Consider the following 115,343-nt stretch of genomic DNA (forward strand, 5'->3'; position numbering starts at 1 on the left):
CGCCGCTCGAGTACCCCGAAGGGCCTTTCCGCTCGACTTGCATGTGTTAAGCACGCCGCCAGCGTTCGTCCTGAGCCAGGATCAAACTCTCCAACAAAAACTTGGAAAATCATCCCAGCAACAAAAAGTGTTGCCAAAGGAATCCCAGCCGGAAAGCTCCGAAGAACCAACCAGCCCGGGGTAATAAATCAATTTGGCACTGGCTTATCAAGCACCCTGTTGAGTTCTCAAAGAACAACCACACACCATCCGGAAACCCCCCACCAGGAGGACCCCCGTCCGGGGCATTTCGTCCAACCACACCCGCCGCTCTCGCGCCGGGCACTTTTACTACGTTACCCGCCGGTTTCTGCCGTGTCAAACCGCTCTCGTGCGGTTTGGCGCGCTTCCACCCTTTTCTGCGGGCACCATGACTCGCCCGGCTTCCGCCGTTCTCGTCACGGGGTTCGGCAGGCCGGCCGTCGCGGTTTCCCGCGATCTCGCCCGGTTCCCTGCCGGTCGTCCACCTTACCCGGTCGGTTCCGCCTCACCAAATCCGCCTCGCGGCGAATCCGGGGCACCACCCGGAACCGGGTCCGAGGGGTACAACCCCGCCGACCCGATGGTCATTCCCGCGCCCGGCCTCCCCAGGACTTTCGCCCTGTTTCGTCCGTTCCGCGCTGGCAGAGAGAAAGTTACGCGTCCCGCGGATCGATCGTCAAATCGGCGGGACGCGTCCCGCGTCACATCGTCGACGGACGGCTATCGCCGCAGCTCAACACCCGCGAACGAGCGCTTGCCGCGGCGCAGCACCAGGTACCGCCCGTGCAGCAGGTCGTCCGTCGACACCGTGGCGTCCGCCTCGGTGACCCGGTCGTTGTTGACGTACGCGCCGCCCTCCGCGATGACCCGCCGGGCCTCCTTGAGGCTCGGCACCAGCCCGGAGTCGCGGAGCAGCCCGGCCACGTCGGGCAGCTCCTCCAGCTGGACCAGCCCGGCCTCGGTGAGCGCGGCGCGCAACGTGGCCAGGTCCAGCTCGTCGAGCGAGCCCCGACCGAACAGCGCCTGGCTCGCGGCGACCACCTGGGCCATCTCCCGCTCCCCGTGCACGAGGGTGGTCAGCTCCTCGGCGAGCGCCCGCTGCGCCAGCCGGGCCGCCGGCCGCTCGGCGGTCGCCTTCGCCAGCTCCTCCAGCTCCTCACGGCTGCGGAAGCTGAAGAAGCGCAGGTAGCGGTCGACGTCCCGGTCGTCGACGTTGACCCAGAACTGGTAGAACGCGTACGGGCTGGTCATCGCCGGGTCGAGCCAGATGGAGCCGCCCTCGGTCTTGCCGAACTTCGTACCGTCCGACTTCGTCACCAGCGGCGTGGTGAACGCCTGCACGGGGCCGGCGCCCCGACGGCGGATGTAGTCCACGCCGGCGGTGATGTTGCCCCACTGGTCGGAGCCACCGAACTGGAGCTGGCAGCCGTGCCGCCGGTGCAGTTCGAAGAAGTCGTTGGCCTGGAGCAGCTGGTAGCTGAACTCGGTGAAGCTGATGCCGGTCTCCAGGCGGGCCTTCACCACCTCGCGGGCGAGCATCCGGTTGACCGGGAAGTGCTTGCCCACGTCGCGGAGGAACTCGACCACGGACATCTCGCCGGTCCAGTCGAGGTTGTTGACCAGCTGGGCCGCGTTCTCCCCCGTGTACGAGACGAACGGGGCGAGCTGGTCGCGGATCCGCCCCACCCAGCCGGCCACGACCTCGGGCGGGTTGAGCGTCCGCTCGGCGCTCTCCTTCGGGTCGCCGATCTGGCCGGTGGCGCCTCCCACGAGCAGCAGGGGCCGGTGCCCGGCCTGCTGGAGGCGGCGGGCGGTCAGGACCTGCATGAGGTGGCCGACGTGCAGGCTCGGCGCGGTCGGGTCGAAGCCCACATAGAAAGCGGCGCCCCCGCCGTCGAGCAGCTCGCGCAGCTCGTCGAGGCCGGTCGAGTCCTGGATCAGGCCCCGCCAGAGCAGGTCATCGGTGAGGGAGTCCCGCCGTGGCGGGAGGCTGCTGTCGGTCACGGTCACCGATTCTCCCCCATTGGTGACCGCTCACCGTAGCGGGTTTGCCGGAACGCCCCCGCTAGTCTGGTCCCTGCCAAGATCGAGGAGGCGTACGTGGAGATGCCCGAGCTGACCGGGGGTTTCGTCAAGCTGCTCGGCCTGAGGATCGACGAGGCGACCGCCGACCAGGTGGTGGTCCGCTGGCAGGTCCGGCCCGACCTGCACCAGCCGTTCGGCATCCAGCACGGCGGGGTGTACTGCTCGGTGGTGGAGACCGCGGCGAGCATCGGCGCCTCGCTGTGGCTGGCCGGGCGGGGCACGGTCGTGGGCGTGTCCAACCAGACCGACTTCCTGCGTGCCGTGCGCGAGGGCGAGCTGACGGCCGTGGGGACGCCGGTGCACCGTGGCCGCAGCCAGCAGCTCTGGCAGGTGGAGATCACCGACGGCGACGACCGTCTGGTGGCCCGCGGCCAGGTCCGGTTGCAGAACCTCTCCGCCGCCTGAGCGCCCCGCCGACGGGCCCGGTCAGCCCCGTGCCTCGTCGAGGACCGGCTCGGCGTCGGGGTCGTGGCCGGCGTCGTCCGGGTCCGGGTCGGGACGCCGGCAGAGGCGTACCTCGGTGATCGCGCGGTGGTCGATCCGGGCGACCTCCAGGCGCCAGCCGTCGACGGCGACGTCCTCGCCGGTGACCGTCGGGATGTGCCCGAGGCAGGCGAGGACCAGGCCAGCGACGGTGGTGTAGTCGCCGGGCGGCCGGCCGGGCAGGTCGACGCCGACGTCGGGCAGGTCGTGCACCGGGAACGTGCCCGGCAGCCGCAGCGCGCCGTCGGGGTCGGTCCGCACGGCGCGTACGTCCCGGTCGGTCTCGTCGTAGATCTCCCCGACGATCTCCTCCAGGATGTCCTCGAGGGTGACGATGCCGTCGACCGCGCCCCGCTCGTCCACCACCAGCGCGATGTGCTGGCGTTCGGCCTTGAACTGGCGCAGCGCGTCGACCACGGGCAGGGAGTCGGGCAGCAGCATCGGCGGGCGGGCGCACTCGTCGACCGGCCGGTCGTCCGGCACGCCGACCAGGTCGCGCAGGTGGATCACGCCGACGGCGTCGTCCAGGCCGCCGTGGCGGACCACCGGCGCCCGGGAGTGGCCGGTGGCGGCGAGCACCAGCCGGGCGGCCTCCGCCGTGGTGCCGCTGTCCAGGCAAAAGACCTGCAACCGGGGTACGAGCACGGCCCGCAGCCGCCGGTCGGCGATCTCGACGGCCCCCGCGATGATCGTCTGCTGCTCCTTGGTGAACCCGTGGTTGCCGGAGACGATGTCGCGCAGCTCGTCGGGGCTGATCTCGTCGCGCTGCGGGCTCGGGTCGAGCCCCACGAGGCGGACGACGAGGTCGCTGGTGGCGCCGAGGGCCCAGACGGCCGGGCGGGTGAGGCTCGCGAGCACGTCCAGCGGCCGGGCCACCAGCAGCGCCCACCGCTCGGCGGACTGCATGGCGATCCGTTTCGGGGCCAGCTCGCCGAAGACCAGGGTGACGAAGGTCAGGGCCAGGGTGACCACCACGATGGCGACGGGTTCGGCCGCGTCGCCGAGCGCGCCGAGCAGCGGGACCAGCGGGCGGGCCAGGGAGACCGCGGCGGCGGCCGAGGCGAGGAAGCCGGCCAGGGTGATGCCGATCTGGATCGTGGCGAGGAACCGGTTCGGGTCCGTGGCGAGCCGGGCCAGCACCCGCCCGGCCCGACTGCTCCGTTCCAGCCGCTGGATCTGGCTGTCCCGCAGCGACACCAGCGCCATCTCGCTGCCGGCGAACGCCGCGTTGAGGATGACCAGGACTCCGACCAGTGCCAGTTGGCCCCAGTAACTCTGCACTCCCGGCTCTCCCTCGCGCGACCGCGCCGGACGGGCGCCGGCGCCGCCGTCCGGAGGCCCCGGCCGGCGTACGCGCATCTGTGCCCAGCCGTGCCGGGGGTGAATCCTCCCGGTCCCCGGTGATCGGTCAGGCGGGCGCGGTGACCGGCGGGTGCGGCAGGTCGAGCACGTACGCGTCGCCCTCCCGGTGGAAGCCGAGCCGGTGGTAGTACGGGGCCACCATGCCGGGCGGGCTGACCACGCGGCGGAAGCCCCGGTCGGTGAAGAGGCGGCTGCGGCGGTAGACGAACTCGCCCGGCGTGAAGTCACGGAAACGCTGGGTGACGTAGTCGAGGTCGATCTGGGCGACCCCGCGCGCCTCGGCGTGCGCGAGCACCACGCCGACCACCTCGTCGGCGCGGAGCACGAGGAACGCGGAGCGGTCGCCCCCGCCGGCGGTCGGCTCGGCCGGCGGCCACCGGAAGCCGGGGTTGAACCGGGCGATGTCGGCCGCGTGCACCCGCAGCGTGTGGGCCAGGAACTCGTCGCCCACGCCGACCTCCACCACCTGGTAGGTCGCCTCGTCGTGCCGGGTGGCGAGCATCCCGCGCAGGTGCCAGAGGTTGATCACGGCGAGCACCACGTTGAGCCCCACCATGGGCCAGACCGGGATGGCGGCGTTGTAGCCGATCAGGATCAGGCAGCCGATCAGGTTCAGGGCACGAAGGCGCAGGACGCGGGTCTGCAGCAGCGACCAGACCAGCACCGCGGAGCCGACCCAGCCGAGGAGTTCCAGCCAGTTCACCCCCCGAGGGTAGTGCCCCCGGCGGGGGTCAGCTCGGTCAGGAGTCCGCCGTCCTCCTGGTACTCGGCGCCGGTGCGCGGGCAGACGTACCGGCCCTCGCCCTTGGCGACCAACGGCTCGCCGGCGCGCCCGACCCAGCCGACCCGGCGGGCGGGGACGCCCACCACGAGCGCGAAGTCCGGCACGTCGCGGGTCACCACGGCGCCCGCCGCGACCAGGGCCCAGCGGCCGATCCGGACCGGGGCCACGCACACGGCCCGCGCGCCGATCGAGGCGCCAGTGCCGACCGTCACACCCACGGCGGTCCAGTCCGCGGCCGTCTTCAGCCGCCCCTGCGGGGTCACCGCGCGCGGGTACTCGTCGTTGGTGAGCACCGCGGCCGGCCCCACGAAGACGCCGTCGGCCAGATCGGCCGGCTCGTACACGAGGGCGTGGTTCTGGAGCTTCACGTTGTCGCCGAGGCGGACCCCGGGGCCCACGTACGCGCCCCGGCCGATGACGCAGTCCCGGCCGACCGTGGCGTCCTCGCGGACCTGCGCGAGGTGCCAGACGCGCGTGCCGGCGCCGATCGTGGCCCGCCCGTCCACGTCGGCGGTGGCGGCGATCCGGGCGGCGTCGGGCGCGGCGCCGTGTGCGTCGGTCATCTGCGGTTCCTCTCCGAGAGGGGCGGTCTGCCGGGGGTGGGACGGTAGACGGTCGGCGGGGCGACCGATGTCGTCTAGGCGACGCAGGGCGGGGAACCGACCGTCCGAGGAGTGCGGACGGACCGAAGGGACGCATTGACCCCGGCGGCACCGCCGGATTTCCGTCTGAGCTATGGCGAACGCGAGGACGATCTCGTTAACTTGCCGGGCGGACGCGGTCCACGCTCCCCCTTCGGATACACCTCCTGTCCTTCCTAGCGAAACGGGTGTCCGTGAATTCACCGCACGTTGCCCCCGACGAACCGATCGGCGTGGCCGTCGTCGGCGCCGGCTACTGGGGGCCGAACCTCGTCCGCAACTTCCAGGCGTCCACCGAGTTCCGGCTGCGCGCGGTCTGCGACCTCGACGTGAGCCGCGCCCGACGGGTGCTCGGCGGCTACTCGACCGTCCGGGCCACCGACGACCTCGCCACCGTGCTGGCCGACGACACCGTGCAGGCGGTGGCCGTGGCCACCCCGGCGGGCACGCATCTCGACGTGGCGACCGCGGCGCTGCGCGCCGGCAAGCACGTGCTCGTGGAGAAGCCGCTCGCGGCCAGCTCCGCCCAGGGACGGGCGCTGGTCGAGGAGGCGAAGGGGCGGGGGCTGTCGCTCATGTGCGACCACACCTACTGCTACACGCCTGCGGTGCTGCGCATCCGCGAGCTGCTGCACGGCGGGCAGTTGGGCGAACTCCAGTACCTGGACTCCGTACGGATCAATCTGGGGCTGGTCCAGCGCGACATCGACGTGATGTGGGACCTGGCGCCGCACGACCTGTCGATCCTCGACTTCATCCTGCCGTCCGGCGTGGCGCCGGTGGCCGTGGCCGCGCACGGCGCGGACCGGATCGGCGCGGGACGCGCCTGCGTCGCCTACCTGACGCTGCACCTCAACACCGGGGCGATCGCGCACATCCACGTCAACTGGCTCTCCCCCGTCAAGATCCGTACGACGATCATCGGCGGGTCCAAGCGCACCCTGGTCTGGGACGACCTCAACCCGAGCCAGCGACTGTCCATCTTCGACCGGGGCGTGGACGTGGCCTCGGCCGAGGAGCTGGGCGACGAGCAGCGCCGGGACATGCTGGTGTCGTACCGCTCCGGGGACATGGTGGCGCCCGCCCTGACCGAGCGGGAGGCGCTGCGCACGATGGTCGAGGAGTACGCCCGGTCGATCCGCAGCGGCACCCCGGCGCTGACCGACGGCCGGGCCGGACTGCGGGTGATCGCCGCTCTGGAGGCCGCCTCCCGCAGCCTCGCGGCCGGCGGCAGGTTGGTCGACCTCGACGGGTGGGTCGGCGCGTGAGGCACAGGGTCGGACGGGTACGCCGCCGCGGGGCGGCACGATGCGGAGCGGAGTTGTCGGCATGAGTGCCGTGGAGATCGCCGGGGCGCGTGCCCTGGTCACCGGTGGGGCGGGCACGATCGGCTCGCACGTGGTGGACGAACTGGTCGCCGGTGGCGCCGCTGAGGTGGTGGTGCTGGACAACTTCGTCCGCGGCCGGCGGGAGAACCTGGCCCGTGCCCTGCGGCACGGCAGCGTACGCCTCGTCGAGGGCGACATCCGCGACGCCGAGCTCGTGCACGAACTGAGCCGCGGCCGGGACCTGGTCTTCCACCTCGCCGCCATCCGGATCACACAGTGCGCGGAGGAGCCGCGGCTGGCCAACGAGGTGCTGGTCGACGGCACGTTCAACGTCCTGGAGGCCGCGGCCGCCGCCGGGGTCGGCAAGGTGGTCCTCTCGTCGTCGGCGTCGGTGTACGGGCTCGCCGACGAGTTCCCCACCACCGAGCGGCACCACCCGTACCACAACGACACGTTCTACGGCGCGGCCAAGGCGTTCAACGAGGGCATGGCCCGCAGCTTCCACAGCATGTACGGCCTGGACTACGTGGCCCTGCGCTACTTCAACGTGTACGGGCCCCGGATGGACATCCACGGGCTCTACACCGAGGTGCTGATCCGGTGGATGGAGCGGATCGAGTCGGGGCAGCCCCCGCTGATCCTCGGCGACGGCCTGCAGACCATGGACTTCGTGCACGTCGCCGACATCGCCCGCGCGAACGTGCTGGCCGCCCGGGCCGACGTGACCGACGAGGTGTTCAACATCGCCAGCGGCACCGAGACGAGCCTCGGCGACCTGGCCCGCGCGCTCAGCGAGGTGATGAAGTCGGACCTGCCGCCGGAGTACGGGCCGGCGCGCGCGGTCAACGGCGTCACGCGCCGGTTGGCCGACACCACCGCGGCGCAGCGGCGGCTGGGCTTCCGGGCCGAGATCGGCCTGCACGACGGGCTCCAGGGGCTCGTCGACTGGTGGCGGGCGGAGAAGTGAGCGCCGGAGCACGGCGACCGGCCCGCACGGTCGCGAACGAGAGGCGGGCCCGGTGAGCGCCCGGCGTATCCCCGTGATGGTGCCACGCCTCGGCGAGGAGGAGGCGCAGGCGGCCGCCGAGGCCGTGCGCTCGGGCTGGGTGGCCCAGGGCCCGCGGGTGGCCCGCTTCGAGGAGGAGTTCGCCGCGTCGGTGGGCGCCCGGCACGGCGTGGCCGTCAGCTCCTGCACCACGGCGCTGCACCTGGCTCTGGTGCTGCTCGAGATCGGTCCCGGCGACGAGGTGGTCGTCCCGTCGTTCTCGTTCATCGCCACCGCGAACGCGGTGCGCTACGTGGGCGCCACACCGGTCTTCGCCGACGTCGACCTCGCCACCGGCAACGTCACGGTGGCCACGGTCGACGCGGTGCGCACGCCCCGCACCCGGGCGGTCGTCGCGGTGCACCAGGGCGGTGTGCCGTTCGACGTGGCCGCGCTGCGCGACGCCGCCGGCCGGTGGAGTGTGTCGCTGGTCGAGGACGCGGCCTGCGCCGCCGGGTCGACGGCGTACGGGCGGCCCGTCGGCGCCGGCTCGACCATCTCGGCGTGGTCGTTCCACCCCCGCAAGCTGCTGACCACCGGCGAGGGCGGGATGGTCACGGTGGACGATCCGCAGTGGGCCGCCCGCCTCCGCCGACTGCGCGAGCACGGCATGAACGTCTCGGCCGCCGACCGCCACGCGAGCACCCAGCCGGTCCTGGAGTCGTACCTCGAGACAGCCTTCAACTACCGGATGACCGACATCCAGGCGGCGGTCGGGCTCGTCCAGCTCGGTCGCCTGGCGGATCTGGTGGCGCAGCGCCGCGCGCTCGCGGCGCGGTACCACGACCTGCTCGCGGACGTCGACGGCCTCACGCCGGTCCGCGACCCGGAGTACGGCGAGACCAACTACCAGTCGTTCTGGGTGCGGCTCGACAGGGAGTACGCCACGGGGCGGGACGAGGTGCTCGCCGAGCTGGCCGCGGCCGGGGTGTCGGCCCGGCGGGGCATCATGGCCGCCCACCTGGAGCCGGCGTACGCCGACGTGACGCCCGCGCCGCTGCCGGTGACCGAACGGCTCACGCGCGACTCGCTGATCCTGCCGTTGCACCACGCGCTCACCGAGGCCGACCAGGACCTCGTCGTGGACGTGCTGCGCAAGCTGGCCCGCTGATGCGCGACCTGGTGATCGTGGGGGCGGGCGGTTTCGCGCGGGAGACCGCGGCGGCCGTACGCGCCGTCAACGACGCCCGGCCGACCTGGCGGCTACGCGGATTCCTGGACGACGACGCCGCGCTGCACGGCACCACCCGCGCCGGCCTGCCGATCCTCGGCGGCACCGACCGGTTGGCCGACCTGCCCGACGCCGCCGTGGTGGTCTGCGTGGGCAGCCCCCGCGACTACCGGGCGCGGCGGCGGATCGTCCGGCGGCTCGGCCTGCCCGAGCACCGATACGCCACGATCACGCACCCGAGCGCCACCGTGGGCGCCGGCAGCGTCCTCGGCCCCGGCACGGTGCTGCTCGCCGGGGTGGTGCTGACGGCCGACGTGACCGTGGGGACGCACGTCGCCGTGATGCCGCAGGCCGTCCTGACGCACGACGACCGGGTGCACGACCACGCGACGATCGCCTCCGGGGTCCGCCTCGGCGGCGGGGTGGAGCTGGGGCTCGGCGCGTACGTCGGCGCGGGCGCCCTGCTGCGCGAGGGCGTGACGGTCGGCGCGTGGTCGCTGGTCGGCATGGGTGCGGTGGTGCTGCGCGACGTGCCGCCGGGCGAGGTGTGGGTCGGCAGCCCGGCCCGGAGACTGCGGGCGGCCGACGCGCCCGCCGAGCCGGGCGGCGCGCCCACCGCTGCGGAGCGGGCGGCCGACGCGCCCGCCGTGCCGGTCCGGCCGGGCGACGCGGCCGTCCCGGACACACCGGGGCCGGCGTCGTCGGAACTGGCCGTACCGAGAACTGTGGGGAGCTGACCATGCCGGGTATTCCGCTCGTCGATCTCGCCGCCGCGCACGCGGAGGTCGCGGAGGAGGTCGAGGCCGGCTTCAAGCGGGTCGTCGCCGACACCGCGTTCATCGGCGGCGCCGAGGTCGCCGCGTTCGAACGGGAGTACGCCGCGTTCGGCGGAGTGGCGCACTGCGTGGGGGTGGCCAACGGCACCGACGCGCTGGAGCTGGCGCTGCGCGCCGTCGGCGTCGGCCCGGGCGACGAGGTGGTCCTTCCCACGAACACGTTCGTCGCCACGGCCGAGGCGGTCGCCCGGGCGGGCGCGCGTCCGGTGCTCGTCGACTGCGATCCGGACACCTACCTGATCGACGTCGAGGCGGCGCTGGCCGCCGTCACGCCGGCCACCCGGGCGGTCGTGCCGGTCCACCTCTACGGGCAGCTCGCGCCCGTGGAACGGTTGCGGGAGGGGCTCGCCGGCAGCGGTGTGGCCGTGGTCGAGGACGCCGCGCAGTGCCAGGGCGCACTCCGGCACGGGCGTGGCGCGGGCGTGGACGGCATCGCCGCGACCAGCTTCTACCCGGGCAAGAACCTGGGCGCGTACGGCGACGCGGGCGCCGTGGTGACCGCCGACGCCGACCTCGCCCGGACCGTCCGCGCGCTCGGCAGCCACGGCGGTCTCACGAAGTACGCGCACGACATGGTCGGTTTCAACAGCCGGCTGGACGGGCTCCAGGCGGTGGTGCTCCGCGCCAAGCTGGCCCGGCTCGCGGCCTGGAACGCGGCGCGGCGCGCGGCAGCTGAGCGGTACCACGCGCTGCTGGAGTCGGTGGACGTGGTCCGCCCGGTGACCCTGCCCGGCAACGAGCACGTCTGGCACCTGTACTGCGTCCGGGTGCCCGGCGACGGCACACCGGCGCGCCGGGACGCGGTGCTGGCGCGGCTCAACGCGGCCGGCGTCGGCGCGGGCATCCACTACCCGGTGCCGGTTCACCGCACGCCGGCGTTCGCCGGCCTCGGACACCGCGAGGGCGCGTTCCCGCGGGCCGAGCGGATCGCGTCCGAGTTGCTCTCGTTGCCGATCTACCCGCAGATCACCCCGGACCAGCAGGAGGCCGTGGCGGCGGCCCTGGTGGCCGCGCTGGCCGGCTGAGCCGGGTCGGACGAGCCGCCAGCGGGCGGTGGCAGGCGGCCCGCCACGGCGGGCCGGAAGGTGGGACGTCGTGTACGTGACGCTGCGGGACCGGCCGGGGGGCACGTCCGGCCGGAAGCGGCCGGGCGGACCGCTGCGCCGGGTCTCCGGGACCGTGGTGCTGCTCGGCACCGTCAGCCTGCTCACCGACGTGTCGTCGGAGATGGTGGCGTCGGTCCTGCCGCTGTACCTCACCGCCGTGGTCGGTCTCAGCCCGGTGGCGTACGGCTTCCTGGACGGCGTGTACCAGGGCGCCAGCGCCCTCGTGCGGATCGCGGGCGGCTACGCCGGTGACCGCGGCCAGCGACCGAAGTGGGTGGCGGCCATCGGGTACGGGGTGTCCGCGCTGAGCCGGCTCGCGATGCTGCCCGCGGCCGGGTTCGCGGCGATCACCGCCGTGGTCACGGCGGACCGGTTGGGCAAGGGCCTGCGGACGGCGCCCCGGGACGCGCTCATCGCGGCGGCGTCGCGCCCCGAGCTGCTGGGACGGGCGTTCGGGGTGCACCGGGCGCTGGACACCCTGGGCGCCGCCGCCGGCCCGCTGGTCGCCTTCGCGCTGCTCGCGAGCCTGCCGGGCAGCTACGACTCGGTGTTCGTCGTCTCGTTCGCGTTCGCGGTCGCCGGCGTGGCGGTGCTGGTCCTGCTCGTGCCGGATCTGCCGTCCGTGCCCGGCGCGGTCCGCGCCGGCGTGCGACGCGCGGTCGCGCAGGTCGCCGGGACGCGCCTGCGACGGCCGCTGCTGGCGGCCACGCTCCTGGGGCTGGTGACCGTCGGCGACGGGTTCCTGTACCTCGCCCTCCAGGACCGCGACGACTTCGCCGCCCGCTGGTTCCCGCTGCTGTACGTGGGCACGAACGTCGCCTACCTGGTGCTCGCCGTGCCCCTGGGACGGCTGGCCGACCGGGTCGGGCGCGGCCGGGTGCTGGTCGCCGGGCACCTGGCGCTGCTCGGCGGGTACCTGCTCGCGGCGCTGCCCGGCGGCGGCGTCGGCCTCACCGTCGCCGTCCTGCTGCTGCTCGGCGCCTTCTATGCCGCGACCGACGGGGTGCTCGCGGCGCTCGTGAGCCGGCTCGTGCCGGCCGACTCGCGCGGCAGCGGGATCGCGGCCGCCCAGACGGCCGTGGTGCTGGCGCGCTTCGCCTCGTCCGTCCTGTTCGGACTGGCCTGGCACGTGCAGGGGCCGCGACCGGCGCTGCTGCTCTTCGCCGTGCTGCTGGCCGGCGCGGTGCCCGTCGCCGCCTGGCTGCTGCGAGGTGTGGACCGACCGGCCGTGGCGGCCGGGGACGAGGGTGTGGCGGCATGACCGGACGGGTGGGTGGACTCGGCCCGCGGGCGCGGCTGGGCGTGCTGGCGGTGGTGCTGCTGGTGGCCACGGTGGGCGCGGGGGGCTTCGTCTGGCGGGTCCACCGGGAGCAGGCCGCCGTGCGGACGTCGGCGACCGGCGCGCCGACGCGCAGGAACCTCGCGGGCGTACGCGACGTGCCGCACCTGGTCTTCCGCAACACCGCCCTCGGCACCGACTACGGGCGGGTGGCCCTCGTGCCGCTGTCCGCGCCGGACGGGCCGCGGGCGGTCACACCGGCCTCCTGCGAACGCGTCCACGCGACCCGCGACGAGGCGCTCTGCCTGGCCTCCGACCGTGGCCTGGTCACCACCTACCGGGCGCAGGTGCTCGACGCCGAGTGGGCGCCCCGGCGGGACCTGCCGCTGGTCGGCACGCCCAGCCGGGCGCGGCTGTCCCGCGACGGTTCGCTGGCGGCCACCACCACCTTCGTGTTCGGCGACTCGTACGCCAACCCGGGGCAGTTCTCCACCCGTACGACCGTCAGCCGTGTCGACGGCGAGGTGGTCGGCGACCTGGAACAGTTCACGCTCGTGGTCGGCGGGAAGGTGGTCACCGCCGTCGACCGGAACCTGTGGGGGGTCACCTTCGCCGACGACGACCGGTTCTACGCGACCGCCGCGTCGGGCGGGCGGACGTGGCTCGTCGAGGGCAGCCTCACCACCCGCCGGCTCACGGCCCTGCGCGAGGACGCCGAGTGCCCGTCGCTGTCGCCGGACGGGACCCGGATCGCGTTCAAGAAACACGGCGACCTGCCGCCGGGGCGGTGGCGCCTCGCGGTCTACGACCTGGCCACCGGCGCGGAGACCCTGCTCGCCGAGACCCGCAGCGTCGACGACCAGGCCGAGTGGCTGGACGACGGACACGTCGTCTACGGTCTGCCCCGCTCCGAGGAGGGGACCGCCACGAGCGACATCTGGATGACGAACGCGGACGGTTCCGGCGCCCCGACCCTCCTGGTCCCGGACGCCTGGTCGCCCTCCGTGGTGTTCCCGGGAGGGAGGTAGCGGTGGGTGGACTTCGCGTCGCGGTCTATCCGCACGCCATGCACATCGGTGGCAGCCAGCTCAACGCCGTCGAGCTGGCCGGCGCGCTGGCCGACCGTGGCCACGAGGTCGTGGTGGTCGGGGAGCCGGGGCCGCTGGTGCAGCGGGTGCTGGGGATGGGGCTCGAGCACGTCCCCGTCGCCGCCGACCGGCACCGCCCCTCGCCGGTGGTCGCCGGCCGGCTCCGGCAGCTGTCCCGCCGGCGGGGGCTCGACGTGCTGCACGGCTACGAGTGGCCGCCAGCCCTGGAGGCGGCCGCGGCGAGCGCCGCGCCGGGAACGCCGGCGGTCGCGGTGTGCACCGTCATGTCGATGGCGGTGGCGCCCTTCCTGCCGGCCTCGATGCCCCTCGTGGTGGGCACCGAGGCGATCCGGGCCCACACCGCGTCCCGCCGTCCCGGGCCGGTCTGGCTGATCGAACCCCCGGTCGACGTGACCGCGAACGCGCCCGGGCACCCGGTCGGCGACTTCCCGGCGCGGTACGGGCTCGACGACGCCGCCCCGGACGCGGTGACCGTCGTCGTGGTGACCCGGCTCGCGGCCGAGCTGAAGCTCGAGGGCGTACTCAGCGCCATCGACGCGGTCGGGCTGCTGGCCGACCTGCCGGTCCGGCTCGTCGTCACAGGTGACGGCCCCGCCCGGCCGAGCGTGCAGGAGCGGGCGGACGCGGTCAACGCCCGTGTCGGCCGCCGCGCCGTGGTGCTCACCGGAGAGCTGTTCGACCCGCGACCGGCGTACGCGTCGGCCGACATCATGCTCGGCATGGGCGGTTCCGCGTTGCGGGCCCTCGCGTTCGGCCGGCCCCTGGTCGTGCAGGGCGAGCGCGGCTTCTGGCGGCTGCTCACGCCGGAGAGCTGCCCGCTGTTCCTGGAACAGGGCTGGTACGGCCTCGGCGACGGCGGTGACGGCGCGGGCCTGCTGGCGGGCATCCTCCGGCCGCTCGTGACCGACCGGGCCCGGCGCGCCGAGCTGGGCGCCTACGGGCGCCGCCTGGCCGTGGAACGGTTCAGCCTGCAACGCGCCGCCGCGCTGCAGGAGCAGATCTACCTGACGGCCATCGAGCAGCGCCGGACGGCCGGCGCACGACGCGTCCGGGCCGTGCGGGAGGGGCTGCGCAGCGCCGGCGGCCTGGCACGGCACGAGGTCCGGGAGCGCGTGCAACGGCTGCGTGGGCGGGCCGCCCGGGACGACTTCAACGCGGCGACGCTGGCCGAGAAGTCGCTGGCCGCTACGCCGCGGGACCGCGCCTAGTCGACGGCGACCGTGCGCAGCTCGGCCAGCGTGCGCCGTTTGGTCCAGGTCACCGCCGCCATGCCGGCCAGCCCGACGAGACCGGCCACGGCGAGCGCCAGCAGGTCGACCGCGACGGCCCGGGTCGCGAGGAGGACCAGCGCCGCCACGGCCACCGCCGCGGCGACCGGGGACCACAACCTCGCGACGAGCGCCCGGGGTGTGATGCCGCTGCGGTGCAGCTCGAACACGTACAGCGGGGCCACCACCAGGAGCGCCACGGCGAGCTGCGACGCGCCCGCGCCGACCAGGCCGAACCGCTGGCAGGCGAGCGCCAGCACGGGCACCAGCACCACGAACCAGACGACCTGGACGGTCAGCACCGCGCGGCTGTTGGCCAGCACGACGAAGTAGTCGTAGACGAGTTCGAACAGGATCCGTAGCGCGGCCAGGAGGCCGAGCCACGGCAGGATCGTCGAGGTCGCCGTCCACTGGGCGCCGTAGACGAAGCGGATCAGCGGCTCGGCCGCGGCGGCGAGCAGCACGCAGGCCGGCAGCGACACGGCCGCCAGGAGGCCGGCGGCGGCGGTGAAGGTCTCGCGGAGCAGCCCAGGCCGGTCCTGGAGCCGGGAGAAGGCGGCGGGGGCCACGGACCGCACCGGCTGCGAGAAGGAACTGATCGGCCATGCCGACAGGTTGGACGCCAGGACGTAGTAGCCCAGCGCGACCGGACCGAGCACCGCCCCGACGATGATCTTGTCGACGTTCTGCACGGCGAACGTGACGATGCTCGACCCGGCGAGCGGCAGCCCGAACCGCAGCAGCGCCCGCGCCTTGGCCGGGTCGAAGCCGAGCCGCACCGCGCGCGGTTCGAAGCAGATGAACAGGACCGCGCCGGCGACCGCGCCGGCGAGGCGACCGACCGCGAGGCTCATGGCGCCCATGCCCCACACCGCCAACCCGATCGAGGTCAGCGATCCGAGCCAGTGGGTGGTCTGGTCGGCGATGGTCTTGCGGCCCTGCTTGAACTGGCGCTGGAGCATCGCCACCGGCGTCGCGACGAGCGCGTCGACGAGGACGCTCACCGTCAGCAGCCGGACGACACCCGTCGCGCCCGGCTCCCCCATCGCGGCGGCGAACGCGGGCGCGCCGAAAAAGCAGCCGGCGTAGATGACGGCGCTCGAGACCAGCGAGATGGTCATGACGGTCGGGGCGATCTCGCGCGGGTCGCCCGGCCAGCGGACGATGGCGAGGCTCACGCCGAGCTCGTTGAAGCTCAGCACCGCGGTCAACGCCACGGCGGCGACCGCGAAGACACCGAAGTCGTCGGGGCCGAGCAGCCGCGCGATGGCGATACCGATGGCGAGGGTGCTCAGGCGACCGAGGATGTTGCTGCCGAAGCTCCAGCCGAGGGCACGACCGGCCTTGCGGGACAGCGAGTTCGACCCGGCGCCGTCGGCGGCCGTCTCGCCGGCCGGCCCGGTGGTGTCCCGTGTGCCGGCCGGCTGCGACGTGGCGACCGTGCCCTCCTGGCTGGCTGTCAGCGCTCTCCCCTGTCCCTCGGTGGTCGGCACGGGCCGCCGCCGGCCTCCGGCCGAAGGCCGGCGGCGGCCCGGTGTCAGCTCGGCGGTACGAAGACGACGTCGACCCAGTAGTTGTGGTCGGCCGCCTGGGCGGGGAAGGCGCTGCCGGCACCGTACCGGTACCGTCCCCCGCCCACCGGCACGCGCAGCGGCGCCCGGTACAGCGGCGCCACGAAGGCGTTCACGGTCGCCGCGTAGTGCCCGGTGCCGGTGTGGTACGAGGCGACGTACGACGCGCCCGCGGTGATCGACACGGGCTGGGCGAAGTAGACAGTCTGCCAGCCGGAGGCCGTCTCGCCGGTGAACGTCGCGGCGGCGAGCAGAGTGCCGTCGATCGACCACAGCGAGCCCGTGTGCACGCCTGTGTTGCCGTTGCCCTTGTAGAAGCGGACGCCGGCGATCTGCCCGTCGACGTCGCTGCTGAACCGGACGCCGACCTCGACCGCGTCGTTGTCGTTCCAGCTGGAGCTGGCCGGTGTGTCGGTCGTGGTGAAGATGTTCAGGCCAGCCGGACCGGTCGGCGGGCCGTCGGGGGGCGTGGGGGTCGGGGTGGGAGTCGGGCTCTGCGTCGGCGTCGGCGTCGGAGTCGGCGTGGGCGTGGGCGTCGGGGTGGGACCGCCGCCGTCGCCCGCCAGCACCATCGGCTCCACCCAGTAGTTCGTCGAGCCGTAGTCGTCGGCCGGGAACCCGCCCGTGGCTCCGTACCGGTAGACCCCGTTGGCGCCGCCCGGAGCGCTGAGCGTGCCGTTGGCGTACGCCGAGGCGAAGTAGCCACCGTCGGCCGCGTAGTGGCCGTTGGGCGCGAAGTAGGACACCACGTACCGCGTGCCCGCGGTGATCGTCACGGGAGCGCTGAACCGGGCGGTCTTCCACCCCGTCGTCGTGTCGTTCGGGAACGTGACCCGCGCCAGCAGGTCACCGGTGGCCGACCAGAGGCTGCCGGTGTGCGTGCCGGTGTTCCCGGGCCCCTGGTAGAACCGGACACCGACCACCTGCCCGCCGGTCGACGAGGAGAACTTGACGCCCAGCTCGACGGCGCTCGGGTCGCTCTCGCTCGCGTCCGTGGGCACCGCGCCGTACGGGAACAGCCCGAGCACCGACGGATCCAGCTGCGTCACGAACGTCCAGGTGCGTGCGGCGGGCATCGCGTGGCCCGACGTGTCGCTGGCCCGGACGCCGACGGTGTACGTCGTCTCCGGCAGCAGCGGCGCCGACGGCGTGAACGTCGCGGTGCGGGTGGCGTTCTGGTAGGTGACCGTGCCGGGCGTGGGCGTGCCGCCGGCGGGCGTCACCGTGAACACCAGGGTGGCCGGGTCGATCTCCTTCGAGAAGACCGCCGCGGGCTTGGTGGTGACGGCCACGTCGGTGGCATCGGCCAGGGGCGTGGTCGCCACCACCATGGGCGCCGCGTCCGCGCTGGCCGTGAACATGACGTCCACGAAGTAGTTGGTGTCGCGGAAGCCGTCCCCGGGGAAGCCGGGGCCGTCGCGGTACGTGCCGTTGCCGCCGTTCCCGGGGCCGCGCAGCGCCGTGAGCGGCGACTCGACGACATCCGACTGGGACAGGGCCCACTGGTCACCCGCGTAGTGCCCGTTCGGGGCGTAGTACGAGGCGACGTACACGGTGTTCGTGGTGATCGCGACCGGCTGCGCGAACGTCACGCTCTGCCAGCCGCTGGCCGTCTCGTCGGTGAACGTCGCGGTCGCGAGGCGCGATCCGCCGGCGGTCCACAGGGAGCCGGTGTGGGTGCCCGTGTTCCCGGTTCCCTTGTAGAAGCGGACGCCCGTCACGAACCCGTCCACCGACGCCTTGAACCGCACCCCGAGTTCGATGCCGGAGGAGTCGTCGGTCGACGTGGTCACCGGGACGCGCTGCCCGAAGATCGTGCTGGTGCCCGTCAACGCGAACGACCGGGTGGCCGGGGCGCCGATGTTCGCCGAGTCGTCGACCGCCCGCACCTGCACGGCGTGGGTGCTCGTGCCGTGCGCGTAGAACGCGTACGACCAGGAGGTGGTGCCGGTGGCGGGATGCCAGCTGCCCCCGCCGTCGGTGGAGACCTCGACTCCCGCGACCACACCGCCGGCGTCCGACGCGGTGCCGGTGATCGTCACCCGCGAGCCCTTGGCGAGCGACGCCCCGGCGGCCGGCGACGAGATGGTCACCGTCGGCGCGGTGTGGTCCGTCGTCGCGCTCGCGGCCGCGAGCGACGGCATGCGGGTCGCCGGCTGGGCGCCCATGTCCGCGAACAGGTTCAGCGTGGCCTGCTGCATCCGCGCGTCGGCGGTCGTCTCGGTGCCGTCGTGGTAGTCGTCCAGGCCCCACGCCCACTGGATGGTGCCGGCGGAGAACACGAGCGCGCCGCTGGGCGCCCGGTACAGCGTCAGGTGGTGGGTCGTCGTGCCCGGCGTGACCGTCGACCCGAAGTCCCGCAGGTACTCCGAGGTCGGGCCGACCGTGGTCGACAGGCGGATCAGGCCCTGCGGGCGGAAGCCGTTGTCGAGGTCCTCGTCCGACTCGTAGCCGACGATGTGCGGTGCCAGGGTCACCGTCTGGCCGGCGGGGGTCGAGGCGAGGCCGGTGCCGCGCCAGAAGCGCAGCCGGCCCTGCTCGGCGGGCACCTTGAGCGCCAGGTCGACCGAGTTCGCCATGTAGGCCGTACCGGTCAGCGCGTTCTCCGGCCGGTTGCCGTCCGACGGCGGCGAGAAGCGCGGGTCGCGCCACGTGCCGGTCCATGCGGCGTTCGGGTCGATCTTGGCGTCGTCCCAGGTCTCCTTGTACGACACCAGTGTGCGGTACGGGGTGCCGGTGCCGTCGACGCTCGCCTCCCACCGGGTCTTCCAGTAGACCTCGTTGCCGCTGAAGAAGGCCAGGTTCACACCGGCGTCACGCGCGGCCTCGACGTTGGCCCGCTGCGTGCCGGACCAGTACTCGTCGTGGCCGACCGACAGGAAGACCCGGTGGTTCCTGATGAGGTTGCCGCGGCGGTCGGAGTCGACGCCCGTGGTGTAGCTGACGTCGTAGCCGTTGCGTTCGAGGAAGCGGAGCATCGGCACCTCGTTGCTGAACAGCCAGTCGCGGCCGCTGTTGCCCCGGGTGCTGAACGGTCGGTTGTAGCTGATCTTGTACGCCCGCCCGTTGGCGTTGCCGTGGTAGAAGTTGGCGCCGCCGTACAGGTTGTACGCCTGCCAGGTGGTGTCCGACGTCTGGAAGAACAGGTCGGACGTGCTCGCGTCGTTGCGGACCACGAAGGCGATGTGGCTCGCGCCGCCGGTGTCGGCCCGGGTGGGCCGTGCGATGTAGACGCCGGACACCGCGTCGGTAGGCACCGTCCACGACGCCGAGACCTTCCAGTTCCCGCAGTCGTAGATCTCCGTCGCCTGGCTCGTGATGCAGGCCGGCTGGGTCTGCGGCAGCGCCACGGACGGGTTCACGGTCGCCACCTTGCGCGCCCCGTTGCCGGCGTAGTAGCCGAGGCGGTAGATGTCGATCCGGTAGTTCGACGCCGTGGTCTTGATCTTGAAACTGATCGCCCCGCCGGCGTTGACGCTGATGTCGGTGCCGAAGCCCTGGATCGAGGGGTCACCCTCGTCCTCGATGTCCCACTCCGACGGTGGCGACCCGGGCTTGGTGTTCTCGCAGGCCACCGGGTTCGTCATCGGGGTGCACGCGTCGGCCCGGGCGGGAGTCTCGGCCACGACCGCCACGACGGCGACGCCGAGCGCGAGGACCACCGCCGCGCCGATCGCGACGGCCGGTCTGCCGCGCCGCACCGCCCGCCCGACGACCGGCAGCACGCGTGCCAGGTTCCACCGACGTGGTCCCGTGGATGTGGTTCCTTCCCTGCTCATCGGCGGTCTCTCTCTCCTGGCGAAGAACCACGGCGGCTGACCAGATCTCGGCGACGCGAAAGACGACGCTTCAGAATCCAATGCTGTGCCAGTCGTGCGCCGCCCACAAAATCCGGTGCGGTGCATTGCCGCGGACAATCGACGGGACTTTTCTCATCCCTTCGGCCGCGGTCGGGGCGAACGATTGAGGGCGACCGGCCGAAGGGGGAAGGCCCCGCACCCGACATGTCAGGCCCGCACCCTCCCGGGTCAGGTCGGTCGGCAATTCAGCCAGGCGCCGCACCACATTCCGCCCCCGAGGTACGGCGTGGACGGACGGCGGCGCCATGTCACTCGGCCCGGCCGACGGCCACGGTGCGGATGTCCCGCTCCCGGTGCAGCAGTCGCCACGCCGCGCCGGCACAGCCGGTCAGCAGCGAGAACACCGCGACGAACGTGGTGAAGGCCAGGGCGTCGAAGGTGTACTCGACGGCGATGGCGACCAGCTGCACCGTGATGAGGCAGGCGCACAGACTCCGGTCCGCGACCGCGGAGGACCGGCGCATGGCGACGGCGGCGAGCACGATGGCCGTCACGTGCAGGGCGACGAGCGCGGCGACGCCGACGATGCCACCGCTGATCGCGTGCCCGAGCCACTGGTTGTCGAGGAAGATGTACTGCGTCGGGATGAAGGTCCCCTGGCCGCGTCCCAGCCACGGCCGCTGGCTGAACAGGTACCCCACGATGCTGTAGTCGTCCGTGCGGCCCTTGATGCTGTCGTCGTGCCCCCAGCTCGTGAACAGGCTCCGGACGGAACCGAGCAGGCCCGGGCGGACGACGAACAACAGCATGACGAGCGCGAGCATCGGCACGCCGAGGTTGAACCGCATGCGCCAGGTGAGCGAGGGAATCATCACGAGCAGCACGATGGCGAGCGCGAGAATGGCGGTGCGCGACACCGCCATCGGGATCGACATGAAGATGAGCGCGGCCGAGACCGCGCCGAGCTGCCTCTGCGTCCGCGTTCCGGAGAAACGCGCCACGTGCACGGCGAACGGCAGCGTCATCGCCATGATCGTGCCGAATTCGATGTAGTGGGTGGCCGTGCTCGCCACCCCGTCGCGCGCCGACTCGTCACCGGGGACGCCCGTGCCGTAGTCGCGGCTGCTCAGGCCGGGAATCTTGATGTAGTGGAGGAGGTCGAAGCGCAGGCTCGACTGGACGATCGCGATCAACGCCATGATCGCGGCGGAGTAGACGAGGGCCCGTAGCACCGCGTCGAGACGGCTGCGGTTCGGCACGCCGTCGGCGAACGCCAGCATCGGACCGACCAGGGCCGCGGTGGCCAGCAGCGCGCGGTCGGCGCCGTTGGCCTCGATCGTGGGCATTCCCCGGGCGAGCCCGGCGACGTACGACAGCAGCACCGCCACCACGTAGAACATGACCACCCAGCGCATCGGCTGCGGCCCCCGGGTGGTCATCCGGGGGTGCAGCCGGGACACCGCCCACATGACCGCGAGCAGCAACGCCACCAGGGTGGTCGGCCGGCCGAGATCCGTCAGCTGGGGGACGATCTGCCCGGCCGGGATGACACAGGCGAAGACGGCCACCAGGCTGAGCAGGTAGGGCGTGTCGACCAGGTGGCGCCGTCGCCTGGTCGCGTAGGTGCGGGGGTCGACGAGGGCGGGATCCAGGTCGACCGACGGCGAGAGGGTCAAGACTCGTCCGCTCGCGGCCGGTATCCGTCCCTCATGGTCCCCGGGTTCGGGTTCCGGTACGGCGACGAGACCGCGGGCTTCGCCACGTCCTGTGGGCGGCCGGTCGACGCGTCCGGCCGGCGCTCGGGCCCGCCGGACGCGGGTGGCCGCCGCTCGGGCCCGCCGGACGCGGGTGGCCGGCGCATGATGATCGTCGGTTCGAGCGACTCGCGGCGCGGGTAGGGCTGGCCGGGCGCCCACAGGCCCGCGGTCGGCACCGCCGGTACCGGACGGTCGGCCGACACCGCGTCCCCGGGAGCGGACCGACCGACGGGCGCGGGCGGCGGCGGGGCGGGCGTCGGCTCGTCGGGTTCCTCCTGTTCGGCGCGACGGGCCCGCCGCCGGCGGACGATCGCGTCGACCCAGATGCTCGCCGCGGCCGTGACGACGAAGCCGACCGCCAGGACGACGATGACGGCCCGCTTCACGCTCGACGTGACCAGCTCCCCGTTCTGGCCCACGTCGAGGACCTTCGCGGTGATGGATTCCTGGACCCGCGTGCCGTACGGCGCCTGCAGCTCGGCGAGCTGGTTCGTGAGGACGTCGACCAGGCGGCTCAGCGTGGCGTTGGCGACGGTCGGGCCGGACGCCACGACCTCGATCTCGATGATGGGCAGATTGCTGCCCGTCACCGAGGTCGTCCACTCCTCCGACAGGCCGGCCTCGGCGAACTCCTTCTTGATGTCCGCGCGGCCGGTGTAGATGACGAGCGCGTCCGACAGGGACCACACGTTCCAGGGGCTCACCGTCGAGGGGCCGGTGGGCCGCTCCGGCTTGGTCTCGGTGGGCGGCAGGAGGGTGACGTGGCCGGTCGACTTGTAGTCCGGGTCCATGGCGATCGCCACGTAGGAGGCCATGGCGACGGTCAACAGCACCAGGGGCAGGGAGACCCAGCGGCGTCTCCACAACAGCTTGGCTACGTCCCACAGGTCCATGCGCCCTCCACAAGGTGCCTCGCTCGGTGTGCCGCGCCTCCGGCGAACTCACTACGCAACCATTCGTCCAGAATCCAGGCGAGAGACAGAAATCCGTCTTGATCTGCTGAGAATTCGAGGCGGCGGTCCGGTGCACGACCAGACCATTCGTGAGAGGGGCGAGAAGGGCTTGCGGCGCGCGTTCTGCCGCATGATAGGCCGCCCGCGCACGGCTTGCCAAGAAGCCCATTCCAGCGCGCCTCGCGGCCGGTTTCCGCGTGGCGCGGCGTCGAATGTCCGGCCCGATCCCGGTGGCGCGCCCGGCCCGACGCGCCCCCGGACCAGCACTTTTTCCGGCCCGCGCCGACGGATCGGCCACATCGAACGGACGCGGCGGGCCGCTGCGATCCCTACGGCGGCCAATCGCGGATCAGCCGTTCGGACCGGTCGATCCGCCAATGGGATACCCCTTTGCCCGGCACGGTCGCGAAAATGACACAGGGATTGCGCGCCGACCGGGCCCGAGGCAGCGTTGCGCCGAAGCTGGCGCGCCATGACGAGAGACGGTGCACATGCAAATCGGATTTGCGTGCCTCTGGGATCCCGTGCCCGCGCAGACCTGGTCCCGCACCCCGTGGCAGCTCCGCGCCGCGCTGCGCACCCGGACGTCGGTGGTCGACGTGGGAGTGGAGATCCCGCCCATGACCAGAATGGTGCTGCGTGGCCTGCACCCGCGCTGGCACGACGGCCGCCTGCGCTCGTCCTGGGACGAGTCGAGGATCACCGACGAGTACTGCCGGAGGGTGATCACCCGCGCCTCGCGACGCCTCGCGTGCGACGCCGTACTCGAAATCCAGGATCTCGCGGCGATCGACCGGCCGTACTTCCTCTACCAGGACATGAGCTGGGACGCGCTGCTCAAGATGCGGGCCGGCGGCCGGCCGATCTTCCGCAAGACGTCGACGAGCACCCTGCGCCGGCGTCAGGAGCGCCAGCGGGAGATCTACGACCGGGCCGCGGGGATCCTGACCATGAGCCACTGGCTCGCGCGCAGCCTGGTGCAGCTCTCCGGCCTGCCCGCCGAGAAGGTCCACGTGGTGCACCCGGGCCTGCATGTGGAGGACGACGTCCGGTGGGCCCGTCCCGCGCCGGTGCGGCCCGCGCCGCGGCGCCGGCTCCTCTTCGTGGGCCGGAACTTCCGGGCCAAGGGCGGCGACCTGGTGCTGGCGGCGCTGTCGATCCTCCGCCGGGAGGTGGACCCGGGCATCACCGCCACCATCGTGGGCCCGCCGGACTGGCCCGGGGACGGCGACGTCCCCGACGGCGTCACGTTCCTCGGCCCGTTGCCGCTGGCCGAGGTCGCGTCCCTGTACGACGAGCACGACCTGTTCGTCCTGCCCACTCGCGTGGAGGGCTTCGGCTTCGTCTTCCTCGAGGCGCTGTCGCGGGGCCTGCCGTGCGTCGGCCGGGACGACTTCGCCATGCCCGAGATGATCCGACCGGGCCGCAACGGCGCCCTGCTCAGCAAGGACGACCCGGAGGAACTGGCCCGGCTCATCGCGGGGGTGCTGGTGGACGACGACCTGTACGCGGCCTGCCGCGCGGACATACCCGACCTGGTCGCCCGGTTCTCCTGGGACCGCGCCGCGCGGGACACCGTGGACGCGATCGCGGGCACGCTCGGTGCGTAGGCGCGGAGGGACGTGACATGCAGGCGACCACAGCCGCGAGCAGAGCGGTGCGGGCCGCGGGCCGCTGGTCCACCAGCCCGGTGGGCACGGTCCGGAGGGTCGACACGGCCCAGCCCGAGATCGTGCTCACCTACGACGACGGACCGGACCCGGTGGGCACCCCGGCGGTGCTGCGGGCGCTCGCCGACTTCGGCGCGACGGCGACGTTCTTCGTGCTGGTGAAGCGGGTACGCCGCCACCCGTCGCTGCTCGACGAGATCCTGGCCGCCGGGCACGAGGTCGCCCTGCACGGGTTCGACCACACCCGGCTGACCCGGCTCGGTCCCGAGGAGGCCGGGCGACGCACCCGCGACGCCCGCGCGGAACTCGAACAGCGGACCGGCCGGCCGGTCACCTGGTTCCGGGCGCCGTACGGCGCCCTGCTGCCCCGGCACTGGGTCGAGATCCGGCGCGCCGGGCTGACCCCCGTCGCCTGGGGCCCGACGGTCGGCGACTGGCGCGAACTCCCGGAGCCGGTGCTCGCGGAGGACGGCCTCCGGCAGGCCGGGCCGGGCGAGATCGTCCTGTGCCACGACGGCTTCGCCGGCGAGGCCGACGGCGGGGAGCCCGGCCGCGCACCGACGTTCGACCGGGGCCGTCTCGCCGCGCTGCTGTTGAGCGGGCTGCGCGACCGTGGCCTCGCGGGCCGCGCGCTCGGCGTCGTGGCGCGCCACGGCCGGGTCCGCCGCTGGGCGTGGTTCAAGCGATGACCGGCGCCGACGACCGCGATCTGCCGTGGCTGCTGGTCCTCGCCGTCAACAGGTGGACGGGCACGGCGCGTACCGACCGGCACATCGCCACCCACCTCACGCCGTTCGCGCGGGTCCTCTGGGTCGACCCGCCCACCTCGGTGGCCACACCGGCGGCGAACCGGTTCGGTGAGCCGCGTCGGGTGGTGCCGCGGCTGATCGACGTGGCGCCCCGCGTGACGAGGCTCGTGACGGTCGCTCCCCCGTTCCACACCCGGCGCGGCATCCGCCGTCTCACGCCGCTCCTCGTGCGCGCCCAGATCCGCTGGGCGCTGCGGGCGCGGCGGATCCGTCCGGTCGCGGCGCTGTCGTTCTCCGCGGGTGACCTGCTCGGTCGGTGGGGCGACGAGGTGCGCGACGTGCTCTACGTGACCGACGACTACCTCGCCGGCGCGGAGCTCATGGACGTGGCTGCCGCCGAGATCGCCCGGGAGGAGGCGAACGCACTGGCCCGCGCCGACCTCGTCGTCACCGTCTCCCCCGTCCTCGCCGACAAGTGGCGGGGCCTCGGCGCCGACCCCGTGCTGGTGCCCGGTGGTGTGCTGAGCGCGGCCTACGCCGACGTCGACGCGGCGCCCCGGCCACCCGACGTCGACCTGCCCGCGCCCGTCGCGGGCGTGGTCGGGCACCTCTCCGGCCGGATCGACGTCGGCCTCCTCGAGGAGGTCGTCGCCGCTGGCTGCTCGCTGCTGCTCGTGGGCACGGTCGACCCGCAGTGGGAGCCCGTACGGTTCGCCCGGCTGCTGGCCCATCCGCGGGTCCGGCACGTGGGGCACCGCCCGTTCGCCGACCTGCCCTCGTACCTGCGCGTCATCGACGTCGGCCTCACCCCGTACGTCGACAGCGCGTTCAACCGGGCGTCGTTCCCGCTCAAGACGCTCGAGTATCTCGCGGCGGGCCGACCGGTGGTGAGCACCGACCTGCCCGCCGTGCGTTGGCTCGACACCGACCTCATCCGGGTGGCCGCGGCCGGCGAGTTCGGCGCCGCCGTCCGGCGGGCCGCCGCGGACGCGCGGACCCCGGAGCTGACCAGTCGGCGGCGCCGGTTCGCGGCCGAGCATTCCTGGCACCGGCGGGCCGAACTCGTCGGCAGGGCGATCGGCCTGCCCGTCTGAGTAGGGGCCGCGGCCCGCGCGACGGCGCGGGCTGGGGCGACAGGAGGACCATGTCCACGTCACACGCTGGAAGCCGGCGCACCCGCGGTCGGGTGACCATCTCCCTTCTCCTCGGCCTGGTCGTCCTGGCCGCGGCGGCGACCGTGCTGATCCTCCGGTCGCGCGGGGACACCGCCACCCCCGTCGCGGACGAGCCCGGCGCACCTGTGGCGGCCCAGGGCTGCACGCCCGGCCCGGGCACGCAGGGGCCGGCCACCTGCGGCGGCTCACCGACCGCCGGCACACCGAAGCCCGTCCCGTCGGGGACGTCGTCGACCCCGTCGGCCAGCGCCCGGCCACGCCCGTCGACCGCGACACCGGCGGGGACCGCGACCTCGAAGCCGCCACCGACGTCGGGGCTGCACGGCCGGGACATCAACGCCGCGAACACCGGCTACCGCGCCTGGACCGGCCCGAACGGCCAGCGCTGCACGGACGCCACGATGAAGGTGTACGCGAGCAGGGTCCGGGCCAGCCGGCTGGGCAACGCCACGTGCGTGTGGCTCAAGGGCGGTCTCGTCGTGGACCGGGCCGTCACGCTGACCGCCGCCCGCATCGACGCGCAGGTCGAGACGAGCGGGACACGGTTGACCCTGCGCTGGTCCACGGTGGACGCCCCCGGCCACGACTACGCCGTCGGCGGGCACGTGACGGCCTACCGCTGCCAGCTGATCAACGGCAGCGACGGGGTCCGGCTGTACGACACGTCGATCGTCGAGTCGTACGTGCGGGTGCGGCAGGGCAGCGCGGAGGACCACAACGACGGCGTCCAGGCGTACCGGGCGGGCGCGGGCGGCGAGATCATCCGCTCCAACATCGACTCGCGGCCCGTCAACGCACCGGGCATCCTGGGCACCGCCGCCATCTTCATCGCCGACGACTCGCGCGGCGAGCTGGCGATCCGGGACAACTGGCTGGCGGGCGGGGTCTACACCCTCCGCCTGCACGAGTCCGCCACCTACCGGGTGACGGGGAACATCATCACGGGGTACGACGAGTGGCCGGTGTCCACGTCCAACGCCGTGCCCGGCGCGTTCCTGGAGTGGAGCGGCAACGTCACCGGTGAGGGTGCCGAGATCAGGCCCTGACGCGGCACCGGCCCGTCGGCCCGGTCAGCGGAGTTTCGCGGCGACGTGATCGGCGAGACCGCCGAGCGTCTCGAAGAGTTCCGCGGTGACGTCCTCGCCGTCGATCTCGATGTCGAACCGCTGCTCCAACGCGACGACGAGCTCGACCACGGCCATCGAGTCGAGTTCGGGCAGGTCGCCCAGGAGCACGGTGGACGCGTCGAGCGTGTCGGCGCGGTCCTCGATGCCGAGCGTCGCCACGACCACGGACTTCACCTCGTCGAAGACGCTGCTGCTGGTGCTGGTGTCCATTTCTCCCCTTGAGACGAGCCGAACTCAGACGAGCACCTCGGCGGGCGCCGGGTGACCGAGGAACGCGGTGGGACTGGCGGTCAGGCCGTACGCGCCGGCCTGGAAGATCACGACGAGGTCACCGATCTCGGCGGGTGGCAGGGTGACGTTGTCGCCGAGCAGGTCGAGCGGGGTGCACAGGCAACCGACCACGGTCACCGTCTCCCGCGCCTCCTCGGCCCACCGGTTGCCGATGGCCAGGGGGTAGTTGCGGCGGATCACCTGGCCGAAGTTGCCCGAGGCGGCCAGCTGGTGGTGCAGGCCGCCGTCCACGACGAGGTACGTCCGGCCGCGGGACTCCTTCCGGTCCACCACCCGGGTGACGTAGACACCGCACTCGCCCACGATGAAGCGGCCGAGTTCGACGACGACCCGGGCGTCGGGCAGCGCCGGCCGGATCGACCCCTCGACCAGGGCGCGCAGGTTGGCCGCCACGGCCGCGAGGTCCAGCGGCTCGTCCTTCGGGAAGTAGGGGATGCCGAAGCCGCCGCCGACGTTGAGGTAGCGGACGGGCAGCGGCGACTCGTCGGCCAGCCGCATCATCAGCTCGACCGTCTGCCGCTGGGCCTCGCAGATGCTCTCGGCGCGCAGGTTCTGTGACCCCGCGAACACGTGGAAGCCCAGGAAGTCGACGTCGGCGTGGACCAGTTCCTTGAGCAGCGCCGGCACCCGCTCCGCGTCGATCCCGAACTGCTGCGGGCCGCCGCCCAGCCGCATGCCCGATCCCTTGACGGTGAAGTCGGGGTTGATCCGTACCGCGACGCGCGGCCGGATGCCGAGCCGGCGTCCGGCGGCCACGACCCGCTCCGCCTCGGTCTCGGACTCCATCTCGATGGTCACGCCCGCGGCGACCGCCTGAGCCAGCTCGGCGTCGGTCTTGCCGGGGCCCGCGAAGCTCACCCGGGCCGCCGGCATGGGCGTGTCCAGGGCCGTGCGCAGCTCCAGCCCGGACGCGACGTCGAAGGCGTCGACCAGGCCGCTGAGATGCTGGACGACGGCCGGCATCGGGTTCGCCTTCACCGCGTAGCTGATGCTCACGCCGGCCGGCAGCGTGTCGCGCAGCAGTTGGATCCGGCGGGTCAGCATCGCCCGGTCGTACGCGAAGAACGGCGTGCTCCCGACGCGCGCGGCGAGCCGGTCGACGGGCATGCCACCGACGACGAGGGCGCCGGAACGGCCCTCGAAGGCGGCCAGGGCGGGATGGGTCACCTCGTCACCTCCTCGCGGATGAGGGTGCGGTCGAACTTCCCGTTCGGGGTCCTCGGCAGCGTGCCGCGCCGGACGATCCGCCTGGGCACCATGTAGAGCGGCAGCCGCTTCTTCAGCTCGGCCCGCAGCGCGGTCTCGCTGACCTCACCGCCGCCGGCCGGGCTCACGACGAGCACCACGTGCTGCCCGAGGCGCGGGTCGTCGACGCCCACTGCCACGGCGTCCCCCACCAGGCCGGTCTCGTACGCGACCTCCTCGATCTCGGCGGGGCTGACCCGGTAACCCGAGGTTTTGATCATCTCGTCGGTGCGCCCCACGAAGTACAGGAAACCCTCCGCGTCGCGGGTGACGACGTCGCCCGACCAGACCGCGATCTCGGGACGCAGCGCCCCCTCACCGCCGGGTACCGGGCGGAAGCGTTCCGCCGTGCGTTCCGGGTCGTTCCAGTACCCCATGGCGACGAGGGGCCCGCGGTGCACCAACTCGCCCTCCTCCCCCGGATCGGCGAGCCTTCCGTCGGGCCGGACCACGAGGATCTCCACGTTGGGAATGGCCTTCCCGATCGAGTCGGGCCGCCGGTCGACCTCGGCGGGATCGAGGTACGTGGACCGGAACGCCTCGGTGAGCCCGTACATGAGGTACGGCTCGGCCGTGGGGAAGATCTGCCGCAGCCGGTCGAGCGTCGCCCTCGGCATGCGGCCGCCCGTGTTGGCGATGTAGCGCATGCGCCGGGTCGCCTCCTCGGGCCACCGCTGCTCGGCGAGTTGCAGCCACAGCGGCGGCACGCCGGTCAGCCCGGTGACGCCGTGCCTCGCGCAGGTCTTCACCACGTCGGCCGGGAGCAGGTGGTTGTGCAGCACCACGTGCGCACCCACCCCGAACCCGGTGGTCAGTTGACTGAACCCGGCGTCGAAGCTCAACGGCAGCGCCGCGAGGATCACGTCGTCCGGGCCGTTGCCCAGGTAGTGGCTCACGCTCTCGGCCCCGGCCAGCAGGTTGCGGTGCGAGAGCACCACCCCCTTGGGTCGTCCCGTGCTGCCCGAGGTGTAGAGGATGGCGGCGGGGTCGGCGTCGACGACCTCCGGGCGCGGCGGGTCGGCGCCCGGGGCGACCAGCTCGTCCCAGGACGAGACCGCGCAGCGGGTCGCCGGTGTGGTGCGCGGTGCCGCTCCGATCAGGACGACGTGCTCCACCGACTTGGCCTCGGCCAGTTCGTCGCGTACCAGGTCGAGACGCTCGGCCGTGGTGACCAGCACCCGGACGGCGCAGTCGGCGAGGATGTGGGCCACCTGCCGGGGACGCAGCAACGGATTGACCGGGACGAAGACGCCCCCCGCCGCCGCGGTGCCGAAGACCGCCTCGACGGTTTCGAGCCGCTTGTCGACGTACACGGCCACCCGCTCGCCGCGCTGGAGGCCGAGCCGGGCCAGCCCGGCCGCGACCCCGACGACGTTCCGCCAGAGGTCGGCGTAGGTGAGGGTGACGTCCCGGGCGGTGAGCGCGGGTGACCCGCCGTGCCGCCGAGCGGTCTCGGCCAGGAGGTGGTGCAGTCCCGTACGCATCGCGGGGCCCTCTCTCGTCGGACCGGTCTCACCAGCTGACACAGGTCAGCTCGCTGTAGAGGTAGTCGATGTGGTCGGCGTCGAGACCCGCGCTGCGGAACATCTTCCGGCGGGGTGCGGCGAGCATGACCGAGCCGGGCGGGCGCTCGCCGACCACCCGCAGCTCGGCGAGGGTCGCGAGGGCGCCGTGCCGGAGCAGCAGGTGCCGGCCGAGGGGCCGGGCCAGCCGGCGGAACAGCTGCCGGTCGCTCACGTACAAAATCGACGCGAAGACCGGAAGGCCCTTGCGGCGGTCCTTGCGGAACACGACGTAGCAGTGCTCGCCGCCCTGCACGAGCAGCAGGTGCCGCGCCGGGGTGTCCCTGTGGTCGTGGTAGATCGCGAGGTCGGAGGGGCCCAGCGTGGCCTCGATCCGGGCCGGGTCGTCGGTGATGAGGGGCCGGCCGGGCCAGCTCGGCCACGGGGTGTTGGGCACGAGGGCCGTGGCGGTGTCGAGGAAGCTGAAGCCGAGCCGGGTGTTGAGCGGCACCACGTTCCCGCTCGGCGACAGGTCGGTGAAGTGGTAGCCCTCCTGCGACAGCAGCGCCTTGACCAACCGCAGGCCGTGGAACCGGTACTGCGGCAACACGCACCAGGCGCCCAGGTTGCAGAACCGCTCCGGCCGGCCGTCGATCCACCGCTCGGAGTAGAACGCGAGGTGGACCCCGGCGACGCCCTCGTCACCGAGCAGCAGGAAACCGTGGTTGGGCGCGTCGACCTTCCACGGGACGACCATGGCCCGGGCCCACGCGTCCGCCGGCACCCGACGGTTGAGGTGTTCGTGGAGGAACTCCGCGGCGGCCTGCCGCTCGACGGCCGTGATGGGGAGAACCCGTACCGGCATCTACGTCCCCATCCTCACGTCCTCGTGCACCTGCGGCTGCGCATGCCAACGCGTCGGCATTTTGCTCGGCGACGCAATCCTGTCATTGCCCCGGCCACCTGACACTGCCGGCTTTCCGTCATTTGCCAAGGCTTGACGGCGCGACTCCGTCAACTGATTGGTCAGTCACCCGGCCGGAACGGAGATTGCGCGCCAACCGTCCGGGCCACCGACGGACGCCGATGCGGAGGCCACCCACCGTCCATCCCCGACGAATTTGTCCCCGAACGGCCAACTGGAAACAAGCTGACACTGAGGATCCGAGCGGCACTCTTGTCTCCTGAACCGTGAGTCAGGCAGTGTTCCTGCCGTCGTCGTTTCTGACGAGAGGAAGTGGTCCGAACTGTGAAGGGCCGGCCGCACGTCACCATCCTCGTCGCCAATCTCCCCGCTGAGCGGGACCGCCGCGTCATCCGTGAATGCCTCAGCCTGGAGGCGAACGGCTTCGACGTGACGGTGATCGCGCCCCGAGGCGACAGGAACCTCCGTTTACTGCCGGGAAGCAGAAACACTCGACTCAGGCCGTATCCGCTGATCGTCTACGGTTCGGGTGTCGTCTCGTTCGCCGTGGAGTTCGGTTGGTCGTTCCTGTGCATCGCGATACGGCTGCTCGGTGAGCTATTGCGAGGGCGGGCACATGCGGTGCAGGTTTGCAACCCTCCGGACATTTATTTTCCGCTCGCGTTGATCTGGCGGGCGCTCGGCCGTCCCTGGGTGTTCGACCACCACGATCTCTGCCCGGAGATCTACGCCGCGCGGTCCGGCGGTTCCGTCAACACCTGGGTCTTCCGGACGCTGGTCCTGCTCGAACGGCTCACCCTCCGCACCGCCACCGCCGTCTTCGCGACGAACGAGTCGTTCCGCGAGAACGCGCTGCGCCGCGGAGTGCCCGCGGAGCGGATCACCGTCGTACGGAACGGCCCGGCGGCGGAGGAGATCTCGCGCGACGCGACGCCGGCCCCGGACGTGGCCACCGACCACCGTCACACGATCGCCTACGTCGGGGTCTTCGGCCCGCAGGACAACGTCGAGGTGGCCCTGCTCGCCGCCGAGGATCTCGCGAAGCGGCGCGACCGCAGGGACTGGCGGATGGTGCTGGCCGGCGACGGCGAGACCATGCCCGCGCTCACCAAGCTCGCCGCCGAGCGTGGCCTGAACGACCTCGTCGAGTTCGCCGGGTGGCTCGACGCCGCGGCGGTCGACGCGCTGCTGCGTACGGCCACCATCGCGATCCAACCGGACCTGCCGACCCGGATGAACCAGCTCTCCACGATGGCGAAGACGGTCGAGTACCTCGGGCGGGGCGTCCCGGTCGTCGCGGTCGACCTCGTCGAGACCCGGCGGACCGCCGGGGCGGCGGCCCGCTACCTGGCCACCGGGTCGCCCGCCGAGTTCGCCGCAGCCCTCGACGACCTGCTCGACGACCCCGCGGAACGGGACCGGATGCGCGACGTCGGTCTGGACCGTTTCACGACGACGCTCGCCTGGGGACACCAGGCGCAGCGGTACGTGTCCGTGTGGCGACGCCTGCTGGCCCGGCGCCTGCCCCGGCCGCTCGCTGGCGAGGCGGACGGTCCGGGCGCGACCACCACCCCGGCCGCCGAGACGGCCGGACGCCGCGCGAGCGTCGTGATCGCGGCCCACGACGAGGCCGGCGTCATCGGACGCTGCGTGGACACCCTGCTGGCGGACGCGAGGGACGGCGAGTTCGACGTCACGGTGGTCGCCAACGGGTGCACGGACGCCACCGCGCAGGTCGCGGCCAGCCGACCCGGGGTACGCGTCGTCGAGCTGGACGTCGCCAGCAAGCCGGCCGCCCTCAACGCCGGAGACCGGGTCGCGGCCGGCTTCCCGCGCGTCTACCTGGACGCCGACGTCGTGCTCACCACGGCGGACCTCCGGCTCCTCGCCGACGCCGTACGCCCGGTCGCCGGCGGGACCGCGGCTCTCGCGGCGGTCCCCCGCCGGGCGCTGGACCTCACCGGTCGGCCACCGCTCGTACGCGCCTACTTCGCCGTGCACCGGCACCTGCCCGCCTTCCGGGACGGCCTGTTCGGGCGGGGCGCGATCGCCGTGTCCGCCACCGGCCGGGAGCGGTTCGGGAGCTTTCCGGACCTGGTCGCCGACGACCTGTTCCTCGACTCCCTCTTCGACCGCGACGAGAAGCGGGAGGTGACCGGGTCGACCTCCGTCGTCGCCACGCCACGCCGCCTCGGTGACCTGCTCCAGCGCCTCACGCGGGTGCGCGCCGGCAACGCGGCGATGCGCGCGGCGGCCACCGCCGCGTCGACCGCTGGCGCGGCGCCCACCGGCGTACGCCCGGCGCGGCGGCTCTCCTGGCTGCGGGACGTCGTCGTCCCCCGTCCCTGGCTGGCGCCCGCCGCCTTCTGCTACGTCCTCATCACCGTGGTCGCGGCGTCGCGGGCTCGGCGCGCGGACCGCGGCGGCCACACGTGGGAACGCGACGAGTCCTCCCGGGTCGTGCCCGCCGCCGTACCGGGGTTGGGTGTCCCGGCCGGCAACAGCCACCTGAGGGGCAAATGACGGCCGACGGGCACCTCATCAACATCTGCTTCCACGGGGTCGGCGAGCCCGAGCGGGACCTGGAACCCGGTGAGGACCGGTACTGGGTCGGCCGCGACCCGTTCCTCGCGATCCTCGACGAGGTGGCGGCGTGGCCCGCCGTACGGATCAGCTTCGACGACGGCAACCTCTCCGACCTGAGCGTCGGGCTTCCCGCCCTGGTCGACCGGAACCTCACGGCCGACTTCTTCGTGCTGGCCGGTCGTCTGGGCGAGCCGGGCAGCCTCGACGCGGCCGGCGTACGGGAGCTGCGCCGGCACGGGATGGCGATCGGCACGCACGGCATGTCGCACCGGTCGTGGCGCGCCATGGACCCGGCGACGGTCCACGACGAGCTGGTGGTGGCCCGCGAACGGCTGACCGCGGCGGCCGGGTCGCCCGTCGACCTCGCCGCCTGCCCGCTGGGCCGGTACGACCGTCGGCTGCTCGGCGCGCTCCGCCGCCTCGGTTACACGCGGGTGTTCACCAGTGACCGCCGGCCGGCGCGCCCCGGCGCCTGGCTCCAGCCACGGTTCAGCGTCCGGCGGGGAGACACCCCGGCGTCGCTGCGCGCCGAGGTGCTGGCCCGGCCCAGCCGCTACCGCCGGGCCCGGCTCGCGGCGGTCGGGATCGCCAAACGCCTGCGCTGACCGGGTGGCCCGGTCAGGCGGCCGGACGGACGCTGTGCGGGCCGGGCGTCTCCCGCAACCGGGCCGGGCTCACGAGGGCGCGGACCGCGGCCTGGCTCGGGCGCTTGCGCAGCAGCGCCCGGCTCAGCTCGCGCAGCAGCAGGGCCGCCCAGAACCCGGCCGTGGCGAGGCGGCCGTGCCGGCGGCGGTAGAGGCGCACCCGGTTGAGCGTCAGCAACGCCCACAGGCCCGGTGAGCGCCGCGAGTCGCCCTCGAGGTGTACGGCCCGGGCGGCCGGCGTGAATCGGGTGACGAACCCGGCGTCCCGGGCCCGCAGGGCGAAGTCGGTCTCCTCCGAGTAGAGGAAGAACGACTCCTCCCACGGCGCACACCGGCGCCAGCACTCGGCGCTCACGAGCAGCGTGGAACCCTCCGCCCACGCGGTGACCGCGCCGCTCGCATAGCGCGTGTGGTCGGTCACCACCTCGCCGAGCGCCGGGTAGCGACCCGCCCGCTCGGCGCCGAGCAGTGCGTCACCGAGGACGCGCAGGATGCTGGGCTCGCGGCGCATCGTGAAGATCAGGCCGCCGTCGCCGTCGACCAGGCGCGGCACGGCGATTCCCGTGCCCGGCGTCCGCAACGCCGCGAGCAGTTCACGGCCGCAGCCGGCGCCGAGCCGGACGTCCGGGTTGAGGACGAGCACCGCGCCGTGCGGGCCGGCGGCGGCCACCCCGGCGTTGATCCCCGCCGCGTAGCCGGCGTTCCGTCCCATCCGCACGATGGTCGCGGTGGGGGCCAACCGCCGCAGGGTCTCGACGGTGCCGTCCGCCGAGGCGTTGTCGGCGCAGACCAGGTGCCAGTCGAGCCCGTCGAGCCCCGGCCCGAGCGACGCGATCAGGTCGGCGAGGAGCGGTGCGCTGTTGTAGGTGACCACCACTACCGCGATGGTCTCGTCGCTGCCGCTCAAGCCCGCTCCTCCACCACCGGTGGCCCGCTGAAACACCTTCCGATCCTGCCCGCCGGCCGGGTGGCGCGGAAGGCGACGACGGGCTGGTCGTCTGTCCGTTACCCGTCACAAGCGGTGGGGCGTGGCCGGGCGGTCCGGCCCGGGGCGGCGGTGACTCAGTCGGGAAGCTCCAGCACGTACTCCTCGACCTCGCGGCCGCGGCCCGGCGCGTAGCCGCGATCCTCGCCGCAAACGACGAACCCGCACTTGCGCAGCACCGCGAGGGAGCCGAGATTGTCCTTGGCGGCGCGGGCGTGCACCGGACGCTGCGGCAGCTCGCGCAGCAGCGCGGCCAGCGCGCGGGTCGCGTAGCCCCGGCCCCACAGCTCCCGGTCGATCCAGTAGCTCACCTCGGTCTGCTTCCCGACCGGGAAGGCGAGCACGTGACCGGCGACCTGCCCGTCGACGGTGACCGTCCGCGAGACGATCTCCGGATCGGTGAGCACCCGCCGCCAGTGCTCGGCGAACGCCCGCCGGTCGGCCGGGTCGTCGGCCGTGAACGCGGCCATCCGGATCGCCTCCGGGTCGAGCTGGTGTCGGTAGAACTCCGGCAGGTCGTCGGCGCGCACCGGACGCAGGCGCAGGTCAGGGGTCACCGGCAGAGGATAGGGCCGGCGTACGACAGGCGCGGTCGGGGCGTCCCTCCGGCGGCGGGGTCAGGGTGCGGCCCGTCGCCGGCGTGGCGGAGGCCGACCCGGTACGCCGCCGTCCCCACGGCGTCGCCGCTCCCGCCCTTCGCGCACGGTCGACCGGAGGGCCGGCTCCGCCGCGGCGGACCGGGCTGCGCCGCGCGGACGGTGCGGCGGATCGGGCTGCGCCGCCCGGATCCTGCGGCCGATCGGGCTGCGCCGCGCGGACGGTGCGGCGGATCGGGCTGCGCCGCGCGGACGGTGCGGCGGAGAATGGGCCGATGCGACGGAACACACACCGGCCGGGCAGCGCGGCCGCACACGTCGGCGCGCTCGCCGTCGGCGCCCGGGCGCTCGGCGCGACGGCCGTCGGGGCGCTGGCCCTGTCCGCGGTGGCCGGTGGCGCCGTGGCCGTGGGAGTGCTCTGCGTCGGCCGCCTCGCGATCCGGCGGGCCGTGGTGCGCGAGCTGCGCATCGGCCGTCTGGAGGTGGACGAGCTGGTCGTGGGCGGCCGCCGCGTCGACCCGGCGGGGGCCGGGCGGCCGGCGACCGGCGACCCGGTCGGGTAGCCGCCGGACCGGCGCCGTGGCGGTGTACGACCGCGCCGGACACCGCCACGTCGGCGAAACGGGGCCGACGCGTCTCAGGACCCGGGTCACACCGGGGCGACGCCCCGGCGACGCGTACAGGTTGCGGCGGTACGGTCGCGCGGCCGTGCACAGCACGGCGACTCGGACGCGTCACGCGTGAGGATGACGGGCCTCCCGGTGATCCGGGACGAACGGCCCGGGATCCGGGACTGGCGACCCTGACCGGCCGGAGGCCGGCGGGGAAGGCTGGAACCGGACGAAGGAGGTAGTCATGACCATCAACACCGGTGCCCCCGTCGTGGTGGGAGTGGACGGTTCCGCCGCCGCCCTGGACGCGGTACGGGTGGCCGCCCGGGAGGCCGGTTACCGGCACCGCCCGCTGCGCGTCGTGCACGCGTTCAGCTCGCCGCTCACCGCCGCGGCCGCGTTCGGCACCGCGCCGTTCGCGCTGCCGCTCGACGACCTCCGCAAGCAGGCCGAGGAGTTCGTGGCCGAGGCGGTCGCCGAGGCCACCAAGCTCGCCCCGGACGTACCGGTCACCGGCGCGGTGGCCGACGGCGCGGCCACCCCCGTGCTGATCGACGAGTCACACCACGCCGCGCTGGTGGTGCTCGGGCACCGCGGCCTGGGCGGTTTCGCCGGCCTGCTGATCGGCTCGGTCACCGTGCAGGTGTCCGCGCGCGCCGAGTGCCCGGTGCTGGTCGTCCGCGGCGAGGCCCGCGCCGACGGGCCCGTGGTGGTGGGCGTGGACGGTTCCGCGCTCTCCGTCGAGGCGGTCGGCTTCGCCTTCGAGGAGGCGTCCCGCCGGGACGCTCCGCTGGTGGCGGTGCACGCCTGGCTCGACCCGGTCGCGGTTCTTCCCGGCGACGTGCTGCCGATGGTGGAGGATCTGAAGGTGCTCGCGGACGAGGAGGAGCGGGTGCTCGCCGAGTCGGTCGCCGGATGGGCCGAGCGCTACCCGGACGTGCCGGTCCGACACCGGCTCGTGCACGGCTCCCCCGCCCAGGTCCTCGTCGACGAGGCCCGTGACGCGCAGCTGGTGGTCGTGGGCGCGCACGGGCGCGGGGCGCTGGGCGGGCTGCTGCTCGGCTCGGTCAGCCACGCGGTCCTGCACCACGCGCACGCGCCGGTGGCGATCGTCCGGCACCCACGTACCGCCGGCCGGTCCTGACGACCGCGGCCGCGCCGCCCGGGCTCTCGGGCGGCGCGGCGGCCCGGTGCGCGATGCGCGGCGGCCCGGTGCGCGAGGCGCGGCGGCCCGGTGCGCGGGGGCGCGCCGGGCGCGGAAACGCCGACGGCCGGGCGTGGACCCGTCGACAATGACCTGAACGACCGCTGGGAGGGCTGCATGAACCGACCCGTCGTGGTGGGGGTGGACGGATCCCCGGCGAGCCTGGCCGCCGCCGACGAGGCGGCGCGCGAGGCCGTGCTGCGGGACCGCCCGCTGCACCTGGTGCACGGATACCTGCACCCGCTCGGGTACGGCGTGCCGATCAACCCGTACGACCTCGGTGTGCCGGCCCCGACCGAGGCGGCGCGGACGATGCTGGACCACACGGCGGGTGACCTCGTCGACCGCTGGCCGGGGCTGCGGGTCGAGGTGCGCCAGGTGCGCGGTGGGCCGGGCGCCACCCTCGTCGAGGAGTCGCACCGTGCGGAACTGGTGGTGGTGGGCAGCCGCGGCCTGGGTGGCTTCGCCGGCCTGCTGCTCGGCTCGGTCAGCACGCAGGTCGCCGCCCACGCGCGCTGCCCCGTCCTGGTGGTGCGGCCCGCCGACCAACCGGTACGCACCGACGGGCCCGTGGTGGTGGGCGTCGACGGGTCGGAGGCCGCCGAGCTGGCGGTCGGCTACGGCGCCGACGAGGCCGTACGCCGGCGCGGCGAGCTGGTGCTCGTCCACGTCGCACCCGAGGAGATCGGACGGGGCGAGGCGAGCGTTATCGTGCCGCCCGGCGACGACCCGGACGCGCTGCTGGGCACCGCGGTGGCCGCCGCCCGGGGCAGCCGGCCCGGCCTGACCGTCACCGGCCGGGCGATCCGGGCCGCGTCCCCCGCGCCGGCACTGATCGAGGCGAGCGGGGAGGCGGCCCTGGTGGTGGTCGGCACCCGCGGCCGGGGCGGCTTCACCGGCATGCTGCTCGGCTCGGTGAGCCAGGCCCTCGTGCAGCACGCCCGGTGCCCGGTGCTGGTCGCCCACCCGTACGGGCAGGCGCACTGACGCGCCCGGCCCGGCGGGTCGCCGCCGGGCCGGTGTGTCGTTGTCGAGGCCGGCGGGTCACTGCCGGGCCGGTGCGTTGTCGCCCGGCCGGCGGGTCGGCGCCGGGCCCTGCGGGTTAGTGCCGGGCGCGCGCAGCGGTGGGTCGTCGGGTCGGGCTCACGGCTCCCGGCGCCCGAGCAGGTCCGCGAAGTCGGTGGTCAACGCGAACGGGTCGGCCGGCCCGGTCGACAGCGGCCGCCGGTGCATCTGCTCGGCCAGCTCGGCGCCGGCCCGCTCGATCCGGGCCCGCAGGGCGCCGTCGGCGGTGCCGCTGGCCCAGTCCTCGGGCGCCGCGAACACCGACGTGGGCAGCACCACCGCGTGCAGGTACGTGAACAGTGGCCGTACCGCATGCTCCAACGCCAGCGAGTGCCGGGCCGTGCCGCCGGTCGCCGCGATGAGCACCGGCCGGTCGGTGAGGGCGTCCGCCTCGACCAGGTCGAAGAAGGACTTGAACAGCCCGTTGTACGAGGCGTTGAAGATGGGCGTCACGGCGATGAGCCCGTCCGCGCCGGTGACCGTGTCGAGCACCGCGCGCAGCGACTCCGACGGGAAACCGGTGAGCAGGTGGTTCACCACGTCGTGCGCGTGCTCGCGCAGGTCGACGAGACGCGTGTCGACGGCTTCGCCGCGACCGGCCAGCTCGTCGCGGGTCGCCGCGGCGAGCTGGTCGGCGAGCAGCCGGGTGGACGAGGGCTGGCTGAGACCGGCCGACACCACGGCCAGGGTGCGGCTGGTCATCGCGCGGCCGCCTCGGGTGCCTTGCCCGTCACGTCGTCGACGGCGTGGATCGTGGCGTCCTTGGCGCCGCCCGCGGCGGCGACCAGCGAGGCGTGGGTCGGCGCCTCCGGAACGTGCGCCGGACGCAGCGAGTCGAACTCCTTGCGCAGCACCGGGACGACCTCCTCACCCAGGATGTCGAGCTGCTCCAGCACGGTCTTCAACGGCAGGCCGGCGTGGTCGATCAGGAACAGCTGGCGCTGGTAGTCGCCCACGTAGTCGCGGAACGTGAGGGTGCGGTCGATGACCTGCTGCGGGCTGCCCACGGTCAGCGGCGTCTCGCGGGTGAACTCCTCCAGCGACGGCCCGTGCCCGTAGACCGGGGCGTTGTCGAAGTACGGCCGGAACTCCCGGACCGCGTCCTGCGAGTTCTTCCGCATGAACACCTGCCCGCCGAGGCCGACGATGGCCTGGTCGGCGGAGCCGTGGCCGTAGTGCTCGAAGCGCTGCCGGTAGAGCCCGACCATCCGCTGCGTGTGCTCCTTCGGCCAGAAGATGTGGTTGTGGAAGAAGCCGTCACCGTAGTAGGCGGCCTGCTCGGCGATCTCGGGGCTGCGGATCGAGCCGTGCCACACGAACGGCGGGACGCCGTCCAGCGGCCGCGGCGTGGACGTGAAGGACTGCAGCGGGGTGCGGAAGCGGCCCTTCCAGTCCACGACGTCCTCGCGCCACAGCCGGCGCAGCAGGTCGTAGTTCTCGATGGCCAGGGGGATGCCGTTGCGGATGTCCTGGCCGAACCAGGGGTACACCGGGCCGGTGTTGCCGCGCCCCATCATCAGGTCGATCCGGCCGCCGGCCAGGTGCTGGAGCATCGCGTAGTCCTCGGCGATCTTCACCGGGTCGTTCGTGGTGATCAGCGTGGTGGACGTGGAGAGCAGCAACCGCTCCGTACGCGCTGCGATGTAGCCGAGCAGGGTCGTCGGCGACGAGGGCACGAACGGCGGGTTGTGGTGCTCGCCCGTGGCGAAGACGTCGAGGCCGACCTCTTCGGCCTTCAGCGCGATGGCCACCATCGCCTTGATCCGCTCATGCTCGGTCGGCTCGCGACCGTTCGTCGGGTCGACCGTGACGTCGCCGACGGTGAAGACTCCGAACTGCATGACCGACTCCTCGGGTTGATCGCCGGGACCGTGGTGGACCCGGACGCACCCGACAACATATTTGACGAGTCAATAATTCCGCACGCACAGGTCTCCGGGGTGGTGGCCGTCACGCCGGACGGGCGACCCGGGCCGCCGGAGCGGCGCCGGGCCGGACGCCTCGTCAGCCGCCGCCGGCGGGCTTCGTCGGCCGCCCGCGACCACGCCCGTCAGCCACCGCAGGCGCGCCTCGTCAGCCGCCCGCGACCGACGGGAGGACCTGCACCTCGGCGCCCTCCCGCACCGGGGCGTCGAGGCCACCCAGATGCCGGCAGTCCTCCCCGTCGACGTAGACGTTCACGTACCGCCGCAGCTCGCCCCGCTCGTCGCGGATCCGGCGCGCCAGCCGCGGCCAGGCCGCCGCCAGCCCGTCGAGGACCGTACGGAGCGAGCCAGCGGCGGGGACGCTCAGCCGGCTCGCGCCGCCGGCCTCCCCGCGCAGCGGACCCGGGACCAGCACGGTGACCACCTCAGACCTCCGCGGCACGGACGCACAGCACGTCCGGCAGGTGCGCGGCGACCAGCGACCACGAGTCGCCCTCGTCCCGGCTGGCGTAGACCTCGCCGGAGCGGGTGCCGAAGTAGACGCCGCCCGGATCGCCGTCGTCGGCGCACATCGCGTCGCGCAGCACCGACGGGAAGAACGGCTCGTCCGGTAGGCCGGAGGCGAGCGCCTCCCAGCTGCTGCCGGCGTCGGCCGAGCGGTAGACCCGGCATCGGTGCCCCACCGGCCAGCGCTCGCCGTCGGCGGCGAGCGGGAACGTGAACACCGTGCCGGGCCGCCCCGGCAGCGTCACGATCGGGAAGCCGAAGTCGCTCGGCAGCCCCTCGGCGATCGAGGACCAGGTGCGGCCGTCGTCGTCGGACCGGTAGACGCCGCGGTGGTTCTGCGCGTAGAGCCGGTCCGGGTCGCCCGCGTCCCGGGTCACCTTGTGTACGCACTGACCGAACTCCGGCCACTCGTCGGGCAGGAAGTAGGCGCGGATGCCCGTGTTGCCCGGCGCCCAGGAGGCGCCCCCGTCGTCGGACCGGTAGACGCCGCCGGTGGACATGGCGACCAGGATGCGGTCGGCGTCCGCCGGATGCGGCAGCACCGTGTGCACCGCCTGGCCACCGAAGCCGGCGCCCCACTCGGTGCGGTGCGGGTGCTCCCAGAGGGCGCGCACCAGTTCGTAGGTGACCCCGCCGTCCTCCGAGCGGAACAGCGCGGACGGCTCCGTGCCGGCCCACACGACGTCCGGCTGGTCGGGGCCGGCCGGGGTGAGCTGCCACACCCGGCCCAGGCTCACCCCCGTGTCGGCCGGGAACGCGACCGGCGCCTGCTCCGGCTCCCGCCAGGACGCCCCCAGGTCGTCGCTCACGGCGACGCTCGGCCCGAAGTGCGAACTGGTCGTGCTGGCGAGCAGCCGCGGGGCGGCCCGGCGTTTGTCGATGCCGACGGCGTAGACGCCGGTCATCGGGAAGTGCGGGCCGTCGACCCGCCAGCTGCGCCGGCCGTCCCTGCTGGTGGCCAGGAAAAGTCCCTTGCTGGTGCCGATCGCGAGCAGCGTGGTCATCGGCCGTCCTCCGTCCTCGGGCTTCGTCGGCGTGATTATGGCCACACCCCCCGACAGAACGGCATCCACGCGCCGGCGGAAGCCGCCGGCCGAGCGGTCAGCGCCGGCTGCGGGGCGTGTGCCGCCGGTAGTCGCTCACCGTCGGGTCGCCCTCGATCCAGAACCGCCAGGGGACGTCGTGCGCGCCGGTCACGCCCACGCGCGGGCCGGCAGCCACCGCCGAGGGCGGCACCGGCACGGGCGCCGGGCGCAACCGGACCGGCCCGTCGCCGAGCAGGTAGCGGCCGTACACCGACTTGTCGATGCCGAGCGCCGCGCAGAGGCGGGCAGGCCCGCGCGCGAGATCCACGTCCCGGCGTACGGCGGTGCGCCGGGCCCGGGCCACGTCGAGGCCGTCGACCACCTCGCCGGCCCGCAGCAGCGCCGCCGAGGCCTCCCCGTCCGGGCCGGTGACCACGTTCATGCACCAGTGCATGCCGTAGGTGAAGTAGACGTACGCGTGCCCGGCCGGGCCGAACATCACGGTGTTGCGCGGGGTGCGCCCCCGGTGGGCGTGGGAGGCGGGGTCACCGGCGGTGCCCGCGTACGCCTCGACCTCGGTAATCCGCACCGTCACCCCGCCGGCGGAGAGGTGGCAGCCGAGCAGGCCGCGGGCGGCCGGCACCACCGGGCCGGCGAGCAGCCCGGCCAGCGCGGCCAGGCCCGGTTCGGCGGCACGACCGCCCGGGAGCACGTCCATGCCCCGACCGTACCCAGCGGCCCGCCCACCCCACCCGCACGGCCACCCCCGCGCCCCGCGCCCCGCGCCCCGCGCCCCGCGCCCCGCGCCCCGCGCCCCGCGCCCCGCGCCCCGCGCCCCGCGCCCCGCGCCCCGCGCCCCGCGCCCCGCGCCCCGCGCCCCGCGCCCCGCGCCAAGATCGTGCTCGATCCCGGAAGTAGTGGCCTCGACGGCGTCGGGACACCACTACTTCGATGATCGAGCACGATCTTGGAAGGGCGACCGGCGCGAGCGACACCACCACCCGTAAGCCGTCCTAGGAGGATAGGCGAGCCCCTTGAGAGGCTTCAACATTCCGTTGACAACTCTACGTTGATGAGTTGGGATGGGGGCATGACGCAGGAGGACACCTTCACCACGCCCGACGCGGCCCGGGCCCGGGCGCACCGCACCCACGCCGCGCTCCAGCGGATCAGCGAGCGGCACGCGGGCACCGACGAGCGCCGGCGTCGCTACGCCCACCCGTACGTGCTCGACCCCTGGGAGGCCGTCGCCCTCGTGACCGCCCTCGCGGCCGGTGGCGCCGAGCTGGCCGACGCCGAGGACCCGGTCGACGACGCCGACCTCACGGCCGCGTTGACCCTGGTGCCGCACGTCCGCGCCGAACTCGACGCGCTGGAGGCGGGCCTGGTGACGCTGGCCCGCTCCCGGGGCCTGACCTGGCAGGCGATCGCCTTCGGGCTCGGCCTGGGCAGCGCGCAGGCCGCCCGGCAACGCTTCGACCGGCTCACCGCGCGCACCGGAAGCTGACCCGGCGCGGGCGCCGATCGCACCCGAGCACGTTCCGGGCTGAGCGATCCGCGCGGTGTCGCACCGACGCCCACCGCTGGATGGCGGCAGACTGTCCAGCAGACCGACCGACGGGAGGGCGCGATGCGGCGCGAGGAGATGCGGGCGTACTGCCTGGCGAAGCCGGGCGCCTGGCTGGACCAGCCGTGGGAGGGCGACGAGGTGGTCAAGGTGGGCAGCCGCATCTTCGCGTTCCTCGGCTCGGCCGACTCCGCCCCCACGGTGGGGGTGAAGTGCGGGCCCACCCGCGAGGTGGCCGACGAGTGGCTGCACCGCCATCCCGGCGACGCCCGCGTGATGCCCTACATCGGACGGTCCGGGTGGAACACCCTGCGGCTGGACGGCGGGATCGACGACGAGGAGTTGACCGAGGCGGTCGACGGGTCGTACGACGCGGTGGTGGCGAAGCTGCCGAAGCGCGAGCGGCCGACGGCCTGAGCCCCGCGCGACGCCGGTGAGGCGTCGCGCGGGTACGGCGTCAGCGGGGTACGACCCGCTCGGCGGCCCACTCCCGCCAGCCGGCCAGCCGGTCCGCCGCCGCGGCGAGCTGGTCGGCCACCGGGCCGGGCCCCGTGGAGCCGGGCGTGGTGCGCGCGGCGAGCGCCGAACGGACTGACAGCACGTCGCGCACCGACGGGTCGAGGTGTTCGCTGACCGCGGCGAGGTCGGCGTCGGACACCTCGTCGAGGGCGCAGTCGCGGGCCACGCAGAGCGCCACGAGCCGGCCGGTGATCTCGTGCGCGTCGCGGAACGGCACGCCCCTGCGTACCAGCCAGTCGGCCACCTCGGTGGCCAGCGAGAAGCCCACCGGGGCGGCGGCGACCAGGCGGTCGACGCGTACCGTCATCGTGGAGATCATCCCCGCGAGCGCCGGCAGCAGCAGTTCCAGGGTGTCGACCGCGTCGAAGGCCGGCTCCTTGTCCTCCTGCATGTCCCGGTCGTACGTCATGGGCAGGCCCTTGAGCATCGTGAGCACGCTCATGAGCCCGCCCACGAGGCGGCCCGACTTGCCCCGGGCCAGCTCGGCGATGTCCGCGTTCTTCTTCTGCGGCATGATCGACGAGCCGGTGGCGAAGGCGTCGTCCAGCTCCACCCAGCCGAACTCCTGGGACGTCCAGAGCACCACCTCCTCGCCGAGGCGAGACAGGTGCACGCCGATCATCGCGGTGACGAACAGGAACTCCGCCACGAAGTCCCGGTCGGCGACCGCGTCCATCGAGTTGGCGAACGAGGTGCGGAAGCCCAGTTCCTTCGACACGGCCACCGGGTCCAGCGGCAGGCCGGAGCCGGCCAGCGCGCCCGCGCCGAGCGGGCTGATGGCCGCCCGCTCGTCCCAGTCCCGCATCCGCTCCAGGTCCCGCAGCAGCGGCTGGACGTGGGCCAGCAGCCAGTGCCCGAACGTGACCGGCTGGGCGTGCTGGAGGTGCGTCATGCCCGGCGCGGCAGTGTCCACGTGCCGCTCGGCCTGCTCGACCAGCGCCTCGGCCAGTTCGACGAGCCGGGCGGCGACGCCCCGCGCGTGGTCGCGCAGGTAGAGCCGCAGGTCGGTGGCAACCTGGTCGTTGCGCGAGCGGCCGGCGCGCAGCTTGCCGCCGAGGCTGCCGAGCCGTTCCAGCAGGCCGCGCTCCAGCGCGGTGTGCACGTCCTCGTCGTCGACGGTGGGACGGAACTGGCCGGACGCGCAGGCCGCCTCCAGGTCGTCCAGCGCCGCGAGGATCTTCCCGAGTTCCTCCGGGTCCAGCAGGCCGGCGCCGGCCAGGACCCGGGCGTGCGCCCGGGAACCGGCGATGTCGTACGGCGCCAGCCGCCAGTCGAACTGCACGCTCACCGACAGCCGGGCCAGGGCCTCCGCGGGGCCGCCGGCGAACCGGCCGCCCCACAGGCTCGTCCGGTTGGTGGCGGCGCTGTTCTCGGTCAGGCTCTTGTCGTCCACCGGACCCATTGTGGCAGTGCTCACCTCTCGCTCCCGACTGCGGGGCTCACTCGCTGCGCTCGCTCACTCCTCGCGCTCGCACGCATCACGCCTCAGCCGCCCAGCCGGGAGTCCCGGGCCGCGGCCATCTTGCTGGGCAGGCCCCACAGCTGCACGAAGCCCTTGGCGAGCGACTGGTCGAAGGTGTCGCCGGTGTCGTACGTGGCCATGCCGAAGTCGTAGAGGCTGGCCTCGGAGCGGCGACCCGTGACGGTGGCCCGCCCGGCGTGCAGGGTCAGCCGCACCTCGCCCGAGACGTACCGCTGGGCGTCGTCGATGAACGCGTCCAGGGACCGCTTCAGCGGCGAGAACCACAGGCCGTCGTAGACCAGCTCGCCCCAGCGCTGGTCGACGCCGCGCTTGAACCGGGCCAGGTCCCGCTCGACGGTGACCGCCTCCAGCTCCTGGTGTGCGGTGATGAGCGCGATGGCGCCCGGCGCCTCGTACACCTCGCGGCTCTTGATGCCCACGAGGCGGTCCTCGACCATGTCGAGCCGGCCGACACCCTGCGCCCCCGCACGCCGGTTCAGCTCCAGGATCGCCTGGTACGGGGTGACCGTCTCACCGTCCACGGCCACCGGCACACCGGCGTCGAAGGTGATGACGACCTCGTCGGCGTCGCGCTCCTGCGCCGGGTCGCTGGTGTACGAGTACAGGTCCTCGATGGGGCCGTTCCAGATGTCCTCCAGGAAGCCGGTCTCCACCGCGCGGCCCCACAGGTTCTGGTCGATGGAGTACGGCGACTTCGCCGACACGTCGATCGGCAGGCCCTTCTCCTCGGCGAACGCGATCGCCTTGTCGCGGGTCCAGGCGAAGTCCCGGGCCGGCGCGATGATCTTCAGGTCGGGGGCGAGGGCGCCCAGGCCCACCTCGAAGCGGACCTGGTCGTTGCCCTTGCCGGTGCACCCGTGCGAGACGATCGTGCCGCCATGCTTCTTCGCGGCCGTCACCAGGTGCTTCACGATGAGCGGCCGGGACAGCGCGGACACCAGCGGGTACCGGTCCATGTAGAGGGCGTTCGCGCGGATCGCCGGCAGGCAGTACTCGGCGGCGAACTCGTCGCGCGCGTCGACCACCTCGGACTCCACGGCGCCGCAGTCCAGGGCGCGCTGCCGGATGACGTTCATGTCCTCGCCGCCCTGGCCGACGTCGACCGCGACCGCGATCACCTCGGCGCCGGTCTGCTCGGCCAGGTAGGGAATGGCGACGGAGGTGTCCAGCCCTCCGGAGTACGCCAGGACGACCCGCTCGGTCATGGTGTGGTGCTCCCTTCAACGTTCTCTTCCCGGCGTGCCCAGCCGGCGAGCTTCTCGCCGAGCGCGGCTCCGCCGTCGGCCTCGCGGGCCACGACGAGGATGGTGTCGTCGCCGGCGATCGTGCCGACGACCTCGGGCAGGCCCGCTCGGTCCAACGCGCTGGCCAGGTACTGCGCTGCGCCCGGCGGGGTACGCAGCACGGCGATGTTGCCGCTGGAGTCGACCCCGTTGAGCAGCTCGCGCAGCAGCCGGACGAGCCGGGCCGGCGCGGACTCCGCGTCGAACAGCGGCCGGTGGCCGTCCTCGGGGATCAGGTAGACGCCGCGCCCGTCGCCGCCGCGTACGGTCACCGCGCCGAGTTCCTTGAGGTCCCGGGAGAGGGTGGCCTGGGTGACCTGGATGCCGTCACCGGCGAGCAGGTCGGCCAGCTCGGTCTGCGAGTGGACGGCCTTGTCCCGGATCAGCTCGACGATGCGGGCGTGGCGGGCGGCGCGGGTCAGCGGGGCGGTCATGTGGTCTCCCTGGTCGCGGTGGCGCCCGGCGCCGCCGCGTCCGGTGCCGCGGCCGCGGCCTCGAGGAGGAACGTGAGCAGCGCCTTCTGGGCGTGCAGCCGATTCTCCGCCTGGTCGAACACCGCGCTCCGCGGGCCGTCGAGCACCTCGTCGGTGATCTCCTCGCCGCGGTGCGCGGGCAGGCAGTGCAGCACGATCGCGCCGGGCGCGGCCTGGGCGAGCAGGTCGGCGTTGACCTGGTACGGCAGGAACGGGGTGATGCGGTCGAGCCCGTCGGTCTCCTGCCCCATCGACGTCCAGGTGTCGGTGGCGACCACGTCGGCGTTCTTCACGGCGACCGCCGGGTCGGTGAGCACGCTGGCCGACCCGCCCGTGACGGCGGCGATCTCGGTGGCGCGGGCCACGACGGCGGGGTCGGGCGCGAAGCCGGCCGGCCCGGCGACCCGGACGTGCATCCCGGCGGTCGCCCCGGCCAGCAGGTACGAGTGGGCCATGTTGTTGGCCGCGTCGCCGACGTACGCGAGGGTGCGCCCCGCCGTGGCGCCGAACCGCTCGCGGACGGTGAGCAGGTCGGCGAGGAGCTGGCAGGGGTGGAAGCCGTCGGTGAGCGCGTTGACCACGGGCACGGTCGCCCCGTCGGCGACCTCGGCGATCCGGTCGTCGCCGTGCGTGCGCAGCACGATCGCGGCGACGTAGCGGGACAGCACCCGGCCGGCGTCGGAAAGGGTCTCCCCCCGGCCGAAGTGGGTGACCTGGGTGTCCACGACGAGCGGGTGCCCGCCCAGTTCGGCGATGCCGGCGTCGAAGGAGATCCGGGTGCGCAGGCTCTGCTTGTCGAAGAGGACCGCCACCGACCGCGGCCCGGCGAGCGGCCGGTACGCGAACCGGTCGGCCTTCATCCGGGCGGCGAGATCCAGCACGGCCGCCTGCTCGGCGGGGCTGAGGTCGTCGTCACGCAGGAAGTGGCGGGTCATGCGGTCGTCTCCGGGGCGGTGGTGGTGGCGCGGGGAATGGTGGTCGTGGTCGGGGCGGTGGTCGTGCCGGCGGCGGCCGGCGCGGTGGCGTCCAGCGCGGCGGGGAGGGCCGCGAGGAACGCGTCGACCTGGTCGGAGGTGAGGATCAGCGGTGGGGCGAGCCGGACCACGCCCGGCTGCACCGGGTTCACGAGGAAGCCGGCCTCGCGCAGCGCCTCGCCGAGCACCGGCGCCACGGGCGCGGCCAGCACCACGCCGAGCAGCAGGCCGGCGCCGCGTACGCCGGAGACCAGCGGGTGGCCCAGCGCCTCGATGCCCCGGCGCAGACGCTCGCCGACCCGCTTGACGTGGTCGAGCAGCCCCTCGTGGGCGATGGTGCTCACCACCGCGAGGGCGGCCGCGCAGCTGACCGGGTTGCCGCCGAACGTGGTGCCGTGCGAGCCGGGCGTGAGCAGCTCGGCCGCCCGGCCGAACGCCAGGGTGGCGCCCAGCGGCAGCCCGCCGCCGAGCCCCTTGGCCAGGGTGACGACGTCGGGCTCCACGCCGTCGGCCTGGTGGGCGAACCAGTGGCCGGTGCGCCCGATCCCGGTCTGCACCTCGTCGAGCACGAGCAGCGCGCCGTGCCGGGCGGTGATACGCCGGGCGGCGGCCAGGTAGCCGGCCGGGGGGACGACCACGCCGTTCTCGCCCTGGATCGGCTCCAGGATCACCATGGCGGTGGCGTCGGTGACCGCCGCCTCCAGGGCGGCCACGTCGCCGTAGGTGACGTGGGTGACGTCGCCGGGCAGCGGGCGGAACGGGTCGGCCTTGGCGGGCTGCCCGGTCAGGGCCAGGGCGCCCATCGTCCGGCCGTGAAACCCGCCCGCCGTGGCGACCACGTGGTGGCGGCCGGTGAGTCGGGAGAGCTTGAAAGCGGCCTCGTTCGCCTCGGCGCCGGAGTTGGCGAAGAAGACCCGACCGGGCCGGCCGGCGAGCGCCAGCAGCAGCTCGGCCAGGGCCACCGGCGGTTCGGCGACGTAGAGGTTGGAGACGTGCCCGAGCGTGCCGACCTGCTTCGACACGGCCGCCACGACGGCCGGGTGCGCGTGGCCGAGGGCGTTCACCGCGATGCCGCCCACGAGGTCGACGTACTCCCGGCCGTCCTCGTCGACCACGACGGCGCCGGAACCGGAGACCAGCGCCAGCGGAGGCGTCCCGTAGTTGTCCATCATGGACTGTCCCCAGCGCTGTACGAGCGTGCTCATGACGGCTTCACCATCGTTCCGAACCCTTCCGAGGTGAACACCTCGAGCAGCGTCGAGTGGGCGACCCGGCCGTCGACGACGTGCGCGGCCGGCACTCCCCCGCGCACCGCCCGCAGGCAGGCCTCCATCTTGGGCACCATCCCCGACTCGAGGGTGGGCAGCAGCTTCGCCAGGTCGTCCGCGTCGATCTCGGAGACCAGGCTCGTGGTGTCCGGCCAGTCGGCGTAGAGGCCGGCCACGTCGGTGAGCACGACCAGCTTGCGGGCCTCCAGCGCGACCGCGAGCGCGGCGGCGGCGGTGTCCGCGTTGAGGTTGTGCAGCACCCCGTCGGCGTCCGGCGCGACGGTCGAGATCACCGGGATGCGACCGGCTGCGATGAGGTCGGTGACCGCCGAGACGTCGACCGACTCCACGTCGCCCACCTGGCCGACGTCGACCGGCTCGCCGTCGACGTACGCCGGTCGCCGGACCGCGGTGAACAGGCCGGCGTCCTCGCCGGAGAGGCCGACCGCGAACGGGCCGTGCGCGTTGATGAGGCCCACGAGTTCCCGGCCCACCTGGCCGACCAGGACCATCCGGACCACGTCCATCGCCTCCGGCGTGGTGACCCGCAGGCCGCCGCGGAACTCGCTGGCGATGCCGAGCCGGCCGAGCATGGCCGAGATCTGCGGCCCGCCGCCGTGCACGACGACCGGCTTCAGGCCGGCGTAGCGCAGGAAGACCATGTCGGCGGCGAACGCGCGCTGCAGCTCGGGGTCGACCATGGCGTTGCCGCCGTACTTGACGACGACGGTCGCGCCGGAGAAGCGCGCCAGCCACGGCAGCGCCTCGATCAGCGTCTCGGCCTTGGCCTGGGAACGGGTGAGGTCGGCGGAGAGGGTCATGTCGAGTACGCCGAGTTCTCGTGCACGTACGCGTGGGACAGGTCGTTGGTCCAGATCGTGGCCGCGGCGGCGCCGGCGTGCAGGTCGATCCCGATGGTCACGTCCCGCCCGCTGAGGTCGACCTTCGACCGGTCCTCGGCCGCGGCGCCGGCCCGGCACACCCAGACCCCGTTGACCGCCACATCCACCTCGTCCGGCTCGAACACGGCCGTGGTCGTGCCCACGGCGGCGAGGATCCGCCCCCAGTTCGGGTCGTTGCCGAACAGCGCAGTCTTCACCAGGTTGTTGCGGGCCACGGTCCGGCCGACCTCGACCGCGTCGTCCTCGCGCGCCGCGCCGACCACCTCGATGGCGATCTGCTTGGTCGCGCCCTCCGCGTCGGCGACGAGCTGCTGCGCGAGGTCGTGGCAGGCCGCGGTGACCGCGGCGGCCAGCTCGCCGGGTGCGGGCGTCACGCCGGACGCCCCGCTGGCGAGCAGCAGCACGGTGTCGTTGGTGGACATGCAGCCGTCGGAGTCGATCCGGTCGAACGTGACCCGGCACGCCTCGCGCAGCGCGGCGTCCAGCGCCTCCGGGCCGGCCACCGCGTCCGTCGTCAGGACGCACAGCATGGTCGCCAGGGCGGGGGCGAGCATCCCGGCGCCCTTGGCCATGCCGCCGACGGTCCAGCCGGCGCCCCGCGTCACGGTGGTCTTCGGCCGGGTGTCCGTGGTCATGATCGCCTCGGCGGCGGGCGCGCCGCCGGCCGTCGAGAGCCGCCGCACCGCGTCGTCCACGCCGGCCAGCAGCGCGGGCATCGGCAGCCGCTCGCCGATGAGGCCGGTCGAGCAGACCGCGACCTCGCCGGCGCCCAGCTCCGGCGCGTCGCCGGACGCGGTGAGGGCGGCGGCCACGTGCTCGGCCGTGGCGTGGGTGTCCTGGAAGCCGGCCGGGCCGGTGCAGGCGTTCGCGCCGCCGGAGTTGAGGACGACGGCACGGACCTGCCCGCCGTGCACCACCTGCCCGGTCCACAGCACCGGCGCCGCCTTCACCCGGTTGGCGGTGAAGACACCGGCCGCGGCGGCCTCCGGGCCGTCGTTGACCACGAGGGCCACGTCGGGGGCGCCGCTGGCCTTGAGCCCGGCGGCGACGCCGGCGGCCCGGAAACCCCGGGGAACGGTGACGGTCACGGGGCCACCCCGTACACCGACAGGCCGGTGGTCTCCGGGAGGCCGAACATCAGGTTGGCGTTCTGCACGGCCTGGCCGGCCGCGCCCTTGCCGAGGTTGTCCAGCGCGCTGAGCACGATCGTCCGGCGCGAGTCGACGTCGACGGTGGCCTGCAGGTGGCAGGAGTTCGAGCCGAGCGTGGCGGCGGTGTGCGGCCACTGCCCCTCGGGCAGCACGTGCACGAACGGCGCGTCGGCGTACGCCTCGGCGAGCACCGCCTGCGGGTCCACGCCGCGCGCCGGCCGCGCCGTGACGGTGGCGAGGATGCCGCGCGGCATGGGCGCGAGCACCGGCGTGAGGGAGAGCCCGGTGGCGCCGGTGGCCTGCTTGATCTCCGGAACGTGCTGGTGGGTGCCGACCCGGTAGGGCGACAGGTCCCCCATCACCTCGCTGGCGAGCAGGTGCGCCTTGGCCGACCGGCCGGCACCGGAGGTGCCGGACGCGGCGACGACGACCACGTCGGCCGGGTCGGCGGCGCCGGCCGCGATGAGCGGGGCGAGCGCGAGGGTGATGGCCACGGCGTAGCAGCCGGTGTTCGCCACCCGGGTCGAGGCGGCGATCCGCTCCCGCTGCCCGGGCAGCTCCGGCAGGCCGTAGGTCCACTGCCCGGCGTGGGTGCCGCCGTAGTACTGCGCCCAGTCGTACGGGTCGGCGAGCCGGTGGTCGGCGCCGAGGTCCACGATCCGCACGTCGGTGGGCAGTTGCGCGGCCAGCGCGGCCGACTCGCCGTGCGGCAGCGCGAGGAAGACCAGGTCCGCCTCGGCCAGCGCGTCCGGCTCCGCAGCGCCGAGCACCAGGTCCAGCCCCGCGAGCTGCGGGTGGACGACGTCGACACGGTGCCCGGCCTGGGTGTGCGCGGTGGCGGCGACCAGGTCGAACTCCGGGTGCCCGGCGACCAGGCGGAGCAGCTCGCCCCCGGCGTAGCCGCTCGCGCCGGCGACCGCGACGCGGATTCCCATACTCACCTCCGCATGACTATGCAATGAAGGCTAGCAGCCATGATCGTGCGATGCAAGGTCATGCAGTCCACTGCATGAGAACAAAGCCGGACACGCGTCCGGCCCGCGCCACGGGAGGCGCGGGCCGGACGGAGACGCGGAGACCGGGACGGAACGGTCAGAGCGGTATGGGACGCTCCTCCTCGTCTGCGGCCACCATCCGTTCCAGCGGCCCGCTGCAGTGCTCGGACGCCGACCGGAACTCGCCGTTCATCCGCAGCAACCGGCGCCCGATCTCGATCCAGGCCAGGATGCGACGGGCGAAGCTCTGGCGCTCGTCGTGGGCGAAGAACACGCCGCGCTGCAACCAGTGGGTGCCGTCCTTCACGATCGTCACGATGGTGTGCGGGGAGCGGTCGCCCTCCTGCGAGGCGACGCGTTCCAGCTCACCGAACGCCTCGACCGCCACGTCGTGCAGGCCGCTGTCCGTGGGATGCTCGCTGGCCCGTCGCAGGCACACCATCGCCCAGGTGGTGACCACCTTGAAGTGGTCCTGACCGCCGTCGCAGCCCCGGGCGGTCTCCAGGTAGGTCGCGGCGAGGTCCAGGTTGCGCTTCTCCAGCTCGTACGAGCCGCACTGCAACCAGTAGTGGAAGTCGTCCTTGAGGTAGTCGTGCAGCTGGTGGTAGACGTCCCGGACCGCCAGCACCGGCAGCCCCGACTTGATCATCACCCGGTGGTTGATGAGCGCCACCATGGCGCGGCGGGTCGGGTCGTTGCGGTCGGTGATGTTCGCTCCCCGCTGCACGTAGAAGAGCAGCAGGCGTTCGAACAGCTCCTGGAAGTAGGCCTTGTCACCGCGGATGAACTTCTCCATGGCCTCCGCCACGACGCGGTGCCGGGTGCGGATGTGCCCCGACTCCCGGCGCACCAGCATCCGGCGGCCGGACACGAGCCGCTCGATGGCGCGGTTCACGGCGGGGTCCGGAGGGCCGTCGGAGGCGATCTGCAGCAGCGCGTTCTGCGGCAGCGTGAGCGAGCGGTCCTCGTACTGCAGGGCCTCGAAAAGGCAGACGGTCGCGTAGATGTCGCGCTCGCGGACGTCGAGCTGGGCGAACTCGCTGCTGACCCGCTCCTCGAACCGGTAGCCGGTGATCACCTCCACCATCGCCGCCATCAGGTCACGGTCGGACACCTGCCGGAGCCGCTCCACCCGCGCCTCGTGCAGCTTCTGCTGCTTGAGCTTGCCCAGTTGGCGGTACGTCTCCAGCCGGTGCACCAGCGCGTTGAGGTCGTCGTCGGTGAGCCGCAGCGGCGGTACGCGGGTCAACCCCGGTACGCCGTCGAGCAGGTGCCCCCGGGTGCTGCGGATGGTGGCCGCCACGAGCACGCGCCCCCGCTGGCCGAGCTGGGTCATGAGGCGGGCCGCCTCGGCGCCGAAGATGTCCACGTCGTCGATGAGGACGGCGTCCAGGCCGAGGTCGACGCACTCGCCGAGGACGTCCTGGGTCGACTTGGTGGTGGCCCGGTCCACCCACCCGACCGCCAGGCCCCGGTTGTGCAGGGCCGCCCCGAACTGCATCAGCGTCGTCGACTTGCCGGTGCCGGACCGGTCGTTGAGCACCAGCACGGGGCGGTTGGCGCCGGGGGCGTCGGCCAGCGTGAGCATCGACGACAGGGTGGACAGCGACGCCGGGATGCCCTCCTTGACGTCACCCCAGGTGGGATCCGTGCCACGCAGGTAGAGCGGGTCGCCGGCCGGCGCGGTCTCCAGCAGCGTCGAGACGAGTTGCACGCCCGCGTTGCGGTCCAGCACCGACCGCATCCGGGCCCGCAGCTGGGCGCCCCGCCGGATCGGCTCCCGCGACTGGCTCAGCCGGTCCCGCGCCAGGGCCGCCACCGGCAGCGGGATCTGGCCGAACCCGGCCCCCGCGAGCTGCCAGGAAGCGGTGGCGTCGGCGCCGGGCGCGACCACGAACCGGGGCGGCATGCCGTTGGCGTCGCTGTCGCTGGTCATGGCGTCCAGGTAGAACGACAGGTGCCGGCTGTCGACGCTGCTCGCCGTCACCACCACCGGGTGGGTGATGAGGTCCGCCTTCATCTGCCGGAACCACTGGGCCCGGCTGCCGCGCCCCTGGTCGTCGATGTCGAAGCTGACCGGCGCCGCGCTGCTGCCCGGCGCGATGCCGTTCATCGAGACGATCTCGAGCTGCTGGCGCAGACCCCCCGGCGGATCGCGGTACGCGTCGACCACCACGACGTTGCTGCCGACGTCCAGCCGGGCGGCGAGATCGGAGAAGATGTTGCTCCCCGTGCAGTCGTACACCCGGTACCAGGGGGCCAGCAGCAGCCGCAGCGCCGTGTCGTTGGTGGCCGCGCCGTCGGCGACGAGCATGCCCGAGATCGTGCGGCGCACCAGCGCCGGGTCCATCTGGCGCAACCGCTGCATGACCGCGGCGAGCGTGACCCGGCCGCCCACGATCTCCGGCGAGAGCTGGTCGACCAGCGCGTCGAACAGGTCGTCCGGGCTGCCGAGCGCGCTGGACCACTCCCCACGGGACTCCGCCTCGATGCCCGAGGTGATGACGAGGACCGCCTGCCCGGTGGCGAGCGCCTGGTCCAGGTCGGCGAGGAGGACCGACGGATCGTGGGCGGCCAGCGGCTCCGGCTCGGCGACCGCTGCGACGGCGCCGCCGTCGTCCGGTTCCGCCCGGACGGCCACGGCGTCGCGGACGTGCCCGCCGTCGACGTCCACCAGTTCCACCCCGCCCGCGGTGCGACGGGCGACCAGGAGCTGGGCGTCGTCGACCATCAGCCACGGCGACGGGTCGCCCGACCCGGCCCGGCCGGCGATCCGCAGCACCGGCGTCGCGGCGTCGGTCGCCACGTCGGCGGAGAGGGCGGAGAGCAGGACGACCGCGTCGACCGCCGTCCAACCCGGACCGTCGCTCGCCGCCGCGACCTGCGACGGGTGCAGCGTCGCCAGCTCGGAGGCGTCGTCCGACAGCATCCGGAAGGCGCCGTTCAGCGTCACCAGCCCGAGCCGCGGGCCACCCGACGCCAGCACGGTGCCGCCCTCCCCGGGCAGCAGGCCGGCCTGGCGGCCCCGCTCCGCGTAGCCGGCGTACCAGGTCTCGAACGGGGTGAAGCTGGTCCGGATCACGTCCAGCACGTCCGGGGTCTCGCGCGCCCAGAAGCTGTCCCGCACCTGTGGCCACCAGTCGGTGAGCGACCGGACCGTCACCAGCGACGGTGCCATCCCGGTCCGGTCCCCCGGGCCCGGCGCCGCGAGCACCACCGGCAGGTCGGTGGGGCCGGGCGCCTCGCAACACTCCTCGAGGACGCGATCGACCAACCGGGACACCGCGGCGAACTCGGCCACCGTCGCGCCGTCGGTGAGATCACCGACCAGGACCAGGGCGTCGAGCGCGCCCCCGGCACGGTGCAGCCGCCGGATCGCGTCCAGGCAGCGGGAGACGAGGGCGTCGCCGGCCGCCGCGAGCGACGGCTCGGCGCGTACCACCAGCAGGGTCGGGTCGCTGTGCAGTGCCATGGCTCAGCCCTTCGTGGTGAGCGCGGCCGCCACCGCGCTCCTCGGCAGTCGGACGGTGACGCCGCGCCGGTCACCGCAACGGTCCAGCGTGATCGAGACGAACTGGCCGGACAGGGAGGTCACGTCGAGGTCGCCCTCCACCCGCGCCACCGGCGCACCGCACAACGCGGCCACCGTCGCCTGTCCCTCCGGCCCGAGGATCACCACGCCCGGCCGGGACTTGTCGGGATGGTCGACGAACAACGCGGAGGCGAAGGTGAACACCGTGGCCGCGAGGGCCACCACCGAGGCCCCGTTCGCCACGGTCTGCCGCCGGTCGACCTGCCGCGCCTCCTCGTCGCCCCGGCTGAGGACCTCCGCGATGAGCGACCGGGCGTCCCGCACCTCGCGGGCCGCCGTCGGCCCGGGCGGCACGATGGTCGCGATCGCGCGGACGTACAGCACCGCGGCGAGCAGCCACAGCGCCACCGCCAGGCAGCCGCCGATCCGGGTCACGAGCGCGGTGCTGGCCAGCGACGTCAGCGTGAACGTTGCCACCAGCGCCCCGGCGAAGACCGTCACGACCGACTGGGCGGCCTGCGCCCGCGTCCGTGCGCCGGTCGCCGCGCGGACCCGGTCCGGGTAGTAGGCCTGGACGACCGCGTCCTGCACCGACGTCAGGAGCGGCTCGGAAGGCGAATCCGGCATGAACGTCCTTCGCACTGTGGAGTATCGAAGGACTCTACGCACGCGCCCCCGCGCCGTGGAGGGGGTCTGTACGAATCCCGACACGCGGGCGACATCCGCCCGCCATGGCAGGAAAGGGTTGGGCCTCGTCGGCGTGCCCGGGACCGGCCGGCGCGACGCTCACCCGGCGCGCAACCGCGGCCGGATCACCACCCCGACCACGTCCTTCTCCGGGATGTAGCCGCACTCCCGCGAGTCGTGGCTGAACGGCGGGTTGTCACCGAGCACCACGAGCTGCCCCTCGGGGACCACCCGCTCCGGCCGGTCCCGCAGCAGCGGCACCCGGTCCACGGGGACCGGCTCCCCAGGCACCGCGTACGCCCGTTTGATCAGCAGGTCGCGCCGGCCGTCGGGCCGGTCCGGGCCCGCGGCCGTCATCTCCGCGGGCGCCACCACCACGACCACGTCACCGGAACGCACCTGCGCCAGCGGCACCCGGCGCGCCAGCACCCGGTGGCCGGGACGCAGCGTCGGTTCCATGCTGCGCCCCACCACCGAGACCAGCATCAGGTGCCGGCGGGCCCAGAGCAGGGCGGTGGCGGCCGCCACGACCGCGGCGACCACCACCAGCCATCCGACCGCCGGCACCCCGTCAGGCGCCGCGCAGGGTGGCGCCGAACCGCTCGGCGGCCACGGCGACCGCCGCGTCCCGGGCGGCCACCGCCTCCTCGACGGTGAGCGTGCGGTCCGGCGCCCGGAAGGTGAGCTTGTACGCCAGCGAGCGGCGGCCGGCGCCGAGCTGCTCGGAGGCGTACACGTCGAACAGGCGCACGTCCTCCAGCAGCTCACCGGCGCCCTCGACGAGCGCCCGCTCCACCTGCGCCGCGGGCACCGTCTCGTCCACCACGAGCGCCACGTCGATGAGCGCCGGCGGGAACCCGGAGACCGCGGGCGCCGGCAGCATCGGCGGGGCGGGCAGCAGGTCGAGGTTCAGCTCCATGGCGCTGGTGCGCCGGGGCAGCTCCAGCGCCGCGACGACCGTCGGGTGCAGCTCGCCGGCGTGCCCGACCACGGTGCCGTCGACCAGCAGTTCGGCGCAGCGGCCCGGGTGCCACGGCGCGTACGCGGCCGCCCGCACCTCCACCCGGTCGGCCGGGACGCCGGCGGCGGCGAGCACCGTACGGCCCGCCTCGACCGCGTCCGCCCAGCCGGCCGCGCGACCCGCGCCCCACCAGCCGGACAGCTCGATCTCCCCGGTCAGCACGGCGGCGACGTGCCGGGGCTGGTCGGGCACCACCGCGTCGGCGGCCGCGAACTCGGCGTCGGTGGGCCGCCGGTCCACGCCCATGGCGGGTGGCGTGCCCGCGCCGGGACGCGGGTGGAACACCGCGCCGATCTCGAAGAGGGCGAGGTCGCGCTGACCGCGGCCGAGGTTGCGCTTGAGGACGCCGAGCAGCGGGCCCAGCAGCGTGGTCCGCAGCATGGGCTCCTCGTCGGACAGCGGGTTGGCCAGCCGCACCGCCGGCCGCCGCGGGTCGTCGGCCGGCAGCGAGAGCAGGTCGGGCAGCTCGGGCGAGACGAACGGGTGGGCGAGCACCTCGACGTACCCGCGCTCGGCCAGCGACTGGGCGACCGCCCGGCGGCGGCGCTGCTGCCAGGTCAGGCCGCGGCCCGCCGGCGCCACCGGCAGCAGCGACGGCACGTTGTCGTACCCGTCGAGCCGCACCACCTCCTCGACCAGGTCGGCCGGGTCGGTGAGGTCGGGGCGCCAGGTCGGCGGGGTGACGGTCAGCGCCACACCGGCGCCGGCCGCGACGCCGACGGAGCCCGGGTCCTCGGCGAGCCGGTCGACGCCCTGCGCGACGGTGCAGCCCACCTCCTCCAGCAGCGCCACCACGCGCGCCGGCGGGTAGTCCACGCCGATCCGCCGGGTCGGCAGGTCCGCCGGCAGGGTGATCGGCGTACGCGGCCGCACGTGGTCGATGTCCAGGATCTCGGCGCCCGCGGCGCCGCCACCGTGCTCGGTGAGCAGCCGTACCGCCCGCTCCAGCGCGACCAGCGGCAGCGCCGGGTCGACGCCCCGCTCCCAGCGCTTCGCCGCCTCGCTGAACAGCTTGTGCCGGCGGGCGGTGCGCCCGACCATCACCGGGTCCCAGTGCGCGGCCTCGAACAGCACCGTGACGGTGTCGGCGACGACCTCGCTGGTCTCGCCGCCCATCACCGCGGCCAGCGAGATCGGCCCGGTGTCGTCGCAGATCACCATGTCCTCGGGGGCGAGGACGCGGTCGACGCCGTCGAGGGTGGTGAGCTTCTCCCCCTCCTCGGCGCGGCGGACCACGAGCGGCCCGACGATCCGATCGGCGTCGAAGGCGTGCATCGGCTGGCCCAGTTCGAGCATCACGTAGTTGGTGATGTCGACGGGCAGGGAGATGCTGCGGATGCCGGCGGTGGTGAGCCGCCGCCGCATCCACTCGGGCGTGGCGGCGCTCGGGTCGACGTCGCGGACCAGCCGGGCCGCGAACCTGTCGCAGCCGACGGTGTCGCGCACCTCTACCGGGTACGCCGGCTCGGCGGTCGCGCCCGGCGCGGGCAGCAGGCCCGGGTCGCGCAGCGGCACGCCGAACGCGTGCGACAGCTCCCGGGCCAGACCGCGTACGCTCAGCGCGTAGCCCCGGTCCGGGGTGATCTCCAGCTCCAGGACGACCTCGTCGAGGCCGACCACCGGCCGGGCGTCGTCGCCGGGCTTCGCCGGGCTGGCCGGAGGCAGCACCAGGATGCCCGCGTGGTCGTCGCCGATGCCCAGCTCCCGGGCCGAGCAGATCATGCCGTTGGAGTTGCGGCCGTACGTCTTGCGCGCCCCGATGGCGAACCCGCCGGGCAGCACGCCGCCGGGGAGGATGACGACCACCCGGTCACCGACGGCGAAGTTGGTCGCCCCGCAGACGATCTCCTGCGGCTCGCCGGTGCCGTTGGCGGCGCCCACGTCGACCCGGACGAACCGGATCGGCTTCTTGAAACCGGTGAGCTCCTCGATGTCGAGCACCTCACCGACCACCAGCGACCCGGTGACGGTCTCGCGCAGGTCGACGGCCGAGTCGACCTCGATGCCGAGACCGACCAGGGCCCGCTCCAGCTCCCCGGTGGACACGTCGGCGGGGAGGTCGACGTACTCCCGCAGCCAGCTGACAGAAACTCGCATGACTCAGACCACCGTCTCCGTAACTCGTGCCCGCATCCCCTACGCCCCGGTCCCGAGCGCCCGGCTGAACCGGACGTCGCCCTCGAAGAGGTGGCGGATGTCGCTGACCCCGTGCCGGACCATGAGGGTCCGGTCGATGCCCATGCCGAACGCGAAGCCGGAGTAGACCTCGGGATCGATCCCGCAGGCCCGCAGCACCCGCGGGTTCACCATGCCGCAGCCGCCCCACTCGACCCACTGCGGACCGTCGCGGTGCTCGGGGAACCACACGTCGAACTCCGCCGACGGCTCCGTGAACGGGAAGTAGTGCGGCCGCCACCGGGTCTTCGCGTCCGGGCCGAAGATCGCCTTGGCGAAGTGGTCGAGCGTGCCGCGCAGGTGCGCCATCGTGATGCCCTTGTCGACCACGAGGCCCTCGGCCTGGTGGAAGACCGGGCTGTGGGTGGCGTCCACCTCGTCGGTGCGGTAGACCCGGCCGGGGCAGATCACGTAGATCGGCGGCGTACGGCTCAGCATGGTGCGGGTCTGCACGGTGGAGGTGTGCGTACGCAGCACCAGGCCGGACCGGTCCGCGGGGTCCACGTAGAACGTGTCCATGAGCCCGCGCGCCGGGTGGTCGGCGGGGATGTTCAGCGCGTCGAAGTTCACCCACTCGAGCTCGACCTCGGGGCCCTCGGCCACCTCGTAGCCCATCCCCACGAAGAGGTCGCTGATCCGCTCCATGAGCGTGCTCAACGGGTGCCGCGCGCCGCGGGGCCGCCGGTCGTACGGCAGCGTCACGTCGACGCGCTCGGCGACCAGCACCCGCTCGGCGTGCTCGCGTTCCAGCACCTCGGCGCGGGCGGCGTAGGCGGACTCGATCGCCCGACGGGCCTCGTTGACCCGCTTACCGGCGTCGGCCTTCGCGGCCGGTGGCAGCGCGCCGATCTCCCGGCGGGCCAGCGACACCGGTGCCCGGTCACCCAGGTGCGCCGGGCGCAGCGCGGTCAGCGCGTCCGGGTCGGCGGCCCCGGCGAACGCCTTCTCGGCGTCGGCCACGGCGTCGGCCAGAGCGGCCGGGTCGAGCAGGGCGACCTGCTTCGGGTCGTACGGATCGTTGCGATAGGTCATGGCGTACGGGCACTCCCTCACGGCGGCGCCGGCCCTCGCGGGGCGGCGAAGCGAGTCTACGGACGCGCGGCTGTGCCGCAGCCCGCCGGTGGGAGTTGCGCAGGGAGCAGGTCAGGCCCGCCGCCCGCCGACACCGGCGGGCTGGCTAAACGAACGCCGTGGCGCGTTCATCAACGGCGGCTCTCCCCTGTCGTGACGGCCGGTCGACCGTGTGGCGGCCGGCGCTGTGCTCTCGCTGAAGAGTACAGGCAGACGGCCGCGGCCGCAGCCAGGTTGAGGCTCTCGGCGCGCCCGTGCAGCGGCACCCGCACCCGGGCGTCGGCGGCGTCGGTGAGCGCCCGCGGCAGCCCGTGCGCCTCCGAGCCGAACAGCCAGGCGGTAGGCGCGGCCAGACGGCCGTCGTCGGCCAGGTCGTCGAGGTCGTCCTCGCCGTAGCCCGTGGTGGCGAGCACCGCGAGGCCGGCCGCGCGCAGCGCGGCCACCACGTCGAGCGGGTCGGCGGCGCGGACCACGTCGAGGTGGAAGAGACTGCCCGCCGACGACCGCACGCACTTGCCGTTGTACGGATCGACGGCGTCGCCGGCGAAGACCACCGCGCCGGCGCCCGCCGCGTCGGCGGTCCGCAGCACCGTGCCGGCGTTGCCCGGGTCGCGGATCTCGGCGAGCACCGCCACGAGCCGGGGCCCGCGGGCGAGGGCACGGTCCAGCGGAACGTCGAGGTGCCGGCAGACGGCCACGAGGCCCTGCGGGGCGACGGTCTCGGCGAGGGCCGCGAGCGCGTCGTCGGTCACCTCGGAGACCGGCACGTCGCCGCCGGCGGCGAGGGCCGCCAGCTCGGCGTGGCGGTCCAGCGCGGCCGGCGTACCGAACAACTCGGTGACCACGCCGGGCGCGGCCAGCGCCTCACGCACCGCCTGCGGGCCCTCGGCGAGGAAGCGTCCGGTCGCCTCGCGGTCCCGGCGACGGTGCAGCCGGCGGGCGGCGACCACCCGGGGCGTACGCGGGGTGAAGAGCATTTTCTCCTCGGACATGCGCGAGGCGCCCCCCGTCGGGGTCGACGAGGGGCGCCTCGAACCAGCGCAGGGGATCAGGCGGCCTGGGCCGCCGCGCCACCGGTGCCGTGGGCCGCCACCGCGGCCCGGGCGACCTCGACGATCGCCGCGAACGCGGCGGCGTCGTTGACGGCCAGGTCGGCCAGGATCTTCCGGTCGACCTCGACGCCGGCCAGCTTGAGGCCCTGGATCAGGCGGTTGTAGGTCATCCCGTTGGCGCGGGCGCCCGCGTTGATCCGCTGGATCCAGAGCTGCCGGAAGTCGCCCTTGCGGTCGCGCCGGTCCCGGTAGGCGTACTGCATCGAGTGCAGCACCTGCTCCTTGGCCTTGCGGTAGAGGCGCGAGCGCTGACCGCGGTAGCCGCTCGCGGTCTCGAGCAGGGTACGGCGCTTCTTCTGGGCGTTCACAGCCCGCTTGACGCGTGCCATCTCAACTCCTTCGTACGTTCAGGTGGCGCGCGTCAGCGGCCGAGCAGCTTCTTGATGCGCTTGACGTCGGCCTTGGCCAGCACGACCGTGCCGGTCAGCCGACGGGTCTGGGTGGAGGGCTTCTTCTCCAGGTTGTGGCGGAGGCCGGCCTGCTGGGCAACGATCTTGCCCTTGCCGGTCACCTTGACCCGCTTGCCCATACCCGTGTGGCTCTTCATCTTCGGCATGTGGAACGTCTTCTCCCCTGTTACTCGCCGCTCTCGTCGGCGACTGCGCCGGTCTCACCGGCTGCTGCGGTCTCGCCGGCCTCGGCGGACCCCTCGGCCCGTTCCCGAGGCGCCCCGCCACGAGAAGCCGTCGCGGCGACCGCGGCGGCCTTGGTGGCGCGGTGCGGCGCGAGCACCATGATCATGTTGCGGCCGTCCTGCTTCGGAGCGGCCTCGACGTACCCCAGCTCCGAGATCTCCGACTCGAGCCGGCGCAGGAGCCGGTAACCCAGCTCCGGGCGGCTCTGCTCGCGACCGCGGAACATGATCGTCACCTTGACCTTGTCGCCGGCCTTCAGGAACCGCACCACGTGACCCTTCTTGGTCTCGTAGTCGTGCGGATCGATCTTCGGCCGGAGCTTCATCTCCTTGATGACGGTCTGCTGCTGGTTACGCCGCGCTTCGCGCGCCTTGAGTGCGCTCTCGTACTTGAACTTGCCGAAGTCCATGAGCTTGCACACCGGCGGGCGCGCCATCGGCGCAACCTCGACCAGGTCCAGATCGACGTCCGCGGCCAGCTGAAGGGCGCGCTCCAGCGGGACGATGCCCACCTGCTCACCCTCGGGGCCGACCAGTCGGACCTCACGTGCCCGGATCTGCTCGTTCACGCGTGGTTCGACGCTGATGGGGCCTCCTCGAGTCGAGTGTCTGCTACGTGCCGACCCTGCGGCTCCCGGGCGGGAGCCGACCGGAAAGCAGAAGGCCCCGGCGCATGCCAGGGCCCGCTCGACCGGTCGGCACGATCACATGATCGCGCATCCGGAACCGGGACACGCCCGGAACCGGTGACCGGACCCGGCCGCCGTCTCGGCGACTCGGGTGGGAGCAGGCGCTCCACTTTCATGCCGCCCGCACACACGCGGACAGCCTGGTCGACTCGACAACACTACACCCTCCGCCACCCCACACCCAAACCGGACACCCGCCACCCGCCAGCCACTCAGCGGCTCAGCTCGGCAGCATGGGCCGGGCTGGGCGCCGGTGATCCACTCGACTTCCTGGAAGTCGAGCTGTCGCGACGCCCGGGACACCGCGACCTCAGGGAACTCGAGTCGATCACGAACTTGGGAACCGTGATCGACACCATGTCGCCGATCTGGCGGCCTCCGGCTCCCCGCGAGACCGCCACATCGGCGGAAGTGCGTGAGGCGGGTGACCCCGGGGCACAGCGCCCCGGCGATCTTGCACTTTCTGCCCGGGCATCACGGACATACCACGCAATCCAGGGGCCGAAAGTGCAAGATCGCGGGAGAGGGGGGTGGGGAACCCCCGTGAGGCATGGGTTCCCGTCAGCGGCCCGGGGCGTTTTCGGTGAGGCGCGCCAGGTGAGCCTGGTGGAGGCGGCGCAGCGCGCGTACGCCCTCCACAGCCAGCTCCTTGTCGGCGGCCTGGAGCGCGACGATCGGTACCAGGTCGTCGTCGTGCAGTTCGAGGCTCGCCCAGGGCGCCCCCCGGTCGAAGCGGATGCCGCGGACGACCTCCCACGGCAGCTCGTACGAGCCGAGCACGTTGCGGACCCGCACGCCCCGCGCGTCCGCCTCGACCCGCGGCCGGGTGAACAGCAGGAACGCGAGAGCGCCGAAGATGCCGAGGCCCACCATGGCGAGCTGGTCGCCACGTTGGAAGGTGCCGTAGCCGTCGCCGGTGGGGCCGCGCAGCGAGGTGGCCACGAGGGTGAACACCACCACCAGGGCGGCCGCCGAGGCCCAGCAGACCAGCCGGATACGCCGGGGCCGGAGTCGGATCAACTCGGGTTCGCTCACCCCACCAGTCTGCCACCCGCCCTGCGGGCGCTCACCGGCGCCACGCTGCCACGGTCCCGGCGCCGGGACCGTGGCAGCGCCGGGGCCCTCGCCCGCCGGGCCAGCCGCCCGCGGCGGCAGCCGCGCCGCCGGGCAAGCCCACCCGTCGACCCGCCGCCGAGCAAGCCCAGCCGTCAACCGGCCGCCGAGCGAGCCAGCCGGTCAACCGGCCGCCGGGCGAGACCACGGTCGACCGGTCGTCGGCGATCCACACCCGGTCCTCCGGCTCGTAGGACAAGCCGGCGGCGGCGCCCGACAGGCAGGCCGGGCCGGTCAGCGGCGCTGGCCTTCGCGGCCCGCCACGACGACCGCCAGCAGGGTCAGCACCGCCCCGGCCAGGACCGCCGGCCGGGCGCCCGGGCCGCCCGGTAGCAGCGCGTCCAGCAGCAGGGCCCCGCCGAGCTGGCCGGCCACGAGCGCCAGCCCGGTACGCAGCACCCCCGCCGACCGGACCCCGACCACGAGTCCCGCCACGATGCAGACCCCGAGCAGCCCGCCGGTGTACAGGTACCAGGCGGACGGCCAGGGCTGCGTCGGTCCGGTGAGCGCGCCGGCCAGCGCCGCGACGAGCAGCACCGCGGGTGTGCTGACCGCGAAGTTGACCGCCACCCCGGCGGCCGACGAGCTGGCCGCGGAGACCCGGCCGTTGAGCGCGGACTGCAGCGCCACCCCGAGCCCGCCGGCCACGGCGAGCAGGACGAGACCGAGAGCCAGGTCACCGACCGGCTGGCCGAGCTGGGCCAGCGCCACCGCGGCCACGCCGAGCAGCCCCCCGGTGATCCGGGGAGCGGTGAGCGGAAGCCGGCCCACCGGGGCGAGGCCGCCTCGGTCGACCGCGAGCCCGCCCAGGCTGCCCCCGGCCACCTGGGCGATCGTGAACACCGCGACCCCCAGCGCCGGCACCACGTACGCGCCGAGCACCACGATCGCCGCTCCGCCGAGCCCGCCCAGGTAGCTCCACCAGGGCAGCCGGGCGCGGCGCAGGGCGGCGATCCCGGTCCGCATCGACGGCAGCACGACCAGCCCGAGGACGACGAGCAGCGTGCCGCCGGCGTTGTTGACGACCGCGGCCAGGGTCGGTTCGCCGAGGCGTACGCCCAGTTCACCGTTGGCCGCTCCCTGCGCGGCCGACGCGACGCCGACCGCCGCCACGACGGAGAGCGCCGCCCACGCGGGAAGCGGGCCGCGCGCCGGGCGCGCCGCCGCCGGCGGTACGACGGCCGCCGCCGTGGCCTCGGGCACCGGAGACTCCTCGCCGGGCCTCGCCCGCTGCCGGCCGGGGACGCCCCCGGGCGCCGGTTCGCCGGGGCCGGCGACCGGCGGCGACACCGGGTCCGCGACGCGGGGCGACCGGCCCGCCGCCGGCTTCCCGACACGGGCCGCCCCACCCAGGACGGGCTCCGCCGGCTCCCCGACGCGGGCTGCCCCACCCAGGGCGGGCTCCGCCGGCTCCCCGACGCGGGCCGCCCCGTCCGGCGCGGGCTCGGGACCGGACGCGGACCCGGGTGCCGCCGGCGTCGCCGTCACAGCCGGCAGGCGTGGATGTTGGTGACGAGGATGGCTCGGGCGCCGAGCTCGTAGAGCTCGTCCATGATCCGGTGTACGTCGTCGCGGAGCACCATGGCCTGCACGGCGACCCAGCCCTCCCGGTGCAGCGGCGACACGGTGGGCGACTCGATGCCCGGGGTGAGCGAGCTGGCCCGGTCCAGCAGGCCGGCGGGAACGTCGTACGCGAGCATCACGTAGCGGCGGGCCACCAGCACGCCGTGCAGCCGGCGCAGCAGCTGCTCGGCCTGCGGGTGCGCGGGCGCGCCGGCGCGGCGTACGAGCACCGCAGACGAGCGCAGCAGCGGCTCGCCGAAGACCACGAGCCCGGCCTGGCGCAGGGTCGCGCCGGTCTCCACCACGTCCGCCACGACGTCGGCGACGCCCAGCCGTACGGCGTTCTCGACCGCGCCGTCGAGGCGGATGACGTCGGCCTTCACGTCCAGCTCGGCGAGGTGCCGCTCGACGAGCCCCGGGTACGCGGTGGCGACGCGGTGCCCGCCCAGCTCCTTCACGGACTCGATGGCGTCGGGGCGGGCGGCGAAGCGGAACGTGGCCCGGCCGAACGCCAGGTCGACCACCTCCTCCGCCGGGGCGCCCGAGTCGATCAGCAGGTCCCGGCCGGTGATGCCGAGGTCCAGGTCACCGGAGCCGACGTAGGTGGCGATGTCCTTGGGGCGCAGGTAGAAGAATTCGACGTTGTTGGGTTCGTCCCGGCAGACCAGGTCCTTCGGGTCGGTGCGCTGGCGGTAGCCCGCCTCGCGCAGCATCTGGGCGGCCGGCTCGGCGAGGGTGCCCTTGTTGGGAATGGCGACACGCAGCATGTCGGAGTGCTCCTAGCAGTCGGTTCGGTCGACGACGGGACGCACTCACAGATGTCGGTAGACGTCCTTGAGCTCGAGGCCGGTGGCGAGCATCAGCACCTGGGTCTGGTAGAGCAGCTGGGAGATCTCCTCGGCGGCCCGCTCCCGGCCCTCGTGCTCGGCGGCCATCCACGACTCGGCCGCCTCCTCGACGACCTTCTTGCCGATGAAGTGCACCCCGCGTTCGAGCGCGGCGACCGTGCCCGAACCCGGAGTGCCGGCCGCGGCCTTGGCCTGCAGCTCGGCGAACAACTCCTCGAACGTCTTCACACCGCGATTCTTCCAGCGCCCCGGCGCCGCGGACGCGCCGGGTCAGGCCCCGTTCACCCAGCGGGACCGCAGGAAGGCCCGCAGGGCGGCCACGAACTCGTCCGGGTGGGACGCGTGCACGGCGTGCCCCGCGTCGATGGTCACGAGGTCGCCCGCGGGCAACCGGGCCGCCATCCGGGCGAGGTCGACCTGCGGCAGGTGGCTGGCCGGCCCGCCGGCGACCACGAGGGTGGGCGCGGTGATCCGCGCGAACCGCTCCCACCCGTCCGGGTCGGGCTCGTTGAGGTCGGCGACCACCGCCTCGCGGGCGGCCCAGTCGTACCCGAGAGGCCCGGGCGGTCGCGCCGGCAGCCGGAGTCCGAGCGGGACCGGCGGCGGTGGCTCCTCGAGCACCAGCGCCGCCACCCGGTCGGGGTACGCCTCGGCGAACAGCGCGGCGACCACCGCCCCGGAGGAGTGCCCCACGAGCACCGGCCGGTCGAGGGCGAGGACGTCGCAGAGGGCGTGCACGTCGTCGCGGGCGACCGCGAGGCCGTACGGGCCGGTGCGGTCGCTGGCCCCGAACCCGCGCGGGTCCGGGGCGTACGACCGCAGGCCGTCGTCGGCCAGCCGGGCGGCGACGGTGGCCCAGGTGGAGCCGTCCGCCGCGCCACCGGGGAGCAGGAGCACCGGCCGCCCGTGCCGCGGGCCCCAGGTGCGGTAGGCCATCCGCAGCGCGGGCAGCTCGGCGTACTCCACGAGCCGTCAGCCGGCGAAGCCGACCCGGTGGCCGTTGGTGGACTCGACCGACCGGACGGCCAGCGCCGCGTCCAGCGCGGCGACGGTCGCCGCCCAGCCCTTGTCCTCGGCCGAACCGGGCAGGCCGGCCCGGTCCCGCGCCTGCTCGATGGTGTCCACGGTGAGCACACCGTGCGCCACCGGCTTCCCCTCGTCCAGTGCGACCCGGGTCAACCCGTCGGTGACCGAGCGGCACACGTAGTCGAAGTGCGCCGTGGCGCCGCGGACGACCACGCCGAGCGCCACCACCACGTCGTAGCGGCGGGCGAGGGCCTGGGCGACCACCGGCAGCTCCACCGAGCCGGCCACCCGGGCGACCACGGCCCGCGCCCCGCACGCCTCGGCGGCGGCGACCGCCCGTTCGAGCATGTGGTCGGTCAGCTCGCCGTGCCACCGCGCCGCCACCACGCCGACCGTCATCCCGGTCGCGTCCACCGGTGCCGCGCCCGGCTCGCCGAATCCCGCCATGTCTACGCTCCGATCTCGTCACCGGCGGGCAGCCGGCCGGCCGGCGCCTCGGTGATCTCGTCCAACTCGTCCAACAGGTGTCCCATGCGGTCCCGCTTGGTGCGCAGGTACCGCACGTTCTCCGGGTGCGGGCGCACCGGCAGCCCCTCCCGCCCGGTGATCGTCAGGCCGTACCCCTCGAGCCCGGCCCGCTTCGCCGGGTTGTTGGTGAGCAGCCGCATCGACCGCACGCCGAGGTCGTAGAGGATCTGGGCGCCGGTGCCGTAGTCCCGGGCGTCGGCCGGCAGGCCGAGGTCCAGGTTGGCGTCCACCGTGTCGCGGCCCAGGTCCTGCAACTGGTACGCCTGGAGCTTGTGCAGCAGCCCGATGCCCCGTCCCTCGTGGCCGCGCATGTAGAGCACCACGCCGCGCCCCTCCTGCGCGACCCGGGCCAGGGCGGCGTCGAGCTGCGGGCCGCAGTCGCAGCGCAGCGAGCCGAACACGTCCCCGGTCAGGCACTCGGAGTGCACCCGGACCAGCACGTCCTGCCCGTCACCGATCTCGCCGTAGACCATCGCGATGTGCTCGGCGGCGTCGTTCTCGGTGCGGTAGCCCAGCGCCCGGAACACCCCGTGCCGGGTGGGCATGCGGGCGGCGGCGACCTGCTCGACCTGCTTCTCGGTACGCCGCCGGTAGGCGATCAGGTCCGCGATGGTGACGAGCGTGAGCGCGTGCTCGGCGCAGAACTTCTCTAGGTCCGGCAGCCGCATCATGGTGCCGTCGTCGTTGACCAGCTCGCACAGCACGCCGGCCGGGCGCAGGCCGGCCATGCGGGCGAGGTCCACCGCGGCCTCGGTGTGCCCGGGCCGGCGCAGCACGCCGCCCGGCCGGGCGCGCAGCGGCACGACGTGACCGGGGCGGGCCAGGTCGGCCGGCCCGGTGGTCGGGTCGGCGAGCAGCCGGATGGTGTGCGCCCGGTCGGCGGCCGAGATGCCGGTACTGACCCCCTCGCGGGCGTCGACGGTCACCGTGTACGCGGTGCCGCGCCGGTCCTGGTTGGTGTGGTACATCGGCGGCAGTTCGAGCCGGTCGGCCTCCTCCTCGGTGACCGGCACGCAGACGTAGCCGGAGGTGTGGCGCACCATGAAGGCGAGCAGCTCCGGGGTGGCCAGCTCGGCCGCGAAGATCAGGTCGCCCTCGTTCTCGCGGTCCGCGTCGTCGACCACGACGACGGGCCGCCCGGCGGCGATGTCCGCCACCGCCTGCTCGATGGAGGAGAAAGTGGTCATGCGACGGCCTCCGTGTAGGTCGGCGGGATCGGGACGCGCGCGGGTCGCAGCACCCGGGAGGTGCGCCACCAGCTGGCGAAGCCCCAGACGCAGAACGCTCCGTAGACGAGGTACATGGCCGCCGACGGGTAGAAGCCGCCGTCGAGCAGCAGCGGGACGCCGACCGCGTCCACGGCGATCCAGACCAGCCAGAACTCGACCCAGCCGCGGGCCATGCCGTAGGTGGCGAGCAGGCTGCCGGTGAGGATCCACGCGTCGGGCAGCGGCCCCCAGGAGCCGAGGGCGGCGAGCAACGGGTACGCGGCGGCGGTGCCGAGCACGGCGGCGGCGAGCAGCGCCAGCCGCTCCCGGCCGGTGGCCCAGCGCGGCGCCACGGCGCCCCGGTCCGGCACCAGGCCGAGCCGGCGGGTACGCGACCAGCGCCACCAGCCGTAGACGCTGACCGTGAAGAAGAAGACCTGCCGGCCGGCCTGGCCGTACAGGTCGTGCGCCTGCGGCGTGGCGAAGGCCCCGCCGAGGAAGACGGTGAACAGCAGCGCGTTGCCGACCATGCCGACCGGCCAGGCCCAGACCAGCCGGCGCAGGCCCAGCAGCGCGGAGACCAGCCCGAAGACGTTGCCGACGATCTCCCGGACCAGTACGGGCGAGCCGGCGACGCTCACCTGCGCGTCGAGCAGCCAGTGCAGCGCGCCCATCAGGCCACCTCGCCGGTGGGCGCCGCGCCGTCCACCGCGTCGGACTCGGCGGGCCCGGGCGCCGCGACGCCGCGTGCCGGGTCGGCTCCGACGGCGGGCCCGGCGCCGGTGGCCCGGTCGCCGAGCAGCCGCTCGACGTACTTGGCCAGCACGTCCACCTCGAGGTTCACCGGGTCACCGACGCCGCGCCCGCCGAGGGTGGTGAGCTTCAGGGTGGTCGGGATGAGGCCCACCGCGAACCAGTCCGGCCCGACGCCGGCCACGGTCAGCGACACGCCGTCGACGGTGATCGAGCCCTTCTCCACCACGTACCGGGACAGGTGCGCGGGGAGCCGGAACCGCACCGTCTCCCACTGCGGCGCCGGCTCGCGGCCGAGCACCTCCCCCACCCCGTCGACGTGGCCCTGCACGAGGTGCCCCCCGAGGCGGCTGCCCAGCGTGGCGGCCCGCTCCAGGTTGACGCTGTCGCCCGGGCGCAGCGCGCCCAGCGCGGAGCGGCGCAGCGTCTCGCCCATGACGTCGGCGGTGAAGACCCCGCCGTCGACGTCCACGACGGTCAGGCAGACCCCGTTGACGGCGATGGAGTCCCCGTGCCGGGCGTCGGCGGTGACCAGCGGCCCGCGGACGGCGACCAGCGCGGAGTCTCCCGCGGTGGCCGTCACCCGGACGACCTCACCCAACTCCTCGACGATGCCGGTGAACATGTCAGCCCTCCCTCTTACGGGGCAGCGCGGTGATCCGCAGATCCGGACCGATCTGCGTAACGTCGACGAACTCCAGATCGATGGCCTCCGCGATGGTGGTCACACCCGCATCGACCACCGCCGTCGGCCCGGCGCCGAGCAGCCGGGGCGCCACGTAACCGACGATCTTGTCCACGAGGCCGGCGGCCAGGAACGCGCCGGCCAGCCGGGGGCCGCCCTCCAGCAGCACGGCCCGGACGCCGCGCTGGTGCAGCGCGGCGAGCAGCGCCGGCAGGTCCACCCGCCCGTCCGGGCCGGCGCCGACCTCGGCCGCGGTGGCGACCCAGGTGCGGGCCGCGCCGTCGCGGACGCGGGCCTCGGCGGGCGTACGGCCGTCGCTGTCGACGACCACCCGCAGCGGCTGCCGGATGGCGAGGCTGCCGTCGCGCAGGTTGCGGGCGGTCAGCCGCGGGTCGTCGGCGAGCACGGTGCCCACCCCCACGACGACCGCGTCGACGGTGCCGCGCAGCGCGTGCACGTCGATCCGGGCCGCCTCGGAGGTGATCCACATGCTGGTGCCGTCGGCCGCCGCCGACCGGCCGTCGACCGTCGCCGCGTACTTCCAGATGACGTACGGCCAGCCCCGCCGCATCGAGGTCAGCCAGGCGATGTTGCCGGCCTCCGCCTCGGCGCCGCGTACGCCCAGATCGACCCGGACCCCGGCGGAGCGCAGGGTGGCCGCGCCTCCCGAGGCCACCGGGTTGGGGTCGGGCACGGCGATCACGACCCGGGCGACGCCGGCCTGGATGAGCGCGAGACTGCAGGGGCCGGTGCGGCCGGTGTGGTCGCAGGGTTCCAGAGTGACCACCGCGGTGCCGCCCCGAGCGCGCTCGCCAGCCTGCGCGAGCGCGACGATCTCGGCGTGGGGCCCGCCGGCGTACGCGTGGAAGCCCTCGCCGACGACCCGGCCCTCGGCGTCGAGCAGGACGCAGCCGACCACCGGGTTGGGGCTGGTGGTGCCCAGCCCCCGTGCCGCCAGTTCGATCGCGCGACGCATCGCCTCGTCGACGGAGACGCTCGCCATCTCGCCGTGCCCTGCCCTCTCGCTCGCCGGTCGCGCGCGGGCGGGGCGGGAGGGTCGGCCGTGAGGCCGCGCATGCGGCGGCGGAGATGCGGGCACGACAGGGCCGCCCCGCAGGGCCGGGCACGACACGCCGATGTCGGCGGCCGGCACGACCCGTCCGTCCCGCGCGCTGTCTCCCATCCGGACTGTCTGGGCGCGGGTTGCCCCGCCCCCAACCGTCGGCCCCGGATTCTCACCAGGTCCACCGGGCGGCAGAGCCGACCGGGTCGCGGGCTGACCACGGACTGACCGTGGATCACCGCCGGTTCGGAATTACACCGAGTCCCGCCAGCGCGTGGTGGGTACACCGGAAGTCTTACACGCCCACCGGGGGGCGCCGCCACCGAGGCGAGCTACTTCACACCGCGTCGCGCCGGTCACGTCACGCCGCGCCGGCGGTCGACCGCCACGTACGACCCGGGCTGGCTCTTGGCCACCGTCTTCATCTCGCTGGCCACCGCGATGGCCTCGAGGGGGTTCGTGAAGCGTTTGTCGGCGTCGGAGAGCGACACCCCGATCGACAGGGTGACCAGGGCGGCGCGGCGGATGTTGCCCCGCCGGTCCTTCAGCTCGACGAAGCCGCGCTCCCGGTCGATCGGGTCGTAGAGCGTGTCAGCCGCCTTCTCGAAGTCCACCACGGCGCGGGAGGTCAGCGGCCGGACCTGGTCGGGCGAGCAGACGATCACGAAGTCGTCGCCGCCCACATGACCGAGGAAGGCCGGCGGCAGGCCGACCGAGACCACCGCCCGGTGCAGGCTGCGGGCCAGGGCGGAGATGAAGTCGTCGCCCCGGACGAACCCGTACCGGTCGTTGACGCTCTTGAACCGGTCGATGTCGATGTAGCCGACCGCGTAGTCGGCGCCGTTGCGGACGCGGTCGCTGATCTCCCGCCGGATCCGGCTGTTGCCGGGCAGGCCGGTCAGCGGGGAGACCTCGCGGAACTCCTTGTTGCGCCGCAGCGTGGAGCTGACCCGGGCGATCAGCTCGGCGGTGTCGAACGGCTTCACGAGGTAGTCGTCGGCGCCGGCGCTGAGGCCGTTGACCTTGTCGGACGTCATCCCCTTGGCGGTCAGCATGATCACCGGCAGGGCCGAGGTCATCGGGTCGGCCCGCAGCCGCCGGGTCAGCTCCAGACCGTCGATGCGCGGCATCATGAGGTCGACCACCGCCAGGTCGGGGCGCTGCTGCTCGATGACGTCCAGTGCCTCCTGGCCGTCGCTGGCGTGCAGCACCTCGAACCCGTGCAGGCGCAGGTTGAACTCGACGAAGCGGGCGATGTCCTCGTCGTCGTCGACGACGAGGATGATGTCGGGTCGCTCCTCCGCCGGATCCACGTCAGGCCCCGGGTGCGGCGCGTTCCGCGAGGGCCCGCAGCCGGCGCACCGCCTCGGCGGGGTCGGCCGCGCCGTAGACGGCGGTGCCGGCCACGAAGGCGTCCGCGCCCGCCGCGGATGCCTGCTCGATGGTGTCGGCCGCGATCCCGCCGTCGACCTCGATGCGCAGCTCCAGGTGGCCGGCCGCGACGTGCTGGCGGGCCGTACGGACCTTCTCCAGCAGCTGCGGGATGAACCGCTGCCCGCCGAACCCGGCCTTGATCGTCATGATCAGCAGGGTGTCGAAGCTGGGCAGCAGGTCCAGGTACGGCTCGATCGGCGTGTCCCGGTCGATCGCGAGGCCCGCCTTGGCCCCGGCCGAGCGCAGGTCCTTGGCCAGTGCCACCGGGTCGTCACAGGCCTCGGCGTGGAACGTGACGTTGTACGCCCCGGCGTCGGCGTACCCGGGCGCCCAGCGCCGCGGGTCCTCGATCATCAGGTGCACGTCGAACGGGAGCTGGGTGGCCGCCCGCAGGCTCTGCACCACCGGCAGCCCGATGGTCAGGTTGGGCACGAAGTGGTTGTCCATCACGTCGACGTGCAACCAGTCCGCGGCGTTCTCGACGGCACGGACCTCATCGGCGAGGCGGGCGAAGTCGGCGGCGAGAATGCTCGGCGCGACGATCGGCGGCGGTACGGTCACCGGGCCAGTGTACGAACGACGCCACCACCGGCCGCACGGCACCATCCGGGACGCGGCGTGACCCGGCGGTGACCGGTGGTGCAGAATGGGCCGCCCCGGTGGGCGTTCCGCGGCCCGGCGCCGTCGGCGACTGGCCGATCGGCGGGAAGCCGACCAGACTCCAACGGGGACGGTGACACCACGCCGGGGGCGACCGGCGGGGGGCGCTCGACGGTCACCAGTTTCCGGGAAGGGCGGACGATGCGACGGTGGCTTGCGCTGGCGCTGGTCGGCGCGGCGGTGCTCCTGGCGGGCTGCCAACGCTCGCACGGGGCCGACGGTGACCTGGTCGACGACTGGCCGGCGATGCGGGCGCCGAAGCTGTTCGTGCCCGCCACCGACACCTGCCTGCCCCGGATCACCCCGGTCGTGCAGGCCAGCACCTACGAGACGGTGCCCTGCTCGCGCAGCCACCTGGCCGAGGCGATCCACGTGGGCACCGTCGACGACGTCCCGGCCGGCCCCCGCCCCGAGCCCGGCTCCCCCGCGCTGCGCGGCGTCCGGGCCGAGTGCGACCAGCGGGCCCGGGAGGTGCTCGGCGGCGACTGGCACTCCGCCCGGCTCACCCTGAACATCGCGCTGCCCTCCACGCCCGCCTGGGCCGGTGGCGCGCGATGGTTCCGGTGCGACCTGAGCGAGACCGACAGCATCGACAACACCCGCCCGGTCAACCGGGTCGGCAGCCTGCGGGGCGCGATGATCGGCGACTCGCCGCTCATCCACCGCTGCTTCGACCCGAAGCTGATCGGCGACAACCTCAACTACATGGCGCCGGTGCTGTGCACCGAGCCGCACCGCGCCGAGTTCGTGGGCGTCTACACCGAGCGCGACATGAGCTGGGCGGCGTTCACGGCCGCGCAGGACCAGGTGCACCGGCGGTGCATGGCGCTGATCGCCGCCTTCGCGGCGGTGCCCGACAACGGCGACCTGGCGTACCGGGCGGGATCCATCTTCTACCCGCCGTCGCGGCGGGAGTGGGAGGAGGGCGACCGCGGGGTGCGCTGTTTCCTGTGGAGCGACGACCGGCCGCTGACCCGCTCCATGCGCGGGGTGGGGCCGCAGGGACTTCCGGCGATCTGACCGGCCGTGCCGTATGCTCCTGCGCTTGTGGCGCAACCGGTCGACGATCGCCGGTGGGCGTGACCACGGTCGACGGGGAGGTCGTCGGATGCGACGGTGGTGGACGGCGGTCGCCGTGGGCGCGGCGACGGTGCTGGGGCTCACCGGGTGCGCCCCGGCCGGGCTCGACACGGAACTCACCGACGACTGGCCGGCGTTCGCCGCGGCCGAGGCGTTCGTTCCCGACGCCGGTGTCTGCCACGCCGCCCTCCAGGACGTGGGCTACCTGAGCGCGTACAACCCGGTCGACTGCGGCCAGTCGCACCGCGCGGAGACCGTGCACGTGGGCACCCTCTCCGGCGCCGCCGCCCAGCGGAGCACGCCCCCGCCGTCCGGTTCCGCGGGGATGCGGGCCGCGCGGGCCGAGTGTGACCGGGCGGTGGACAAGGCCGTCGGCGCGAACTGGCGCTCGGGCCGCCTGGGTGTGGGGGTGGTCTTCCCCTCGCCGGCGGCGTGGACCGGCGGCGCGCGGTGGTTCCGGTGCGACGTGAGCGAGCTGCAGAGCCTCGACGACCCGGCCGTGCAGCTGCGGACGGGCAGCGTCCGCGGGGCGCTCACCGGAGACTCCGAGCTGGCGCACCGCTGCTTCGAGCCGAAGCTCGTCAAGGACGACATCGACGAGATGGTCCCGGCCTCCTGCACGGCCCGGCACCACGCCGAGTTCGTGGGCGTGTACCAGGCGCCGGACGTCACCTACGCCCAGTTCACCGGCAGCACCCTCGCGACGCACAAGGCGTGCCGCAAGCTCATCGCGAAGTACACCAAGGTGCCGGACAACTCCGACCTGCAGTACCGGGCGGGCACGATCTTCTACCACCCGTTCGAGCAGGAGTGGAAGGACGGCAACCGCGGCGTGCAGTGCTTCCTGTGGGTCAGCGACCGCGCGCTCACCCGCTCGCTGAAGGGCGCCGGCACGAAGGCTCTGCCCGTCCGGTGACCCGCCGCCGTCGCGCCTGGCGACGGCGGCGGTGGCCGCCTCCGATCGGCGGTCAGCCGCGACGGAGGACGGCGAGGAACATCGCGTCGGTGCCGTGCCGGTGCGGCCACAACTGCACGGTCGGCCCCTCGCCGAGGCCCGGCATGCCTGCCGGCAGCAGCGGACGGGCGTCGACGAAGTCCACGGGCACACCGGAACGCCGCGCCGCCTCGGTCACCGTCACGTGCGTCTCCACCGTGTGCGGCGAGCAGGTGACGTAGGCGACCAGGCCGCCGGGGCGTACCGCACGCAGCGCGGCGCCCAGCAGCTCCCGCTGCAACCGGGTCAGCGCGGCGAGGTCCGAGGGCTGCCGCCGCCAGCGGGACTCGGGTCGGCGACGCAGCGACCCCAGGCCGGTGCAGGGGGCGTCGACGAGCACCCGGTCGAAGTGCTCCTCCGGGAGCTTCGGGTCCTGCCCCACGGTGCGGCCGTCCGTGTTCAGGACGGTCACCGGCAGGCCCCGGGTGGCCTGAGCGACCAGGCGGGCCCGGTGCTCGGCCACCTCGACGGCCGTCAGCCGGGCGTCCCGCTGGGCCGCGAGGGCGCCGAGCAGCCCCGCCTTGCCGCCGGGCCCGGCGCACAGGTCGAGCCAGCGCCCGTCCGGGCCCTCCAGCGGCGCCGCCGCGAGCGCGGCCGCCACCAGCTGCGAACCCTCGTCCTGGACGTGGGCGCGGCCGTCGGCCACCGCCGGCAGGTCACCGGGCGCCCCGCCGGACAGGTACACGGCGTACGGGGAGAACGCCCCCGGCGCGCCGCCGACCTCGTCGGCCAGCTCGACCGCGTCGGCGAGGCCCGGACGCGCGCACAGGTGCACGGGCGGGCGTTCGTTGTCCTCGATGAGCAGCCGGGTGGTCTCGCCGAGGTCGCCGCCGAGCGCCTCGGCGAACGCCCGCACCACCCACTGCGGGTGGCTGTAGGCGAGCGACAGGTACCCGATCGGGTCGGTCTCCATGCTCGGTGCGAGCCGCTGCACCCAGGCGTCCACGTCCCGGCCGGCGACCTCGCGCAGCACGGCGTTGGCGAAGCCGGTGGCGCCCGGACCGACCGTGCGGACGAGGTCGACGGTCGAGGAGACGGCCGCGTGCGCGGGCACGCGGGTGTGCAGCAGCTGGTACGCCCCGAGCCGCAGCGCGTCGCGTACCGGCGGGTCGATCCGCTGCACCTCCCGGCCGGCGGCCGCGGTGAGGATCGCGTCCAGCGTGCCGAGGTGGCGCAGGGTGCCGTAGGTCAGCTCGGTGGCGAAGGCCGCGTCCCGGCCGACCAGCCCCTCCTCGCGCAGGATCGCCGGCAGCACCAGGTTGGCGAACGCGTCGTCGCGGTTCACGGCGGCGACCGCCTCGTAGGCGGCCTGCCGGGGGCGGTCCACGGCCGGCCGGCCACCGCGGCCGGCGCGCCGGTCGGCGCCCGAGCGCGCGGACCAGCGGCCGCCCGCCATTGGCCGCCCGCCGCCGGGCCGCTCACTCCGCCCGCCCCACCGGCCCTCACGCGAGGTGGCGGGGCGCAGGTCGGACCGCTCGTCGGGCGAACCGTCACCGACGGGCGCGTCGTCGCGCGCCGGGCCGGCGGCGCTCACGCCAGCTCCTCACCGGCGGCGACCCGGGCGCCGCGCGCCCAGTCCGTCGCCGGCATGGCCCGCTTGCCGGCCGCCCGCACCTCGCCCAGCCGTACCGGGCCGGTGGCGGTGCCGGCGAGCACGCGGGACTTCTCCACCAGCAGCTCACCCGGCTTCAGGTCGGGGCCGTCGGGCACCGGGACGACCGGTCCGAGCTTCACCCGCTCGCCCCGGAAGGTGGTCCACGGGCCGGGCGCCGGGGTGCACGCGCGGATCCGCCGGTCCACGGCGAACGCCGGGTCGGCCCAGCGCACCCGGGCGTCCTCCACGGTCAGCTTCGGCGCGAGGGACACCCCGTCGGCCGGCTGCGGCTCGGCCCGCGCGGTGCCGTCGGCGATCGCGTCGAGCACCGCCACCAGCAGGCCCGCACCGGAGGTGGCGAGCCGCTCCAGCAGGTCGCCGGAGGTGTCGGTGGGGCGGATCTCGTCGGTCAGGGTGCCGTAGACCGGGCCGGTGTCCAGGCCCTCCTCCAGCTGGAACACGCTGGCCCCGGTCAGCTCGTCGCCGTGCAGCACGGCGTGCTGCACGGGCGCCGCGCCGCGCCAGGCCGGCAGCAGCGAGAAGTGCAGGTTGACCCAGCCGTGCCGGGGGATCTCCAGCGCGGACGGGGGCACCAGGGCCCCGTACGCGACGACGGGCACGCAGTCCGGGGCGAGCTCGCGAAGCCGGGCCAGGAACTCCGGCTCGCGCGGGCGGGCCGGGGTGAGCACCTCGACGCCGTGCTCGTCGGCCCACGCGCCGACCGGGGAGCGGGACAGGCCACGGCCCCGTCCGGCGGGCGCGTCCGGTCGCGTGACGACGGCGACCAGCTCGTGCCCGGAGGCGGCCACGGCCGCGAGGGACGGGACGGCGACGGCCGGCGTACCGGCGAAGACCACACGCATGCCGGCCGTCACCCACCCAGGCCGAACGGGCTGCTGCCGGCGCCGTGCGGGTTGACCTTCACCACGGGCGGGGCGGCCGGGTCGTACCACTCCGCCTGGCGGATCGCCTTCATGGCCTCCTTGCGCCCGGCCGCGTCGAGCCGGTCGACGAACAGCACGCCGTCGAGGTGGTCGGTCTCGTGCTGCACGCAGCGGGCCATGAGGCCGGTGCCGACGATCTGCAGCGGATCCCCGTAGCCGTTGAAGCCCTTGGCCACGACGTTCTGCCGACGCTTGGTGTCGAAGTAGAGCCCGGGGATGGACAGGCAGCCCTCGGGGCCGTCCTGCTCCTCCTCGTCGGGAAACTCCAGCACCGGGTTGACGAGGTGACCGAGCACGTCGTCGACGTCGAACGTGAACACCCGCAGGCCCACCCCGAGCTGCGGCGCGGCCAGACCGGCGCCGCTCTGCTCGCGCATGGTGTCGGTCAGGTCGGCGATGAGCCGGCGCAGCTCGGCGTCGAAGTCGACCACCGGATCGGCCGGCGTGCGCAGCACCGGATCGCCGAACAGACGGATGGGCTGGACGGTCACGCGGGACGGCTCCTTCTGGGGTGGGACGATCGGGGCCGTACCAGTCTACGGAGTGCCCGGCCGGGCACCGGCCGGCGTACCGCGATCGACCGGGGCCGGTGTGCCGAGCGTCACCGGCAGCGTGTCGTAGCCCCGCAGGGTGAGCCGGGTGCGCCGCCGGGGCCGGCCGGCCAGGGCCAGCTCCGGCAGCCGGCGCAGCAGTCGCGGGACGGCGATCTGCGCCTCCAGCCGGGCCAGCCCGGCGCCCACGCAGTAGTGCGGGCCGGCGCCGAAGGACAGCGGGTGCGACTGCGCCCGCCACGGGTCGAACCGCTCCGGGGCGGGGAACCGGCGGGGGTCCCGGTTCGCGGCCCCGAGCAGCAGCAGCACCGAGCTGCCCGCCGGCAGCTCGACCCCGCCGCAGCGCACGGCGGCCGTGCTCAGCCGGCTGGTGAGCTGCACCGGCGAGTCGTAACGCAGCAGCTCCTCGACGTACGCCGGGGCGTGCTCCGGGTGCCCGCGCAGCACGTCGGCCTCGCGGGGGTGGTCGAGGAGCACGACGAGACCGTTGCCGAGCAGGTTGGTGGTGGTCTCGAAGCCGGCGACCAGCAGGACGACGAGGTTGGCCAGCAGCTCGTCGCCGGAGAGCCGCCCGCCGTCGGAGTCGTGCACCTGGACCAGGGCGGTCGTCAGGTCGTCGGCCGGGGCCCGGCGACGCGCCTGCACCAGCTCCGTGAAGTACGCGCGCAGCTCGGCCGCGCCCCGGTCGGCGACCGCCAGCTCCTCGGGCGTGATCTCCGGCTCCAGGACGCCGGTCAGGTCGGTCGCCCAGCGGCGGAACAGCGGCCGGTCGGCGGCCGGCACGCCCAGCAGGGCGCAGATCACCGCGACCGGCAGCGGGTACGCGAAGTCGGCCAGGAAGTCCACCGGGGCGTCCCGGCCCCGCTCGCCCATCGCGTCGATCAGCTCGTCGGCCTGCGCGGCCACCACGTCGCGCATCCCGGCGATCCGGCGCGGGCTGAACGCGCCCGCGACCAGCCGGCGCATGCGGCTGTGGTCGGGCGGGTTGGTCCGCAGCATCGAGCGGGAGATCGACGCGATCGCGGGGCTGTCCCGCCAGCCCGGCCAGACGCTGTCGCGGATCGCGTCGTCCATCACCGCGAGCCGGGGGTCGCGGAGCAGCTCGTCGGCCTCGGCGTAGCCGGTGACCAGGTAGAACATCGGTGCGGCCTCGGCCACCGGCCCGTACGCGCGCAGCCGCTCGTAGGTGGGGTAGGGGTCGATCCGCCCTTGCGGCGACAGCAGCAGTGTGAGCGCCTCGGCAGCGTCCATGGCCGGCCTCCCGCGTCCCGTCGAGGGCCTCTCATCATGCCCCGGATCGGGCGATCCGGCGATCCGGCGCCGGTGACCGGGTCGGGCTCAGGCGGTGTGGCCGGGGTCGCCCGCGAGCACCGCGTCGCCGCCGAGCAGCGCGTGCTCGGGCAGCGGCAGCCGGACGCCGTGCGCGGCCTCCCAGTCGTAGACGATTCCGGGGCGGACCTGGGCGGTGAAGTAGTCGACGGCGCTCATCCCGCCGACCACCGGCTCGTCCACCTCGGCCACGAGCTGGGCCGGCACCAGGTGGAAGCCGCTCTGGAGGGCGGCGCTGAGACGGCGGTGCCCGTCGACCACGAAGAAGTACTCGCCGGTGTAGCCGATGCGCAGCGGCTCCAGCGCCTCGTCGCCGGCACCGGCGACCTCGCCGACGAACTCCGAGTCCCAGAGGCCGCGCAGCGTGGCGATGTCCTCGGTCGGGTAGACCCGGGCGGGGTCGAGGAGCAGCAGTGGCGGGGCGTCGCGCAGCACCTCCGCGCCGAGCGTGCCCTCGTACGCCGCGATGATGTGCTCGATGACCTCGTCGGCGGTGGCCCGGGTGGTGTCGCAGATCAGGTCGTAGTTGCGCAGCCGCGCCTTGTCCACGCCGTAGCGGACCAGGAACCGGCCCCGCTCGCTCTCGCTGCGCTCGCGCAGCTTGGCCGTGGCCTCCTCCAGGGAGGTGTAGCTCTCCGCCGGCCCGGACGGGCGCGCCAGCACCCGGCGGGCCGCCTCCCCCGGCTCGGTGATCATGTGCACCTTGAGCGCGTCGGTGAAGAAGTGCCAGGCCAGCCGGGAGTCCATGACGAGGCTCTCGCCGGAGGCCGCGATGTCCCGCTGGAGCTGGTCGACGTAGCCGTCGACCGCCTGGTCGAGTTCCGCGTGCAGGTTGAGCTGGAGAGCGGTCATCTGCCGCTCCTGCGCCATCTGCCGGTACAGGTCGCCGACGCTGACCCGGCGCATCCCGAGCCGCTTGGCGATCTCCACCGACACGGTGCTCTTGCCGCTGCCGAGGTCACCGTTGAAGACGATCGACTGACGAACGGTCACGACTGGTCCACCCCTGAGATCACCGGCTGATTGACAGCATCGTCCTGGCGTCGGCTCGACGCGCTCCCGTCATCGTCGCGCGGTCTGTGCGCCCGGGCATGACGGGCGATGCTACCACCCCCCGGTCGGCCGTCCGCCGCACGCGGCGTGCGACGCCGCCGCGCGGACGCGCCGTCGGCCCAGCTCACCGGCTCAGAACAGGTCGAGCGGGTCGACCCGGAGGCGGACCGGGTCGGCCGCCTTGCGGGCGCTGCGCGCCCCGGCCGCGGCGTGCAGCGCGTCGGCCAGCGCCGCCGCCCGGGCCCGGGGCACCCGGACCAGCATCCGCTCCCGCTCCCCGTCCGCGGGCACCGGGCCCAGCACCTCGGCGCCGTCGGGCAGCCGCGTCTCGTCGAGCAGGTCGGCCACCGCCGCCGGCACGCCGGTCACGCTGGCCATCCGCACCGCCGGCGGGAAGCCCAGCTCCCGCCGCTCGGCCAGCTCGCGGGCGGCGAACCAGCCGGCGTCCCAGCGCAGCAGCGCCTGCACGGGGGCCAGGCCGCCGTCGGCCACCACCACGACCCGGCCGCCGGCCGCGGCCGGCCGGGCCAGCGCCGCGGCCGCCAGCCAGCGCCGCAGCGCCTCCTCCCCCGCGCGCAGGTCGGCGCGGGTGAGCAGGGCCCACGAGTCGAGCAGCAGCACCGCGCCGTAGCCGCCGTCGGCGACCGGCTCGGCCCCCGGCGTCGCGATGACGAGACCGGCGCCACCCGGCACCTCGGCGAGCACCTCCTCCCGCCCCGACGTGCGCACGGGCACGCCGGGAAACGCGCGCCCGAGTTCCTCGGCGGTGCGGCGCGCGCCGGTGACAGCGGCCCGCAGCCGCCGTCCACCGCACTCCGGGCAGGCGTACGCGGCGGCCACCCGCCCGCACCAGCGGCAGGCGGGCGCGGCCGTGGCCGAGGGCAGCGCGAGCGGGCCCGCGCAGTGCGGGCAGCGGGCCGGGGTGCGGCAGTCGGCGCAGGAGACCGAGGGCAGGTAGCCGCGGCGCGGCACCTGCACGAGCACCGGCAGGTCGGCGCGGACGGCGTCCCGGGCCGCCGTCCAGGCCAGGCTGGGCAGCCGCGCGGTCGCCGCCCCCGGGTCGCGGGCCAGCTGCGGATCGTCGCCGGTCGGCGCGATGGCCGGCGTACGCGCCCGCACGGTGGCCCGGTCGGCCACGACCTCCCGGGCCCAGCCGGTCTCCAGCAGCAGCTGCGCCTCGGCGGTGCGCGCGTACCCGCCCACCAGCGCGCCGGCCTCGGCGAGCTGTGCCCGGGTGAGCAGCACCTCGCGGGTGTGCGGGTAGGGCGCCCGCGGCTCGGCGTGCAGGTCGTCCCCGTCGTCCCAGACCGCGACCAGCCCGAGCCGTTCCACGGGCGCGAACATCGCGGCCCGGGTGCCGATCACCACCGGCACATCGCCGCGCCGGGCGGCGAGGAAGGCCCGGTAGCGCCGGGCCGGGCCGAGCGCCGCGGACAGGCAGACGTGGCGCCCGGGACCGAGCGCAGCCCCGACCGCGACGTCCAGCCGCTCCAGGTCCCGGTTGTCGGCGACGACCACCACGGCGCCCCGGCCGCCGGCGACGGTCGCCGCGACCGACTCGGCGTAGCGGGCGGCCCAGTCCTCACCCGGCAGCGCCGACCAGACGGCGCGGGGCGCCCTACCGTCGGCCAGCGCCCGCAGGTACGCCGGCCCGGCCGGGTAGTCCCGCCAGCCGTCCGGCGCGTCCGGGCGCGCCGGGTCCGGGGGCGGTCCGGCGTCCGGTGCGGTCGGCTCGCGCGTCTCCTTCTCCACCCGCGCGTGCCGGGGCGGCACGGCGAGCCGGAGCACGTCGGCGAGGCTGCCCGCGTACCGGTCGGCCACCGCCCGGGCCAGCCGCGCCACCTCGGGCGACAGCACCGGCTCGGGCGAGACGACCTTCTCCAGGTACGCCAGCCGGCCGGTGTGCCCGGAGGCGTCGACCCGCTCCAGCAGCCAGCCGTCCACCAGCTGCCCCGCGAAGCGGACCTTCACCCGGACGCCCGGCACGGCCGAGGCGTCCAGCTCGGCCGGGACGAGGTAGTCGAAGGGCCGGTCCAGGTGGGCCAGCGGGACGTCCACGCAGACACGAGCGACCGGCGACCCGTCCGCGGGTCGCCGGTCGCTGCGCGTGGTGCCGGTCAGGCTCCCGCGGCCGACTTGAGGTCGGCGGCCCGGTCGGTGCTCTCCCAGGTCAGGTCGGGCAGCTCACGGCCGAAGTGGCCGTACGCCGCCGTCTGCTGGTAGATGGGGCGGAGCAGGTTGAGGTCGCGGATGATGGCCGCGGGGCGCAGGTCGAAGACCTCGGCGACCGCGGTCTCGATCGAGGCGACCGGCACGGTCTCGGTGCCGAAGGTCTCAATGAACAGGCTCACCGGGTGCGCCTTGCCGATCGCGTACGCGACCTGCGCCTCGCAGCGCTCGGCCAGGCCTGCGGCCACCACGTTCTTGGCCACCCACCGCATGGCGTACGCGGCCGAGCGGTCCACCTTCGACGGGTCCTTGCCGGAGAACGCCCCGCCGCCGTGCCGGGCGTACCCGCCGTACGTGTCCACGATGATCTTGCGGCCGGTCAGACCGGCGTCACCCATCGGGCCGCCGATCTCGAACCGGCCGGTCGGGTTGACCAGCAGCCGGTAGCCCTCGGTGTCCAGGCCCAGGCTCTCCAGCTCGGGGGCGATCACGTGCTCGCGGACGTCCGGGGTGAGCAGCGACTCCAGCGAGATGTCGGCGGCGTGCTGGCTGGACACCACCACCGTGTTGAGCCGGACCGGGCGCAGGCCCTCGTACTCGATGGTGACCTGGGTCTTGCCGTCGGGACGCAGGTACGGGATCGTGCCGTCCTTGCGCACGGCGGACAGCCGCCGGGCGAGGCGGTGCGCCAGGGCGATCGGCAGCGGCATCAGCTCCGGCGTCTCCGAGCACGCGAAGCCGAACATCATGCCCTGGTCGCCGGCGCCCTGGGCGTCCAGCGCGCTCTCCGACGCGCCGGTGCGCAGCTCGAAGGCGTTGTCGACGCCCTGCGCGATGTCCTCCGACTGGGCGCCGATGGACACGCTCACGCCGCAGGAGGCGCCGTCGAAGCCCTTCTTCGACGAGTCGTAGCCGATGTCGAGGATGGTCCGGCGGACGATGGTCGGGATGTCCGCGTACGCCTTCGTGGTCACCTCGCCGGCGATGTGCACCTGACCCGTGGTGATCATGGTTTCCACCGCGACCCGGCTGCGCGGGTCCTCGGCGAGCAACGCGTCGAGGATGCCGTCGCTGATCTGGTCGGCGATCTTGTCCGGGTGGCCTTCCGTGACCGATTCGGACGTGAAGAGGCGGCGTGTCACGGCACTCCCTAATGCGTGTGAAGTCGTTCCGCGGAAGTCTAGCCACCACCGTCGGTGGCGGCAGAGCCGGTTGCGGCCGGTCTCACCCCTCGGAGCGACGGGTCAACCGCGTGACCACCAGGTCCCAGACGCCGTCGGCCAGGTCCTCCTTGGACTGCTCGGGCATCCGCGTGACCGAGCCGTCCGCGCCGATGACGGTCGCCGCGTTGGTGTCGGCGCCGAAGACCTTGTCCTGCCCGACCTCGTTGATGACGATGAGGTCGGCCCGCTTCCGGGCCAGCTTGGCCCGGCCGTTGGCCTCGGCGTCGCCGGTCTCCGCGGCGAACACCACCAGCACCTGCTCCGGCCGGCGGCGTTGGCCGAGCTCCGCGGCGATGTCCGGGTTGGTGACGAGCTCGATGGTGGGCGCGCTGCCGTCGTCCGCCTTCTTGATTTTGCCAGGGGCGTAGACGGCGGGACGGAAATCGGCCGGAGCCGCCGCCATCACCACCGCGTCGGCGTCGACCGCGGCCTTGAGCGTCGCCTCCCGCAGCTCCTCCGTGGTGCCCACGCGGACCAGGTCGACGCCGGCCGGGTCGGCGAGGCCGACGTTGGCCGCGATCACGGTGACGCGGGCGCCGCGGGCCACTGCCGCGCGGGCGAAGGCGTACCCCTGCTTGCCGGAGGAGCGGTTGCCCAGGAACCGCACCGGGTCGAGGGGTTCGCGGGTGCCGCCGGCGGTGACCACCACCCGGCGGCCGGCGAGGTCGGCGGGCGCGGCGATCCCCCGGGCGAGCACCCGGCGGGCGACCGCGAAGATCTCGGCGGGGTCGGGCAGCCGGCCCTTGCCCGTGTCGGCCCCGGTGAGCCGGCCGACGGCGGGCTCGATCACCCGGACGCCGCGGGACCGCAGGGTGGCGACGTTCGCCGCCGTGGCCGGGTGCTCCCACATCTCGGTGTGCATGGCCGGGGCCAGCACCACGGGGCACCGGGCGGTGAGCAGCGTGTTGGTGAGCAGGTCGTCGGCGAGGCCGTGCGCCGCCCTGGCGAGCAGGTCGGCGGTGGCCGGCGCGACGACCACGAGGTCGGCCTGCTGGCCGAGACGCACGTGCGGCACCTCGTGCACGTCCGACCAGACGTCGTCGGCGACCGGCTGGCCGGAGAGCGCCGCCCAGGTCGGCGCCCCGACGAAGCGGAGCGCCGACGCGGTCGGCACGACACGGACCCGGTGGCCCGATTCGGTGAAGAGCCGCAGCAGCTCACACGCCTTGTAGGCGGCGATGCCGCCACCGACCCCGAGGACGATCCCGGCGGACATCGCGGTGCGGCGGGTTACGGCTGGTCGGTCGGCTCGGCGGTGAGCAGGCCGGCGTTGATCTCGCGCATGGCGATGGAGAGCGGCTTCTCCTGCGGGGTGGTCTCGACCAGCGGGCCGACGTACTCCAGCAGGCCCTCACCGAGCTGGCTGTAGTAGGCGTTGACCTGGCGGGCCCGCTTGGCGGCGAAGATGACCAGCGCGTACTTCGAGGTCGTCTTCTCGAGGAGCTCGTCGATCGGCGGGTTGGTGATGCCCTCGGGGTTGGTGGCGATGGATCCCACGAATAACCTCTGCGTCTGTCGAACCGCGGGACGCGGTGCGGACTGGCGGCCACGGCCGACTCCGGACCGTGGGCGGCTCCTAACCGAGCACCCGTGGTCGGGTCGGAGTCGGATAAGAAGAACCGAACAAGCCTACCAGCTCATCGGCGACCCGATCGCTCAGGTCGTGCGTGACGTCGAGGTCGAAGGCGGCGCGGAGGGCCGGGTCCGGGCGGTAGCCGGGCGGGCGGAGCAGCACCAGACGAGCGTCGGAGAGGCGTTCCCGGACGGCGAGGGCACCGGGGAGGTCGAGCGGGAGCAGCGCGGGCTGCCCGGCGGCAAGCCGGGAGAGCAGCGGCTCGTACGGGGTGCCGCGGCGGTGGGGGCCGGCCCGCGACCACTCCAGCAGCGCACCCGCGGCGATCAGCCGGTCGAAGGCGGCGGCGGAGAGAAAGACCCGGTCGACGCCGTCGACCTCGCCGTGGCGGCGGGGTCGGGTCGTCGCCGGCACCGGCCGCCACACGGAGGGAGAGCGCGCCCGGACGAGCTCGACGACACTCTCCCGGCCGGCGCCCGAGGGGCCCGCCAGGACAGTGAGCCGAGCCGCCGGGCGCGCCTCGCCATCCGTGCTCACTGCTTGTTTCTACACGCTGCCATGCTCAGTTGGCGGCGAACTCTCCAAGCAGTGCCTTGCGCTGCTGCTCGCCGAGGCCACGCAGGCGGCGGCTGTCAGCGATCTTCAGCTTCTCCATGATCTGGGTCGCCCGGATCTTGCCGATGCCCGGCATCGCCTGCAGGACCGCCGACACCTTCAGCTTGCCCACGACGTCGTCGGACTCGGCCCGCTCGAGAACGGCTCCGAGGGTGGTCTTGCCCTGCTTGAGCTGCTCCTTCAGCTCGGCACGGGCCTTGCGGATCTCCGCGGCCTTCTCCAGCGCGGCAGCGCGCTGTTCGGGGGTCAGTGACGGGAGCGGCACCAGTTCTCCTCAGGTCCCTATCGCGACGGGCGGGACGCACCGCCGCATCTGTGAAACGTGGTGTCGCTGTGAACCAAGGGGTCCGTGGTTCCCAGCGCGGGGAAAACTAGCGGTCAACGGAGCTTTCGGCAACGTGGGCGCGCCATGATCAACGCAAAGTGACCGACCGATCAATCAGTCAACGGGCGGGCACGACGGCCCGGCAGTCGGCCAGGACACGCTCGGCGGCGGCCCGCAGCGCGGCCACGTCCGCCCCGGCGCCGAGCACCTCCCGGGAGTACGACGGGAGCACCGCGGGAAGGCTCGCGCCGAAGACGGCACGCAGATCGGCGGCCGTCGCGCCCTGGGCGCCGAGCCCCGGGGCGAGCAGTGGACCGCCCACCCGGGACAGGTCGTGACCCGTCTCCCCGATGGTCGCGCCGACCACCAGCCCGAAGCTGCCGAGCGGCTCCGCACCCGCGTTGAGCTGGGAAATCTCGTCGATGACCGTCTGCGCCACGGTCCGTCCGTCGGCGCCGCGGGCGTGCTGCACGGCGGCTCCCTCGGGGTTCGAGGTGAGCGCCAGCACGAAGACGCCGCCGCCGTGCTCGGCGGCCAGCTCGAACATCGGGGCGAGCGAACCTACTCCCAGGTAGGGGCTCGCGGTGATTGCATCGACATACAGCGGGCTGGATGGGTCGAGGTACGCCGAGGCGTACGCGCGGACCGTCGAGCCGATGTCGCCGCGCTTGACGTCAAGCAGAACGAGCGAGCCGCAATCCCGTAACTGTCGGATAGTTGACTCAAGAATCCCGACACCCCGGGCGCCGAAACGCTCGAAGAAGGCCGACTGGGGCTTGACCACCGCAACCCGGTCACCGAGGGCGTCCACGACGGTCCGGGCGAACCGGTCGAGCCCCTCGACGTCGTCTGGCAGCCCCCAGCGGGCCAGCAGTTGCGGGTGCGGGTCGATCCCGACGCAGAGCGGTCCCCGCTCGGCGACGGCCCGGTGCAACCGGGCGCCGAAGGTCTCCATGCGTTCTCTCCCTCTCCTCGCTCGGCGCGGACGGCCCGCGCCGCCCGCGTACGCCCGACGCCGTCAGCCGGCCTTCACGGCCGCCGCCACGCCGGCCGCGATCCGGGCCAGGTCGGCGTCGTCGGTGACGTACGGCGGCATCGTGTAGATCAGGTCCCGGAACGGGCGCAGCCACACGCCCTCGGCGACCGCGGCGGACGTCGCGGCCGGGAGGTCCACCTCGTGGTCGAGCTGTACGACGCCGATCGCGCCCAGGACCCGTACGTCGGCCACGCCGGGCGTGCCCCGTAGGGGCTCCAGGCCGGCCCGCAGGCCCGTACCCACCCTCGACACCTCGGCCGCCCAGTCTCCGGCCCGCAGCAGCCCGATGGAGGCGTTCGCGACGGCACAGGCGAGCGGGTTGCCCATGAACGTCGGCCCGTGCGCCAGCACGCCGTCCGCGGAGATCCCGCGGGCGACCTCCGGGGTGCAGAGCGCGGCGGCCAGGGTGAGGTACCCGCCGGTGAGCGCCTTGCCGACGCACATCACGTCCGGGGCCACGCCCGCGTGCTCGGCGGCGAACATCGTGCCCGTCCGGCCGAAGCCCGTGGCGATCTCGTCGAAGACCAGCAGGATGCCGTGCTCGCGGGTCACCTCGCGCAGCACCCTCAGGTACTCCGGGTGGTGGAAGCGCATGCCGCCGGCCCCCTGCACGACCGGCTCCACGATGACCGCGGCCAGCTCGTGCGCGTGCCGTTCGACGGCGTCGACCAGCGCCGCCACGTACGCCGGGTCGGGCGGGGTGTCGAAGCCGCCCGGCGGCACCGGCGCGAAGACCTGCCGGGGCAGCAGGTCGCCCCACAGGTGGTGCATGCCGCCCTCCGGGTCGCACACGCTCATGGGGTGGAACGTGTCGCCGTGGTAGCCGCCGCGCCAGGTGCCCAGCCGGCGGCGCTCCGGCCGGCCGGTGGCCCGCTGGTACTGCAGGCACATCTTGACGGCCACCTCGACGCTCACCGACCCGGAGTCGCAGAGGAAGACGTGTTCCAGACCGTCCGGGGACAGCTCGACCAGGGTCCGCGCGAGCTGGACCGCCGGCTCGTGGGTGAGCCCGCCGAACATCACGTGGCTCATCCGGCCGAGCTGGTCGGTCACGGCCGCGTCGAGCACCGGGTGGCGGTAGCCGTGGATGGCCGCCCACCACGACGACATCCCGTCGACCAGCTCCCGGCCGTCGGCCAGCCGCAGCCGTACGCCCCGGGCGCTCTCGACCACATAGGGCGGGCTGGCCGGCGGCAGCGCCGCGTACGGATGCCAGACGTGCGCCCGGTCCCCCGCGAGAATCTCCTCAGGTGTCACGTGACCTCCTCCATGATCCCCCGCGATCTTGCAGTTGTGGCCCTTGTTTCGTCCGGGATGTGGCTTAGGTCGGGGCAGAAAGTGCAAGATCGCGGGGACGTGGGGCTACCGGGGGTGGGTTGCGGCGCGGGCGGCGGCGCGGACCAGCGCCGGGCCACGGTAGATGAAGCCGGTGTAGAGCTGGACGAGGCTCGCGCCCGCGTCGATCATCCGGGCCGCGTCGTCCGGGTCGACGATGCCGCCGACCCCGATCACCGGCAGCCGGCCGCCGGTCTCCCGGTGCACGAAGGAGACCACCTCCCGGGCCCGCGCCGCGAGGGGGCGCCCCGAGAGGCCGCCGGTCTCCGCGCCCCCGGGCCGGTCGGCGGCGGCCAGACCGTCGCGGGCGAGGGTGGTGTTCGTGGCGATCACCCCGGCGGCGCCCCGCGCCAGGCACACCTCCAGCAGCTCGGCGATCGCCGGCTCGGTCAGGTCGGGGGCGATCTTGACGAGCACCGGCTTCTCCCCCACCAGCGCCGCGAGCAGCGCGTCCAGGTGCGCCCGGTCCTGCAGTGAGCGCAGGCCCGGCGTGTTCGGCGAGGAGACGTTGACCGCGAAGTAGTCGCCGTGCGCGCGCAGCGCCCGGTACGAGGCGCGGTAGTCCTCCACCGCGTCCTCGAGCGGGGTCACCTTCGACTTGCCCAGCGAGATGCCCAACGGCGCGCCGAGCGGCCGGGGCAGCGCCGCCAACCGCGCCGCGAGCGCCTCGGCGCCTGCGTTGTTGAAGCCCATCCGGTTGACCACGGCCTCGCTCTCGCGCAGCCGGAACAGCCGGGGCCGGGGGTTGCCCGGCTGCCCGTGCGCGGTCACGGTGCCCACCTCGACGAAGCCGAAGCCCAACGCCGGCCAGGCCGGCAGCGCGACGCCGTTCTTGTCCATCCCGGCGGCCAGCCCGACCGGGTTGGGGAACTCGACCCCGAACACGGTGCGCGGCGCGCGGACCGCGTACCGGGCCCGCAGCGCCGCGAGCAGCGCCGGCGAGCGGGACACGGCGGCGAGCCGCCGCAGCGTCCACTCGTGCGCCGCCTCGGCGTCCCCGCCCCCGATGCGGAACAGCACCGGCCGGACGGCCCGCTCGAACATCACCACGCCGCGCCGCCGCCCCACACCCTGTTGATCATGAAGTTATCGCCGCGACACGCCGCAGCGACGGGCAACAACTTCATGATCGACGCGTGCTCACGAATGGGGGACGGCGCACGGTCGCCGGTGGGGCGGCGGATCACTGGGCGGCCCGCAGGGCGGCGTGCAGCTCCTGGAGCGGGCGCACCTGCATGTCGCCCCGGATACGCGCCTCGATGCCCATCACCGCGGCCGCCGCGCCCGGCACCGTGGTGATGCACGGGATGTCCGCGGTGACCGCGGCGCTGCGGATCTCGTACCCGTCGGAGCGGGCGCTCGCACCCGAACCCTGCGGGGTGTTGACCACGAGGGCCACGTCGCCGCCCAGGATCATCGAGACGGCGTCCTCGCCCTCGCCCGCCTCGTAGTGCTTGCGGATCTGCGAGCAGGCGATGCCGTGCCGGCGCAGCACCTCCGCCGTGCCCGTGGTCGCGACGATCTCGAAGCCCAGGTCGGCCAGGCGCTTGATCGGGAAGATCATCCCGCGCTTGTCCCGGTTGGCCACCGAGACGAAGATCCGGCCGCCGGTGGGCAGCGAGCCGTACGCGGCCGACTGGGACTTGGCGAAGGCGTGCCCGAAGTTGGTGTCGATGCCCATCACCTCGCCGGTCGACTTCATCTCCGGCCCGAGCAGCGAGTCGATCCCCTTCCCGGCCGGAGTGCGGAACCGCTTGAACGGCAGCACCGCCTCCTTGACCGCGATCGGGGCGTCCGCCGGCATGGTGCCGCCGTCGCCGCTCGCGGGTAGCAGCCCCTCGGCGCGCAGCTCGGCGATGGTGGCGCCGAGCGCGATCCGGGCCGCCGCCTTGGCCAGCGGCACCGCGGTCGCCTTGGAGACGAACGGGACGGTCCGCGACGCGCGCGGGTTCGCCTCCAGCACGTAGAGCATGTCGTCCTTGAGCGCGTACTGGACGTTCAGCAGGCCGCGTACGCCGATGCCCCGCGCGATCGCCTCGGTGTACCGGCGGACCTGGGCCAGGTGCGAGCCGGCCAGGGTGATCGGCGGCAGGGCGCAGGACGAGTCGCCGGAGTGGATGCCGGCCTCCTCGATGTGCTCCATCACACCGCCGAGGTAGACCTCGCCGTCGGCGTCGCAGAGCGCGTCCACGTCGATCTCGATGGCGTCGTCGAGGAACCGGTCCACCAGCACCGGGTGGTCCGGGGAGATGTCGGTGGCCCGTCCGATGTAGTCGCGCAGGGTCGCGTCGTCGTAGACGATCTCCATGCCCCGCCCGCCGAGCACGTAGGACGGACGCACCAGCACCGGGTAGCCGATCTCGTCGGCGATGGCCTTCGCCTCGTCGTACGAGGTGGCCAGGCCGTACGCCGGGGCGCGCAGCCCGGCCCGGGCCAGCAGCGCGCCGAACGCGCCCCGCTCCTCGGCGAGGTGGATCGACTCGGGCGACGTGCCGACGACCGGCACCCCCGCGTCCTTGAGCCGCTTCGCCAGCCCCAGCGGGGTCTGGCCGCCGAGCTGCACGACCACCCCGACCACGCCCGGGCCGCCGGCCGCCCGGCCGGAGGAGTCCTCGGCGTGCCAGACCTCCAGCACGTCCTCGAACGTGAGCGGCTCGAAGTAGAGCCGGTCGGCGGTGTCGTAGTCGGTCGACACGGTCTCCGGGTTGCAGTTGACCATGACGGTCTCGAAGCCGCCGCCGGAGACCGAGCCGGAGGCGGACCCGGCACCCCCGGAGACGGACCCGGCGGCGCCGCCGACGGGTGCGCTGCGCAGCGCCATCACCGCGTGCACGCAGGAGTAGTCGAACTCGATGCCCTGGCCGATGCGGTTCGGGCCGGAGCCCAGGATGAGCACCTTCGGCCGGGGCGACCCGACCACCTCGGTCTCCGAGTCGTACGACGAGTAGTGGTACGGGGTGCTCGCCTCGAACTCGGCCGCGCAGGTGTCCACGGTCTTGTAGACCGGCCGGACGTCGAGGCGGTGCCGCAGCGTCCGTACGCCGTCCTCGGCCGCCAACTCGGGGCGCAGCGCGGCCAGCTGACGGTCGGACAGGCCGGCCCGCTTGGCCCGGCGCAGCAGGTCCGCGTCGAGCACCGGCGCGGCCACGATCTCCGCGCGCAGCTCGACGAGGCTCGCGATCTGGTCGAGGAACCACGGGTCGATCCCGCCGGAGGCGGAGGTCACCTCGGCGATCGACGCGCCCAGCCGCAGCGCCCGTTCGACGGTGTAGAGCCGCCCGTCGTGCGGCGTACGCAGCGCGGCGAGGGTGTTCTCCTTCGTCGCGCCCGCCGGGTCGGGAACCGTCCAGAACCCGGCCGCCTTCGTCTCCATCGAGCGCATCGCCTTGTTCAGCGCCTCGGTGAAGTTGCGCCCGAGGCTCATGGCCTCGCCCACCGACTTCATGGTGGTGGTCAGCTCCGGGTCCGCGCCCGGGAACTTCTCGAAGGCGAACCGGGGGATCTTGACGACCACGTAGTCCAGCGTCGGCTCGAAGGCCGCGGGCGTCTTCAGCGTGATGTCGTTGGGGATCTCGTCCAGCGTGTACCCGATGGCCAGCTTGGCGGCGATCTTCGCGATCGGGAAGCCGGTGGCCTTGGAGGCGAGGGCCGAGGAGCGGGACACCCGCGGGTTCATCTCGATCACCACGATCCGGCCGTCGGCCGGGTTCACGGCGAACTGGATGTTGCAGCCGCCCGTGTCCACCCCGACCTCGCGGAGCACCGCGATGCCCAGGTCCCGCAGCCGCTGGTACTCCCGGTCGGTGAGCGTCATGGCCGGCGCCACGGTGACGCTGTCGCCGGTGTGCACGCCCATCGGGTCGAGGTTCTCGATCGAGCAGACCACCACCACGTTGTCGTGGCGGTCCCGCATGAGTTCGAGCTCGTACTCCTTCCAGCCGAGCACGCTCTCCTCGATGAGCACCTCGTGCACGGGGCTGGCGGCCAGGCCGTCGCCGGCGATGCGCTCCAGGTCCTCGTCGGTGTGCGCCATGCCCGAGCCGAGGCCGCCCATCGTGAACGACGGCCGGATCACCACCGGCAGGCCCAGCTCGGCGACGGTCTCCCGCACCTCGTCCATCGAGTGGCAGACCCGCGAGCGCGGTACGAGCGCGGCCGGGTCCTCGACACCGATGCGGGCGCCGGCCTTCGCCACGATCTCCTTGAACAGCTGGCGGTCCTCGCCGCGCCGGATCGCGTCGATGTTCGCGCCGATCAGCTCGACGCCGTACTTCTCCAGGACGCCCGACTCGTGCAGGGCGACCGCGGTGTTCAGCGCCGTCTGCCCGCCCAGGGTGGGCAGCACCGCGTCCGGCCGCTCCTTCGCGATGACCAGCTCGACGAACTCGGGCGTGATCGGCTCGACGTACGTGGCGTCGGCGAACTCGGGGTCGGTCATGATGGTCGCCGGGTTCGAGTTGACCAGGCTGACCCGGATCCCCTCGCTGCGCAGCACCCGGCACGCCTGCGTGCCGGAGTAGTCGAACTCGCAGGCCTGGCCGATCACGATCGGCCCGGAGCCGATGACCAGGACGTGCTTCAGGTCCGTCCGCTTGGGCATTACTTCCCGCCTTCGATCAGCTCTGCGAAGCGGTCGAAGAGGTAGTCCGCATCGTGCGGGCCGGCCGCCGCCTCCGGGTGGTACTGGACGGTGAACGCGGGCACGTCCCTGGCCCGCAGCCCCTCGACGACGTTGTCGTTGAGGCAGACGTGCGACACCTGGACGCCGCCGAACTCGGTGTCGATGACCTGGTCGGGGACCACCGCCCCGGCGCCCGCGCCCGGCACCTGGACCGCGAAGCCGTGGTTGTGGCTGGTGACCTCGACCTTGCCGGTGACCCGGTCCAGCACCGGCTGGTTGATGCCGCGGTGGCCGTAGCCGAGCTTGTAGGTGCCGAAGCCGAGCGCCCGGCCGAGGATCTGGCTGCCGAAGCAGATGCCGAACAGCGGGATCCGCCGGCTCAGCACCTCCCGGGCCAGCCCGACCGGGCCGTCGGCGGTGGCCGGGTCACCCGGGCCGGGCGAGAAGAACACCGCGTCGGCGCCGGTGGCGAGCAGGTCGTCGATCGTCGACGCGGCGGGCAGCACGTGGGTGGTGACGCCGCGCGCGGCGAGCCGGCGCGGCACGTTGCGCTTGATGCCGAGGTCCAGCGCGGCCACCGTGAACCGGTGCGTGCCCTGCGCCGGCACCACGTACGGCTCGGCCGTGGTCACCTCGGCGGACAGGTCGGCGCCGACCATCTCCGGCGCCTGCCGCACCCGGGCCAGCAGCGCCCGCGGGTCGTCCTCGACGCTGGAGATGCCGACGCGCATGGCGCCCCGCTCGCGCAGGTGCCGGGTCAGCGCCCGGGTGTCCACCCCGCTGATGCCGACCACACCCTCGGCGGCGAGCCGGTCCTCCAGCCCGCCGGTGGCACGCCAGTTGGAGCCGATCCGGGCCGGGTCGCGGACGACGTAGCCGGCCACCCAGATCCGGGTCGACTCGTCGTCCTCGCCGTTCACCCCGGTGTTGCCGATGTGCGGGGCGGTCTGCACGACCACCTGCCGGTGGTACGAGGGGTCGGTGAGGGTCTCCTGGTAGCCGGTCATGCCGGTGTTGAAGACCGCCTCGCCGAAGGTCTCCCCGACGCTGCCGTACGCCTCACCGTGGAAGGTCCGGCCGTCCTCCAGGACGAGGACCGCGGAGCGCCTCTTCATGCTGCACTTCCTTCGATCCGGACTGCGGTACTCCGCTTCGCTGCGTTCCTCGCTCGGATCACTTCACTGCCTTTCCGTCGAGCACCGTCGGCTCGCCGCGCAGGAAGGTCGCCACGATGCGACCCGGCAGCGTCATGCCGGCGTACGGGGTGTTGCGGCTGAGGCTGGCCAGCTCGCCGGGCTCGACCACGCGGCGGGCCGCCGGGTCGACGAGGGTGAGGTTGGCCGGCACGCCGGGCGCCGGGTCGAGGCCGTGCGCGTCCAGCCCGGCGATCCGGGCCGGGGTGCGGGACATGCGCTCGGCGATGAGGTCCCAGCGGGGCCCGAGCACGTCGAGGGCGATCGACAGCGCCGTCTCCAGGCCGAGCATGCCCGGCCGGGCGTACGCCCACTCGCACTCCTTGTCCTCCACGGCGTGCGGCGCGTGGTCGGTGGCCACGATGTCGATCACGCCGTCCACCAGCGCGGCGCGTAGCGCGGCGACGTCCTCGGCGGTGCGCAGCGGCGGGTTGACCTTGTAGACCGGGTCGTACGTCTCGGCCCGGGTGTCGGTGAGCAGCAGGTGGTGCGGGGTCACCTCGGCGGTGACCCGGACGCCGCGGGCCTTGGCCTGCCGCAGCACCTCGACGCTGCCGGCCGTGGAGACGTGGCAGACGTGCAGGCGGCTGCCGACGTGCTCGGCGAGCAGCACGTCCCGGGCGATGATCGCCTCCTCGGCCACGGCCGGCCAGCCGGTGAGCCCGAGGCGGGTCGACACCTCGCCCTCGTGCATCTGCGCGCCCTCGGTGAGCCGGGGCTCCTCGGCGTGCTGGGCGATGATCCCGTCGAACGCCTTCACGTACTCCAGGGCCCGGCGCATCAGCCGCGGGTCGGCCACGCAGTGCCCATCGTCGGAGAAGATCCGCACCCGGGCCGCCGAGTCGGCCATCGCGCCGAGCTCGGCTAGGCGCTCGCCGGCCAGCCCCACGGTGACCGCGCCGATCGGCTGCACGTCCACGAGGCCGGCCTCCCGGCCGAGGCGCCACACCTGCTCGACCACGCCGGCGGTGTCGGCCACCGGGGAGGTGTTCGCCATGGCGCAGACCGCCGTGTACCCGCCGAGCGCCGCCGCCCGGGAGCCGGACTCGACCGTCTCGGCGTCCTCGCGGCCCGGCTCGCGCAGGTGGGTGTGCAGGTCGACGAGGCCGGGCAGGGCGACCAGGCCGGCGGCGTCGACGGTCGTGGCGTCGGCGGCGGTGAGGCCGGCGCCGACCTCGGCCACCACGCCGTCGCGGATCAGCAGGTCGGTCGGCGCGGCGCCGAGCACACCGACCCCCTTGATGAGGTACGCGGTCATGCGTTGTTCCCCCCGAGCAGCAGGTAGAGGACGGCCATCCGGACGGAGACCCCGTTGGCGACCTGTTCGACGATGGTGGAGCGGGGCGAGTCGGCCACCTCCGGCGTGATCTCCATACCGCGGTTCATGGGACCGGGGTGCATGACGATCGCGTGCTCCGGCAGCCGGCGCATCCGCGGCCCGTCCAGGCCGTAGCGGCGGGCGTACTCGCGGGCGGAGGGGAAGTAGGAGTCGCCCATCCGCTCCCGCTGCACCCGCAGCATCATCACGACGTCCGAGGCGGGCAGGACCGCGTCGAGGTCGTAGCAGACGTCGGTGCCGGGCGCGAGCGCCCCCGCGATGTCGACCGGGATGAGCGTGGGCGGCCCGACCAGGGTCACCTTCGCGCCGAGGGTGGAGAGCAGCAGGACGTTCGAGCGGGCCACCCGGCTGTGCAGCACGTCGCCGACCACCGCGACCGACAGGCCGGCGAGCCGGCCCAGCCGGGCCCGCATGGTGTACGCGTCGAGCAGCGCCTGGGTCGGGTGCTCGTGGGTGCCGTCGCCGGCGTTGACCACCGAGCCGTCGACCCACTCGGCGAGCCGGTGGGCGGCGCCGGAGGCCGGGTGGCGGACCACCACCGCGTCGGCGCCCATCGCCTGGAGAGTCAGCGCCGTGTCCTTCAGGCTCTCGCCCTTGGCGACGCTCGACCCCTTCGCGGAAAAGTTGATCACGTCGGCGCTCAGGCGCTTCGCCGCCGCTTCGAACGAGATCCGGGTGCGGGTGGAGTCCTCGTAGAAGAGGTTGACCACCGTACGGCCGCGCAGCGCGGGCAGCTTCTTGACCTCCCGCCCGGCGACGGTGGCCATCTCGGCGGCCGTGTCCAGGATCCGGGTGGCGGTGGCCGCGTCCAGGTCGGCGCCGGAGAGCAGGTGCCGGATCATGAGCTGGTCCCTCCGTACAGCTTGACCCCGTCCGTGCCGTCGGTCTCGGCGAGCGTCACCTTCACGCTCTCGGCCAGCGCGGTCGGGATGTTCTTGCCCACGTAGTCGGCGCGGATCGGCAGCTCCCGGTGGCCCCGGTCGACCAGGACGGCGAGCTGCACCGAGGCGGGCCGGCCGACGTCGTTGAGCGCGTCGAGCGCGGCGCGGACCGTCCGGCCCGAGAAGAGCACGTCGTCGACGAGGATCACGCGCTTGCCGTCGATGCCGCCGGGCGGGAGCTGGGTCGGCCCGACCGCGCGGGTGGCCTGACGGCGCAGGTCGTCGCGGTAGAGAGTGATGTCGAGCACACCGACTGGGACGGTGACGTCCTCGAAGGTGCTGATCCGGGCGGCGAGCCGCCGCGCGAGCGGGGCGCCGCGGGTGGGGATGCCGAGCAGGACGGTGTCGGCGGCGCCCTGGGTCTTCTCCAGGATCTGGTGGGCGATGCGGTCGACCACGCGCTGCACGTCGGCGCTGGCGAGGATCACCTTCACCGAGGGTTGCCGCGCGGTCGGCGATTGGGCGGCCGGTGGGCAGGCCACGGCGGACCTCCTTCCCCGCCTCACGGGACGGGTCGTTAAAGGACGTCGGACACCTCGGCGCCGGCCGCGAAGCGGCCCACGCCGGGGCTTCACGCCACGTTACCAGTGGTCAGCGGGTCGGCCGCCGCCGGCCACTGACCACCGGATCAGCGCGGCGAAATGGGGATAACTCCCCCCGTGCTCCCCAACGGTAAGGTCACGACCACTTGACCAGGTGTCGCAATCCCCGTACCGTCACGCTCCGTAGCGAATCGCTGGGAGAACCCCCGCAGCACTGGGAGTGTCCGAATGCCCTCTGAATACGCCAAGTCTCTGGGCGCCCGCCTGCGCTCGATCCGCCAGCAGCAGGGGCTCTCCCTGCAGGGGGTGGAGGAGAAGTCGAACGGGCGGTGGAAGGCCGTGGTGGTCGGCTCGTACGAGCGTGGCGACCGCGCCGTCACGGTGTCCCGCCTGGCCGAGCTGGCCGACTTCTACCGCGTTCCCGTCTCGGAGCTGCTGCCTGACGGCAGTGGGGTACGTCACGAGCCGACCAGCAAGATCGTCCTGGACCTGGAGCGGCTCTACGACGAGGCCTCCGAGGACCTGGCGTACGTCGCTCGTTACGCCCGGGCCATCCAGCAGCAGCGCGGCGACTACAACGGCCGGGTGCTGTCGATCCGCGCGGACGACCTGCGTGCCCTCGCCATCGTGTACGACGCCTCGCCGTCGGGCCTGATCGAGCGGCTCACCGAGCACGGTGTGCTGGTCGCCGACCCCCGGGCGTTCTTCGCGTCCTGAGCGGCCGAGCAGACGAGAAAGGGCCCGTGCCGCACGGCACGGGCCCTTTTCGTCGTTCCTGCGTCGCCGCGGGTCAGCGGGTGGCGTACTCGGCGATCCGGCCGAGCAGCCCGTTGAGGAAGCGCGGCGAGTCGTCGGTCGACATCTGCCGGGCCAGTTCCACGGCCTCGCTGATGGCCACCGCGTCGTCGATCTCGTCGAGGTAGAGCAGTTCGTAGACGGCGATGCGCGCCAGGTTGCGGTCGACCGTGGGCATGCGGTCCAGCGTCCAACCCTCGGCGTAGCTCGCGATCAGCTCGTCGATGCGGTCGAGGTGGGCGGCCACCCCCTCGACCAGCGCCACGGCGTAGCCGAGGTGCTCCGGGTGGGGCCGCTCGATCCGCTCCAGGTAGCCGGCCAGCACCTCGACCGGTGGCCGGTCACGCAGGTCCGCCTCGAAGAGCACGTCCAGCGCCCGCTTGCGCGCCTTCCGGCGCGCCGGCATCTGCTGCTTGGGACCCTCGGCCATCAGGCGCGGCCGAGGTAACGGCCGTCCCGCGTGTCGACCTTGATCTTCTCACCGGTGGTGATGAAGAGCGGGACCTGTACGGTCGCCCCGGTCTCGACGGTGGCCGGCTTGTTGCCACCGGTGGACCGGTCGCCCTGCAGGCCCGGCTCGGTGTAGGTGACCTCGAGCACGACGCTGGTCGGCAGCTCGACGTAGAGCGGCACGTTCTCGTGGGTGGCGACGGTCGCCTCGGCCTCGGGCAGCAGGTAGTTGGCCGCCTCGCCGACGGTGCCGCCGGGAACGGTGATCTGGTCGAACGTCTCCAGATCCATGAAGACGTAGTCCTCGCCGTCGGCGTAGAGGTACTGCATGGTGCGCTTGTCGACGGTCGCGGTGTCGACCTTGGTGCCCGCGTTGAAGGTCTTGTCGACGACCTTGCCGGAGAGCACGTTCTTCAGCGTGGTACGCACGAACGCACCACCCTTACCGGGCTTGACGTGCTGGAACTCGATGACGGCCCAGAGCTCCCCGTCGAGGTTGAGTACCAGGCCGTTCTTCAGGTCGTTGGTGGTGGCCATTTCCTGCCTTGATCATCAATTGGCGGACAGACCTGGAAAGTCTACTAGCCCGCCCGCCCGCCGCCCGTCCGCGCTCCCCGTCCACCCGGTCAGGCCCGGCGCGCGCACCGATCTCACGCTCCGTGCCCATCCGGACGCCTCGCGGCACCCCCTCCCGCCTCCTTTGCTCTGCACCCGCCGATGCACCAGGCACGCACGGTGACGGTCGGGCTCCGACCGCCTCCGCCGACCGCCGGCAACGCCGCAGGTCAAGCGGGTGGTGCGGATAGGGGTGCAGAGCAAAGGAGGCACAGGGGTGCACCGGGGCCGGCCGTCACGGTCACCGAGTGTCAACCGAGGGGATGATCACGCAGGGTATCCACGTCCGGGATCGCAGATGCGGGATCGCTGGTGCGGGATCGAGGCCCACGCGCCGAAACCCGTCGGCGGTGGGCGGAACGCGCCGCGACTCAGCGCCCGGGAGCCAGCGTGGCGAGGTGCCGCAGGGCGAGGCAGTAACCGTCGATGCCCAACCCGGCGATCACACCGGTCGCCACGGCCGACACCACCGAGTGGTGCCGGAACTCCTCCCGCGTGTGGATGTTGGAGATGTGCACCTCGACGAGCGGCCCGCGCAGCATCGCGCAGGCGTCCCGCACCGCGTACGAGTAGTGCGACCAGGCGGCCGGGTTGAGGACCACGGCGGCGCCCTCGTCGGCGGCCTCGTGCAGCCACCCCAGCATCTCGTGCTCGGCGTCGGTCTGCCGCACCGTGACGTCCAGGCCCAGCTCGCGGGCCGTCGACTCGCAGAGCGCCACCAGGTCGGCGTAGGTGGTCGCCCCGTACACCTCGGGCTCACGGGTGCCCAGGCGGCCGAGGTTCGGCCCGTTCAGCACGTACACCCTCACGGCTGCGCCACCTCGTCGTACGCGGCCCGCAGCAGCGCGTCGTCGGGGCCCTCCAGGATCGCCGGGCGGGCCAGCCCGTCGAGCACCACGAACCGCAGCGTGCTGCCCCGCGCCTTCTTGTCCACCCGCATCGCGGCCAGCAGCTCCGGCCAGGCGTCGGCCCGGTAGCCCGTGGGCAGGCCGAGCGCCGCGACGGCGGCCCGGTGCCGGTCGGCGGTGGCCGCGTCGAGGCGGCCCGCGAGCCGGGCCAGGCTGGCCGCGTAGACCAGGCCGACGGCGACCGCGTCGCCGTGCCGCCACCGGAAGCCCTCGGCCTTCTCGATGGCGTGCGCGAGGGTGTGGCCGTAGTTGAGCACCTCGCGGACGCCGGACTCGCGCAGGTCCCCCGCGACCACCGCGGCCTTGACCCGGATCGCCCTCTCGATCAGCTCCCGGGCGACCGCGCCCGTCGGGTCGAGCGCCGCGGCCCGGTCACGCTCGACCAGGTCGAGGATCACCGGGTCCGCGATGAAGCCGCACTTGACCACCTCGGCCATCCCGGCGGCCAGGTCGGCCGGCGGGAGGCTGTCGAGGGTGGCCAGGTCGCAGACCACCCCGGCGGGCGGGTGGAACGCGCCCACGAGGTTCTTGCCCGCGGCCGTGTTGATGCCCGTCTTGCCGCCGACCGCGGCGTCGACCATGCCGAGCAGCGACGTGGCCACCGGCACCCAGCGGACACCGCGCAGCCAGCAGGCCGCCACGAAGCCGGCCAGGTCGGTCACCGCACCGCCACCCACCCCGACCACCGCGTCGGTGCGGGTGAAGCCCGCCGCGCCGAGCCGATCCCAGCAGTCGGCCGCCACGTCGATCCGCTTGCCCGCCTCGGCGTCGGGCACCTCCACGAGCAGCGGCGCGACGCCGGCCGCCTGCAGCCGGGTCGCGAGCGTGTCGGCCAGGCCCTTGAGCGGCGCCGCGTGCAGCACCGCGACCCGGTCGGCACCGGGCAGCAGCCGCAGCGGCTCCTCGAGCAGGCCGCGTCCCACCAGCACGTCGTACGGCCGTTCGCCGCCGACCGGAATCCGGGTCACCTCGTCCATCGCCGGCAGCCTAGTCCAGCCCGGCCCGTACGCGGCGTCTCACCGCTTCAGCAGCGCCGCGATCTCGGCGGCGATCTCGTCGGGAGTGCGGCCGTCGGTGACCACTGTCGCGGTCGCCACCTCGGTGTAGAGCGGGCGGCGCTGGTCCATGAGGTGCTTCAGCGTCGCGCGCGGGTTGAGCGCCAGCAGCGGGCGGCCCGCCCCGAGCCCGACCCGCTTCACCGCGTCGGGCAGCTCGACCGAGAGGTGCACCACGGCGTGCCCGACCAGCGCGGCCCGCGTCTCCTCGGCCAGCACGGCCCCGCCGCCCAGGGCGAGCACCCCCGCGCAACCGGCGAGCGCGGCGGCCACCGCGGCGCGTTCGAGCGTACGGAAGTGCGCCTCGCCCTCGTCGATGAAGATCTCCGGGATGGGCTTGCCGGCCATCCGCTCGATGTCCAGGTCGGTGTCGCGGAACTCGACGCCGAGCAGGCCGGCGAGGGCCTCCCCCACCGTCGTCTTGCCGGAGCCGGGTGCCCCGACGAGCACGCAGACCGGCCTCGTGGACTCCGGAGTCGCGCCACCCGCCCCGCTCACCGGATCACCAGCGCGTCCAGGTAGCCGGCCAGGTTGCGGCGGATCTCGGTGACCGAGTCGCCGCCGAACTTCTCGGTCGTGGCCTCGGCCAGCACTAGGGCGACCATCGCCTCGGCCACCACCGCCGCGGCGGGGACCGCGCAGACGTCCGACCGCTGGTTGATCGCGGTGGCCGGCTCACCGGTGGTCACGTCCACGGTGGCGAGCGCCCGGTTCAGCGACGAGATCGGCTTCATGGCGGCCTTGACCCGCAGCGGCTCGCCGGTCGTGATCCCGCCCTCCAGACCGCCGGCCCGGTCGGTAACCCGACGGACGCCGGTGGCGGACGGGATGATCTCGTCGTGGGCCTCGGAGCCCCGCGAGCGGGCCTGCTGCCAGCCGTCGCCGATCTCCACCCCCTTGATCGCCTGGATGGACATGAGCGCGGCGGCCAGCCGGGCGTCGAGCTTGCGGTCCCACTGCACGTGGCTGCCCAGCCCCGGCGGCACCCCGTACGCCAGCACCTCGACCACGCCGCCGAGGGTGTCGGCGGCCTTCTTCGCGGCGTCGACCTCGGCGACCATCCGGGCGCTGGCCTCCGGGTCGAGGCAGCGCAGCGGGTCGGCGTCGATGCGGGCGGCGTCCTCCGGGCGCGGGCGCAGCCCGGGCTTGGCGGCGACCGAGCCCAGCTCCACGACGTGCGAGACGATCTCGATGCCGAGGGTCTGCCGCACCAGGGCCTTGGCGACGGTGCCGACGGCCACCCGGGCCGCGGTCTCCCGCGCGCTGGCCCGCTCCAGGATCGGCCGGGCGTCGGTGTGGCCGTACTTCTGCATGCCGGCGAGGTCGGCGTGGCCGGGCCGGGGGCGGGTGAGCGGGGCGTTGCGGGCCTGCCCGGCCAGCTCGTCCGCGTCGACCGGGTCGGCCGCCATGACGGTGCGCCACTTCGGCCACTCGGAGTTGCCCACACGGACGGCCACGGGGCTGCCGATGGTGACGCCGTGCCGCAGGCCGCCGATGATCTCGACCTCGTCCTGCTCGAACGACATGCGGGCGCCCCGGCCGTAGCCCAGCCGGCGGCGGGCCAGCTCGGCGGCGATGTCGCCGGTGGTCACCTCGACCCCGGCGGGCACCCCCTCGAGCAGCGCGACGAGGGCGGGTCCGTGCGATTCACCTGCGGTCAGCCAGCGCAACACAGCGGCAAGTCTGTCACGCCGGGTGGTCGGCCCGGTGCGGTGCCCGGCCCGTCCCGACCCGCGGACGGCGGGCGGGGGTCAGGGCCGCCGGACGGCGATGAGGGATTTGGTGAGGCCGAGCAGGCGTTCGCCGCGGATGGTCGCGTCCGGGAAGAGGTACCGCAGCTCCGCCCGGCCGACGAGTTCGGTGGTGAGGACCTGCCGCATGGCCAGCTCGTGGGACTTGCCGGGGGTGTACGCGAGCGGCCACTTCCGGGCCACGAACACCCGGGCGGGCACCGGCAGGAACTGCATCCCGGGCGCCACCCAGTGCGGCTCCACGGGAAAGTACCGGTAGGGCGTCTGGACCCAGTACGCGGGCGCCAGCGCCCGGACCGCCTCGGCCATCCGGCGGCGGCGTTCGTGGCCGCCCACGTGTTCCAGCACGCTGTTGCTGAAGACCAGGTCGTACCGGCGGCGCAGGATGCGTTCGGGCAGCTCGCAGGCATCGGCGTGGTCGGCCTCCGCCCAGGCCGGCAGCTCGGCGGGCAGCGGCTCCAGGTTGACCACGTGCACGTGCGCGGGACGCACGGGGACCGTCGACCAGCTCTCCACCCGGCCGCCCAGGTCGAGCACGGTCATCTCGGCGAGGTCGGGGAACGCGTCCGCCAGCCAGCCGGCGCGGCGCGCCCGCCGCCGGGCGCCCACCGACGTCGGCGAGTCCACCAGGTAGAAGCGCAGCGAGTGCAGGGCCATCTCACATCCTCATCGATCGGTCGGCCTCAGATGCCGCGGCCGCGCCGGTGCAGGGTCCGCAGGACGGCGTCGGCGCGGACGACCCGCCCGGCCACCGCGAGGGCGAGGTAGGCCCGGGGCTCGCGGGGGTTGCGGCGGATGGTCCGGCTCGCCCACCGCACGGCCTCCCGCCGGTCGCCGCTGGCGGCGCGGGCGAAGGCGATCTGCCCGGTCACCCGGGCCTCGCCCGCCGGTTGGCCGCGGAACTCCGGGTACCGGTCGAGCAGCCACTGCAGGGCCGTCGAGATGGTGTCCCACCGCGCCGCGAAGTAGGACCGCCGGTGCCAGCGCACCAGGGCGTACGGGGTGCGTAGGTTGATCAGCGGGGCGCTGCGCGCGGCCCGGAGCAGGAACTCGTAGTCCTCGGCGTAGCTGCCCGGGATCTCCTCGTCGACGAGGCCGAACCCGTCGCGCAGGGCGGACGCCCGCATCAGGAACGTGGACGGGTGCAACTCGGTGAGCCGGTCGCGCAGCAGGTCGGCGAGGGTCACCCGGTCCTTCGCGAGCACCCGGTCCACCATGCGCCCGTCGTAGCTGACCCGGATCCCGCAGCTCACGAACTCCGCCTCCGGCGCGGCGGCGAGCGCGGCGACCTGGGCGTCCAGCTTGCCCGGCAGCCACTCGTCGTCGTCGTCGCAGAAGGCGATCAGCTCCCCCTCGGCGGCCAGGGCGCCCGAGTTGCGCGCCCCCGCGAGCCCCGGCGTGCGCTCGTTACGGATCACCCGGACCCGCCGGCCGGGCCGGGACAACTCCACGAGCGACCCGTCCGGCTCGGAGCGGTCGTACACCACGACGACCTCGACCGGGCCCGGGTGGGCCTGCGCGACGACGGCCCCCACCGCCCTGCGGAGCAGCTCCGGGCGGTCCCGGGTGGGCACCACGACGCTGACCGGCGGTGCCCCCGTCACCGGACCCGCCCCCCGCCACCGGCCGGGCGGACCCACACACGCCACCACGGCGCCCGCCGGGCCGCCTCGGCGACCAGCCCGTCCACGATCCGCCCGACGTTGGCCACCGCAGCCCGCTGCGCGTCGCAGGTGAGCGGGTCGGTGACGACCGCGAAGCGGGCCGGGTCGGCGAGACCGGCGGCGAGCGTGTCGTGCAGCGCCGCCCGGGACTCGCAGAGCGCCACCATGCCGGCCGCGCCGAGCCGGCGGGCGAAGAGCTGCTGGTGGTCGTCGACGTGCTCGCCCCGGGCCGGGTCCCGGGGGACCACGATCGGCAGCCGGCCGTGCCGGCGGGACTCCAGGATCGTGGCCGGGCCCCCGTGGCACACCACGAGGTCGGCGTCGGCCATCGCGGCCTGCAGCGCGTCGTGCGCGAGGAACGGCACCGCGCCCGGCACGGCGGGGGCGGCCGTGTGCCCGTGCTGCACGGTGAGGTCGACCAGGTCGGCGACGTCGACGTGCCACTCGCCCAGCCAGCCCAGCAGGCGGTCGAAGGGGTGCTTGTCGGTGCCGACCGCCACCAGCACCTGGACGCCGGCCACGTCGGTGTGGTCGCGTTGCCGGGGCACGCGCCCCGGGTCGGGACGGCCGGCCGGCCGGGCCGGGTGCGGTGCGGGCCGGGCCGGGCCCGGGCGGCGGGTGGACGCGGTGCCCGCGCCGGCGTCCCCGGTCACAGCAGCGTCCCCACGACGGTCGCCTCCGGGTACTGCCGGCGCTGCTCGTCCCACTGCACGAGCATCGCGGACAGGAACGGGCGGCACAGCCGCGCCGTCATCGTGGGGCTGTCGATCCGGTCGTACACCTCGATGTAGACGGTCGGAACGCGGCGCAACCGCGCCAGCACGACGAACGGCAGGGCGACACCGGCGCCGGTGGTGACCACCGCGGCGACCGGCCGCCGGCGCAGCACCCGCCAGGCGAGCACCGCGTTGCGCAGCAGGTTCGGCAGGTTGCGGGTGGTCGGGTGGTGGGCCACCACCACCTCCTCGCCGGCGAGCAGCGACACCGCCTCCGGGGTGTCGAAGGTGACCCAGCACCGGCGCCGGCTCTCGTACCAGGGCCGCAGCGCCAGCAGCTGGGCAAGGTGGCCGCCGCTCGAGCCGACCAGCAGCAGGACCGGAGCCCCGCCGTCCTCGATGTCCGTGTCCACGTGACTCCCCACACGCTCACTCGGGCCCGGTCGGCCGCGCCGACACCCGCACCGCGTCACCGACCGGCGTCGCGCCGGAAGGGACCACAGGGCGACCGGTCGCCCGAGGAGGCGACCGGGGCGGCGGGTCGATGTCCACCCGAGCCGTCGGTCACACCGGCCGCCGGCGACCCCATCGACCGCCGTTCACGACCAGCATCACGAGCTGCAATTCTTCCGTCACTCTTCGGCAAGGGTCAACGCCCTTCGGCGCGTCGATTCGCCGGGATCAGGCCATGTGTCGCTTATCGATCACATCGAGCAGGGCGGGATGCAGCGCGGCGTTCCAGCCCGCCCCGGCGGCGGCCAGCCGCCAGGTGCGCAGCCACATCTCCAGCAGGTACGCGTCGGCCACCGCCCGGCGTTGCGCCGGCCCGAGACCGAGCGCCGCGCCGTACCGGTCGAGCTGGGCGTCGACGGCCCGGGCGCCGGCCGCGGCCGGCTCGCCCCGCAGCACCACCGCCCGCTGGAACGAGTCGTGGGCGAGGTCGAAGCCGAGCGGGACGTCCGGTCCACTGTGCTCCCAGTCCCACGCCACCAGCCGCCCGGCGTGCCGGCCCAGGTTCCACGGCACCCAGTCGCCGTGCCACTGTCCGAACTCGACCGTCGTGTCGCCGTGCCGCCGGACCAGCGCGTCCACCGCGGCGCCCGCGCGCCGCCCGTCGGCCGTCGCGGACGCCCGCGCCGCCTCGTCGGCCAGCCGGGCGAGGAACGGCGAGCCGGCCAGCGGCCGGGATGGCGCCGCCGGGCGGCCACGGCGGGCGACCGCGAGCAGCGTGGCGGGCCGCGGCGGCGCGGTGACCGGCATCCCGCGTACCCGGGGCGGCAGCGGCTCGACCACCGCGACCACCTGGCCCGCCCGGTCGACCCGGGCCAGCAGACGGGGCGTCGCCGGGTGCTCGGGCACGTCGGCCAGCCCGTCGAGGTCGCGCAGCGCGGCGGCCTCCGCGGCGACCAGCGCCCGGGTGGCGTCGTTCCAGCCGATCTTCGCGTACCCGCGGGGCCGCCCGTCGGCCGTGAAGAGTTGCAGGGTCGGCTTGTGGTTCGGGTCCGGCGGGCGGACGCCGCAGGCAGCGTGCAGCGGGCCGTCGCCGAGCGCGGCCGCGAGCCGCTCGGTCAGCAGCAGCTCCACCGGGTCCCCGTCGGACGGCACCGAGACGGTGAGGACGGGGAACGCCCGGGCCGTCGCGCGGAGGCGGGACAGGCCGCCGAGCGCGGCCCGTACCGCCCGCACCCTCGGCGGCCGCAGCGCGTTGTACGCGAGCAACGACGCGGTCGTGGCGCGCGGCGCGCCGAGCGGCAGCAGGAAGCGCGCCCGGCGGACCGACGGGACGACCGCGTACCGGCCCACCGGCCGGTGTCCCGCCGGCGGCGCCCCGCCGACGGTCAGCGCGACCCGCTCGTCGCCGAACACCGCCCGGGTCACCCAGCCCAGGCCGTCGTCCCGGGTCCGGGGGTCGGTGGACGTGCCGGCCGCCGCCGTCACGCCACCCGGTCCGGCCAGTCGAGATCCAGGCCCAGCCGCGTGCGCAGCGCGTCGTTGTACGGCCGGTAGTACGCGGCGAGGTCCGCACGTACCGCCGGATCCAGCGGCGCCGAGCGGCGGTCGTTGTGGACGGTGAACGACGGCAGGTCGTACGGGGGCAGCCCGAGGAAGTCCAGCGTCCGCCGGTACGCGCTCCGGGCGTCGCGGTACAGGTCCTCGCTCGGCAGGAAGAGGAACTGGCGCTCGTCGAACCGGTCCAGCCACGGCTCCAGGTGCTCCAGGTAGCGCCCGCGGGCCCGGTAGCTGTACCAGTCGTGGCGCTCGCTGTGGTACCCCGGCTCGGCGACGAGCCGCTCCCGCTCCCCCGCGGTCCGCCGCTCCTCGGCGGCGAGCGCGGCCGGGAAGTCCAGCGGCTCGACACCGTGTGTCCGGCGCTCCTTCCAGTGCGAGTACGCCCGCTCCACCGGGTCGCGCAGCAGCACGATGAGCCGCACCGCCGGCATCAGCGCGGCGACGCGTTGCGCGGCCAGCGGGTGGAACATGTACAGCGGCGCCGCCTCACCGACCCGCACCGGGCCGCCGTGGCGGCTCTCCAGCACCGCCCGCTGCCGCTCGGTGGGGAAGTGCGAGCGGTACCACGCCTCCCCGTGCCGCCAATTTTCCTCGAAGTAGTGGGTGGCCTTGGTGTTCCAGGCCGGGAAGAGCCGCGGGACCAGCGGATGCTGGATGAGATAGTTCCACAGTGAGGTGGTGCCGCCGCGTTTGGTGCCGATGATGAGGAAGTCCGGCAGCGGCCGGCGGTCACTGGTCCGCACCCCGTAGTCGACCAGGGATTCGCGCACGCGGTTGCTCACCTGCGCCGGCACGATCTGCTTGACCCGGTTCCGCATGGACGACACGGCGTCCCTCACCTTCCCTTCGTCGAGGCCGCAGCGGCGGCCGGAGCCGCACCCTCCGGCCGGCGTATCTGCCCGACGGCCAGCCGGACGCCCTGGCGCACCCGGGGCAGCGTCAGCAGGACCCCGCAGCCAGCCGCCAGCACCGCGAGGGCCACCACGAGCCCGGGCACGCCCCGGCCGGCCGCGAGCACCCCGGCCAGCGCCGCGCCGCCCACCGCGGCGACCGTGCCACCGGCCGCCCGGAGCAACGCCGCGTCGACCAGGGGCTGACCGACCACCGCCCGGGCGCACGCGAACGCGGTGAGGTTCTCGACGGCGATGCCGACCGCCCACGCCGACGCGGCGCCGGTCACGCCGTACCCGGGGATCAGCCACACGCCGAGGCCCACGGTGACCGCCAGCCCGGCCACCGTGGCGGTCAGGTGCAGCCCGCTGCGCCCACCCATGAGCAGCAGGCTCTGCACGTTGCCGACCCCGGTGTTGACCAGCATGGCCAGCGCCAGCACGGTCATCGCGGGGGCGCCCGCGGCGAACGCCGGGCCGAACAGGTGCAGGAAACCCGGCCCGAACACGGCGAGCAGCACGTAGACGGGCCAGGACAGCACGAGCGCCCACACCGTGAGCCGCCGGTGCACGGCCGCCGCGGCGACCCGTTCGCCGCGCCCCAGCAGCCGCGACAGCTGCGGCGACACCGCGACGCGCAGCCCGTGCATGGCCAGTTGCCCGGCCAGGACGTACCGTCCCACCGCCCCGAACACCCCCGCGTCGGCCTGCCCGGCGAGCACCGACGTGAGCAGCACCCCGATCCACACGACGCTCGCGTCGATCGCCGCGGACCCGGCCCGCGGCAACGCGAAGCGCCAGAACGCCGACCAGTCGGCCCGGGCCGGGCGCAGCGGCGCGCCGTGGCCCACGCCGAGCGGGCCGGCCACCAGCACCAGGCAGACGGCGACGGCGCAGCCGGCCGGGACCAGCCAACCGGTCAGGCCGGCCAGCACCCCGCCGCCGGCGAGCGCGACCGCGCCCACGAGCAACGGGCGGGCCGCGGGCAGCAGGACCGACTGCACCCCGACGTACGCCCGGATCGGGCGGACGCAGCGCAGCACGGCGAACAGCAGCGTCATGGCCACCACGAGTGGCACCGCCGCGAAGCTGGCCCGCAGCAGCGCCGGTCCGTCGGCGTCGTCGAGCAGGCGGGGCGCGAGCGTGTCGGCGGCGAGCACCCCGGCGGCGCCGACCACGACACCGGCCGCCAGCGGCGGGCCGAACGCCACCGCGAGCACCCGGGTGGCGTCACCCCGCCCACCGGCGCGGCGGCGGGGCAGCGTCCAGATCAGTCCCGTCTCCGCACCGAGGGTGCAGGCGGCGGAGGCCACCGTGACCACGCCGACGGCCGCGAAGAACGCCCCCGAGCCGGCGGTGCCGTAGCCGCGGGTGATGACGACCGCCAGCAGGAACCCGAAGAGGCCGGTGCTGGCGGCACCGGCCAGGCCGGCGATCCCGGTGCGGGTGCCGCGCCGGACCTCGGCCGTACCGTCGCTGGTCCCGCCCGGTGAGGCACCCGGCGGCGGCCCGACGACGCTGGGCGCGGACGCGGCCGGCGGCGCGCCGTCGTGGGCGGCGGCCTCGGCTGGCGGGCGGGTGCCGGCCGTCATGCCGGCACGGCCGCCGGGTGGCGGGCCGGCGGCGCGGGGCGGGTCCGGCCGGCCGCCGCCTCCCGCTCGGTGAGCGCCACCGCTATGGCGATCGCGAAGAAGGCGATCGACAGGGTCGGGCTGGCCATGCCGTAGAACGGGATCTGCACCAGGCAGACGACGGGCACGACGGCCAGCCACTGCCCGGCCGCCGAGTTGGCCCGCCGGCAGCGCAGCGCGGCGGCCACGAACCAGGCGAGGAAGCAGAGCAGCGCCGGTACGCCGTGGCTGAACAGCACCATCCAGAGCTGCCCCTGGGTGCCGACCGGCGCCTGTGCGGTGACCGTGTCCGTGTTGACCGGCGCGCCGTAGCCCAACCAGGGCGAGTCGCCGATGCGGCGCAGCACCTCCGCGTAGAGGGAGAACCGGTCGGCGTTGGTGTCGCTCGACTCGACCCGGTCGCCGATCAGCTGCGCCACCGGGATGAACAGCGTGGCGAGGCCGCCGATGACCAGCACACCGACGACGGACGCGCCCACCCGCACGTTGCCCCGCAGCGCCGCCCGGACGCCGAGCACCGCGAGCCCCGCGCCGAGACTCACGAACATGACCCGGTTGAGCGTGAGGAAGGCCGGCGCGAGGGACAGCGGCAGCGAGGCGAGCAGCACCCAGCGCAGCGCGCCGCGTCCGCGCAGCATGGTGAACGCCACCACGCACGGCAGGGTCATGGCGTACGCGCTGCCGTAGTTGTTGGTGTACGGGAACGGCGCCGCCGGCCGGAAGATCGGGTCGAGGGAACGCTGGCTGTACTCGGTCACGGCGACGTGCACGAGGTCCTGCACGTACGAGTCGCCGGCCACCCCCGCCGGCAGGAGCAGCTCCGTCGGCGTGGTCAACGCGAGCCGCGGCACCAGCACGGCCAGCCAGCCCAGCGCGACCAGCCCGAGCCAGAACGCGCACAGCGGCACGAGCACCGCGGCGAGGTCGGCCCGTTCCCGGGCGAGGGCGTACACGTACACGCCCACCACCAGTGCGGTGAGGTAGAAGCCCAGCCGCAGGCCGAACGCCGGCACCGATCCGGACGACGTGAGCCGGGTGGCGCTGAGCACCACGAGCGCCAGGAAGAGCAGCCAGAGCCCGGTCGCCGGCGGCAGCGGCACCCGCCCCCGCACGACCAGCCACGCGAACAGCAGCGCGCCGAGCAACGACCAGCCGAGGTAGAAGGCGCCGGCCAGCCACCAGAGCGGCACGAGGCCGAACATGACGGCGAGGGGCCACAGCGGCAGCAGCGGCACCGGCGAGGGCGGCACCGGTGCGGGCGGGCCGGCGGGCCGCGGGTCTCCCCCGGCCGGGTCGCTGGTCGCCGGGGCCCGGGTCGCCGGCACCGTCAACCCCAGCCGTTGCGGGTCAGCACGAAGCCCAGCGGCGTGACGCCCGCGGCGCGGAGCCGCTCGACCAGCCGCCGCAGGTCGCCCTGCCGGGTCCGGTCCCGCTCCACCACGACCACCGCGGCGCCCTGCCGCGCGATGACGACGCCACGCGGGTCGGACTCCGCCGGCGGGGCGTTGTACAGCACGAGGCCGTGGTCCGCGCCCTGCCGCCAGCTGCCGAACCGGACGCTGCCGAGCCCGACCGGCACCGCGTCGACGTCGACGGCCCGGCCGTTCGCGGCGGCGGGCGGCGGCCCGACCCGGTTGAGGGTGAGCGTGGCGTCCACCTCCACCGACCGGCGGGCGCCGGGCGGGTGCGGCGACGGCCGCCGGGCCGCGGGGTCGGCCGCCGGGCCGCGCACCGCCGCGGCGCCCGCGGGCCGCGGCTTCGGCACGACCGTCCGGGACGGCTCGGCGAGCGCGGGCACCCGCACCCGGTCGACGAGCACGGCGCCGCGCAGCCGCTCGACCCGCCCGCTGTCGTCGGCCACGAACACCTCCCGCCCCTCGGCGGCCAGCGCCGCCGCGAGGCCGGCGGTGAGCGCGGTCGGATCCTCCCGGGCGGTCAGCAGGGACACCCGGGCGGGCTGCCGGACCCGTTCGGCGATCGCCATGGCCACGTACCGCAGGTCGGCGCCCACGGCCCTTCCCGCGCCGCGCAACCGTCGGCGCCGTACGGTGCCCAGCAGCGGCAGGCCGGTCGCCTCGCGGCCGTCGGTCACCGTGCGGACCCGCCGGTCCACCGACTCCCACGCGTACGCGAGCACGACCCCGAGCAGCGCGCCGCCGACCAGGCCGGCGAGCAGGTAGAGCGGGCGCCCGCCGTCGGCCGAGACCAGGGCCGGCTCGGCGCTGCGGGTGATCCACCCGGGGCTCACGTCGACCGCGGCGATCTCGGTGCGCGCCGAGTTCAGCTGCGTGAGCTGGTTGTTCACCCCGGCCAGCTCGGCGACCGCCGCGTCGAGGGCGCCGTCGCGGGCACCGGCGATCCGCCGCTGCAACGCGGTCTGCTGCGCGGCGACCTTGGCGATGCTGTCGTCGTACGAGCGCAGCATCTCGGCCCGCTGCTTCTCGTACATGGCCCGGCGGACGTCCAGATAGGCCTGTGCCGCCAGGTTGACGCTCCGCACGGCCTGCTCGGCCGACCGTGCCCCGTAGGAGAAGCGGAGGATCTGCCCGCCGGTGGGCACCTCGACGGCGAGCGCGTCGCGCACGTCGCGCTGGTCGCGGCCGCTCGCGTCGGTCAGGCGCCGCACCACCTCGGTGCCGGTGGCGATGCCGCTCTCCACGTTCATGTTCACCGCCCGGTCGGCGGCCGCGCCGCTGGGGGTGAAGGCGTCGGTGACGACGGGACGCACGGCCACCACGGCGTTCGCGGTCACCATCGGCGGCACGAGCACCAGGTAGCCGACGGCGGCGAGCAGGCCCGCCGCCGCGGCCGCCGCGACTGGGCGGACCCGGTGCAGCGGGACGCGGATCAGGTCGGCCAGGGTCACGGTGCGGGCGGGCGAGCCGGCGGGGACGCCGGCGGGCGGGCCGACAGATGCGTCAGTCATGGAGCAATCACCGTTTGTCGTGGGTGTCAGGCGACCATAGCGATCGGCGGCGGATCTGTCACGGACGGTGAGTCCGTCACTGCGTGGAGAAGAACATCCGCGGCGTCGACCAGTGCAGCCCCGGGCCCGCCGGAGCGATCAGCGTCGGCGGCGCGCCGACGGCCGGTGCCGCCGTGGGGTCGAACGGCACGGCGCGGAGGGCGCTGTCGGTCGACCCGTAGACGATCCGGCCGCCCACCCAGGCCATGCCGCGCACCGCCGACCAGGTGATCCCGGTGGTGGGCAGGGTGAACTCGGTGGCGCCCAGGTAGTTGCCGTCCACCTCGAAGTAGCGGTAGTAGAGGGCGTTGGCGCCGGTGCGGGTGTAGTAGAGCCGGCCGTCGAGGAAGAACGCGCCGGTGAGCGCCGCCGGGTTGAACCAGTCGTTGTAGCCGGACGACTCCCACGGCACGCCGATGGCGCCCCCGGTGAACATCGAGATGTCGAGGCGGCTGCCGGTGGGGGTGCCGGCGACGACGTGCGACCAGTAGATCCGGTCGCTCACCCGCCAGGTCGCCCCGGCGCCCGTGTAGGCGGGCTGGCTGACCGTGGTCGCGGCGCCGAGCGACGCCCCCGTGAACGGCACCT

106 protein-coding genes, 1 rRNA gene and 1 riboswitch (1 of these 108 running past the window's edge) are annotated in these 115,343 nt (G+C 74.2%); of the genes, 23 read left to right on the forward strand and 84 right to left on the reverse strand.

The window, feature by feature from the left end; genetic code table 11:
- A 16S ribosomal RNA gene (locus D7193_RS00005) occupies positions 1–97 on the reverse strand; the annotation flags it as partial.
- Positions 98–741: 644 nt separating this feature from the next.
- Entirely contained in the window at positions 742–2,025 is a 1,284-nt protein-coding gene (gene tyrS / locus D7193_RS00010) for a tyrosine--tRNA ligase (RefSeq protein ID WP_120779132.1), read from the reverse strand.
- Positions 2,026–2,127: 102 nt separating this feature from the next.
- On the opposite strand from tyrS, the gene D7193_RS00015 reads away from it, so the two are divergent.
- Positions 2,128–2,511, forward strand: coding sequence for a PaaI family thioesterase (locus tag D7193_RS00015; RefSeq protein ID WP_120779133.1), 384 nt, complete (start codon positions 2,128–2,130; stop codon positions 2,509–2,511).
- A gap of 21 nt (positions 2,512–2,532) precedes the next feature.
- Here the strand turns inward: D7193_RS00015 and D7193_RS00020 are convergent, their stop codons facing one another.
- The 3 genes from D7193_RS00020 to D7193_RS00030 all read right to left on the reverse strand — a co-directional run bounded on the left by D7193_RS00020 (position 2,533) and on the right by D7193_RS00030 (position 5,298).
- Positions 2,533–3,870, reverse strand: coding sequence for a hemolysin family protein (locus D7193_RS00020; RefSeq protein WP_120777330.1), 1,338 nt, complete (start codon positions 3,868–3,870; stop codon positions 2,533–2,535).
- 127 nt (positions 3,871–3,997) lie between these two features.
- Positions 3,998–4,654: a hypothetical protein gene (locus D7193_RS00025; RefSeq protein WP_120777331.1), complete on the reverse strand. Its 657-nt coding sequence runs from the start codon at positions 4,652–4,654 to the stop codon at positions 3,998–4,000.
- Positions 4,651–5,298, reverse strand: a complete 648-nt coding sequence (locus tag D7193_RS00030) for an acyltransferase (RefSeq protein WP_120777332.1) — start codon at positions 5,296–5,298, stop codon at positions 4,651–4,653. Before D7193_RS00030 ends, D7193_RS00025 begins: the two co-directional genes overlap by 4 nt.
- A gap of 272 nt (positions 5,299–5,570) precedes the next feature.
- Here D7193_RS00030 and D7193_RS00035 point away from each other — a divergent pair, with 272 nt between their 5' ends.
- The 8 genes from D7193_RS00035 to D7193_RS00070 all read left to right on the forward strand — a co-directional run bounded on the left by D7193_RS00035 (position 5,571) and on the right by D7193_RS00070 (position 14,458).
- Positions 5,571–6,644 (forward strand): Gfo/Idh/MocA family protein, encoded by a 1,074-nt coding sequence (locus D7193_RS00035; RefSeq protein ID WP_206611825.1) that lies wholly within the window; start codon positions 5,571–5,573, stop codon positions 6,642–6,644.
- A gap of 61 nt (positions 6,645–6,705) precedes the next feature.
- On the forward strand, positions 6,706–7,671 hold the full coding sequence (locus D7193_RS00040; RefSeq protein ID WP_120777334.1) for an NAD-dependent epimerase/dehydratase family protein: 966 nt from the start codon (positions 6,706–6,708) through the stop codon (positions 7,669–7,671).
- Positions 7,672–7,723: 52 nt separating this feature from the next.
- Entirely contained in the window at positions 7,724–8,860 is a 1,137-nt protein-coding gene (locus tag D7193_RS00045) for a DegT/DnrJ/EryC1/StrS family aminotransferase (RefSeq protein ID WP_241562759.1), read from the forward strand.
- The gene (locus D7193_RS00050) at positions 8,860–9,657 is read left to right on the forward strand and encodes a NeuD/PglB/VioB family sugar acetyltransferase (RefSeq protein WP_120777335.1); all 798 of its coding nucleotides are present in this window, start codon (positions 8,860–8,862) and stop codon (positions 9,655–9,657) included. Before D7193_RS00045 ends, D7193_RS00050 begins: the two co-directional genes overlap by 1 nt.
- A 2-nt stretch (positions 9,658–9,659) precedes the next feature.
- Positions 9,660–10,781 carry a DegT/DnrJ/EryC1/StrS family aminotransferase gene (locus tag D7193_RS00055; RefSeq protein ID WP_120777336.1) on the forward strand — a complete coding sequence of 374 codons (1,122 nt, stop codon included), beginning with the start codon at positions 9,660–9,662 and terminating at the stop codon, positions 10,779–10,781.
- A gap of 70 nt (positions 10,782–10,851) precedes the next feature.
- A complete protein-coding gene (locus tag D7193_RS00060) occupies positions 10,852–12,123 on the forward strand; it encodes an MFS transporter (protein WP_241562760.1) in 1,272 nt (423 codons plus the stop codon).
- Positions 12,120–13,169: a TolB family protein gene (locus tag D7193_RS00065; RefSeq protein ID WP_120777337.1), complete on the forward strand. Its 1,050-nt coding sequence runs from the start codon at positions 12,120–12,122 to the stop codon at positions 13,167–13,169. The genes D7193_RS00060 and D7193_RS00065 overlap by 4 nt, the downstream gene beginning before the upstream one ends.
- A gap of 2 nt (positions 13,170–13,171) precedes the next feature.
- A complete protein-coding gene (locus D7193_RS00070; RefSeq protein ID WP_206611826.1) occupies positions 13,172–14,458 on the forward strand; it encodes a glycosyltransferase in 1,287 nt (428 codons plus the stop codon).
- Here D7193_RS00070 and D7193_RS00075 read toward each other — a convergent pair.
- From D7193_RS00075 to D7193_RS00090, 4 genes are all read right to left on the reverse strand, one after another.
- On the reverse strand, positions 14,455–16,011 hold the full coding sequence (locus D7193_RS00075) for a lipopolysaccharide biosynthesis protein (protein WP_158674748.1): 1,557 nt from the start codon (positions 16,009–16,011) through the stop codon (positions 14,455–14,457). The two genes, D7193_RS00070 and D7193_RS00075, sit on opposite strands and share 4 nt — an antisense overlap.
- 44 nt (positions 16,012–16,055) lie before the next feature.
- Positions 16,056–19,814 (reverse strand): DUF4082 domain-containing protein, encoded by a 3,759-nt coding sequence (locus D7193_RS00080; RefSeq protein ID WP_206611827.1) that lies wholly within the window; start codon positions 19,812–19,814, stop codon positions 16,056–16,058.
- A gap of 383 nt (positions 19,815–20,197) precedes the next feature.
- Entirely contained in the window at positions 20,198–21,565 is a 1,368-nt protein-coding gene (locus D7193_RS00085; protein ID WP_120777341.1) for an O-antigen ligase family protein, read from the reverse strand.
- The gene (locus D7193_RS00090) at positions 21,562–22,539 is read right to left on the reverse strand and encodes a hypothetical protein (protein WP_120777342.1); all 978 of its coding nucleotides are present in this window, start codon (positions 22,537–22,539) and stop codon (positions 21,562–21,564) included. Before D7193_RS00090 ends, D7193_RS00085 begins: the two co-directional genes overlap by 4 nt.
- Positions 22,540–23,123: 584 nt before the next feature.
- Between D7193_RS00090 and D7193_RS00095 the strand changes: the two genes are divergently transcribed.
- The 4 genes from D7193_RS00095 (at position 23,124) to D7193_RS00110 (ending at position 27,239) form a co-directional block, all read left to right on the forward strand.
- Positions 23,124–24,209 (forward strand): glycosyltransferase family 4 protein, encoded by a 1,086-nt coding sequence (locus D7193_RS00095; protein ID WP_158674749.1) that lies wholly within the window; start codon positions 23,124–23,126, stop codon positions 24,207–24,209.
- A gap of 17 nt (positions 24,210–24,226) precedes the next feature.
- Positions 24,227–24,958 carry a polysaccharide deacetylase family protein gene (locus D7193_RS00100; RefSeq protein WP_120777344.1) on the forward strand — a complete coding sequence of 244 codons (732 nt, stop codon included), beginning with the start codon at positions 24,227–24,229 and terminating at the stop codon, positions 24,956–24,958.
- Positions 24,955–26,112, forward strand: a complete 1,158-nt coding sequence (locus tag D7193_RS00105) for a glycosyltransferase (protein WP_120777345.1) — start codon at positions 24,955–24,957, stop codon at positions 26,110–26,112. Before D7193_RS00100 ends, D7193_RS00105 begins: the two co-directional genes overlap by 4 nt.
- A 92-nt stretch (positions 26,113–26,204) precedes the next feature.
- Positions 26,205–27,239: a hypothetical protein gene (locus tag D7193_RS00110; RefSeq protein WP_120777346.1), complete on the forward strand. Its 1,035-nt coding sequence runs from the start codon at positions 26,205–26,207 to the stop codon at positions 27,237–27,239.
- Between the two features lie 24 nt (positions 27,240–27,263).
- On the opposite strand, the gene D7193_RS00115 is transcribed toward D7193_RS00110, so the two are convergent.
- Genes D7193_RS00115 through D7193_RS00130 form a run of 4 tightly spaced genes read right to left on the reverse strand, consistent with a single transcriptional unit; the run spans position 27,264 to position 31,223 of the window.
- Entirely contained in the window at positions 27,264–27,530 is a 267-nt protein-coding gene (locus D7193_RS00115) for an acyl carrier protein (RefSeq protein WP_120777347.1), read from the reverse strand.
- A gap of 24 nt (positions 27,531–27,554) precedes the next feature.
- Positions 27,555–28,778 carry a pyridoxal-dependent decarboxylase, exosortase A system-associated gene (locus D7193_RS00120; RefSeq protein ID WP_241562761.1) on the reverse strand — a complete coding sequence of 408 codons (1,224 nt, stop codon included), beginning with the start codon at positions 28,776–28,778 and terminating at the stop codon, positions 27,555–27,557.
- Positions 28,775–30,340, reverse strand: a complete 1,566-nt coding sequence (locus D7193_RS00125; protein WP_120777348.1) for an acyl-CoA ligase (AMP-forming), exosortase A system-associated — start codon at positions 30,338–30,340, stop codon at positions 28,775–28,777. The genes D7193_RS00120 and D7193_RS00125 overlap by 4 nt, the downstream gene beginning before the upstream one ends.
- Before the next feature lie 28 nt (positions 30,341–30,368).
- Entirely contained in the window at positions 30,369–31,223 is an 855-nt protein-coding gene (locus tag D7193_RS00130) for a hypothetical protein (protein WP_206611828.1), read from the reverse strand.
- A 372-nt stretch (positions 31,224–31,595) separates the two neighbouring features.
- Here D7193_RS00130 and D7193_RS34005 point away from each other — a divergent pair, with 372 nt between their 5' ends.
- Together D7193_RS34005 and D7193_RS00140 are read left to right on the forward strand one after the other, a co-directional pair.
- Positions 31,596–33,806: a glycosyltransferase gene (locus tag D7193_RS34005; RefSeq protein ID WP_241562762.1), complete on the forward strand. Its 2,211-nt coding sequence runs from the start codon at positions 31,596–31,598 to the stop codon at positions 33,804–33,806.
- On the forward strand, positions 33,803–34,474 hold the full coding sequence (locus D7193_RS00140) for a polysaccharide deacetylase family protein (RefSeq protein WP_120777349.1): 672 nt from the start codon (positions 33,803–33,805) through the stop codon (positions 34,472–34,474). Before D7193_RS34005 ends, D7193_RS00140 begins: the two co-directional genes overlap by 4 nt.
- Positions 34,475–34,487: 13 nt before the next feature.
- On the opposite strand, the gene D7193_RS00145 is transcribed toward D7193_RS00140, so the two are convergent.
- Both D7193_RS00145 and D7193_RS00150 read right to left on the reverse strand, forming a co-directional pair.
- The gene (locus D7193_RS00145; protein ID WP_120777350.1) at positions 34,488–35,420 is read right to left on the reverse strand and encodes a glycosyltransferase; all 933 of its coding nucleotides are present in this window, start codon (positions 35,418–35,420) and stop codon (positions 34,488–34,490) included.
- A gap of 155 nt (positions 35,421–35,575) precedes the next feature.
- On the reverse strand, positions 35,576–36,055 hold the full coding sequence (locus tag D7193_RS00150; protein ID WP_120777351.1) for a GNAT family N-acetyltransferase: 480 nt from the start codon (positions 36,053–36,055) through the stop codon (positions 35,576–35,578).
- Positions 36,056–36,369: 314 nt separating this feature from the next.
- Here D7193_RS00150 and D7193_RS00155 point away from each other — a divergent pair, with 314 nt between their 5' ends.
- The 3 genes from D7193_RS00155 (at position 36,370) to D7193_RS00165 (ending at position 38,896) form a co-directional block, all read left to right on the forward strand.
- Positions 36,370–36,657 (forward strand): hypothetical protein, encoded by a 288-nt coding sequence (locus D7193_RS00155; RefSeq protein WP_120779138.1) that lies wholly within the window; start codon positions 36,370–36,372, stop codon positions 36,655–36,657.
- A 292-nt stretch (positions 36,658–36,949) separates the two neighbouring features.
- Positions 36,950–37,849, forward strand: a complete 900-nt coding sequence (locus D7193_RS00160; RefSeq protein ID WP_120777352.1) for a universal stress protein — start codon at positions 36,950–36,952, stop codon at positions 37,847–37,849.
- A 177-nt stretch (positions 37,850–38,026) separates the two neighbouring features.
- On the forward strand, positions 38,027–38,896 hold the full coding sequence (locus D7193_RS00165) for a universal stress protein (RefSeq protein WP_120777353.1): 870 nt from the start codon (positions 38,027–38,029) through the stop codon (positions 38,894–38,896).
- Between the two features lie 156 nt (positions 38,897–39,052).
- Here D7193_RS00165 and D7193_RS00170 read toward each other — a convergent pair whose 3' ends face one another.
- The 5 genes from D7193_RS00170 to D7193_RS00190 form a co-directional block, all read right to left on the reverse strand.
- Entirely contained in the window at positions 39,053–39,676 is a 624-nt protein-coding gene (locus D7193_RS00170; protein ID WP_120777354.1) for an FMN reductase, read from the reverse strand.
- The gene (locus D7193_RS00175; RefSeq protein ID WP_120777355.1) at positions 39,673–40,815 is read right to left on the reverse strand and encodes an LLM class flavin-dependent oxidoreductase; all 1,143 of its coding nucleotides are present in this window, start codon (positions 40,813–40,815) and stop codon (positions 39,673–39,675) included. Before D7193_RS00175 ends, D7193_RS00170 begins: the two co-directional genes overlap by 4 nt.
- Before the next feature lie 232 nt (positions 40,816–41,047).
- Complete coding sequence (locus tag D7193_RS00180; protein WP_241562763.1) at positions 41,048–41,314, reverse strand: MoaD/ThiS family protein; 267 nt, start codon at positions 41,312–41,314, stop codon at positions 41,048–41,050.
- 10 nt (positions 41,315–41,324) lie between these two features.
- The gene (locus D7193_RS00185; RefSeq protein WP_120777357.1) at positions 41,325–42,410 is read right to left on the reverse strand and encodes a WD40/YVTN/BNR-like repeat-containing protein; all 1,086 of its coding nucleotides are present in this window, start codon (positions 42,408–42,410) and stop codon (positions 41,325–41,327) included.
- A 97-nt stretch (positions 42,411–42,507) separates the two neighbouring features.
- Positions 42,508–43,149, reverse strand: a complete 642-nt coding sequence (locus tag D7193_RS00190; protein WP_120777358.1) for a DNA-3-methyladenine glycosylase — start codon at positions 43,147–43,149, stop codon at positions 42,508–42,510.
- Positions 43,150–43,521: 372 nt separating this feature from the next.
- Here D7193_RS00190 and D7193_RS00200 point away from each other — a divergent pair, with 372 nt between their 5' ends.
- Positions 43,522–43,938 carry a DNA-binding protein gene (locus tag D7193_RS00200; RefSeq protein ID WP_120777359.1) on the forward strand — a complete coding sequence of 139 codons (417 nt, stop codon included), beginning with the start codon at positions 43,522–43,524 and terminating at the stop codon, positions 43,936–43,938.
- Between the two features lie 123 nt (positions 43,939–44,061).
- Positions 44,062–44,415 carry an MmcQ/YjbR family DNA-binding protein gene (locus D7193_RS00205; RefSeq protein ID WP_120777360.1) on the forward strand — a complete coding sequence of 118 codons (354 nt, stop codon included), beginning with the start codon at positions 44,062–44,064 and terminating at the stop codon, positions 44,413–44,415.
- Positions 44,416–44,455: 40 nt separating this feature from the next.
- Here the strand turns inward: D7193_RS00205 and argH are convergent, their stop codons facing one another.
- From argH to rpe, 29 genes are all read right to left on the reverse strand, one after another.
- A complete protein-coding gene (gene argH / locus D7193_RS00210; protein ID WP_120777361.1) occupies positions 44,456–45,919 on the reverse strand; it encodes an argininosuccinate lyase in 1,464 nt (487 codons plus the stop codon).
- Between the two features lie 83 nt (positions 45,920–46,002).
- The gene (locus D7193_RS00215) at positions 46,003–47,205 is read right to left on the reverse strand and encodes an argininosuccinate synthase (protein WP_120777362.1); all 1,203 of its coding nucleotides are present in this window, start codon (positions 47,203–47,205) and stop codon (positions 46,003–46,005) included.
- Positions 47,202–47,717, reverse strand: coding sequence for an arginine repressor (locus D7193_RS00220; RefSeq protein ID WP_120777363.1), 516 nt, complete (start codon positions 47,715–47,717; stop codon positions 47,202–47,204). The genes D7193_RS00215 and D7193_RS00220 overlap by 4 nt, the downstream gene beginning before the upstream one ends.
- Complete coding sequence (gene argF, locus D7193_RS00225; protein ID WP_120777364.1) at positions 47,714–48,691, reverse strand: ornithine carbamoyltransferase; 978 nt, start codon at positions 48,689–48,691, stop codon at positions 47,714–47,716. Before argF ends, D7193_RS00220 begins: the two co-directional genes overlap by 4 nt.
- Positions 48,688–49,935 (reverse strand): acetylornithine transaminase, encoded by a 1,248-nt coding sequence (locus tag D7193_RS00230; RefSeq protein ID WP_120777365.1) that lies wholly within the window; start codon positions 49,933–49,935, stop codon positions 48,688–48,690. Before D7193_RS00230 ends, argF begins: the two co-directional genes overlap by 4 nt.
- Entirely contained in the window at positions 49,932–50,819 is an 888-nt protein-coding gene (argB, locus tag D7193_RS00235; RefSeq protein WP_120777366.1) for an acetylglutamate kinase, read from the reverse strand. Before argB ends, D7193_RS00230 begins: the two co-directional genes overlap by 4 nt.
- Positions 50,816–51,988 (reverse strand): bifunctional glutamate N-acetyltransferase/amino-acid acetyltransferase ArgJ, encoded by a 1,173-nt coding sequence (gene argJ, locus D7193_RS00240; protein ID WP_120777367.1) that lies wholly within the window; start codon positions 51,986–51,988, stop codon positions 50,816–50,818. Before argJ ends, argB begins: the two co-directional genes overlap by 4 nt.
- Positions 51,985–52,986: an N-acetyl-gamma-glutamyl-phosphate reductase gene (gene argC / locus D7193_RS00245; RefSeq protein ID WP_120777368.1), complete on the reverse strand. Its 1,002-nt coding sequence runs from the start codon at positions 52,984–52,986 to the stop codon at positions 51,985–51,987. Before argC ends, argJ begins: the two co-directional genes overlap by 4 nt.
- Positions 52,987–53,143: 157 nt before the next feature.
- Positions 53,144–56,518: a P-loop NTPase gene (locus D7193_RS00250; RefSeq protein WP_120777369.1), complete on the reverse strand. Its 3,375-nt coding sequence runs from the start codon at positions 56,516–56,518 to the stop codon at positions 53,144–53,146.
- A 3-nt stretch (positions 56,519–56,521) separates the two neighbouring features.
- On the reverse strand, positions 56,522–57,205 hold the full coding sequence (locus D7193_RS00255; protein WP_120777370.1) for a hypothetical protein: 684 nt from the start codon (positions 57,203–57,205) through the stop codon (positions 56,522–56,524).
- A 159-nt stretch (positions 57,206–57,364) separates the two neighbouring features.
- Positions 57,365–57,832: a S26 family signal peptidase gene (locus D7193_RS00260; RefSeq protein ID WP_206611829.1), complete on the reverse strand. Its 468-nt coding sequence runs from the start codon at positions 57,830–57,832 to the stop codon at positions 57,365–57,367.
- A gap of 4 nt (positions 57,833–57,836) precedes the next feature.
- Positions 57,837–60,383, reverse strand: coding sequence for a phenylalanine--tRNA ligase subunit beta (gene pheT, locus D7193_RS00265; RefSeq protein ID WP_120777371.1), 2,547 nt, complete (start codon positions 60,381–60,383; stop codon positions 57,837–57,839).
- A 39-nt stretch (positions 60,384–60,422) separates the two neighbouring features.
- On the reverse strand, positions 60,423–61,493 hold the full coding sequence (gene pheS / locus D7193_RS00270) for a phenylalanine--tRNA ligase subunit alpha (RefSeq protein WP_120777372.1): 1,071 nt from the start codon (positions 61,491–61,493) through the stop codon (positions 60,423–60,425).
- 170 nt (positions 61,494–61,663) lie between these two features.
- Entirely contained in the window at positions 61,664–62,524 is an 861-nt protein-coding gene (locus D7193_RS00275; protein WP_241562764.1) for a TrmH family RNA methyltransferase, read from the reverse strand.
- A gap of 56 nt (positions 62,525–62,580) precedes the next feature.
- The gene (gene rplT / locus D7193_RS00280; RefSeq protein WP_120777374.1) at positions 62,581–62,973 is read right to left on the reverse strand and encodes a 50S ribosomal protein L20; all 393 of its coding nucleotides are present in this window, start codon (positions 62,971–62,973) and stop codon (positions 62,581–62,583) included.
- Between the two features lie 32 nt (positions 62,974–63,005).
- Positions 63,006–63,200, reverse strand: coding sequence for a 50S ribosomal protein L35 (gene rpmI / locus D7193_RS00285; protein WP_007458415.1), 195 nt, complete (start codon positions 63,198–63,200; stop codon positions 63,006–63,008).
- Between the two features lie 20 nt (positions 63,201–63,220).
- A complete protein-coding gene (gene infC, locus D7193_RS00290) occupies positions 63,221–63,847 on the reverse strand; it encodes a translation initiation factor IF-3 (protein WP_120777375.1) in 627 nt (208 codons plus the stop codon).
- 681 nt (positions 63,848–64,528) lie between these two features.
- Positions 64,529–65,002: a PH domain-containing protein gene (locus D7193_RS00295; RefSeq protein ID WP_120777376.1), complete on the reverse strand. Its 474-nt coding sequence runs from the start codon at positions 65,000–65,002 to the stop codon at positions 64,529–64,531.
- 312 nt (positions 65,003–65,314) lie between these two features.
- Positions 65,315–66,283, reverse strand: coding sequence for a DMT family transporter (locus D7193_RS00300; RefSeq protein ID WP_120779140.1), 969 nt, complete (start codon positions 66,281–66,283; stop codon positions 65,315–65,317).
- A gap of 281 nt (positions 66,284–66,564) precedes the next feature.
- The gene (hisG, locus tag D7193_RS00305; RefSeq protein WP_120777377.1) at positions 66,565–67,410 is read right to left on the reverse strand and encodes an ATP phosphoribosyltransferase; all 846 of its coding nucleotides are present in this window, start codon (positions 67,408–67,410) and stop codon (positions 66,565–66,567) included.
- A gap of 45 nt (positions 67,411–67,455) precedes the next feature.
- Positions 67,456–67,719, reverse strand: coding sequence for a phosphoribosyl-ATP diphosphatase (locus D7193_RS00310; RefSeq protein ID WP_120331238.1), 264 nt, complete (start codon positions 67,717–67,719; stop codon positions 67,456–67,458).
- 42 nt (positions 67,720–67,761) lie between these two features.
- Positions 67,762–68,457 (reverse strand): alpha/beta fold hydrolase, encoded by a 696-nt coding sequence (locus tag D7193_RS00315; RefSeq protein ID WP_120777378.1) that lies wholly within the window; start codon positions 68,455–68,457, stop codon positions 67,762–67,764.
- Positions 68,458–68,463: 6 nt separating this feature from the next.
- Positions 68,464–68,964, reverse strand: coding sequence for a 6,7-dimethyl-8-ribityllumazine synthase (gene ribH, locus D7193_RS00320; protein WP_120777379.1), 501 nt, complete (start codon positions 68,962–68,964; stop codon positions 68,464–68,466).
- Positions 68,965–68,966: 2 nt separating this feature from the next.
- Entirely contained in the window at positions 68,967–70,232 is a 1,266-nt protein-coding gene (locus tag D7193_RS00325) for a bifunctional 3,4-dihydroxy-2-butanone-4-phosphate synthase/GTP cyclohydrolase II (protein WP_120777380.1), read from the reverse strand.
- Complete coding sequence (gene pnuC, locus D7193_RS00330; RefSeq protein ID WP_120777381.1) at positions 70,229–70,927, reverse strand: nicotinamide riboside transporter PnuC; 699 nt, start codon at positions 70,925–70,927, stop codon at positions 70,229–70,231. The genes D7193_RS00325 and pnuC overlap by 4 nt, the downstream gene beginning before the upstream one ends.
- Positions 70,927–71,631, reverse strand: a complete 705-nt coding sequence (locus D7193_RS00335) for a riboflavin synthase (RefSeq protein ID WP_120777382.1) — start codon at positions 71,629–71,631, stop codon at positions 70,927–70,929. Before D7193_RS00335 ends, pnuC begins: the two co-directional genes overlap by 1 nt.
- 1 nt (position 71,632) lies before the next feature.
- Positions 71,633–72,694: a bifunctional diaminohydroxyphosphoribosylaminopyrimidine deaminase/5-amino-6-(5-phosphoribosylamino)uracil reductase RibD gene (ribD, locus tag D7193_RS00340; protein WP_120777383.1), complete on the reverse strand. Its 1,062-nt coding sequence runs from the start codon at positions 72,692–72,694 to the stop codon at positions 71,633–71,635.
- A 164-nt stretch (positions 72,695–72,858) separates the two neighbouring features.
- Positions 72,859–73,030: riboswitch (FMN riboswitch) on the reverse strand.
- Positions 73,031–73,110: 80 nt separating this feature from the next.
- On the reverse strand, positions 73,111–74,067 hold the full coding sequence (locus D7193_RS00345; protein ID WP_120777384.1) for a response regulator: 957 nt from the start codon (positions 74,065–74,067) through the stop codon (positions 73,111–73,113).
- 1 nt (position 74,068) lies between these two features.
- On the reverse strand, positions 74,069–74,749 hold the full coding sequence (gene rpe, locus D7193_RS00350; protein WP_120777385.1) for a ribulose-phosphate 3-epimerase: 681 nt from the start codon (positions 74,747–74,749) through the stop codon (positions 74,069–74,071).
- A gap of 240 nt (positions 74,750–74,989) precedes the next feature.
- On the opposite strand from rpe, the gene D7193_RS00355 reads away from it, so the two are divergent.
- Together D7193_RS00355 and D7193_RS00360 are read left to right on the forward strand one after the other, a co-directional pair.
- Complete coding sequence (locus D7193_RS00355) at positions 74,990–75,868, forward strand: septum formation family protein (RefSeq protein ID WP_120777386.1); 879 nt, start codon at positions 74,990–74,992, stop codon at positions 75,866–75,868.
- 88 nt (positions 75,869–75,956) lie between these two features.
- The gene (locus tag D7193_RS00360) at positions 75,957–76,844 is read left to right on the forward strand and encodes a septum formation family protein (protein ID WP_120777387.1); all 888 of its coding nucleotides are present in this window, start codon (positions 75,957–75,959) and stop codon (positions 76,842–76,844) included.
- A 52-nt stretch (positions 76,845–76,896) separates the two neighbouring features.
- Here D7193_RS00360 and D7193_RS00365 read toward each other — a convergent pair whose 3' ends face one another.
- From D7193_RS00365 to pyrR, 19 genes are all read right to left on the reverse strand, one after another.
- A complete protein-coding gene (locus D7193_RS00365) occupies positions 76,897–78,318 on the reverse strand; it encodes an RsmB/NOP family class I SAM-dependent RNA methyltransferase (protein WP_120779141.1) in 1,422 nt (473 codons plus the stop codon).
- A 134-nt stretch (positions 78,319–78,452) separates the two neighbouring features.
- On the reverse strand, positions 78,453–79,379 hold the full coding sequence (gene fmt, locus D7193_RS00370) for a methionyl-tRNA formyltransferase (RefSeq protein ID WP_120779142.1): 927 nt from the start codon (positions 79,377–79,379) through the stop codon (positions 78,453–78,455).
- 8 nt (positions 79,380–79,387) lie between these two features.
- Positions 79,388–79,951, reverse strand: a complete 564-nt coding sequence (gene def / locus D7193_RS00375) for a peptide deformylase (RefSeq protein ID WP_120777388.1) — start codon at positions 79,949–79,951, stop codon at positions 79,388–79,390.
- 45 nt (positions 79,952–79,996) lie between these two features.
- Complete coding sequence (locus tag D7193_RS00380) at positions 79,997–81,262, reverse strand: cytochrome P450 (protein ID WP_120777389.1); 1,266 nt, start codon at positions 81,260–81,262, stop codon at positions 79,997–79,999.
- Positions 81,263–81,349: 87 nt separating this feature from the next.
- On the reverse strand, positions 81,350–82,333 hold the full coding sequence (locus D7193_RS00385) for an AAA family ATPase (protein ID WP_120777390.1): 984 nt from the start codon (positions 82,331–82,333) through the stop codon (positions 81,350–81,352).
- A gap of 192 nt (positions 82,334–82,525) precedes the next feature.
- Complete coding sequence (locus D7193_RS00390; RefSeq protein ID WP_120777391.1) at positions 82,526–84,514, reverse strand: primosomal protein N'; 1,989 nt, start codon at positions 84,512–84,514, stop codon at positions 82,526–82,528.
- Positions 84,511–85,704 carry a methionine adenosyltransferase gene (gene metK / locus D7193_RS00395; protein ID WP_120777392.1) on the reverse strand — a complete coding sequence of 398 codons (1,194 nt, stop codon included), beginning with the start codon at positions 85,702–85,704 and terminating at the stop codon, positions 84,511–84,513. The genes D7193_RS00390 and metK overlap by 4 nt, the downstream gene beginning before the upstream one ends.
- A gap of 82 nt (positions 85,705–85,786) precedes the next feature.
- Positions 85,787–87,001, reverse strand: a complete 1,215-nt coding sequence (gene coaBC, locus D7193_RS00400) for a bifunctional phosphopantothenoylcysteine decarboxylase/phosphopantothenate--cysteine ligase CoaBC (protein ID WP_120777393.1) — start codon at positions 86,999–87,001, stop codon at positions 85,787–85,789.
- 14 nt (positions 87,002–87,015) lie between these two features.
- Positions 87,016–87,282: a DNA-directed RNA polymerase subunit omega gene (gene rpoZ, locus D7193_RS00405; protein WP_013285517.1), complete on the reverse strand. Its 267-nt coding sequence runs from the start codon at positions 87,280–87,282 to the stop codon at positions 87,016–87,018.
- A gap of 79 nt (positions 87,283–87,361) precedes the next feature.
- Positions 87,362–87,895: a nucleoside/nucleotide kinase family protein gene (locus tag D7193_RS00410; RefSeq protein ID WP_120777394.1), complete on the reverse strand. Its 534-nt coding sequence runs from the start codon at positions 87,893–87,895 to the stop codon at positions 87,362–87,364.
- Between the two features lie 25 nt (positions 87,896–87,920).
- Positions 87,921–88,238: an integration host factor, actinobacterial type gene (gene mihF, locus D7193_RS00415; RefSeq protein WP_007458370.1), complete on the reverse strand. Its 318-nt coding sequence runs from the start codon at positions 88,236–88,238 to the stop codon at positions 87,921–87,923.
- Between the two features lie 178 nt (positions 88,239–88,416).
- Positions 88,417–89,253: an orotidine-5'-phosphate decarboxylase gene (pyrF, locus tag D7193_RS00420; protein ID WP_120777395.1), complete on the reverse strand. Its 837-nt coding sequence runs from the start codon at positions 89,251–89,253 to the stop codon at positions 88,417–88,419.
- 63 nt (positions 89,254–89,316) lie between these two features.
- Positions 89,317–90,591 (reverse strand): adenosylmethionine--8-amino-7-oxononanoate transaminase, encoded by a 1,275-nt coding sequence (locus D7193_RS00425; protein WP_120777396.1) that lies wholly within the window; start codon positions 90,589–90,591, stop codon positions 89,317–89,319.
- Between the two features lie 105 nt (positions 90,592–90,696).
- Positions 90,697–91,716 carry a quinone-dependent dihydroorotate dehydrogenase gene (locus D7193_RS00430; RefSeq protein WP_120779143.1) on the reverse strand — a complete coding sequence of 340 codons (1,020 nt, stop codon included), beginning with the start codon at positions 91,714–91,716 and terminating at the stop codon, positions 90,697–90,699.
- Positions 91,717–91,852: 136 nt separating this feature from the next.
- Positions 91,853–95,269 carry a carbamoyl-phosphate synthase large subunit gene (gene carB, locus D7193_RS00435; RefSeq protein WP_120777397.1) on the reverse strand — a complete coding sequence of 1,139 codons (3,417 nt, stop codon included), beginning with the start codon at positions 95,267–95,269 and terminating at the stop codon, positions 91,853–91,855.
- Positions 95,269–96,405, reverse strand: coding sequence for a glutamine-hydrolyzing carbamoyl-phosphate synthase small subunit (gene carA / locus D7193_RS00440; protein WP_120777398.1), 1,137 nt, complete (start codon positions 96,403–96,405; stop codon positions 95,269–95,271). Before carA ends, carB begins: the two co-directional genes overlap by 1 nt.
- 58 nt (positions 96,406–96,463) lie before the next feature.
- Positions 96,464–97,741, reverse strand: a complete 1,278-nt coding sequence (locus D7193_RS00445) for a dihydroorotase (protein ID WP_120777399.1) — start codon at positions 97,739–97,741, stop codon at positions 96,464–96,466.
- Positions 97,738–98,664, reverse strand: coding sequence for an aspartate carbamoyltransferase catalytic subunit (locus tag D7193_RS00450; protein WP_120777400.1), 927 nt, complete (start codon positions 98,662–98,664; stop codon positions 97,738–97,740). The genes D7193_RS00445 and D7193_RS00450 overlap by 4 nt, the downstream gene beginning before the upstream one ends.
- Positions 98,661–99,245 (reverse strand): bifunctional pyr operon transcriptional regulator/uracil phosphoribosyltransferase PyrR, encoded by a 585-nt coding sequence (pyrR, locus tag D7193_RS00455; RefSeq protein WP_120777401.1) that lies wholly within the window; start codon positions 99,243–99,245, stop codon positions 98,661–98,663. The genes D7193_RS00450 and pyrR overlap by 4 nt, the downstream gene beginning before the upstream one ends.
- A gap of 288 nt (positions 99,246–99,533) precedes the next feature.
- Here pyrR and bldD point away from each other — a divergent pair, with 288 nt between their 5' ends.
- Positions 99,534–100,022, forward strand: coding sequence for a transcriptional regulator BldD (bldD, locus tag D7193_RS00460; protein WP_013285505.1), 489 nt, complete (start codon positions 99,534–99,536; stop codon positions 100,020–100,022).
- Between the two features lie 73 nt (positions 100,023–100,095).
- Here bldD and nusB read toward each other — a convergent pair whose 3' ends face one another.
- The 16 genes from nusB to D7193_RS00540 form a co-directional block, all read right to left on the reverse strand.
- A complete protein-coding gene (gene nusB, locus D7193_RS00465) occupies positions 100,096–100,506 on the reverse strand; it encodes a transcription antitermination factor NusB (RefSeq protein WP_174242577.1) in 411 nt (136 codons plus the stop codon).
- 23 nt (positions 100,507–100,529) lie between these two features.
- Positions 100,530–101,087, reverse strand: coding sequence for an elongation factor P (gene efp, locus D7193_RS00470; protein ID WP_120777403.1), 558 nt, complete (start codon positions 101,085–101,087; stop codon positions 100,530–100,532).
- Positions 101,088–101,536: 449 nt separating this feature from the next.
- Positions 101,537–101,974, reverse strand: coding sequence for a type II 3-dehydroquinate dehydratase (gene aroQ, locus D7193_RS00475; RefSeq protein WP_120777404.1), 438 nt, complete (start codon positions 101,972–101,974; stop codon positions 101,537–101,539).
- Entirely contained in the window at positions 101,971–103,050 is a 1,080-nt protein-coding gene (gene aroB, locus D7193_RS00480; RefSeq protein ID WP_120777405.1) for a 3-dehydroquinate synthase, read from the reverse strand. The genes aroQ and aroB overlap by 4 nt, the downstream gene beginning before the upstream one ends.
- 39 nt (positions 103,051–103,089) lie before the next feature.
- Positions 103,090–103,626 (reverse strand): shikimate kinase, encoded by a 537-nt coding sequence (locus D7193_RS00485; RefSeq protein ID WP_120777406.1) that lies wholly within the window; start codon positions 103,624–103,626, stop codon positions 103,090–103,092.
- Positions 103,623–104,801 carry a chorismate synthase gene (gene aroC, locus D7193_RS00490; RefSeq protein ID WP_120777407.1) on the reverse strand — a complete coding sequence of 393 codons (1,179 nt, stop codon included), beginning with the start codon at positions 104,799–104,801 and terminating at the stop codon, positions 103,623–103,625. The genes D7193_RS00485 and aroC overlap by 4 nt, the downstream gene beginning before the upstream one ends.
- Before the next feature lie 78 nt (positions 104,802–104,879).
- A complete protein-coding gene (locus D7193_RS00495) occupies positions 104,880–105,536 on the reverse strand; it encodes a class I SAM-dependent methyltransferase (RefSeq protein ID WP_120777408.1) in 657 nt (218 codons plus the stop codon).
- 26 nt (positions 105,537–105,562) lie between these two features.
- Entirely contained in the window at positions 105,563–106,483 is a 921-nt protein-coding gene (locus D7193_RS00500) for a glycosyltransferase family 2 protein (protein WP_120779144.1), read from the reverse strand.
- The gene (locus D7193_RS00505; protein ID WP_174242578.1) at positions 106,480–107,091 is read right to left on the reverse strand and encodes a glycosyltransferase; all 612 of its coding nucleotides are present in this window, start codon (positions 107,089–107,091) and stop codon (positions 106,480–106,482) included. Before D7193_RS00505 ends, D7193_RS00500 begins: the two co-directional genes overlap by 4 nt.
- Before the next feature lie 101 nt (positions 107,092–107,192).
- Complete coding sequence (locus D7193_RS00510; protein ID WP_120777410.1) at positions 107,193–107,672, reverse strand: glycosyltransferase family 28 protein; 480 nt, start codon at positions 107,670–107,672, stop codon at positions 107,193–107,195.
- Positions 107,673–107,940: 268 nt separating this feature from the next.
- A complete protein-coding gene (locus tag D7193_RS00515) occupies positions 107,941–109,197 on the reverse strand; it encodes a hypothetical protein (RefSeq protein ID WP_120777411.1) in 1,257 nt (418 codons plus the stop codon).
- Positions 109,194–110,096, reverse strand: a complete 903-nt coding sequence (locus D7193_RS00520; protein WP_174242525.1) for a sulfotransferase domain-containing protein — start codon at positions 110,094–110,096, stop codon at positions 109,194–109,196. Before D7193_RS00520 ends, D7193_RS00515 begins: the two co-directional genes overlap by 4 nt.
- An 8-nt stretch (positions 110,097–110,104) precedes the next feature.
- Positions 110,105–111,751, reverse strand: a complete 1,647-nt coding sequence (locus D7193_RS00525; protein WP_241562766.1) for a lipopolysaccharide biosynthesis protein — start codon at positions 111,749–111,751, stop codon at positions 110,105–110,107.
- Positions 111,748–113,115, reverse strand: coding sequence for an O-antigen ligase family protein (locus tag D7193_RS00530; protein WP_120777413.1), 1,368 nt, complete (start codon positions 113,113–113,115; stop codon positions 111,748–111,750). Before D7193_RS00530 ends, D7193_RS00525 begins: the two co-directional genes overlap by 4 nt.
- Positions 113,116–113,117: 2 nt before the next feature.
- Positions 113,118–114,716 (reverse strand): GumC domain-containing protein, encoded by a 1,599-nt coding sequence (locus D7193_RS00535; RefSeq protein ID WP_120777414.1) that lies wholly within the window; start codon positions 114,714–114,716, stop codon positions 113,118–113,120.
- Positions 114,717–114,792: 76 nt separating this feature from the next.
- Positions 114,793–115,343: the final stretch of an NHL repeat-containing protein gene (locus D7193_RS00540; protein ID WP_241562767.1), read on the reverse strand. It continues 1,375 nt past the right edge of the window; the window shows 551 of its 1,926 coding nt (coding positions 1,376–1,926); the start codon falls outside the window, past its right edge; it ends in the stop codon at positions 114,793–114,795.

The organism is Micromonospora costi, assembly GCF_003626655.1.
GTDB classification, from domain to species: Bacteria; Actinomycetota; Actinomycetes; order Mycobacteriales; family Micromonosporaceae; genus Micromonospora; species Micromonospora costi.

Coding starts and splice junctions, on each gene's coding strand:
- D7193_RS00015 (WP_120779133.1), top strand. CDS start 2,128: ATGCCCGAGCTGACCGGGGGTTTCGTCAAGCTGCTCGGCCTGAGGATC.
- D7193_RS00030 (WP_120777332.1), bottom strand. CDS start 5,298: ATGACCGACGCACACGGCGCCGCGCCCGACGCCGCCCGGATCGCCGCC.
- D7193_RS00040 (WP_120777334.1), top strand. CDS start 6,706: ATGAGTGCCGTGGAGATCGCCGGGGCGCGTGCCCTGGTCACCGGTGGG.
- D7193_RS00050 (WP_120777335.1), top strand. CDS start 8,860: ATGCGCGACCTGGTGATCGTGGGGGCGGGCGGTTTCGCGCGGGAGACC.
- D7193_RS00055 (WP_120777336.1), top strand. CDS start 9,660: ATGCCGGGTATTCCGCTCGTCGATCTCGCCGCCGCGCACGCGGAGGTC.
- D7193_RS00065 (WP_120777337.1), top strand. CDS start 12,120: ATGACCGGACGGGTGGGTGGACTCGGCCCGCGGGCGCGGCTGGGCGTG.
- D7193_RS00090 (WP_120777342.1), bottom strand. CDS start 22,539: ATGGACCTGTGGGACGTAGCCAAGCTGTTGTGGAGACGCCGCTGGGTC.
- D7193_RS00100 (WP_120777344.1), top strand. CDS start 24,227: ATGCAGGCGACCACAGCCGCGAGCAGAGCGGTGCGGGCCGCGGGCCGC.
- D7193_RS00105 (WP_120777345.1), top strand. CDS start 24,955: ATGACCGGCGCCGACGACCGCGATCTGCCGTGGCTGCTGGTCCTCGCC.
- D7193_RS00115 (WP_120777347.1), bottom strand. CDS start 27,530: ATGGACACCAGCACCAGCAGCAGCGTCTTCGACGAGGTGAAGTCCGTG.
- D7193_RS00125 (WP_120777348.1), bottom strand. CDS start 30,340: ATGCGTACGGGACTGCACCACCTCCTGGCCGAGACCGCTCGGCGGCAC.
- D7193_RS00130 (WP_206611828.1), bottom strand. CDS start 31,223: ATGCCGGTACGGGTTCTCCCCATCACGGCCGTCGAGCGGCAGGCCGCC.
- D7193_RS00140 (WP_120777349.1), top strand. CDS start 33,803: ATGACGGCCGACGGGCACCTCATCAACATCTGCTTCCACGGGGTCGGC.
- D7193_RS00155 (WP_120779138.1), top strand. CDS start 36,370: ATGCGACGGAACACACACCGGCCGGGCAGCGCGGCCGCACACGTCGGC.
- D7193_RS00160 (WP_120777352.1), top strand. CDS start 36,950: ATGACCATCAACACCGGTGCCCCCGTCGTGGTGGGAGTGGACGGTTCC.
- D7193_RS00165 (WP_120777353.1), top strand. CDS start 38,027: ATGAACCGACCCGTCGTGGTGGGGGTGGACGGATCCCCGGCGAGCCTG.
- D7193_RS00170 (WP_120777354.1), bottom strand. CDS start 39,676: ATGACCAGCCGCACCCTGGCCGTGGTGTCGGCCGGTCTCAGCCAGCCC.
- D7193_RS00175 (WP_120777355.1), bottom strand. CDS start 40,815: ATGCAGTTCGGAGTCTTCACCGTCGGCGACGTCACGGTCGACCCGACG.
- D7193_RS00185 (WP_120777357.1), bottom strand. CDS start 42,410: ATGACCACGCTGCTCGCGATCGGCACCAGCAAGGGACTTTTCCTGGCC.
- D7193_RS00190 (WP_120777358.1), bottom strand. CDS start 43,149: ATGGACGTGCTCCCGGGCGGTCGTGCCGCCGAACCGGGCCTGGCCGCG.
- D7193_RS00200 (WP_120777359.1), top strand. CDS start 43,522: ATGACGCAGGAGGACACCTTCACCACGCCCGACGCGGCCCGGGCCCGG.
- D7193_RS00205 (WP_120777360.1), top strand. CDS start 44,062: ATGCGGCGCGAGGAGATGCGGGCGTACTGCCTGGCGAAGCCGGGCGCC.
- argH (WP_120777361.1), bottom strand. CDS start 45,919: ATGGGTCCGGTGGACGACAAGAGCCTGACCGAGAACAGCGCCGCCACC.
- D7193_RS00215 (WP_120777362.1), bottom strand. CDS start 47,205: ATGACCGAGCGGGTCGTCCTGGCGTACTCCGGAGGGCTGGACACCTCC.
- D7193_RS00220 (WP_120777363.1), bottom strand. CDS start 47,717: ATGACCGCCCCGCTGACCCGCGCCGCCCGCCACGCCCGCATCGTCGAG.
- argF (WP_120777364.1), bottom strand. CDS start 48,691: ATGACCCGCCACTTCCTGCGTGACGACGACCTCAGCCCCGCCGAGCAG.
- D7193_RS00230 (WP_120777365.1), bottom strand. CDS start 49,935: ATGAGCACGCTCGTACAGCGCTGGGGACAGTCCATGATGGACAACTAC.
- argB (WP_120777366.1), bottom strand. CDS start 50,819: ATGACCCTCTCCGCCGACCTCACCCGTTCCCAGGCCAAGGCCGAGACG.
- argC (WP_120777368.1), bottom strand. CDS start 52,986: ATGGGAATCCGCGTCGCGGTCGCCGGCGCGAGCGGCTACGCCGGGGGC.
- D7193_RS00250 (WP_120777369.1), bottom strand. CDS start 56,518: ATGGCACTGCACAGCGACCCGACCCTGCTGGTGGTACGCGCCGAGCCG.
- D7193_RS00255 (WP_120777370.1), bottom strand. CDS start 57,205: ATGCCGGATTCGCCTTCCGAGCCGCTCCTGACGTCGGTGCAGGACGCG.
- pheT (WP_120777371.1), bottom strand. CDS start 60,383: ATGCGAGTTTCTGTCAGCTGGCTGCGGGAGTACGTCGACCTCCCCGCC.
- pheS (WP_120777372.1), bottom strand. CDS start 61,493: ATGACCTATCGCAACGATCCGTACGACCCGAAGCAGGTCGCCCTGCTC.
- D7193_RS00275 (WP_241562764.1), bottom strand. CDS start 62,524: ATGTCCGAGGAGAAAATGCTCTTCACCCCGCGTACGCCCCGGGTGGTC.
- rplT (WP_120777374.1), bottom strand. CDS start 62,973: ATGGCACGCGTCAAGCGGGCTGTGAACGCCCAGAAGAAGCGCCGTACC.
- rpmI (WP_007458415.1), bottom strand. CDS start 63,200: ATGCCGAAGATGAAGAGCCACACGGGTATGGGCAAGCGGGTCAAGGTG.
- hisG (WP_120777377.1), bottom strand. CDS start 67,410: ATGCTGCGTGTCGCCATTCCCAACAAGGGCACCCTCGCCGAGCCGGCC.
- ribH (WP_120777379.1), bottom strand. CDS start 68,964: ATGGCGGGATTCGGCGAGCCGGGCGCGGCACCGGTGGACGCGACCGGG.
- D7193_RS00325 (WP_120777380.1), bottom strand. CDS start 70,232: ATGACCACTTTCTCCTCCATCGAGCAGGCGGTGGCGGACATCGCCGCC.
- pnuC (WP_120777381.1), bottom strand. CDS start 70,927: ATGGGCGCGCTGCACTGGCTGCTCGACGCGCAGGTGAGCGTCGCCGGC.
- D7193_RS00335 (WP_120777382.1), bottom strand. CDS start 71,631: ATGTTCACCGGCATCGTCGAGGAGTTGGGTGAGGTCGTCCGGGTGACG.
- ribD (WP_120777383.1), bottom strand. CDS start 72,694: ATGGCGAGCGTCTCCGTCGACGAGGCGATGCGTCGCGCGATCGAACTG.
- D7193_RS00355 (WP_120777386.1), top strand. CDS start 74,990: ATGCGACGGTGGCTTGCGCTGGCGCTGGTCGGCGCGGCGGTGCTCCTG.
- D7193_RS00360 (WP_120777387.1), top strand. CDS start 75,957: ATGCGACGGTGGTGGACGGCGGTCGCCGTGGGCGCGGCGACGGTGCTG.
- D7193_RS00365 (WP_120779141.1), bottom strand. CDS start 78,318: ATGGCGGGCGGCCGCTGGTCCGCGCGCTCGGGCGCCGACCGGCGCGCC.
- fmt (WP_120779142.1), bottom strand. CDS start 79,379: ATGCGTGTGGTCTTCGCCGGTACGCCGGCCGTCGCCGTCCCGTCCCTC.
- D7193_RS00380 (WP_120777389.1), bottom strand. CDS start 81,262: ATGGACGCTGCCGAGGCGCTCACACTGCTGCTGTCGCCGCAAGGGCGG.
- coaBC (WP_120777393.1), bottom strand. CDS start 87,001: ATGTCCGCCGGGATCGTCCTCGGGGTCGGTGGCGGCATCGCCGCCTAC.
- pyrF (WP_120777395.1), bottom strand. CDS start 89,253: ATGGAGACCTTCGGCGCCCGGTTGCACCGGGCCGTCGCCGAGCGGGGA.
- carB (WP_120777397.1), bottom strand. CDS start 95,269: ATGCCCAAGCGGACGGACCTGAAGCACGTCCTGGTCATCGGCTCCGGG.
- carA (WP_120777398.1), bottom strand. CDS start 96,405: ATGAAGAGGCGCTCCGCGGTCCTCGTCCTGGAGGACGGCCGGACCTTC.
- D7193_RS00445 (WP_120777399.1), bottom strand. CDS start 97,741: ATGACCGCGTACCTCATCAAGGGGGTCGGTGTGCTCGGCGCCGCGCCG.
- D7193_RS00450 (WP_120777400.1), bottom strand. CDS start 98,664: ATGATCCGGCACCTGCTCTCCGGCGCCGACCTGGACGCGGCCACCGCC.
- bldD (WP_013285505.1), top strand. CDS start 99,534: ATGCCCTCTGAATACGCCAAGTCTCTGGGCGCCCGCCTGCGCTCGATC.
- nusB (WP_174242577.1), bottom strand. CDS start 100,506: ATGCCGGCGCGCCGGAAGGCGCGCAAGCGGGCGCTGGACGTGCTCTTC.
- efp (WP_120777403.1), bottom strand. CDS start 101,087: ATGGCCACCACCAACGACCTGAAGAACGGCCTGGTACTCAACCTCGAC.
- aroB (WP_120777405.1), bottom strand. CDS start 103,050: ATGGACGAGGTGACCCGGATTCCGGTCGGCGGCGAACGGCCGTACGAC.
- D7193_RS00495 (WP_120777408.1), bottom strand. CDS start 105,536: ATGGCCCTGCACTCGCTGCGCTTCTACCTGGTGGACTCGCCGACGTCG.
- D7193_RS00525 (WP_241562766.1), bottom strand. CDS start 111,751: ATGACGGCCGGCACCCGCCCGCCAGCCGAGGCCGCCGCCCACGACGGC.
- D7193_RS00535 (WP_120777414.1), bottom strand. CDS start 114,716: ATGACTGACGCATCTGTCGGCCCGCCCGCCGGCGTCCCCGCCGGCTCG.